The organism is Anaerosoma tenue (assembly GCF_023161965.1).
Taxonomy (GTDB): domain Bacteria; phylum Actinomycetota; class Coriobacteriia; order Anaerosomatales; family Anaerosomataceae; genus Anaerosoma; species Anaerosoma tenue.
This window is the reverse complement of the sequence record NZ_JALNTY010000004.1, coordinates 1-110904: the sequence shown is the minus strand read 5'-3', so window position 1 is coordinate 110904 and position 110904 is coordinate 1. Positions and strand designations below refer to the sequence as shown.

General features: G+C 67.3%; 122 protein-coding genes, 1 other RNA gene and 1 pseudogene (1 of these 124 only partly in view). 47 read left to right on the top strand and 77 right to left on the bottom strand.

From position 1 onward, the window contains the following. The 9 genes in view from MSB02_RS10155 to MSB02_RS10115 are tightly spaced (at most 56 nt apart) and all read left to right on the top strand, a layout consistent with a single transcriptional unit that may run on beyond the window. A protein-coding gene (locus MSB02_RS10155; protein WP_267195129.1) for a hypothetical protein crosses the window boundary here: on the top strand, positions 1 to 185 show its 3' portion. It extends 1771 nt beyond the left edge of the window; only the last 185 of its 1956 coding nucleotides appear in the window; its start codon lies off the left edge, out of view; it ends in the stop codon at positions 183 to 185. A 10-nt stretch (positions 186 to 195) separates the two neighbouring features. Next, positions 196 to 1329, top strand: a complete 1134-nt coding sequence (locus tag MSB02_RS10150) for a PIN domain-containing protein (RefSeq protein ID WP_267195128.1) — start codon at positions 196 to 198, stop codon at positions 1327 to 1329. Continuing rightward, positions 1329 to 2270, top strand: coding sequence for a thioredoxin-disulfide reductase (gene trxB, locus MSB02_RS10145; protein WP_267195127.1), 942 nt, complete (start codon positions 1329 to 1331; stop codon positions 2268 to 2270). Before MSB02_RS10150 ends, trxB begins: the two co-directional genes overlap by 1 nt. A 28-nt stretch (positions 2271 to 2298) precedes the next feature. After that, complete coding sequence (gene trxA, locus MSB02_RS10140) at positions 2299 to 2625, top strand: thioredoxin (protein ID WP_267195126.1); 327 nt, start codon at positions 2299 to 2301, stop codon at positions 2623 to 2625. A gap of 13 nt (positions 2626 to 2638) precedes the next feature. After that, positions 2639 to 3064 (top strand): DUF3842 family protein, encoded by a 426-nt coding sequence (locus MSB02_RS10135; RefSeq protein WP_267195125.1) that lies wholly within the window; start codon positions 2639 to 2641, stop codon positions 3062 to 3064. A gap of 3 nt (positions 3065 to 3067) precedes the next feature. Further along, complete coding sequence (locus MSB02_RS10130) at positions 3068 to 3259, top strand: CooT family nickel-binding protein (RefSeq protein WP_267195124.1); 192 nt, start codon at positions 3068 to 3070, stop codon at positions 3257 to 3259. A 56-nt stretch (positions 3260 to 3315) separates the two neighbouring features. Further along, positions 3316 to 3561, top strand: a complete 246-nt coding sequence (locus tag MSB02_RS10125; protein WP_267195123.1) for a hypothetical protein — start codon at positions 3316 to 3318, stop codon at positions 3559 to 3561. Between the two features lie 9 nt (positions 3562 to 3570). Beyond that, positions 3571 to 4221, top strand: a complete 651-nt coding sequence (locus MSB02_RS10120) for a hypothetical protein (protein WP_267195122.1) — start codon at positions 3571 to 3573, stop codon at positions 4219 to 4221. Between the two features lie 4 nt (positions 4222 to 4225). Continuing rightward, entirely contained in the window at positions 4226 to 6682 is a 2457-nt protein-coding gene (locus MSB02_RS10115) for a carbamoyltransferase HypF (RefSeq protein WP_267195121.1), read from the top strand. 3 nt (positions 6683 to 6685) lie between these two features. Here the strand turns inward: MSB02_RS10115 and MSB02_RS10110 are convergent, their stop codons facing one another. Together MSB02_RS10110 and MSB02_RS10105 are read right to left on the bottom strand one after the other, a co-directional pair. Next, positions 6686 to 7057 (bottom strand): HepT-like ribonuclease domain-containing protein, encoded by a 372-nt coding sequence (locus MSB02_RS10110; RefSeq protein WP_267195120.1) that lies wholly within the window; start codon positions 7055 to 7057, stop codon positions 6686 to 6688. Continuing rightward, entirely contained in the window at positions 7041 to 7604 is a 564-nt protein-coding gene (locus MSB02_RS10105; protein WP_267195119.1) for a helix-turn-helix domain-containing protein, read from the bottom strand. The genes MSB02_RS10110 and MSB02_RS10105 overlap by 17 nt, the downstream gene beginning before the upstream one ends. Positions 7605 to 7801: 197 nt before the next feature. Here MSB02_RS10105 and MSB02_RS10100 point away from each other — a divergent pair, with 197 nt between their 5' ends. The 5 genes from MSB02_RS10100 to MSB02_RS10080 are packed head-to-tail and all read left to right on the top strand — an operon-like array spanning position 7802 to position 12902. Further along, positions 7802 to 8110, top strand: a complete 309-nt coding sequence (locus MSB02_RS10100; protein WP_267195118.1) for a HypC/HybG/HupF family hydrogenase formation chaperone — start codon at positions 7802 to 7804, stop codon at positions 8108 to 8110. After that, the gene (hypD, locus tag MSB02_RS10095) at positions 8107 to 9210 is read left to right on the top strand and encodes a hydrogenase formation protein HypD (RefSeq protein ID WP_267195117.1); all 1104 of its coding nucleotides are present in this window, start codon (positions 8107 to 8109) and stop codon (positions 9208 to 9210) included. Before MSB02_RS10100 ends, hypD begins: the two co-directional genes overlap by 4 nt. Before the next feature lie 52 nt (positions 9211 to 9262). Then, positions 9263 to 10273: a hydrogenase expression/formation protein HypE gene (gene hypE / locus MSB02_RS10090; protein ID WP_267195116.1), complete on the top strand. Its 1011-nt coding sequence runs from the start codon at positions 9263 to 9265 to the stop codon at positions 10271 to 10273. A 43-nt stretch (positions 10274 to 10316) separates the two neighbouring features. Continuing rightward, a complete protein-coding gene (locus MSB02_RS10085; protein WP_267195115.1) occupies positions 10317 to 11240 on the top strand; it encodes a DMT family transporter in 924 nt (307 codons plus the stop codon). 12 nt (positions 11241 to 11252) lie between these two features. Next, positions 11253 to 12902, top strand: a complete 1650-nt coding sequence (locus MSB02_RS10080) for a hypothetical protein (RefSeq protein WP_267195114.1) — start codon at positions 11253 to 11255, stop codon at positions 12900 to 12902. Between the two features lie 126 nt (positions 12903 to 13028). Here the strand turns inward: MSB02_RS10080 and MSB02_RS10075 are convergent, their stop codons facing one another. From MSB02_RS10075 to MSB02_RS09945, 27 genes are all read right to left on the bottom strand, one after another. Further along, positions 13029 to 14858: a sodium/solute symporter gene (locus MSB02_RS10075; protein WP_267195113.1), complete on the bottom strand. Its 1830-nt coding sequence runs from the start codon at positions 14856 to 14858 to the stop codon at positions 13029 to 13031. Next, positions 14855 to 15235: a DUF485 domain-containing protein gene (locus tag MSB02_RS10070; protein WP_267195112.1), complete on the bottom strand. Its 381-nt coding sequence runs from the start codon at positions 15233 to 15235 to the stop codon at positions 14855 to 14857. Before MSB02_RS10070 ends, MSB02_RS10075 begins: the two co-directional genes overlap by 4 nt. A 44-nt stretch (positions 15236 to 15279) precedes the next feature. Beyond that, on the bottom strand, positions 15280 to 15774 hold the full coding sequence (locus MSB02_RS10065) for a universal stress protein (protein ID WP_267195111.1): 495 nt from the start codon (positions 15772 to 15774) through the stop codon (positions 15280 to 15282). Positions 15775 to 16004: 230 nt separating this feature from the next. Then, entirely contained in the window at positions 16005 to 16460 is a 456-nt protein-coding gene (locus MSB02_RS10060; protein ID WP_267195110.1) for a metallophosphoesterase family protein, read from the bottom strand. A gap of 2 nt (positions 16461 to 16462) precedes the next feature. After that, a complete protein-coding gene (locus MSB02_RS10055; protein ID WP_267195198.1) occupies positions 16463 to 17170 on the bottom strand; it encodes a LytR/AlgR family response regulator transcription factor in 708 nt (235 codons plus the stop codon). Positions 17171 to 17175: 5 nt separating this feature from the next. Continuing rightward, positions 17176 to 18531, bottom strand: coding sequence for a histidine kinase (locus MSB02_RS10050; protein WP_267195109.1), 1356 nt, complete (start codon positions 18529 to 18531; stop codon positions 17176 to 17178). Further along, on the bottom strand, positions 18437 to 19303 hold the full coding sequence (locus MSB02_RS10045; RefSeq protein WP_267195108.1) for a GNAT family N-acetyltransferase: 867 nt from the start codon (positions 19301 to 19303) through the stop codon (positions 18437 to 18439). The genes MSB02_RS10050 and MSB02_RS10045 overlap by 95 nt, the downstream gene beginning before the upstream one ends. Next, entirely contained in the window at positions 19300 to 20085 is a 786-nt protein-coding gene (locus MSB02_RS10040) for a sulfite exporter TauE/SafE family protein (RefSeq protein WP_267195107.1), read from the bottom strand. Before MSB02_RS10040 ends, MSB02_RS10045 begins: the two co-directional genes overlap by 4 nt. Before the next feature lie 4 nt (positions 20086 to 20089). Beyond that, positions 20090 to 21334 carry a hypothetical protein gene (locus MSB02_RS10035; RefSeq protein WP_267195106.1) on the bottom strand — a complete coding sequence of 415 codons (1245 nt, stop codon included), beginning with the start codon at positions 21332 to 21334 and terminating at the stop codon, positions 20090 to 20092. Between the two features lie 22 nt (positions 21335 to 21356). Continuing rightward, on the bottom strand, positions 21357 to 22412 hold the full coding sequence (amrS, locus tag MSB02_RS10030) for an AmmeMemoRadiSam system radical SAM enzyme (RefSeq protein ID WP_267195105.1): 1056 nt from the start codon (positions 22410 to 22412) through the stop codon (positions 21357 to 21359). 8 nt (positions 22413 to 22420) lie between these two features. Continuing rightward, positions 22421 to 24115 (bottom strand): [Fe-Fe] hydrogenase large subunit C-terminal domain-containing protein, encoded by a 1695-nt coding sequence (locus MSB02_RS10025; protein ID WP_267195104.1) that lies wholly within the window; start codon positions 24113 to 24115, stop codon positions 22421 to 22423. Between the two features lie 82 nt (positions 24116 to 24197). Then, positions 24198 to 24785 carry a QueT transporter family protein gene (locus tag MSB02_RS10020; protein WP_267195103.1) on the bottom strand — a complete coding sequence of 196 codons (588 nt, stop codon included), beginning with the start codon at positions 24783 to 24785 and terminating at the stop codon, positions 24198 to 24200. Between the two features lie 11 nt (positions 24786 to 24796). After that, complete coding sequence (locus tag MSB02_RS10015; protein ID WP_267195102.1) at positions 24797 to 26296, bottom strand: sensor histidine kinase; 1500 nt, start codon at positions 26294 to 26296, stop codon at positions 24797 to 24799. 6 nt (positions 26297 to 26302) lie between these two features. Continuing rightward, a complete protein-coding gene (locus tag MSB02_RS10010) occupies positions 26303 to 26983 on the bottom strand; it encodes a response regulator transcription factor (RefSeq protein WP_267195101.1) in 681 nt (226 codons plus the stop codon). A gap of 69 nt (positions 26984 to 27052) precedes the next feature. Continuing rightward, a complete protein-coding gene (locus MSB02_RS10005) occupies positions 27053 to 28078 on the bottom strand; it encodes an aspartate-semialdehyde dehydrogenase (RefSeq protein ID WP_267195100.1) in 1026 nt (341 codons plus the stop codon). Continuing rightward, the gene (locus MSB02_RS10000; protein WP_267195099.1) at positions 28078 to 29340 is read right to left on the bottom strand and encodes an aspartate kinase; all 1263 of its coding nucleotides are present in this window, start codon (positions 29338 to 29340) and stop codon (positions 28078 to 28080) included. The genes MSB02_RS10005 and MSB02_RS10000 overlap by 1 nt, the downstream gene beginning before the upstream one ends. A gap of 92 nt (positions 29341 to 29432) precedes the next feature. Beyond that, positions 29433 to 31976, bottom strand: coding sequence for an HD domain-containing phosphohydrolase (locus MSB02_RS09995; protein ID WP_267195098.1), 2544 nt, complete (start codon positions 31974 to 31976; stop codon positions 29433 to 29435). Positions 31977 to 32122: 146 nt separating this feature from the next. Continuing rightward, a complete protein-coding gene (locus tag MSB02_RS09990; protein WP_267195097.1) occupies positions 32123 to 33055 on the bottom strand; it encodes a thiamine pyrophosphate-dependent enzyme in 933 nt (310 codons plus the stop codon). Positions 33056 to 33058: 3 nt separating this feature from the next. Further along, entirely contained in the window at positions 33059 to 34255 is a 1197-nt protein-coding gene (gene porA, locus MSB02_RS09985; protein ID WP_267195096.1) for a pyruvate ferredoxin oxidoreductase, read from the bottom strand. Between the two features lie 2 nt (positions 34256 to 34257). Next, the gene (locus MSB02_RS09980) at positions 34258 to 34578 is read right to left on the bottom strand and encodes a 4Fe-4S binding protein (RefSeq protein WP_267195095.1); all 321 of its coding nucleotides are present in this window, start codon (positions 34576 to 34578) and stop codon (positions 34258 to 34260) included. Continuing rightward, positions 34575 to 35150 carry a 2-oxoacid:acceptor oxidoreductase family protein gene (locus MSB02_RS09975; RefSeq protein WP_267195094.1) on the bottom strand — a complete coding sequence of 192 codons (576 nt, stop codon included), beginning with the start codon at positions 35148 to 35150 and terminating at the stop codon, positions 34575 to 34577. The genes MSB02_RS09980 and MSB02_RS09975 overlap by 4 nt, the downstream gene beginning before the upstream one ends. Positions 35151 to 35316: 166 nt before the next feature. Beyond that, positions 35317 to 35919, bottom strand: coding sequence for a recombination mediator RecR (recR, locus tag MSB02_RS09970; RefSeq protein WP_267195093.1), 603 nt, complete (start codon positions 35917 to 35919; stop codon positions 35317 to 35319). A 2-nt stretch (positions 35920 to 35921) separates the two neighbouring features. Continuing rightward, on the bottom strand, positions 35922 to 36251 hold the full coding sequence (locus MSB02_RS09965; protein ID WP_267195092.1) for a YbaB/EbfC family nucleoid-associated protein: 330 nt from the start codon (positions 36249 to 36251) through the stop codon (positions 35922 to 35924). 3 nt (positions 36252 to 36254) lie between these two features. Then, positions 36255 to 38018 (bottom strand): DNA polymerase III subunit gamma/tau, encoded by a 1764-nt coding sequence (gene dnaX, locus MSB02_RS09960; RefSeq protein ID WP_267195091.1) that lies wholly within the window; start codon positions 38016 to 38018, stop codon positions 36255 to 36257. Positions 38019 to 38096: 78 nt separating this feature from the next. Next, positions 38097 to 38192: signal recognition particle sRNA small type (ffs, locus tag MSB02_RS09955), an RNA gene on the bottom strand. A 108-nt stretch (positions 38193 to 38300) separates the two neighbouring features. After that, positions 38301 to 38669: a response regulator gene (locus MSB02_RS09950; RefSeq protein ID WP_267195090.1), complete on the bottom strand. Its 369-nt coding sequence runs from the start codon at positions 38667 to 38669 to the stop codon at positions 38301 to 38303. A 62-nt stretch (positions 38670 to 38731) separates the two neighbouring features. Continuing rightward, positions 38732 to 39520: an amidohydrolase family protein gene (locus tag MSB02_RS09945; RefSeq protein WP_267195089.1), complete on the bottom strand. Its 789-nt coding sequence runs from the start codon at positions 39518 to 39520 to the stop codon at positions 38732 to 38734. 166 nt (positions 39521 to 39686) lie between these two features. On the opposite strand from MSB02_RS09945, the gene MSB02_RS09940 reads away from it, so the two are divergent. Together MSB02_RS09940 and MSB02_RS09935 are read left to right on the top strand one after the other, a co-directional pair. Continuing rightward, positions 39687 to 40055 carry a PadR family transcriptional regulator gene (locus MSB02_RS09940; protein ID WP_267195088.1) on the top strand — a complete coding sequence of 123 codons (369 nt, stop codon included), beginning with the start codon at positions 39687 to 39689 and terminating at the stop codon, positions 40053 to 40055. After that, on the top strand, positions 40052 to 40825 hold the full coding sequence (locus tag MSB02_RS09935) for an HAAS signaling domain-containing protein (protein WP_267195087.1): 774 nt from the start codon (positions 40052 to 40054) through the stop codon (positions 40823 to 40825). Before MSB02_RS09940 ends, MSB02_RS09935 begins: the two co-directional genes overlap by 4 nt. A gap of 53 nt (positions 40826 to 40878) precedes the next feature. On the opposite strand, the gene MSB02_RS09930 is transcribed toward MSB02_RS09935, so the two are convergent. The 5 genes from MSB02_RS09930 to MSB02_RS09910 are packed head-to-tail and all read right to left on the bottom strand — an operon-like array spanning position 40879 to position 44671. Continuing rightward, positions 40879 to 41016, bottom strand: a complete 138-nt coding sequence (locus tag MSB02_RS09930) for a hypothetical protein (RefSeq protein ID WP_267195086.1) — start codon at positions 41014 to 41016, stop codon at positions 40879 to 40881. Between the two features lie 25 nt (positions 41017 to 41041). After that, complete coding sequence (locus MSB02_RS09925; RefSeq protein WP_267195085.1) at positions 41042 to 42106, bottom strand: ABC transporter permease; 1065 nt, start codon at positions 42104 to 42106, stop codon at positions 41042 to 41044. Further along, complete coding sequence (locus MSB02_RS09920) at positions 42103 to 43350, bottom strand: ABC transporter permease (RefSeq protein WP_267195084.1); 1248 nt, start codon at positions 43348 to 43350, stop codon at positions 42103 to 42105. The genes MSB02_RS09925 and MSB02_RS09920 overlap by 4 nt, the downstream gene beginning before the upstream one ends. Beyond that, the gene (locus MSB02_RS09915; RefSeq protein ID WP_267195083.1) at positions 43347 to 44210 is read right to left on the bottom strand and encodes an ABC transporter ATP-binding protein; all 864 of its coding nucleotides are present in this window, start codon (positions 44208 to 44210) and stop codon (positions 43347 to 43349) included. Before MSB02_RS09915 ends, MSB02_RS09920 begins: the two co-directional genes overlap by 4 nt. Beyond that, on the bottom strand, positions 44207 to 44671 hold the full coding sequence (locus MSB02_RS09910; protein WP_267195082.1) for a GbsR/MarR family transcriptional regulator: 465 nt from the start codon (positions 44669 to 44671) through the stop codon (positions 44207 to 44209). Before MSB02_RS09910 ends, MSB02_RS09915 begins: the two co-directional genes overlap by 4 nt. Positions 44672 to 44808: 137 nt before the next feature. Here MSB02_RS09910 and MSB02_RS09905 point away from each other — a divergent pair, with 137 nt between their 5' ends. Next, the gene (locus tag MSB02_RS09905) at positions 44809 to 45420 is read left to right on the top strand and encodes a zinc ribbon domain-containing protein (protein WP_267195081.1); all 612 of its coding nucleotides are present in this window, start codon (positions 44809 to 44811) and stop codon (positions 45418 to 45420) included. 1 nt (position 45421) lies between these two features. After that, positions 45422 to 45976: pseudogene (locus MSB02_RS10625) on the top strand (ABC transporter ATP-binding protein); the annotation flags it as partial. Here MSB02_RS10625 and MSB02_RS09895 read toward each other — a convergent pair. From MSB02_RS09895 to MSB02_RS09885, 3 genes are all read right to left on the bottom strand, one after another. Then, the gene (locus MSB02_RS09895) at positions 45970 to 46125 is read right to left on the bottom strand and encodes a hypothetical protein (protein ID WP_267195080.1); all 156 of its coding nucleotides are present in this window, start codon (positions 46123 to 46125) and stop codon (positions 45970 to 45972) included. The pseudogene MSB02_RS10625 and the gene MSB02_RS09895 overlap by 7 nt on opposite strands. An 82-nt stretch (positions 46126 to 46207) precedes the next feature. Further along, on the bottom strand, positions 46208 to 46990 hold the full coding sequence (locus tag MSB02_RS09890) for a DUF1295 domain-containing protein (protein ID WP_267195079.1): 783 nt from the start codon (positions 46988 to 46990) through the stop codon (positions 46208 to 46210). Positions 46991 to 47050: 60 nt separating this feature from the next. Then, positions 47051 to 48181 (bottom strand): DUF362 domain-containing protein, encoded by a 1131-nt coding sequence (locus tag MSB02_RS09885; protein ID WP_267195078.1) that lies wholly within the window; start codon positions 48179 to 48181, stop codon positions 47051 to 47053. A 108-nt stretch (positions 48182 to 48289) separates the two neighbouring features. On the opposite strand from MSB02_RS09885, the gene MSB02_RS09880 reads away from it, so the two are divergent. The 7 genes from MSB02_RS09880 to MSB02_RS09850 all read left to right on the top strand — a co-directional run bounded on the left by MSB02_RS09880 (position 48290) and on the right by MSB02_RS09850 (position 54271). Next, the gene (locus tag MSB02_RS09880; RefSeq protein ID WP_267195077.1) at positions 48290 to 49801 is read left to right on the top strand and encodes a DUF4118 domain-containing protein; all 1512 of its coding nucleotides are present in this window, start codon (positions 48290 to 48292) and stop codon (positions 49799 to 49801) included. Next, positions 49798 to 50499 (top strand): response regulator, encoded by a 702-nt coding sequence (locus MSB02_RS09875; protein WP_267195076.1) that lies wholly within the window; start codon positions 49798 to 49800, stop codon positions 50497 to 50499. The genes MSB02_RS09880 and MSB02_RS09875 overlap by 4 nt, the downstream gene beginning before the upstream one ends. Before the next feature lie 129 nt (positions 50500 to 50628). Beyond that, positions 50629 to 51051: a potassium channel family protein gene (locus MSB02_RS09870; protein ID WP_267195075.1), complete on the top strand. Its 423-nt coding sequence runs from the start codon at positions 50629 to 50631 to the stop codon at positions 51049 to 51051. Next, positions 51048 to 51212 carry a hypothetical protein gene (locus tag MSB02_RS09865; RefSeq protein ID WP_267195074.1) on the top strand — a complete coding sequence of 55 codons (165 nt, stop codon included), beginning with the start codon at positions 51048 to 51050 and terminating at the stop codon, positions 51210 to 51212. The genes MSB02_RS09870 and MSB02_RS09865 overlap by 4 nt, the downstream gene beginning before the upstream one ends. Next, positions 51212 to 52714, top strand: a complete 1503-nt coding sequence (locus MSB02_RS09860; protein WP_267195073.1) for a TrkH family potassium uptake protein — start codon at positions 51212 to 51214, stop codon at positions 52712 to 52714. The genes MSB02_RS09865 and MSB02_RS09860 overlap by 1 nt, the downstream gene beginning before the upstream one ends. After that, positions 52711 to 53247 carry a hypothetical protein gene (locus MSB02_RS09855; RefSeq protein ID WP_267195072.1) on the top strand — a complete coding sequence of 179 codons (537 nt, stop codon included), beginning with the start codon at positions 52711 to 52713 and terminating at the stop codon, positions 53245 to 53247. The genes MSB02_RS09860 and MSB02_RS09855 overlap by 4 nt, the downstream gene beginning before the upstream one ends. 88 nt (positions 53248 to 53335) lie before the next feature. After that, a complete protein-coding gene (locus MSB02_RS09850) occupies positions 53336 to 54271 on the top strand; it encodes an NAD(P)/FAD-dependent oxidoreductase (protein WP_267195071.1) in 936 nt (311 codons plus the stop codon). A 66-nt stretch (positions 54272 to 54337) separates the two neighbouring features. On the opposite strand, the gene MSB02_RS09845 is transcribed toward MSB02_RS09850, so the two are convergent. The 8 genes from MSB02_RS09845 to MSB02_RS09810 all read right to left on the bottom strand — a co-directional run bounded on the left by MSB02_RS09845 (position 54338) and on the right by MSB02_RS09810 (position 62040). Then, on the bottom strand, positions 54338 to 55060 hold the full coding sequence (locus tag MSB02_RS09845) for an LOG family protein (protein WP_267195070.1): 723 nt from the start codon (positions 55058 to 55060) through the stop codon (positions 54338 to 54340). Beyond that, positions 55057 to 56001: a pseudouridine-5'-phosphate glycosidase gene (locus tag MSB02_RS09840; protein ID WP_267195069.1), complete on the bottom strand. Its 945-nt coding sequence runs from the start codon at positions 55999 to 56001 to the stop codon at positions 55057 to 55059. Before MSB02_RS09840 ends, MSB02_RS09845 begins: the two co-directional genes overlap by 4 nt. After that, positions 55998 to 56912 (bottom strand): PfkB family carbohydrate kinase, encoded by a 915-nt coding sequence (locus MSB02_RS09835; RefSeq protein WP_267195068.1) that lies wholly within the window; start codon positions 56910 to 56912, stop codon positions 55998 to 56000. The genes MSB02_RS09840 and MSB02_RS09835 overlap by 4 nt, the downstream gene beginning before the upstream one ends. 5 nt (positions 56913 to 56917) lie before the next feature. Continuing rightward, a complete protein-coding gene (locus tag MSB02_RS09830) occupies positions 56918 to 57388 on the bottom strand; it encodes an HAD family hydrolase (protein WP_267195067.1) in 471 nt (156 codons plus the stop codon). 121 nt (positions 57389 to 57509) lie between these two features. Continuing rightward, positions 57510 to 58367, bottom strand: coding sequence for a DMT family transporter (locus MSB02_RS09825; RefSeq protein WP_267195066.1), 858 nt, complete (start codon positions 58365 to 58367; stop codon positions 57510 to 57512). Positions 58368 to 58406: 39 nt separating this feature from the next. Beyond that, complete coding sequence (locus MSB02_RS09820) at positions 58407 to 60341, bottom strand: aldehyde ferredoxin oxidoreductase family protein (protein ID WP_267195065.1); 1935 nt, start codon at positions 60339 to 60341, stop codon at positions 58407 to 58409. Beyond that, a complete protein-coding gene (locus MSB02_RS09815; RefSeq protein ID WP_267195064.1) occupies positions 60338 to 61522 on the bottom strand; it encodes an iron-containing alcohol dehydrogenase in 1185 nt (394 codons plus the stop codon). The genes MSB02_RS09820 and MSB02_RS09815 overlap by 4 nt, the downstream gene beginning before the upstream one ends. Then, positions 61519 to 62040: a hypothetical protein gene (locus tag MSB02_RS09810; protein ID WP_267195063.1), complete on the bottom strand. Its 522-nt coding sequence runs from the start codon at positions 62038 to 62040 to the stop codon at positions 61519 to 61521. Before MSB02_RS09810 ends, MSB02_RS09815 begins: the two co-directional genes overlap by 4 nt. A 128-nt stretch (positions 62041 to 62168) precedes the next feature. On the opposite strand from MSB02_RS09810, the gene MSB02_RS09805 reads away from it, so the two are divergent. Continuing rightward, entirely contained in the window at positions 62169 to 62954 is a 786-nt protein-coding gene (locus tag MSB02_RS09805; protein WP_267195062.1) for a MerR family transcriptional regulator, read from the top strand. A gap of 40 nt (positions 62955 to 62994) precedes the next feature. Here the strand turns inward: MSB02_RS09805 and crcB are convergent, their stop codons facing one another. Then, positions 62995 to 63366 carry a fluoride efflux transporter CrcB gene (gene crcB / locus MSB02_RS09800; protein WP_267195061.1) on the bottom strand — a complete coding sequence of 124 codons (372 nt, stop codon included), beginning with the start codon at positions 63364 to 63366 and terminating at the stop codon, positions 62995 to 62997. Positions 63367 to 63474: 108 nt separating this feature from the next. Next, entirely contained in the window at positions 63475 to 63678 is a 204-nt protein-coding gene (locus tag MSB02_RS09795) for a cold-shock protein (protein ID WP_267195060.1), read from the bottom strand. Between the two features lie 296 nt (positions 63679 to 63974). On the opposite strand from MSB02_RS09795, the gene MSB02_RS09790 reads away from it, so the two are divergent. Continuing rightward, positions 63975 to 64982 (top strand): 4Fe-4S binding protein, encoded by a 1008-nt coding sequence (locus MSB02_RS09790; protein ID WP_267195059.1) that lies wholly within the window; start codon positions 63975 to 63977, stop codon positions 64980 to 64982. Here the strand turns inward: MSB02_RS09790 and MSB02_RS09785 are convergent. The 7 genes from MSB02_RS09785 to MSB02_RS09755 form a co-directional block, all read right to left on the bottom strand. Then, on the bottom strand, positions 64979 to 65383 hold the full coding sequence (locus MSB02_RS09785) for a putative toxin-antitoxin system toxin component, PIN family (RefSeq protein ID WP_267195058.1): 405 nt from the start codon (positions 65381 to 65383) through the stop codon (positions 64979 to 64981). The genes MSB02_RS09790 and MSB02_RS09785 overlap by 4 nt on opposite strands. Next, positions 65376 to 65627 (bottom strand): ribbon-helix-helix protein, CopG family, encoded by a 252-nt coding sequence (locus MSB02_RS09780; protein WP_267195057.1) that lies wholly within the window; start codon positions 65625 to 65627, stop codon positions 65376 to 65378. Before MSB02_RS09780 ends, MSB02_RS09785 begins: the two co-directional genes overlap by 8 nt. A 124-nt stretch (positions 65628 to 65751) precedes the next feature. Further along, entirely contained in the window at positions 65752 to 67950 is a 2199-nt protein-coding gene (gene rlmKL / locus MSB02_RS09775) for a bifunctional 23S rRNA (guanine(2069)-N(7))-methyltransferase RlmK/23S rRNA (guanine(2445)-N(2))-methyltransferase RlmL (RefSeq protein WP_267195056.1), read from the bottom strand. A gap of 61 nt (positions 67951 to 68011) precedes the next feature. Continuing rightward, entirely contained in the window at positions 68012 to 68680 is a 669-nt protein-coding gene (thiF, locus tag MSB02_RS09770) for a sulfur carrier protein ThiS adenylyltransferase ThiF (protein ID WP_267195055.1), read from the bottom strand. A gap of 1 nt (position 68681) precedes the next feature. Further along, entirely contained in the window at positions 68682 to 68921 is a 240-nt protein-coding gene (locus tag MSB02_RS09765) for a MoaD/ThiS family protein (RefSeq protein WP_267195054.1), read from the bottom strand. A 78-nt stretch (positions 68922 to 68999) separates the two neighbouring features. Then, on the bottom strand, positions 69000 to 70787 hold the full coding sequence (locus MSB02_RS09760; protein WP_267195053.1) for an aldehyde ferredoxin oxidoreductase family protein: 1788 nt from the start codon (positions 70785 to 70787) through the stop codon (positions 69000 to 69002). Positions 70788 to 70883: 96 nt separating this feature from the next. Continuing rightward, a complete protein-coding gene (locus MSB02_RS09755) occupies positions 70884 to 71204 on the bottom strand; it encodes a MoaD/ThiS family protein (protein WP_267195052.1) in 321 nt (106 codons plus the stop codon). A gap of 259 nt (positions 71205 to 71463) precedes the next feature. Here MSB02_RS09755 and MSB02_RS09750 point away from each other — a divergent pair, with 259 nt between their 5' ends. Continuing rightward, positions 71464 to 72684, top strand: a complete 1221-nt coding sequence (locus tag MSB02_RS09750; RefSeq protein ID WP_267195051.1) for a DEAD/DEAH box helicase — start codon at positions 71464 to 71466, stop codon at positions 72682 to 72684. A gap of 57 nt (positions 72685 to 72741) precedes the next feature. On the opposite strand, the gene MSB02_RS09745 is transcribed toward MSB02_RS09750, so the two are convergent. Then, entirely contained in the window at positions 72742 to 73293 is a 552-nt protein-coding gene (locus MSB02_RS09745) for a response regulator (protein WP_267195050.1), read from the bottom strand. Positions 73294 to 73397: 104 nt separating this feature from the next. Continuing rightward, positions 73398 to 74240, bottom strand: a complete 843-nt coding sequence (locus MSB02_RS09740) for a putative RNA methyltransferase (RefSeq protein WP_267195049.1) — start codon at positions 74238 to 74240, stop codon at positions 73398 to 73400. Positions 74241 to 74321: 81 nt separating this feature from the next. Here MSB02_RS09740 and MSB02_RS09735 point away from each other — a divergent pair, with 81 nt between their 5' ends. After that, positions 74322 to 74816: a PaaI family thioesterase gene (locus tag MSB02_RS09735; RefSeq protein ID WP_267195048.1), complete on the top strand. Its 495-nt coding sequence runs from the start codon at positions 74322 to 74324 to the stop codon at positions 74814 to 74816. A gap of 62 nt (positions 74817 to 74878) precedes the next feature. On the opposite strand, the gene prxU is transcribed toward MSB02_RS09735, so the two are convergent. Both prxU and MSB02_RS09725 read right to left on the bottom strand, forming a co-directional pair. After that, the gene (gene prxU, locus MSB02_RS09730; protein WP_407653157.1) at positions 74879 to 75472 is read right to left on the bottom strand and encodes a thioredoxin-dependent peroxiredoxin; all 594 of its coding nucleotides are present in this window, start codon (positions 75470 to 75472) and stop codon (positions 74879 to 74881) included. Positions 75473 to 75566: 94 nt separating this feature from the next. After that, entirely contained in the window at positions 75567 to 76040 is a 474-nt protein-coding gene (locus MSB02_RS09725; protein WP_267195046.1) for a Fur family transcriptional regulator, read from the bottom strand. 156 nt (positions 76041 to 76196) lie between these two features. Between MSB02_RS09725 and MSB02_RS09720 the strand changes: the two genes are divergently transcribed. Further along, a complete protein-coding gene (locus MSB02_RS09720; RefSeq protein WP_267195045.1) occupies positions 76197 to 76859 on the top strand; it encodes a cupredoxin domain-containing protein in 663 nt (220 codons plus the stop codon). 10 nt (positions 76860 to 76869) lie between these two features. Here MSB02_RS09720 and MSB02_RS09715 read toward each other — a convergent pair whose 3' ends face one another. Together MSB02_RS09715 and MSB02_RS09710 are read right to left on the bottom strand one after the other, a co-directional pair. Next, positions 76870 to 77667: a nitroreductase family protein gene (locus MSB02_RS09715; protein ID WP_267195044.1), complete on the bottom strand. Its 798-nt coding sequence runs from the start codon at positions 77665 to 77667 to the stop codon at positions 76870 to 76872. Positions 77668 to 77672: 5 nt separating this feature from the next. Next, on the bottom strand, positions 77673 to 79010 hold the full coding sequence (locus MSB02_RS09710; protein WP_323748529.1) for an arginine deiminase: 1338 nt from the start codon (positions 79008 to 79010) through the stop codon (positions 77673 to 77675). A gap of 47 nt (positions 79011 to 79057) precedes the next feature. On the opposite strand from MSB02_RS09710, the gene MSB02_RS09705 reads away from it, so the two are divergent. After that, positions 79058 to 79543 (top strand): hypothetical protein, encoded by a 486-nt coding sequence (locus MSB02_RS09705; protein ID WP_267195043.1) that lies wholly within the window; start codon positions 79058 to 79060, stop codon positions 79541 to 79543. A gap of 39 nt (positions 79544 to 79582) precedes the next feature. Here the strand turns inward: MSB02_RS09705 and MSB02_RS09700 are convergent, their stop codons facing one another. Together MSB02_RS09700 and MSB02_RS09695 are read right to left on the bottom strand one after the other, a co-directional pair. Continuing rightward, complete coding sequence (locus tag MSB02_RS09700) at positions 79583 to 79960, bottom strand: VOC family protein (RefSeq protein WP_267195042.1); 378 nt, start codon at positions 79958 to 79960, stop codon at positions 79583 to 79585. 4 nt (positions 79961 to 79964) lie between these two features. Beyond that, on the bottom strand, positions 79965 to 80408 hold the full coding sequence (locus MSB02_RS09695; RefSeq protein WP_267195041.1) for a GatB/YqeY domain-containing protein: 444 nt from the start codon (positions 80406 to 80408) through the stop codon (positions 79965 to 79967). 159 nt (positions 80409 to 80567) lie between these two features. Here MSB02_RS09695 and MSB02_RS09690 point away from each other — a divergent pair, with 159 nt between their 5' ends. The 4 genes from MSB02_RS09690 to MSB02_RS09675 are packed head-to-tail and all read left to right on the top strand — an operon-like array spanning position 80568 to position 85824. Then, positions 80568 to 81086, top strand: coding sequence for a MarR family winged helix-turn-helix transcriptional regulator (locus MSB02_RS09690; protein ID WP_052515578.1), 519 nt, complete (start codon positions 80568 to 80570; stop codon positions 81084 to 81086). Continuing rightward, positions 81083 to 82807, top strand: a complete 1725-nt coding sequence (locus MSB02_RS09685) for an ABC transporter ATP-binding protein (RefSeq protein WP_267195040.1) — start codon at positions 81083 to 81085, stop codon at positions 82805 to 82807. The genes MSB02_RS09690 and MSB02_RS09685 overlap by 4 nt, the downstream gene beginning before the upstream one ends. Then, positions 82804 to 84849, top strand: a complete 2046-nt coding sequence (locus MSB02_RS09680; protein ID WP_267195039.1) for an ABC transporter ATP-binding protein — start codon at positions 82804 to 82806, stop codon at positions 84847 to 84849. The genes MSB02_RS09685 and MSB02_RS09680 overlap by 4 nt, the downstream gene beginning before the upstream one ends. 30 nt (positions 84850 to 84879) lie before the next feature. After that, on the top strand, positions 84880 to 85824 hold the full coding sequence (locus tag MSB02_RS09675; protein ID WP_267195196.1) for a calcium/sodium antiporter: 945 nt from the start codon (positions 84880 to 84882) through the stop codon (positions 85822 to 85824). A 40-nt stretch (positions 85825 to 85864) separates the two neighbouring features. On the opposite strand, the gene MSB02_RS09670 is transcribed toward MSB02_RS09675, so the two are convergent. Beyond that, complete coding sequence (locus MSB02_RS09670; protein WP_267195038.1) at positions 85865 to 86035, bottom strand: hypothetical protein; 171 nt, start codon at positions 86033 to 86035, stop codon at positions 85865 to 85867. A 227-nt stretch (positions 86036 to 86262) separates the two neighbouring features. Between MSB02_RS09670 and MSB02_RS09665 the strand changes: the two genes are divergently transcribed. Next, on the top strand, positions 86263 to 86913 hold the full coding sequence (locus MSB02_RS09665; protein ID WP_267195037.1) for a potassium channel family protein: 651 nt from the start codon (positions 86263 to 86265) through the stop codon (positions 86911 to 86913). Positions 86914 to 86923: 10 nt separating this feature from the next. Then, the gene (locus tag MSB02_RS09660; RefSeq protein WP_267195036.1) at positions 86924 to 87628 is read left to right on the top strand and encodes a potassium channel family protein; all 705 of its coding nucleotides are present in this window, start codon (positions 86924 to 86926) and stop codon (positions 87626 to 87628) included. A 34-nt stretch (positions 87629 to 87662) separates the two neighbouring features. On the opposite strand, the gene MSB02_RS09655 is transcribed toward MSB02_RS09660, so the two are convergent. From MSB02_RS09655 to MSB02_RS09640, 4 genes are all read right to left on the bottom strand, one after another. Beyond that, positions 87663 to 89546, bottom strand: a complete 1884-nt coding sequence (locus tag MSB02_RS09655) for an APC family permease (protein ID WP_267195035.1) — start codon at positions 89544 to 89546, stop codon at positions 87663 to 87665. Between the two features lie 79 nt (positions 89547 to 89625). Next, positions 89626 to 90225, bottom strand: coding sequence for a M48 family metallopeptidase (locus MSB02_RS09650; RefSeq protein WP_267195034.1), 600 nt, complete (start codon positions 90223 to 90225; stop codon positions 89626 to 89628). Further along, positions 90222 to 90890 (bottom strand): ABC transporter ATP-binding protein, encoded by a 669-nt coding sequence (locus MSB02_RS09645; RefSeq protein ID WP_267195033.1) that lies wholly within the window; start codon positions 90888 to 90890, stop codon positions 90222 to 90224. The genes MSB02_RS09650 and MSB02_RS09645 overlap by 4 nt, the downstream gene beginning before the upstream one ends. 8 nt (positions 90891 to 90898) lie before the next feature. Beyond that, complete coding sequence (locus MSB02_RS09640; protein ID WP_267195032.1) at positions 90899 to 92050, bottom strand: ABC transporter permease; 1152 nt, start codon at positions 92048 to 92050, stop codon at positions 90899 to 90901. 33 nt (positions 92051 to 92083) lie between these two features. Between MSB02_RS09640 and MSB02_RS09635 the strand changes: the two genes are divergently transcribed. Genes MSB02_RS09635 through MSB02_RS09625 form a run of 3 tightly spaced genes read left to right on the top strand, consistent with a single transcriptional unit; the run spans position 92084 to position 94020 of the window. Further along, positions 92084 to 93073 (top strand): prenyltransferase, encoded by a 990-nt coding sequence (locus MSB02_RS09635; RefSeq protein ID WP_267195031.1) that lies wholly within the window; start codon positions 92084 to 92086, stop codon positions 93071 to 93073. A gap of 36 nt (positions 93074 to 93109) precedes the next feature. Then, positions 93110 to 93406: an acylphosphatase gene (locus tag MSB02_RS09630; RefSeq protein ID WP_267195030.1), complete on the top strand. Its 297-nt coding sequence runs from the start codon at positions 93110 to 93112 to the stop codon at positions 93404 to 93406. Then, positions 93406 to 94020: a phosphatase PAP2-related protein gene (locus MSB02_RS09625; RefSeq protein WP_267195029.1), complete on the top strand. Its 615-nt coding sequence runs from the start codon at positions 93406 to 93408 to the stop codon at positions 94018 to 94020. Before MSB02_RS09630 ends, MSB02_RS09625 begins: the two co-directional genes overlap by 1 nt. Positions 94021 to 94023: 3 nt before the next feature. Here MSB02_RS09625 and MSB02_RS09620 read toward each other — a convergent pair whose 3' ends face one another. Next, positions 94024 to 94476, bottom strand: a complete 453-nt coding sequence (locus tag MSB02_RS09620; protein WP_267195028.1) for a MarR family winged helix-turn-helix transcriptional regulator — start codon at positions 94474 to 94476, stop codon at positions 94024 to 94026. A 213-nt stretch (positions 94477 to 94689) separates the two neighbouring features. On the opposite strand from MSB02_RS09620, the gene MSB02_RS09615 reads away from it, so the two are divergent. Beyond that, positions 94690 to 94971 (top strand): hypothetical protein, encoded by a 282-nt coding sequence (locus MSB02_RS09615; RefSeq protein WP_267195027.1) that lies wholly within the window; start codon positions 94690 to 94692, stop codon positions 94969 to 94971. Between the two features lie 29 nt (positions 94972 to 95000). Here MSB02_RS09615 and MSB02_RS09610 read toward each other — a convergent pair whose 3' ends face one another. Beyond that, positions 95001 to 98039 (bottom strand): PAS domain S-box protein, encoded by a 3039-nt coding sequence (locus MSB02_RS09610; protein WP_267195026.1) that lies wholly within the window; start codon positions 98037 to 98039, stop codon positions 95001 to 95003. An 85-nt stretch (positions 98040 to 98124) separates the two neighbouring features. Here MSB02_RS09610 and MSB02_RS09605 point away from each other — a divergent pair, with 85 nt between their 5' ends. Both MSB02_RS09605 and MSB02_RS09600 read left to right on the top strand, forming a co-directional pair. Further along, positions 98125 to 100161, top strand: a complete 2037-nt coding sequence (locus MSB02_RS09605; RefSeq protein ID WP_267195025.1) for a GGDEF domain-containing response regulator — start codon at positions 98125 to 98127, stop codon at positions 100159 to 100161. Positions 100162 to 100167: 6 nt separating this feature from the next. Beyond that, positions 100168 to 100827 carry a LuxR C-terminal-related transcriptional regulator gene (locus MSB02_RS09600; protein WP_267195024.1) on the top strand — a complete coding sequence of 220 codons (660 nt, stop codon included), beginning with the start codon at positions 100168 to 100170 and terminating at the stop codon, positions 100825 to 100827. On the opposite strand, the gene MSB02_RS09595 is transcribed toward MSB02_RS09600, so the two are convergent. From MSB02_RS09595 to MSB02_RS09585, 3 genes are all read right to left on the bottom strand, one after another. Further along, positions 100824 to 101444: an HD-GYP domain-containing protein gene (locus MSB02_RS09595; protein WP_267195023.1), complete on the bottom strand. Its 621-nt coding sequence runs from the start codon at positions 101442 to 101444 to the stop codon at positions 100824 to 100826. The genes MSB02_RS09600 and MSB02_RS09595 overlap by 4 nt on opposite strands. Beyond that, complete coding sequence (locus MSB02_RS09590) at positions 101441 to 101764, bottom strand: hypothetical protein (protein ID WP_267195022.1); 324 nt, start codon at positions 101762 to 101764, stop codon at positions 101441 to 101443. The genes MSB02_RS09595 and MSB02_RS09590 overlap by 4 nt, the downstream gene beginning before the upstream one ends. 174 nt (positions 101765 to 101938) lie before the next feature. Further along, entirely contained in the window at positions 101939 to 102295 is a 357-nt protein-coding gene (locus MSB02_RS09585; protein WP_267195021.1) for a hypothetical protein, read from the bottom strand. A gap of 155 nt (positions 102296 to 102450) precedes the next feature. On the opposite strand from MSB02_RS09585, the gene MSB02_RS09580 reads away from it, so the two are divergent. The 4 genes from MSB02_RS09580 (at position 102451) to MSB02_RS09565 (ending at position 105888) form a co-directional block, all read left to right on the top strand. Further along, positions 102451 to 104070, top strand: coding sequence for an alpha-amylase family glycosyl hydrolase (locus tag MSB02_RS09580; protein WP_267195020.1), 1620 nt, complete (start codon positions 102451 to 102453; stop codon positions 104068 to 104070). Between the two features lie 101 nt (positions 104071 to 104171). Continuing rightward, positions 104172 to 104588 (top strand): DUF2177 family protein, encoded by a 417-nt coding sequence (locus MSB02_RS09575; protein ID WP_267195019.1) that lies wholly within the window; start codon positions 104172 to 104174, stop codon positions 104586 to 104588. Between the two features lie 24 nt (positions 104589 to 104612). Next, on the top strand, positions 104613 to 104888 hold the full coding sequence (locus MSB02_RS09570) for a hypothetical protein (protein ID WP_267195018.1): 276 nt from the start codon (positions 104613 to 104615) through the stop codon (positions 104886 to 104888). Positions 104889 to 104952: 64 nt separating this feature from the next. Continuing rightward, positions 104953 to 105888, top strand: coding sequence for a septal ring lytic transglycosylase RlpA family protein (locus MSB02_RS09565; protein WP_267195017.1), 936 nt, complete (start codon positions 104953 to 104955; stop codon positions 105886 to 105888). Positions 105889 to 105929: 41 nt separating this feature from the next. On the opposite strand, the gene MSB02_RS09560 is transcribed toward MSB02_RS09565, so the two are convergent. The 5 genes from MSB02_RS09560 to MSB02_RS09540 all read right to left on the bottom strand — a co-directional run. After that, positions 105930 to 106793 (bottom strand): DegV family protein, encoded by an 864-nt coding sequence (locus MSB02_RS09560; protein ID WP_267195016.1) that lies wholly within the window; start codon positions 106791 to 106793, stop codon positions 105930 to 105932. A 278-nt stretch (positions 106794 to 107071) separates the two neighbouring features. Then, on the bottom strand, positions 107072 to 107602 hold the full coding sequence (locus tag MSB02_RS09555; protein ID WP_267195015.1) for a hypothetical protein: 531 nt from the start codon (positions 107600 to 107602) through the stop codon (positions 107072 to 107074). A gap of 99 nt (positions 107603 to 107701) precedes the next feature. Next, entirely contained in the window at positions 107702 to 108127 is a 426-nt protein-coding gene (locus MSB02_RS09550; RefSeq protein ID WP_267195014.1) for a hypothetical protein, read from the bottom strand. Then, positions 108127 to 110223 (bottom strand): aldehyde ferredoxin oxidoreductase N-terminal domain-containing protein, encoded by a 2097-nt coding sequence (locus tag MSB02_RS09545; RefSeq protein WP_267195013.1) that lies wholly within the window; start codon positions 110221 to 110223, stop codon positions 108127 to 108129. Before MSB02_RS09545 ends, MSB02_RS09550 begins: the two co-directional genes overlap by 1 nt. A 65-nt stretch (positions 110224 to 110288) precedes the next feature. Continuing rightward, positions 110289 to 110904, bottom strand: a 616-nt coding sequence (locus MSB02_RS09540; RefSeq protein WP_267195012.1) for a 4Fe-4S dicluster domain-containing protein, incomplete at its 5' end; no start/stop codon positions are given.

The following is a 110904-nucleotide window of genomic DNA, read 5'->3' as shown; positions in this document are numbered from 1 at the left end:
TGACCGTTGCCGAGACGACCCTCGATGTGAGGACGTCCTACATCGACAGACTCGCGACCGTGGGGATGGTCGTGCTCGTGCTCATCGTGCTCCTCGTGGTCATACGTCGCCATATGGTACCGGCAGATGCTGGTACTATCGGCGATAGAGCGTCCGAGGGGCCCTCGTCAGACGAAAGACAGTGAGTGTGAACCGATGCGAACCGTAGTCCTCGACACGAACGTGCTGCTCTCCAACCCGGAGATACTCTTCGCGTACCCCGACGCCGAGCTCATCGTCCCGGAGACCGTCCTGGGCGAGATCGACAAGCTCAAGACTTCGCGGGTGGACCCCGACCTCCGCTTCCGTGGTCGCGAGGTGAGCAGGATACTCTTCGACTTCTCGGAGACCGGGAGTCTCGTGGACGGCGTGGAGCTGCCTGATGGCGGCCGCCTCCGCGTGCTGCCGCTCGACTCCGATGTGGACCTGCCCGACGGCTTGTCCCTCCGCAACGCCGACGACCGCATACTCGCCGCCGCGTACCAGGCGTGTTCGAGCGGCTGCGAGGATCTCACGCTTGTCACGAACGACCTCAACATGCTGCTCAAGGCGCAGACCTACGGCTTGAAGGTCGAGCGCCGCGAGGAGGGCAGACCGAGCTGGCCGAAGCGTGCGGCGAGGTGGTTCCAGCGATACAAGACACCGCTCACGATCCTCGCGATCGCGATAGCGGTGTTCGCCGGCGTCCTCGCCCTTTCGCTGTACACGTCCCAACTGGCGAACGGCGGCAACGAGGCGGCGGGGATCCCCACCGAGTTCCGCGACCAGCTCTCTCAGAACCAGCGGGACCTGCTCGACGGGCTGGTGGTCCTGCAGTCCAGACCGGATGACCTCGACGCGATCATGCAGGTGGGCAACGCCTACTACGGCCTGCACAGTGAGACCGGGAACGCCGCATACGCCCAGAAGGGCATCTCCTACTATCAGAAGTACCTGGAGTCGGACCCCGACAGCAACGAGGTCCGCACCGACATGTCGGTGCTGTACTTCTACATCGGCCAGACCGATGCCGCGATCCAGGGCCTCTCGACCGTGCTGAAGAGCGATCCGACGCACCTGCAGGCCAACTTCAACCTGGGGATCTTCTACTGGAAAGGCCGGGGCGACTACCAGGCCGCCGTCCAGCAGTTCGCGACGGTGATCGATGTGAGCAGGCAGTCCACGGATGCGCATGCCGCGGTGATCGCCGAGGACGCCATGTCGAACCTCCAGCAGATCCGCACGGAGGCGGCGGCGGCCGGCGTGGATGTATCGATCGACGAGAAGTACCTGTCTGGAGGCACCATCTGATGGAGACCATCGATATCGCTGTGATCGGCGGGGGCCCGGCGGGTCTTACCGCCGCACTGTACGCGTCGCGCGCACGCGCGAAGACCGTCGTCTTCGAGACCGCCCTCCCGGGCGGACAGATCGTCACCACCGACTGGGTGGAGAACTACCCCGCGTTCCCGGAAGGGGTCTCGGGAGCCGAGCTCAGCGACCTCATGTACCGACAGGCGGAGCATTTCGGCGCTGAGTTCCGCACCTTCGCCAGCATCGAGTCTATCGTCCCCCAGGACCTGGACTTCATCATCACGAACTCGGAGGGCGAACAGGTCCTGGCGCACGCCGTCATCCTGGCCACAGGAGCCGTCCCCAAGCGGCTGAACGTACCAGGAGAGGCCGAGTTCACCGGCCGAGGCGTGTCATGGTGCGCCACCTGCGACGGCGCCCTCTTCAGGGGCAAGACCGTCGCCGTGGTCGGCGGGGGTGACGCCGCCGTGGAGGAGGCGCTGTTCCTCACCAAGTTCGCCGAGAAGGTCTACGTCATCCACCGGCGCAACGAGCTTCGTGCCACCAAGTGCATACAGGAGCGGTGCTTCGAGAACGAGAAGGTCGAGATGAAGTGGAGCCGCGTGGTCGGCGGGATCAAGGGCGAAGACGGCAAGGTCGTCGGCCTCGACCTCATCGCCACCAACGACGAACCGGACGAGTTCCTGCCTCTCGACGGTGTCTTCATCTTCGTCGGCGTGGAGCCCAAGAGCGCGCTCGTGGACAGCCTGTGCGACCTCGATGACGGCGGGTACGTGAGGATAGACCCCGACGGCCGCACGTCGTACCCTGGGCTGTACGCGGCCGGCGATGTGACCGTGGGCGAGTTGAAGCAGGTAGTCACCGCCGCCGCCGGAGGCGCGGCGGCAGCGTTCGAAGCGGTCCGCTATATCGACGACCGTCTGTGTTCGATCGGCTAAGCGTCGGCAGACGCGAACGGAGGACCACATGAGCGAGACCCTCAAGCATGTGACCGATGACAGCTTCCAGACCGACGTGCTCGACAGCGACAAGCCCGTGGTACTCGACTTCTGGGCGCCGTGGTGCGGTCCCTGCCGGATGATGGAGCCGGTGCTCGAGGAGATCGCCACGGAGCAGCCGGGGATCACGGTCGCCAAACTCAATGTGGACGAGAACCCCGTGACCGCCACCAAGTACGACGTCCTCTCGATCCCCACGCTGTTGGTGTTCTCCGGCGGCGAAGTCGTCAAGAAGCTGGTTGGGGCGATGCCGAAGAAGCGCCTTGCCGACGAACTCTCGGCCTGGCTCGGCTAGATCGGAGCGTCGGATGAGCCGACGTGTGATGGTGGTCGACGGGATGGGCGGCCGGATCGGCCAGGAGGTCGTCCAGCGCCTGCGGGCCGCCTTTGGCGAACACATCGAGATCCTTGCGGTGGGGACCAACTCCACCGCCACCACCGCCATGCTCAAGGCGGGCGCCAACAGGGGCGCTACCGGCGAGAACGCGGTTCGCGTCACCGCCCGCGAAGCCGATATCCTCATAGGCCCGCTCTCGGCGCTCATCCCCGACTCCATGATGGGCGAGGTGACACCGGGCATGGCCGAGGCGCTCGCGCTCTCAGGCGCCCGTAAGGTCATGCTACCGTTGACGAATCCCAGGATCGACCTGGTCGGGACCACGAAGGACCCACTGCCCCACTTGCTCGAGGAGGTCATCAGCGTGGTGACCTCGGCACTGAAAGAGGAGGTGTAGGAGATGTGTGAGGCCCGCGTGGTCATCGAGGGACCCGACGGCTCCGAGGTTGAGGCGATCGACGATGTGACGACGATCGTCCCCGAGGATGGAACGCTCAAGCTGTACGACCTCTACGGCGGACATCGCTCGGTAGAGGCGACGCTCAAAGAGGTGCGGCTGCTCGACCATGTCGTGGTGCTGAGCGCCCGATAGACCCGATCGAGACATGCGGCCCGAGCGGCCGCTAACGATGAAAGGCAGGGACGCCCATGTGCGAAGGCGGCATCAACACCGGTCAGATGAAGCTGGCCGTGGCCATGATCAACGACTCGCTCGCCCTCTCCCAGCAGCATCTCGAGCAGCTGCACCACCTTGCCGACCAGGGACGGCGCACAGCAACGAGCGCCGATCTGGCGCAGGTCACCGTGATGCTCGGCGAGGCGCGCGAGAAGCTGGAGAGCGCCGTTGCCAACCTCGCGGTGACCGATGACGACGTCACCGTAGAGCGGCTCTGACGCACAGGGATGAGCAAGAAGCGCCGCTTCAAGCAGACCCGCCCATCGCATAGCACGGTCTTCGCTCCTGACACGGGCGAAGCGCCGCTGTACTGGGAGTGCCCCGTCTGCGGCTACATCAGCGGCGACCCGTCGTTCATGGACGGGCACCACCCCTGCTCCGTGTGCGGCGCCACCGACGGCGACCGCCGTGTCTACCCCACCGAACGCATCAGGCGCCTCGACGCCCGCATCCGGCAGTACAACCGCGACGGCGAACATGAGATCGTGGTGATCCTGGTGATGGCGCTCCTCGAGGCGGTGCTGGAGGACATCCTCGACCGCATCATGGACGCCCACGGCGCCGACCTGCCGCTCCGGCGGATGGTGATGGACACCCAGCGAGCGATCGGTGTCCGCATCGGCAAGCTCTTCCCCGCGCTCGCGGGCGAGGAGTTCGAAGAGGCGGCTGCCGAGCTCGGCTATCGCGACTTCCCCTATCGTTGGCGACAGCTGCGCGAAGCGCGTAACGCGTTCATCCACGACTCACCGTTCAACGGCGCCAAGGAGACGCTCCAGCCGAGCATGGGCCACGACGCCATGGATCTTCTGGACCAGTCGTACAAGCTGTTCGTGCTCCTGAACAACCGGTTCGTGGCCGACGGACTCAGCGGGGACTGATCGCATGCCCGCCGTCTCGCTGCACGTCACCGGCGTGGTGCAGGGCGTCGGCTTCAGGCCGTTCGTGTACAACCTTGCGATGCGCCACGGGATCTCCGGCTGGGTGAAGAACACCTCCGAGGGTGTGTTCGCCCACGCCGAGGGCGGACCGGACGCCATCGGCGCCTTCGTGGCGGCCATCCGCGAAGAGGCGCCGCCGATGGCGGTGATCGACGCGGTACATGTCACCGATATCGCGGCCGAAGGGCACCAGGGTTTCGCCATCGTGGAGTCCGAGAGCATCGAAGGCACGATGACCCTGGTCTCGCCCGACATCGCGACCTGTGCGGACTGCGCCGCCGAGCTCCGCGACCCGGCGGACAGGCGTTACGGCTACCCGTTCACGAACTGCACCAACTGCGGTCCTCGCTTCACGATCATCGAGGATGTGCCGTATGACCGTCCGATGACCACGATGCGCGACTTCCCGCTGTGCGACGAATGCGCAGCCGAGTACACCGACCCCGGCGACCGGCGCTTCCACGCGCAGCCCAACGCATGCTTCCGGTGCGGGCCGCGCCTCTACCTCAACGGCGGCGACGTCGACATCGCTGATGCCGAGTGGGACCCGGCGGTGGAGGCCGTCCCCCGACCACACCGCGAGGTGAGCGTGGAGCGCGAGCGCGCAGCCGCGATCATCGACGACGCCGTACGGTTGCTCCGTAAGGGCGCGATCGTGGCCGTCAAGGGCCTGGGCGGCTTCCAGCTAGCGTGCGACGCCGCCAACGAGGACGCGGTTCTGCGGCTGCGCGAGCGCAAGCGTCGCTGGGGCAAGGCGCTCGCCGTGATGGCGCCCTCGCTGGAGGCGGTGCGCGAGCACTGCGTGATCTCTGCCGAGGAGGAGGCGCTGCTCACCGCTCCGTCGGCGCCCATCGTGCTGCTGCGCTTGAGTGACGGCGCCAGGGTGGGGGTCGCGTGCTCAGACAGTCCTCGGCGGGGGCCCTCGGCGCCTGCGGACGCCTCAAGCGTCCTCGGCACCTCCCCCGCCTGCGGAACTGCGCCGCTGACCCCCACCCTGGCGCCCTCCCTCGCCCCCGGTCTGCGCGAACTCGGCGTGATGTTGCCGTACACGCCGCTGCACCACCTGCTCCTCGACGCGTTCGGCGGGCCGCTCGTGATGACCTCGGGCAACCTGAGCGACGAACCGATCGCCACCGGGAACGCCGAGGCGCTCGAGCGGCTCGGCTCCATCGCCGACGCCTTCCTGATGCATGATCGCGACATCTACTCGCGGTACGACGACTCCGTGGAGCGGCACACCCCCGACGTTGGCGTGGAGCACATCAGACGCGCCCGCGGTCGCGCCCCCTTCCCGCTGCGGGCGCCGTTCACCAGCGATGTGGACATCCTCGCCGCAGGGCCCGAGCAGAAGAACACGTTCTGTCTGCTCACCGGAGCGCACGCGTTCGTATCGCAGCACATCGGCGACATGGAGAACGCCGAGACGCTTGCGAGCTACGAGCGCACGATCGCTCTCTACGAGCGGTTGTTCCGGGTGCGCCCGGAGGTGGTGGCCTACGATCTCCACCCCGAGTACCTCTCCACGAAGCACGCGCTCTCCCTCGGACTGCCCGCGATCGGGGTGCAGCACCATCACGCGCACATCGCCAGCGTGACGGCCGAGCACGGCGTCTCCGAGAGGGTGCTCGGCGTAGCGCTCGACGGTACCGGCTATGGCGCGGATGGCACCATCTGGGGCGGTGAATGGCTGGCCGCCGACTGGGCCGGGTTCGACCGCGTGGCGCACCTGCGCACGCTGCCGCTCCCCGGCGGGGCCGCCGCGATCCGGCGCCCCGCCCGTATGGCGCTCGGCGCTCTCTCCGAATGCGGCCTGCTCGGCCACCCGGGTGCAGCGCCGCTTCGCGAACGTCTGGCCGAGGGCGAGGAGCAGACCATCCTCGCGATGATCTCGCACGGCCTCAACACGCCGATGACGAGCTCGATGGGTCGGCTCTTCGATGCCGTAGCTGCTCTTGCGGGCGTGCGCGACGACGCGCTCTACGAGGGGCAGGCGGCCATCGAGCTCGAGGCGCTCGCCGACCCTGCCGCGCGCGGCGCGTACGCGTTCGGTCTGCTCGAGGAGCTGGGCGGCTCGCTCCAGGTGGACAGCGCGCCCGTTCTGGCCGCCGTGCTCGATGACGTCGCCGCGGGCGTGGGAGCGCCGGCGATCTCGATGCGGTTCCACCGGGCGGTGGTGTCGGCGGTCCTGGGCGTGTGCACCCGCCTCGCGCCGGACCTCGGGGTGCGCCACGTCGCGCTTGCGGGCGGGGTCTTCATGAACCGCCTGGTGGTGCGCGGCTGTGTGCTCGGCCTACGCGAAGCCGGACTCGAACCCCTCGTGCACCGCGAACTGCCCGCCAACGACGGCGGCGTCTCCTTCGGCCAGGCCGTCGTGGCGTGGGCGAGGCGCGCGGAAGCGTGATCTCTACTCGCCCGCGCGCTCCTCGCGGTCCAGGATGACCAGCATCTCGCGCAGCTGCGGTAGCACACGGGGAACCGCCGCGCGGAGGGCATGGAGCACGAGCGCGTCATCGATACCGTGGTAGTAGTGCACCAGCTTGTCACGCATGCCGACTATGTCCTGCCAGGGAATGTCGATCCACTGCTGTCGGCGTTCGATTGTGATGTAGCGTGCAGCCTCACCGAGGACTATGAGTTGATGCAGGATCGCCCCACGGTAAGGCAGGCACTCGTCCAATATGTCCTGCGTAGGCCTCCCTGAGGCAAAGACCAACATCCGCTCGCAGGCGGCCACCATGTCGGCAACGTACGCCGCCTCGCTACGCCTGCCACACATGCACCAGGTCCTCGATCACATTCCTACGGACCCGGGGATTGATGGACGCCAGTGAGCCACACTGCGCCGTGCGACCCAGCAGGTCGATCAAGAACCGCTCCGACCCGAACACCGTCTCAAGAGTCGGCTCGGCCACCTCCACGATGAGGTCCACATCGCTCTCCGGCGTCTGCTCACCACGCGCGAACGAGCCGAAGACATCGATCCTCGTCACGCCGAAACGTTCATGGAGCTCGTGCGCATGCGCGCGGATTCGCGCGATCACCTCACCGAGATCGCGCACCGGAGTCGCCCCTGCGTGCCGATGAAGCACAGCGGTGCCGTAGGCTGCGGGTGCCTCGGCAGCCAGAAGCGGCGCCTCCCCTATGCCAAGAGCGTCGGCAACGAGCGAGAGCCGCTTGAGAGAGACGCACCCGTACCGCTCCTTCTCCCAGCGCGCGATCTGCTGCTGGTGTACACCCACCAGTTCGGCCAACTCACGCTGTGAGAGCCCCTGGGCGATGCGGGCGGTGATGAGCTGCGAGCCGATGTCCGATAGCGGTGCCATGCAGACAGATTACATCTATTTCGATGTTCTTACAACGAAATCATTGTCTGCTGCTCTTGCGCCTGAGCGCCCCGACTGGATCGGCTGATGAGTCCTTACCGCGATACGGCCGCCACACTCGGCAATGAGGCCGCCTCCCGCTATAGTGGACGGGTGCCGTCAATGGCCGACCGTACGCACGAAGCAGGAGGGTCTGTATGTGCCTCGCAATCCCAGCGCGGATCGTCTCCGAGCCCAACGAGATCGAGATGGCCGAGGTGGACATCCTCGGCGTGAAGCGTCACGTAAGCCTCATGATGACCCCGGACGCGGTCGTGGGTGACCACGTGCTCGTACACGCCGGGTTCGCCATCCAGAAGATCGACGAGGAGTTCGCCGCCGAGACCCTCGAGATGCTGCGGAGCATGGGCATCAAGCACGCCGACGAGCTCGCTGCGGAGATGGAGGCCGGCGAGGCATCGGCCGATGAGGCTCCTGGCGAGACCGCCGAGGTCCCGGCATCGTGAACGACATCCTCGACGGCTTCCGCGACCCGGAGGTCGCGCGCACCCTGGTCGAGGCCATCCACAGCACCGCGCAGGAGCCCTGCACGCTGATGGAGGTCTGCGGCACCCACACCATGGCCATCGCCAAGCACGGCCTGCGTGGCCTGATGCCGGAGACCATCAAGCTCCTGTCGGGCCCCGGCTGCCCGGTCTGCGTGACCGCGAACCCGGATATCGACCTCGCCATCGAGATGGCGCGGCAGCCGGGTGTGATCCTCACCACCTTCGGCGACATGATGAAAGTGCCGGGATCGTACTCGTCGCTCTCGGCGGAGAAGGCCGAGGGGCGCGATGTGCGCGTGGTGTACTCCCCGCTCGACTCCCTCGCCCTCGCCGAACGCGAGCCCGACAAGCACGTGGTCTTCCTCGGCGTGGGCTTCGAGACGACCGCCCCCACCGTGGCGCTCACGATCAAGGAGGCCGCACGCCGCGGGCTCTCCAACTGGTCGGCGCTCTCGCTCCACAAGACGGTCCCAGGTGCGTTGCAGGCGCTCGTGAACGATCCCGAGGTGCGCGTGACGGGCTTCATCCTTCCCGGCCACGTCTCCACCATCATCGGCACCGGCCCGTACGAGTTCCTGGCCGCCGAGTACGGCGTGCCGGGCGTGATCACCGGCTTCGAGCCGGTGGACGTGCTGCAGGGCGTGTGGATGCTCGCGCGCCAACTCGCCGAGGGCCGTGCCGAGATAGAGATCGCGTACGGACGCGGCGTTGACGCCTCGGGCAACCGCGCGGCGATCGCGGCGATGGAAGCCGCGTTCGAGCCGTGCGACTCCGAATGGCGCGGGATCGGCGTGATCCCCGGCACCGGCCTCGCGCTGCGGCCGGAGTTCTCCCGGTACGACGCCCGCGTGCGTGTCCCTGTCACACCGCCCGAGCCACGCGAGATCAAGGGCTGCCAGTGCGGCGACGTGCTGCGCGGCGTGGTGCTGCCGTTCGACTGCAAGCTGTTCGGCCGCGCCTGCACGCCGGAGCACCCGGTGGGCCCCTGCATGGTCTCGAGCGAAGGCTCGTGCGCCGCGTACTACCGGTATACCGACTACGGCAAGGGGCAGGACTGACCCTGCCGGCGCCACCGCCGGACGGGGACCCCCCTGCGATATGGAGGTCCACATGCGCTCTGATCGGATCCTGCTGGCTCATGGCAGCGGCGGCACCATGATGAAGGAGCTCATCGAGGAGATCTTCGTTGCCGAGTTCGGTGATGAGATCCTGCTCCGTATGGATGACGCGGCGGCCCTCGATATGCCCACGAGCAGGCTGGCATTCTCGACCGACACCTACACCGTGAGCCCGCTCTTCTTCCCGGGCGGCGACATCGGACGCCTCGCCGTCTGCGGCACCGTGAACGACGTGGCCACATCGGGCGCGCAACCGCTCTACCTCTCGGTGGGCTTCGTCCTCGAGGAGGGGCTCGCCGTCGCCGACCTCAAGCGGATCCTCGTCTCGATGCGGGATGCGGCAGCCGAGGCCGGCGTGCGCATCGTCACCGGCGACACGAAAGTGGTGGAGCGTGGGCACGGCGACGGCGTGTACGTGAACACCGCGGGAGTGGGCGCGCTCGGCGACGGGATCGACCTCTCCGGCTCCCACTGCCGCCCCGGCGACGTGGTGCTGCTCTCGGGCACGCTCGGCGACCACGGGGTGGCTGTGATCTCCACGCGCGAGGGGCTGTCCTTCTCCACCGACATCCGCACCGACGCCGCACCGCTCAACCACCTCGTGGCGGCCGTGCTCGAGGCTGCCCCTGACGTACGGTGCTTCCGGGACCCCACCAGGGGCGGGCTGGCGAGCACATTGAACGAACTGGCGGAGGCCTCGGGCGTCTCGATCACCGTGGAGGAACCCGATGTGCCGGTGAACGAGCAGGTCCGCGGCGCATGCGAGATGCTCGGCTACGACGTCTACCAGGTAGCCAACGAAGGCAAAATGGTGGCGGTAGTGCCTGCCGAACAGGCCGAGGCGGCGCTCGCGGCGATGAAGGCCGCCCCATACGGAGCCGAGGCCGCGGTCATCGGCGCGGTGGCCGAGGGTCCAGCGGGCAAGGTGTACGTGCGGACGTCGTTCGGCGCCACGCGCATCATGGACATGCTCGTGGGCGAGCAGCTTCCCCGCATCTGCTGAGCGGCGAGGCGGCCAACCACCGCATGCGTCTCGAGGGGCGATGATGGGACACGCTGTCTCGTATCGGAGCGGACTCGCCCGGATCGCCGTCGCCGGCGTCGTGTGGGGCTCGATCCCCCTGCTCTCCAGGCAGGTCGACACCAGCGCTTTGGTGATCGTCTTCTGGCGTGTGGCCTTCGCATTCGCCGCGGCCACGATCATCCTCCTGCTCCGCCGACGGCTGAGCGACGTGAGGCGCCTCACCCCGCGTCGGCTGCTCGGCCTGTCCGCCATGGGAGTGGTACTCGCCCTCAACTGGGTCCTGTTCTTCAGCGCGCTGCAGCTCACGAGCGTTGCTGTCGCCGTGCTGCTGACCTACACGGGTCCGGTCCTCGTGACCGCGCTCTCCCCTCTCGTCACCCGCGAGCCGTTCGATGCTCGTGCGCTCGCTCCTCTCGGGTTCGCGCTTGCGGGTACGGTGGTCATCGTGGGGCCGGCGGGCCTCGCGCTCTCTGGCGGCACGCATCTGCTCGGCGCGGCGCTCGCGTTCGCCTCGGCGTTCACGTACTCCATCGGCGTGGTGGTCGCGAAGCGGCTGCTCGAAGGCATCCCTGTGCCCGTGTACATGGCGGGCGAGACGCTGGCGGCCTCGGTCGTGCTCCTGCCCGCGATGCTCCTGCTCCCAGGGCCATCCACCGCCGTGGAGTGGGGGTCGCTGGCAACGCTCGGCGTGGTCCATACGGCCGGCACCGGCCTCCTCTTCCTCACGGGCCTCCGCGCCGTGCGCGCCGACCACGCGGCGATACTCACCTACGCCGAACCGGTGGCTGCGGTGCTCTTCGCCGCCGCATTCCTCGCCGAGCCGCTCACCCTCCCCACCGTGGCCGGCGGGGCGATGGTCGTGCTTGGCGGCATACTGGTGGCTAGAATGGAACCGACCCCCGGCATCGAGGCTCCGGTCCCGGTGATGGAAGCCCATGACGTCTGAGGAGGCCCCGCGATGTCTGCACGCGAGAGACTGATCGAGATGGACGCGATCGCCCGGCTGCGAGCCCGCGACGTGAGCCTGTTCAGCGACGACCTGGACGCGCGTATCCCCATCATGCAGCGACTGGGCTGGACCGACCTCGCCAAGAAGGCGACGGGCCGTCTGCCCCTGCTCGCCAACCTCGCCGACGCCATCGTGAACGAAGGTGCCACCGACCTGCTGCTCCTCGGCATGGGTGGCTCGTCGCTCGCGCCGCTCGTGATGTCCAGGATGATCGAGGGCGCCGCCGGGTTCCCACGCCTGCACGTGCTGGACACCACGTCACCGGTGCAGGTGGCTACGGCCCTCGATCGGCTGGAGCCCCATTCCACCTTCGTGATCGTGGCAAGCAAGTCGGGCACCACCATCGAGCCCCTCTCGCTCTACGCGATCGTGCGCGAATGGTTCACGGCCGCGGGAATGGTCAAGGCCGAAGCGGGCCGGCACATCGTGGTGATCACCGACCCCGGCTCGCCGTTGGAGAAGCGTCGCCAGCGCGACATGCTCCGCATCGCTCTGACCGCGCCGGCGACCGTGGGCGGCCGGTACTCGGCGCTCAGCATGTTCGGGCTTGCGCCGGCCGCGCTCACCGGCATCCACCTGCCTTCCGTGATCGCCCGCGCCGAGGCGATGGAAGACGCGTGCGCAGCGCCCATCGACGAGAACCCCGGCGCCCTGCTCGCGGCCTGGATCGCCGACTCATGCGAGGCCGGCAAGGACAAGCTCACGCTGGTCACGTCCGGCCCGTTCGCGCCGTTCGGCCTGTGGGTCGAGCAGCTTGTGGCCGAGTCGCTCGGCAAGAACGGCACCGGGGTCGTGCCGGTGATAGAGGCCGACCCCGCCGGAGCTGACGCCTACGGAAGCGACCGAGCGTTCGTGGTGCTGCGCTTCGGCGATGACACGACCCTCGCCGACTGGTCGCGACGGATCTCCGAGCGACACCCTGTGTTCGAGCTGACGGTCGCCGACGTCTTCGACATCGGCGCCGAGTTCGTCCGCTGGGAGCACGCCGTGGCGCTCGCGGGCGTGCTTCTCGGCGTGAACCCGTTCGATGAGCCGTCCGTCACGGAAGCCAAGCGCGCGACCTCGGCGATACTCGACGGCGGTGCGGCAGAGGTGCCCGCAGCCAGCGCGGATGTCGGCGGCACGTGGATCACGTACGCGGGTGCGCTGGAGGGTGAGGCGCCCGCGACGCGCACGGACGCGCTCGCACACGCGGTGGGCTCGCTCCGCGGCGGCGATTACCTGGCGCTGCTGGTCTACGCGCCTGAGGACGATGAGCGGCTCGCTCCGCTCCGGGACGCCTGTGCCGCGGTCAGCCACGCCAGCGGACACGCCGTCTGCTTCGAGCTGGGGCCGCGTTACCTGCACTCCACCGGCCAACTGCACAAGGGCGGACCGAACACCGGCGTGTTCGTGCTCGTGACGGCACGCGACAGGGCCGACATCGAGGTCCCCGGACAACCGTTCACGCTCGCCGCGCTCCACCGTGCGCAGGCCGAAGGCGACCTCGTGACGCTCGCCGCCCATGGCCGGCGCGTCCTGCGGCTCGACCTGCCGTCCACGGACGCCGAGGTGCTCGCCAACCTCGCCCGCGACCTCGAGGCTGCCGCTCGCACCTGACGGGACCGGTCTCCCGTAGTACGTCCGCACCGCGCATAGGATCGCGCACGCGAACGCCGGCCCCGCCGAATGGCGGGACCGGCGCCGCTCGCATGCCCCCTGGGGGTGGGGCGTGGAGCGTGAGAGCTACTTGCTCTTCGCGAACATCGAGCCGACCTTGTCGAGGCCGTGCTGCTTCTCATGCCGCTCGCTCGCGGTGCCGTGGATCCTCATCCAGATGTGGTCCACGTTCTTGGGAAGCTGCCCGTCGAGCTTGCTGACGATGATGATCGTGAACAGGCTGAGCGGGAAGGTGAACAGCACCGGATAGGTCAGCGAACCCACGAATCCGAGAAGACCCTCGTGCCCGATCGTCCCCAACTGCTGCATGATGTTCAGGAAGATGATCGAGATCGCGCCGATCAGGCCCACGAGCATGCCTGCGGTAGCGCCCTTCTCGGTCGTACCCTTCCACCAGATCCCGGTGAGGAGCATCGGCACGAACGCCGAGGCGCCTACGGAGAATGCCCAGGTCACCATCATCGCGATGAGCGCCGGGTACGCCTGATCGAGACCGAAGTGCGGTATGGCCAGGCCGATCAGCAGTGCCACACCGGCGAAGGCGAGGACGGCGGTCTTGCCGAAGGCCACGCGCTTGGCTTCGCTGGCGTCCTTGTTGATGTACTTCTCGTAGACGTCGTGGCCCAGGGCCGACGCCGCTGCGATCAGCAGGCCGCCGACGGTGGAGAACATGGCCGCGAACGCGCCGGCCGACACGATGCCCATCATCCACTGGCCGCCCAGGATCTCGCCGAGCGCCGGCATCAACTGGTCGGGCTTGGTGAGCAGACCGTGAACGGTAGCCGCGTTGACGGTCCCGCCGTCGGCGAGGAACTCACGGATGATACCCAGACCGGCGAGACCGACGATCGTCGAGCCGATGTAGAACACGCTGATGAAGACGAGCACCCAGAAGGTCGAGCGGCGTGCCGCCTTGCCCGAGGGGTTCGTGTAGTAGCGGTTGAGGATGTGCGGGAGGCCCGCGGTGCCCAACACGAGCGCGAGCACCATCGAGAACTGGTCGAAGCCGTTGTAGCGGTGACCGGGCTCGTTGAACGCCATCTCACGATCGGTGTGGAGCTTGTTGGAGGCGTAGAACGCGATGCGGATGGTGCCGTCGGCTCCCGACTCGATGAATTCGTCGACTTCGGTCATCTCCTCGGCGGTCATGACCTCGGCCGCCTTGTCGTACGGCGTGACACCCGCGTCATCGGGTGCTGTGAGCTGCTCGGCCGTGTACGCCTTCGTGTTCACGATCGGCTGCTGCGATTCGGCCTCAAGGGCCTCCGGATAGTTGAACCCGTTGCCGAACGCGAAGACGACCATCAGGATCATCGCGAACGCCAGCCACCAGAACTGGAAGATCTGGTTCATCGTCGTGCCCTTCATGCCACCCACGGACACGTAGAACGCGATGATGGCGGCCACGACGACGACACCGGACGTATACCCGTCCATGCCGAGGAACCCGCCGCCCACGAGCACCTGCCACGTGGTGCCCGCACCGTACATCTGCGGCGCCATGTAGAAGAGCGACGTGAGCAGCACGCCGAGCACCGTGATCAGCCGGATGCGGTTGCTGCCGAACCGGCCGAAGGCGAAGTCGGCCACCGTGTACTCGCCGAAGCGGCGGAGCGGTGACGCGATGAACAGCACGACGACCATGAAGCCGCCGGCGAAACCGGCCGCATACCAGATGCCGTCGAGGCCGGACGCGTAGATCGCACCGGCCACGCCCAGGAAGGAGGCGGCCGACAGGTAGTCGCCTGAGATCGCCGAGGCGTTGGCGAACGAACCGACTTTGCGGCCGGCGAGATAGAAGTCGGCCGTAGTGCGCGTGAAGCGGCGCGAGAAGATCGAGAGGCCGATCGTGAAGAGCGTCAGCCCGATGACGAGGATGATGGCGATCGTGTTCACGACTGCACCTCCTCGTGGGCGGTGCGGGCGGCGATCTCATCGGCCATCGCGAGCAGACGCTCGTCGAGCCTGTCGGCCTGCTTGGAGTAGGTCCAGGCCATGGCCCAGAGGAAGACGAAGTAGAAGAACCCTACGAAGAGGTAGTTGGCGGTGAACCCGCCCCAGACCTCTACCGAATACCACGTCTTCCACCACACCGATGACGCGGGGACCCCGAGGGTCACCGCGAAGAAGATCGCGCCGTACGTGAAGCTCAGCTTCCGCTGGCCCCGGAACACGGCGTCGACGCTTTCGATCGTGTCGATGTGATCGCCGTGCTGTATTTGACGACCGTCGGCAGAGAGGGCTGCCGAGCCATGTGCTGTCGTCTCTCCCATCTGTGCACCTCCTTCGTCCGAAGACGGCTGTGAGCGACCGGCGATCACTCGGCTTTCACGACAAGAACGGGGACCGGCGCGCCTTTGACGACCGTCTCGGCCACGCTGCCCAGGGCTATACGCTTGAGGCCTGTGCGCCCCGTGTCGCCGACCACGATCATGTCGGCCTTCCACTCCTCGGCGACGTGCACGATCCGCTTGGCTACGCCGCCTTGCACCACCTCGACCTCGCACGACACGCCGTTGCGCTCGCACATGGTCTTGGCGAGCACGAGCCCCTTGACCGATGCATGGACGCCTTCGTAGACGTCCTCGTCCATGACCTCCTCGGGATACTCAAGAGCCTCGAGGCCGGTATCCACGTAGATGGCCTTGACCGATGCGCCGAACGTCTTCGCGAGCATCACCGCATACTCGGTCGCCGCAACAGACGGTGCGGAACCGTCGGTCGGCAGAAGGATGCGCCCGATCTCGTGACAGATCTCATCGATGTCACCGAGCCTGACGTCCTCGGCAGAACCCTTGATGCAAACGTCCATACGTCCCACCTCCCCAGCTGTCCAACGGGCGGCGGTCGCACGCCCGCAAGACCACACTAGACGCGAGGGCCTGAGGGATGGAACGAAGCTGTCGCGTGCGGCGGCAGCGGGTCGGCGGAGGGTGCGGCAGAAGCGGTAAGCGGCTCACGCGCCGTTCACGGAGCGCGCCGTCCGCCGTTCACCGGTGTGAGAGGGCCGCTCGTCGGCGAATGGACGCGCGGTGGAAGCCGCTAGAGCTCGATGATGCTGGCCGTGGGCGGGTCAGCGGCACAGTCGAGCAGGGCAACGGTGGGACCCCGGCCATCCCGCGAACGGCCGCCGGCGCTTCCGGGGTTCACGTGAAGGAGTCCGCCGACATGCTCCACGCGGGCCCGGTGCGTGTGACCGCTCACCAGCACGGTGACCCCCTCGGGCACTCCCGCACGCAGCAGGGGCGCGGCCTGGTGGACGACCATGACCCGCTGTCCGTCGGCCTGGATGACGGCGCGGTCCTGCAACCGCCACTCAAGCTCGCCCGAGTCCATGTTCCCCCGTACCGCGATCACCGGGGCGATCGCCTCGAGGTGGTCGAGGATCCATGCGGGGCCGATGTCCCCGGCGTGTATGATCCGGTCGACATCCCGGAACGCCTCGTCGACCCCCGGCGGGAGCGTTCCATGGGTGTCTGAAAGCACGCCGATCAGCACGGCTAGATTCCCAGGACGCGCTTCAGCGCAGGTGCGCGTCGTCTTGAGACGGGTATGCGCGTATGCGCCCGGTCCTTCAGCGTCAGCTCCATCGTGCCGCCGTACATGGGAGCGACCTCGGCCACGTGGGAGAGGTTCACAAGGAAGCGGCGGTGGACCCGGAAGTACCCCTGCGACTCCAGGCGGCTCTCAAGATCGGCCAGCGAGAACGTAGAGAGGTATCGTTCGCCATCAGTGAACATGTAGCTGTAGTCGTCCTTGGCCATGACGTGAGTGATATCGGCCACCTGGAGCAGGAGCTTGCGACCGCCCTTCTCCACGGGGATCCGCTCCACGCGCACCGGTGTCTCGGCGGCCGGGGCGATGCGCTCGATCGCCATCTTGAGCCGCGCGGCCTCGACGGGCTTCACGAGATAGTCGGTGGCGGCCACCTCGAAGGCCTTCACCGCATGTTCGCTGTGCGCGGTGACGAACACGAGCGCGGGAGGATGGTCGAGCCCGGAAAGCGCCTCGGCCAACTCTATCCCGCTGAGTCCCGGCATGCTGACATCGAGGAAGACGACATCGTACGGAATGGCGCGGATGAGTTGAAGCGCCTCGCTCGCGCTGCCGGCCTCGCCCACGACCTCAACGCCGCCGGCCTCGCCCAGCAGGTAGCGGAGTTCGGAGCGCGCGGGGACCTCGTCGTCCACCAGCAACGCTTTGAGCATCGTGGTCATCGGTCCACTCTCTCCGGCGAGGACGCGATCGTCACCGTCACCACGGTCCCCTCTCCGCCCTCGCTTTCCACGCTCAGGCCGCTTCCGGGGCCGAAGTGCCCCTTCAGTCTATCGTGGACGTTGCCCAAAGCGATACCGAGGCCGGTCCCGAATCCCACCTCGAGCACGCGCGGCAGGTCCTCCTCGGATATTCCCACGCCATCGTCGGAGATCGCCACGCTGATGTCTCCATCGACCCTGCCGGCCGTGATCGACACGGTGAGAGGACCCTCCTCGCGGACACCGTGCTGCACGCAGTTCTCCACGATCGGCTGCAGGATGAACGCGGGCACGTGGGTCGCCAGCACCTCGGGGTCGAGGTCGGAGACCACGCGCAAGCGGTCGCCGAACCGTGCCTGCTCGAACCGCAGATAGGTGAGGGCGTACTCGACCTCGCGCTCGAGCGGGACGAGCCCCTCGTTGTCCTCAAGCATCCGCCGGTAGAAGGCCGCGAATTCGCGAAGGAGGTCGCGCGCGCCTCCCGGATCGGTGCGGATCATCATCGCGATGGTGTTGATCGTGTTGAACAGGAAATGCGGGTTGATCTGCGCCTGCAGCGCCTTGAGCTCCATCCTGCACGCCAGCTCGGTCTGGTGCTCGAGCTCCGAGAGCTCGAGTTGTGTCGACAGGAGGCGGGCGAGACCGCTCACCATGGCGATCTGGGTCTCGTTCAACAGCCTGGCCGTGGTGTAGTAGAACTTCAGCGTACCTACGGGCTTCTCGCGGACTTCCAGCGGAACCACGATCGCCGCGCGCAACAGGCAGTCGCGCCGTGGACAGCCGATCTCGTCCTTCGTGCCAAGGATGCGATGCTCGTTGGTCTCAAGCGCCTCGCGCGTGGCCTTCGTGAGGATCGGCCCGCCCACCTCGTGGTGGTCCTCCCCGATGCCCGCGAAACCGAGAACGGTCTCGGTGTCGGTGATCGCCACCGCAGCCGCCTCGCTCTCGGCGAGCGCCAGCCTGCAGACCTCCTGCGCGGTCTCGGCGTAGAGACCACGGCGCAGGTACGCCAGCGACCGGTCGGCGATCACCACGATCTGGTGTGACTGAAGCGCCTTGATGTGATCGGGGCGGCTGATGAGCCGCATCGCCACGGTCCCCACCGCCGTGGTGGCGAGGGCGATCGTGGCAGCGATGAACACCGGCTCGGGCACCATCCCGAACAGACCCGCTCCCACGACGATGGCGATGATCGCCGTTGCCAGGAGCAGGGTCGCGTCAACGACCCATGAGCGAACCGATGCGATGGCCCAGACCCCTTCCCGTCTCGTCGCCGGCCGTGAGGAACGCGTAGCGCCGACCCGTATCGGCAAAGCCTGCCGAGCGATACAGCGCCAGCGCGGCGGCGTTCCCCGTCCGCGCCGAGAGCGTCATGTGCCGCGCCCTGCCGTCCCGTGCTCGCGAAACGGCCGCCTCCAGCAGAAGCGATCCGATGCCGACACGGCGGTCGGACGCGCGCACGCAGAGCCGACCCAGCACCGCCGACCCACGGTCGACCGTGCTCAGAGTATAGCCGACGCAACGCCCGTCACGCTCGGCCAAGGTGACCCCGCCGGCATCGAGGAACCTCCGCATCAAGCGGAGATCGTAGCGCCAGAACGGCTCGAAACACTCGCCGTCGATGGCGATGATCTCCTCGGCGTCGGCCGTCAGGGCGGGTCGCATCGAGACATCGGGGCGCCCGGGAACGGCCGCGGGGCTCACCGGGGTGAGCTCGAGCACGGCGAGCGTCTCGCGGACGCGCATGCCTGCGGCCTCATACACGGGTACATCGCCGGACATGACCGGCGGGCTCACCAGACCGGAGAATCCGTGCTCGGCCGCACAGACCGAGAGGTGGGTGACCGCGTCGCCGATATGGCGTACCGGACACCACAGGGCGTCGATGCCAAGCAGGTCGAGGTGGTCGCGCCACCGGTCCAGCACGGCCACATCGCCCCGCCCGCTCACCTGGATCGTCCAGGGACGGTCGCGATGGTGCGCACGGAGCGTCTGCTCGTCGGGAAACACACGGGCAGCGACCAGCGCCCGCGCAAGCTTGTCTACCTGGGCCGCCGTGGCGTCCGTGAAGACGCGCCCCGTCATGAGGACAGCCAGCCCAGTTCGTTGGCCGCTAGTAGCAGTCCCACCACCAGCAGCATCGCCGCGAAGGCCACTCGGACCGTCTTCTCCTGCGACGCCGCCGTGACCCTGGCGCCCAACATGGCGCCGGGAACGACACCAAGAGACATGCCGAGCGCGATGGCGATGTCGATGTGACCCAGGAGGTAGTGGGTGATGGTGCCGGGGACCGCGAGTATCAGCACGGCGATGAGGCTCGTGCCGACCGCGCGCTTGGCATCGAAGCCGAGGAAGCGCACGAGCGCTGGAACGACGACGAACCCGCCGCCAAGCCCCAGGAATCCCGAGTACACGCCGGTGATCGCACCGATGGCGGCGAGCCAGAGCCAGGAGTCCCTGCGCCCGGCCATCGCGGCCTTCACATGCGCTGCCTGCTCCGGACGCAGTGCGAGCTGCGCCATGTCGAACGACATCCAGGCGATAAGGGCAGCGGTGAGATACAGCACCACGTCACCGCCCACGAGCGAGGTGAGCCACGCACCCAGGACTGAGAAGGCGGCGCCCACCGCGCCGAGCGTGAGACCCACGCGCGTGTCGAGCAACCCCCGTCGACGGTACTCGATCACCCCGGTGATCGCCGTAGGGATGATCACAGGGAGCGGCGTCCCCACCGCAACGAGTTCCGAACCGCCAAGGATCAGGCGTATCGCGGGGGTGGTGATCATCCCGCCACCGATCCCGAACTGACCGGAGAGGTATCCCGCGACGAACCCGACGCCCGCCGCTGCAAGCCACGTCTCCGACACGAGCTCAGTCGATCCTGATCCCGGGGAACCGGCCGGTGAGCGCCCCGCGGTCCACACGCCGCTCGCCGGTGAACAGCGACTGCAGGGGCAAATCCGTCCAGAGCCGGTCCATGAGCATCGGCCACCGACGCTGGAAGACGAAGTACCGCTCGCAGTTGTCGCGCGCGTATCGCTGCGCCTCGGGCACCTGTCGCCGGGCGATATCGATGTACACGGCGCGCTCCTTGCCGGCAACGGCCCGGAGCAGAGCGGTGACCCGGCTGCGCCAGCCGATGGACCCGTCCACAAGGCGTCCGGGATACGGCGCCAGGGACTCGGCGGTCACCTGCCGAAGATCGACCTGCGACTTGGAGAACTCAAGCTTCCTGTGCGCGTAGATGAACCTGAAGACGTCGTTGCCGAAAAGCATCGCCCTGCTCGCGGGCGCCGGAGGCCGATGCACCACCGACCATTCGTTGTCGAGGAACATGTCGGCGCCATGCATCCGGGCGTTGACGACATAGTCGATGTCTTCCCCTCGCACCGTCCAGGGGTCGAACGGCACGTTGCAGTACATGTCGCGATGGAGTGCGAGGCACCCGCCGAACGCTAGCGACGTAGGCTTGATCCGCGGCGGGCGGGCCACCGCCGTGACGGCACGATCGAAGAACTCCCCCTGCCGCCAGAACGTGTCCGACCAGGGATCCGCACCGGCACGTGCCAGCGCCCCAGAATCGTCACGATAGAGTCCCGTCTTCGCGTAGACCATGCCCCCGTCCGGATGCCGTCCGCCGAGCTCCTCAAGCGCTCTGTCGAGGAAGTCCGCCGAGTCCACCACTTCGTCGTCGTCCACGAAGACGACCGCCTCGCTGCCAAGCACCGCGGCCATCGCCAACCCTGCATTGCGGGCACCACCGTAGGATGAGAGCCCCACGCCGTCGATGACGTCCGCGAACTCCATCTGCTCGAGCCGCCGGTGAAGCGAGCCCAACTCGGCTTGGCCGAACACGAAAGTGTCGAGATCCGGCATGTCCGCAAGCACGTCGCGAACGCCGTCTTCGGCGGCATTTGCAGTGGCCTCGTCGGCGGCGGCGACCGCCACGATGATCCGCCCGAGACCGGTGACGCCCTCAAGCGACCGCAGACACTCCTGCAGCTGGCCGGTCTGCCCCACCACCGTCGGGTGGTCGAACGGCGTGCGGGTCTTCGACGATCCGCCGCGTGTGCGCCGCTTCGTCCAGAACGTCGGGATGATGACAGTAGGCTGCACTCCGGTCCTTTCGCGGTTCCACTCATCCACCGTGCGAGGTCGGCTTCCATGATAGCGGTTCATCTCCGCCGATGATGCCCAGCGGCGCGCCGCAGCGCGCACAGGCTCCATCGCTCACGTGTCGATCGACGATCGTGTAGCCTCGCCGGCGCACCGCGACCGAGCCGCACGCCGGACACACGGTGTCCTCTCCGCCGGGCACGTCCACATTGCCGAGGAAGACGTGGTGCAGCCGCTCCTCATGTCCGATCCGCCGTGCACGCTCGAGCGTCTCGAGCGGCGTGCGTTCGAGATGCGACAGGTCGAGGTACGGGAAGAAACGGGTGATGTGCCACGGCGTGTCCTCGCCGAGACCGCTGCGGATCCACCCCGCGATACCCCGCAGAGTACGGTCGTCATCGTTCACAGTGGGGATGACGTTGGTGACGACCTCCACGTGCATGCCCCACCTCGACTTAGCACGCTCCGCCATCTCCAGCACCGGCTTCACCGAACGCACCTTGCAGAGTCTCCTGTAGGTCGCGTCGTCGAATCCCTTGACATCGACCCGCCACACGTCGATAAGCGGCCCGAGCAGGTCAAGACCCGCCTCGGTGACATACCCGTTGGTCACCATCACCGTGTAGAGGCCGTTCTCGTGGGAGTACCGTGCGACGTCGAGCACGTACTCGGCCCAGATGACCGGCTCGTTGTAGGTGAACGCCACCCCTGCGCAACCGTGTCGACGGGCCAGATCCGGCACTGCCGACGGCTCCAGGAACTCGAGGTGCGGGTCTTCGCCCACCGCGGCACGGCTGATCTGCCAGTTCTGACAGTGCGCGCATCGCATGGAACAGCCGACGCTGCCGAGCGAGAGCGCCGTGGTGCCAGGCCGGTAGTGGAAGACCGGCTTCTTCTCGATCGGATCGACCGCGACCGACGAGACCAGCCCGTACGTCAGCGCGATGAGCCGCCCGGCGCGGTTCTCACGCACACCGCAAGTACCACGCGCTCCTACTGCTATGCGGCAGTCGTTGGGGCATAGAAGGCAGTGGATCCGCGAGCCATCCGGCTCCCACAGAAGCGCTTCGTGCTCCATGATGCCTCCTAGCCGGGGGCCAGGCGCACCTGATCTCCTCCGGCGCGTATCGCCTCGAGAAGGGCGGCGTCGGCCGACTCCAGCACATCACGCGCCTCCGCCCCCCGCGGGGCGGAGGCCACACCGATCGATATCGTGGCCTTCACGCCCTGTGTATACCCGGAGCCGTCGCCCGCCGGTGCGAACGCAGACACGCCCTCGCGCAGCTTCTCGGCCGCGGCGAACGCCTCGGTCTTGTTCACGCCCGACAGCGCAACGGCGAATCGGTCACCGGTCCACCGCGCCAGAACATCCGTGGCGCGAAGGCATGCGTTGAAGCGTCCCCCGATCGCACGCAGCGCCTCGTCAGCCTCGGATCCATCGTTCGCGCCACGGATGGCATCGAGCCCGTCGACGTCTATCAACGCCACGCATACCGGCGACCCGTAACGGTTCAGGCGAGCGATCTCGACGGCCAGACGATCGCCGAAGGAGCGCGTGTTCCACAGGCCCGTCGCCGGATCGAGTGTCTGGGTCTCGGCGAGAGAGGCCGCATGCTCGCGGAGGAGGCGCCGCTGGAGAGGCAGGCAGAGATCCCAGCTCGACTCGGCATTGTATATCGCGGCCGCGTGCGCACGGCACGTGGGCCACCCGCATGCACCGCAGTCGAGCGCTGTCTCCCGTGTGAAACCACCCTCGGCGAGCACCGCATCGATCGCGGCATCATCCGGCACCGGCACGGAGACCGGCTCGGCCACGAAGGAACGGATGAGATCCACCGCGGGAAGCATGGTCAGCATCGCCCGGGTGCTGACCTGCGTGGTGCCGGGGCTCCTTCGTGCTGCCGCCTCGACGTTACGCTTGGCGAACAGCGACAGACCGGGGTTCACAGCGGGGCCGTCGATGCACCCCTCGCAGTTGAGCATGTCGATGACCAGCGGACCCGCTTCGCCTGCGCCGATGGCCGTGAGCAAGCGGTCTATCTCTCGAACACCGCGTACGACGTGCACCGACGCATCGGTCAGATCCCGTGAGACCAGGGTCTGCCGAGGGAACCCGTCGGTAAGCGAGATCTCCTTCAGCGCGCCAGGCCTGCTCGGCGCCGGCGCGGTCACCGAGCCTCCCGGAACCAGCGGACGTTCCTCGAGGATCAACCGCTTGAGCTCCGTGAAGTCGATCGCGACATCTATGGCGCCATCGAACGACGGGTCGAGCGCCTCATCTTTGCGCGCATAGCACGGGGAGACGTAGACGATCGCGACCTCGTGAGGGTAGACCGCCCGGATGAGTCTCGCCTGCGCCACGTAGGGCGGCACGATCGGCGCGAGCGCCTGGACGAACGCCGGGTGGTACTTGCGCACGAAGTCGATCGCCACGGGACAGGTGGACCTCAGGCTTGGCACGCTGCCCTCCCGCGCATGAAGCTGCTCGTACGCTTGGGCGACGAGCTCCTCCCCGAGGAGCGTGGTCTCGACCGAATCGAAGCCCATGACCTCAAGCGAGCGCTCGGTCTGGACGACGGTCATCGGATACAGAGCCGCGATGAACTCGCTCGCAAGCAGAGCCACCACGTGCCGGTGAGTGCGCAGCAGTTCGCGGACCCGTGGCGTGTCGTCGCGCACGGTGATGCCGCCCCGTGCGCACTCGTTCACGCACTGTCCGCACGCTATGCACTTCTCCTGGACGATATCGGCGCACTCACCGCTCACCCGGATAGCGCTCACCGGACAGCACCTGACACAGGTCCAGCAGCCGGTGCATCCCTCGGCCCCGTGGGCGATCAGCGCCCCTCGGCGCCCGTCCGCCTCACTGTCCACGCATATCCCCCCGCCCGTTCGTGACGAGCCGCTCCGCAAGGCCGAGACGCCTGAGCGCCGCCAGCAGCGGGAGGCCGAGCCCGTACACTGCCACGGCCTGGCCAAGGCCGACCGCGGCGACACCGAACAGGTACATCGTAAGCCATGTCCCTGACGCGTCCAGGCCGAGCTGCTCGATGCGGTAGAAGTCGATGCCCGCGACACCCGCCAGCATCAACGGAAGGTAGGCGGGGACGATGAGCGCGTTGGTCACGACCGGTCCCGCAAGCGCCAGCGCGGTACGATGCCGGTACCTCCAGGTCCAGAGCGCACCGAGGAGCGTAGCCAGGGAGCCGAGCACCACATCGAGGAGACCCAGGACGCCGACATGCGTGAGCATGAACGCGTTCGCGATGAACGTCCCCGCCCACAGGCCCGGTATCGCAGCGGGCGTGAGACACGCGATCACGGTGAGCGCCTCTGACAGGCGCACCTGCACAGGGCCGTAGCCGAGCGGGCTCTGGATCATCACGAGGCTGGTGGCGGCATACACCGCGGCGATCACTCCAGCCTGCGCTATGAAGCGGGTCTGACGCATCTTGCCTCCGCTCATCTGACCCTCTGCCTCGGAAGGGAGATCTCGAACGTGGTACCCGAGCCCACCGTGCTTCTCACCGATATGGTGCCGCCGCTCACGTCGACGATGTGTTTGGCGATGGCCAGGCCGAGCCCGAAGCCTCCGGTCTCCTGCGAGCGTGAGATGTCGCTGCGATAGAAGCGCTCGAACACATTGGGCAGGTCCTCCTCCGGGATACCTACGCCGGTGTCCGTCACGTCGACGACGACGCGGTCTCGAGATCTGCGCGTGGTCACCGACACGCTCCCCCCGTCGGGCGTGTACTTGCACGCGTTGTCGACAAGGATGCCCAGCGCTTCCTCGATGCGGTCCGGATCACCATGCAGCCACAGCGGCCCCTCGCGCGGTCCCGTGAATCGCAGCTCCTTGGAGAGATAGCGAGTGGCCGCGTTGGCGAGCACCTCCCGGCAGACGGCGTTGATGTCGTACCGGATCTGCCGGTACTCGACCTGCTCTTCGCTCCTGATGAGCGACAGGAGGTCGCTGCACAGCCGCGCCATCCTGCGCGACTCTCGATCGATCGCGCTCACCGCCTCCTCCTGGAGCGCGGGATCCTCGGCCCCCCACGCACGGAGGATGTTCACGTAGCCGCGGATGCCCGCCACCGGTGTGGCGAGTTCGTGCGACGCGTCCGCGATGAAACGCGCCTGCACCTCGTTACGCCGTTGAAGACCGTCGATCAACCGGTTGAGCGATCGCGCAAGGTCCGCGACCTCGGTACCGCCCTCTTCCGGCAGTCGCACGTCCAGGACCCCGACGTCGACGGAATCGGCGGTGCGCCGCAGGTCGTCGATCAGGGAGATCGCCCAGCGCGTGGTCCCCATCGCCGCAAGGAGGGACCCGGCGAGGGCGACCAGGCCGAGGACCATCATCGGAAGGCGCGTCGCGTCGAGGATGGCTTCCTGGTCCCGTGGCATGTACGAGACGTCCAGCACAGCCGCGTGCACACCCGGGAGTTCGAGCGGAACGTAGTATGAGTACACGCCGAGGTCGGCACGCACGAACATCCCCCGGATGAGCGGCTGCGCGCCAGGGAAGTCCGTCACGGGCCCGTCGCTGGTGAACGCCTGAGCACGCAGCGTCTCGTCACCCGCCTCATGGCTCTCGCCGACGCCCCATACCATGACGGGCTCATCGCCCTGCTGTTGGATCACATGCAGCGAGAAAGAGCCTTCGTACGCGAGGCCCTCGGCAAAGGGGGCCGGCGGCTCCTCCACCATGGCGGCCAGCATCGCCTCCTGGACCGCGTCAGGGCCCATGCCCGCCGACTCCGCACGCTCGCGCGCGGTATCGAGGGTGGTCCTCGTGACACGAGCGGCGGCGTCGGCAAGACGCCCGGCCGTCTCGATAGCGGCAGCCTGCATCCCGCGCGCCACCAGCGCGTAGGTGCCGACGGCGATGGTGCCCACCAGCACGACGGCGAACAGGGTGACAACGATGGCAACGCGCGAGCGGATCGTCTTGAAGCGCACCGGGTGCTAACCCCTTGCGAAGAAGTAGCCGACTCCCCTGATGGTCTGGATGATGCGGTTGTCGTGGTCCCCGATCTTGTTGCGGATGTGACACACGAAGACCTCGATCACATTCGAGTCGGTGGCACGCTTGGCGCCCCAGACCGCCTCCATGATCTCATCACGCGAGATGACTCGCCCTGCGTTGGCCACGAGATACGCGAGCAGGTCGAACTCCTTCGCGGTGAGGTCGAGTTCGGCGCCGTCACGCGTAGCCACCCGGCGCTCGGTGTCGATCGAGACGCCGGACGCCTCGACCTGGGCCGGAGTCGCCGGCGACGAGGTGCGCTTGAGGAGCGCGCGGACGCGCGACATCAGCTCGGGGATCTCGAACGGCTTACGGAGGTAGTCGTCGGCGCCAGCCTCGAACCCGGCGACGACGTCGTGCGTTTCCGCCCGCGCGGTGAGCATGAGGATCGGTACCTCCGACCCGCGCTTCCGGATGTGGCGGGCCACATCGATGCCGTCGATGCCGGGAAGCATCAGGTCGAGGACCACGAGGTCGACATCGTTGTCGAAGAGAAGATCGATGGCTGTGGGGCCGTCACCGGCCTTGAGGACATGATATCCCGCATGCCGCAACTCGAGTTCGACGAAGCGAGCGATCGTCGCGTCGTCCTCGACGATAAGGATGGTCTGCTCGGACATGGCAACGCCCCCATGGGTCTGTGACTTCGAGCGCGTGCTCCCGTCTGCGCACACGCACCTGTGGCCATGTTAACCCGCGAGCAGCGCTTCGGCTATCTGCACCGTGTTCAGAGCTGCACCCTTGCGCAGCTGGTCGGCGACGATCCAGAGCTGCAGACCGTGCCGCACGCTGTCATCCCGCCGTATCCTGCCCACGTAGCAGTCGTCCGTGCCTTCGAGCATCCCGGGCATCGGGTAGATGCGTTGGGCGGGGTCGTCGAGCACGGTCACACCCGATGCACCATCGAGCGCCTCCCGTGCCGCCGCGGGCTCGACCGCGGCGTCGAACTCCACGGCGACGGCCTCTGCGTGACAACGGAGCACCGGCACGCGCACGCAGGTCGCCGCGACGCCGATATCCGGATCGCCAAGGATCTTCTTGGTCTCGGCCACCATCTTCCATTCCTCTTTGGTGGAGCCGTCCTCGAGGAAGACGTCGATCTGCGGGATGCAGTTGAAGGCGATGCGGTGCGCGAAGGCCGACGGCTGGATCTCACGCCCGGCCAGGAGATCGCCGGTCTGCTCGTAGAGCTCGTCCATAGCCGCCTGGCCGGCGCCGGATGCCGCCTGATACGTGGAGACGACGACGCGCCTGATGGGCGCGAGGGAGCGGAGAACATCGAGCACGACGACCATCTGTATGGTGGAGCAGTTGGGATTCGCGATCACGCCGCTGTGCCACGCCAGGTCGTGGGCGTTGACCTCGGGCACGACCAGCGGCACGCCGTCTTCCATCCGGAACGCCGACGAGTTGTCGATCATCACGCATCCGGCCGAGGTGACCGCCTCTCGCATCTCCCGCGACACCGAGGCACCGGCCGAGAACAGGGCGATGTCCACGCCCTCGAAACTCCGCCGGGTCATCTCTTCCACGACGAGCTCGCCGCCGGCGAACGGCACGCGTCGGCCGGCGGAGCGAGACGACGCCAGGGGGACCACCCTGGACGCGGGGAAGTCGCGCTGGCCCAGGACCTCGAGCATCTCGCGCCCCACGGCCCCGGTGGCGCCCGCCACGGCGACCACCGGATGCGCGGCGATCGGTCTGTCCCATCCCATCACAGATCACCTTCTCCGCAGCCCGGGATCGACTCCACGACGATGTCGCCATCGGCGAGTCCGAAGCTGTCGTGAAGCGCCCGGACCGCCACATCAGCCTCGTCGCCGGCCACCACGCACGTGACCCTGATGGTCGAGGTGGAGATGAGATCGATGTTCACGCCCGCCTCAGACAGTGCGCGGAACATCTGCGCGGCGATGCCGGGGTGGGTCTTCATCCCCGCGCCCACCAGCGATACCTTGGCGATGGACTCGTCAACGACCCATTCACGGGCCCCGAGCTCGGCCACGACGGCCTCTGCCGTTCGGCGCGCGCGCACGAGATCCGTGCCGGGGACGGTGAACGAGATGTCGGTGCTCCCCGCCTCGGAGACGTTCTGGATGATCATGTCCACATTGACGTTGCTCTCGGCCATCCGGGTGAAGACCGCTGCGGCCACGCCGGGCCGGTCCGGCACGTCGCGGATGGTTATCTTGGCCTCCGAAGCGTCACACGTGACACCAGAGATGATCGCCTGCTCCATGGTCTCGTCCGCCTCCCTCACGATGGTCCCCGGCTCACCGGTGAAGCTCGACCGGCAGTGGATGACGACGCCGTGGTTGCGCGCGAACTCCACCGCACGCAGGTTCAGGACGCCCGCACCGCTCGCCGCAAGCTCGAGCATAGGTTCGTATGCGATCTCTGTGATCTTGCGCGCCCCCGGCACGATCCGCGGATCCGCCGTGTACACACCATCGACGTCGGTGTAGATCTCGCACATGTCGGCGTCGATGCCCGCCGCGATGGCCACCGCCGTGGTATCCGAGCCCCCGCGGCCGAGGGTGGTGATCTGCCCGTCGGGCGTCACGCCCTGGAAGCCGGCCACTATCACGATCTGGCCGTCTTCGAGAGCCGTACGCACACGGTCCGCCCGCACCTCGAGGATCTTGGCCTTGGTGTGACCATGATCGGTCACGATGCCCACCTGCGGCCCGGTGAAGGAGATGGCACGGCGACCGGCGGCATGGATAGCCATCGCGAGGAGCGCGATCGACACCTGCTCGCCGGTGGCGAGCAGCATGTCCATCTCGCGCTCAGGCGGTTCGGGGTCGACCTGGACGGCGAGGTCCACGAGCTCGTCAGTGAGATCGCCCATCGCCGAGACGACGGCAACGACCCGGTTACCCGCATCGGCGGTGGACACGACACGCTGGGCCACCGCACGCATGCGCTCGGGCGTACCGACCGAGGTGCCTCCGTATTTCTGGACGATGACGGCCATACGAACCTTCCGTGCGCATCGACGCGACGTCGAGAGCGGTCACGACAGGGAGTCAGTGTACCAACAACCGCGCGGTCGCACCGAGTACGTCATCAGATCGTCGGCGAGAACCCCATGCGGTCGGCGTGTGCCCGCATGCGCTCCGGCAGGGCCTCGATCGCCTCGCTCAGGAAGTGGTCCGCCAAACCGGCGCCGGACGCCTCCTCCATGCGACTCCGGATCGTGGTCAACGCGGTCCTCAGATGGGCCACGTATTCGTCGTCGTCGAGATCCGAGTCGGCGCGCATGACGAGCCGCCCCGCCTCGAGCATGAGCGGCGCCCCTGCGTCCCGCAGATCGTCGTTCACCGCGCGCTCCAGGTTGTTGGCCAGGCGTGGGCCGCCGAGCCGTCGGAAGTTGGCGAACATGCCGTCACAGATGGCGATGAACACCGCTTGCGCCTCATCGGTGCCGATGAGCGCCTCCTTGTCGCCCGGCCCCTGGGCGCGTCCTTCGCGCGACTCGAGGACCTCGACGAACGCATCAACGACGCGTGGGTCGAACTGGCCCCCGGAACAGCGCTGCAGCTCCAGGACCGCCTCCTGCTGCGAGCGTCCGCGGCGGTATGGGCGATCCGCCACCATGGCCTCGAAGGCGTCGGCCACCGTCAGCACGCGCGCGAGCAATGGGATCTCGTCGGTCTTGAGCCCGGCGGGATAGCCATGACCGTCGTAGTGTTCGTGATGGTGACGCACCACCGGCGCGATCGGCCATGGGAACGCCACCGGCTTGAGGATGTTCGCGCCGATCAGGGGATGATGCCGCATCTGGCTCATCTCTGCGTCGGTCAGCTTGCCCGGCTTGAGCAGGATGTCCTCGCTGATGCCGATCTTCCCGATGTCGTGGAGGTAGGCGGCCATCTCCAGGGCGGTCATCTGCTCGGTCGAGAGCTCCATCTGCTCGCCGATCATGAGCGCGTATTCCGCCACGCCCTCGGAGTGACCGCGGGTGTACGGGTCCTTCGCATCGACAGCGGCGGCAAGAGCGCGGACCGTTGCCAGATAGGCCTCCTGGACGCTGGAGAACAGGCCGATGTTGCCGACCGCGATGGTGACATGGTTCGCGATCGTCGACAGCAGTCGAACATCGTCACTGGTGAACCGCCGCTCGGGGTCGCGGGTGCCCACCGTTATGGAGCCGATCGTCCCCTCCGCCGTCTGGAGCGGGACACACAGCACGGCGATCGCGCTCGACGGGTCTGCCCCCGAACCATCATCGGCATCCGGACCCGCGGGATTGAAGATGAGCGGACGACCTTCACGGATGACCCATTCGGACATCGAGTTGCTCACGATCGTCGCATCGCGCCCGACGGGATCCACGCCCCGTGAGGCCCCCAGTCGCAGCTCGCCTGTCTCCTTGTCGGCGATCACGATGTATCCCAGTTCGGAGTCGAAGATGCGGAGCGCGGACTCAAGGACCGAGTCGAGCAGGCTCTCGAGATCGAGCGTGAGACCGAGAGAGCGGCTCATCTCGTACAGCGTGGCGAGCTCGAGCACCTTCTTAGTGAGCGAGTCGCTCCGTTCGCGCAGCGAGTCGGTCATGCGGTTGAAGTTCTCGGCAAGCCCGGAGACCTCGTTCGAGCCGGTGATCTCCACCTTGGCGCTGAAGTCGCCCTCCGCGAGTCGTCTCGTGCTCGTGGTCAGTGCGTGCAATGGCGTCGTGACCGAGCGCACTACCCACCAGCTCAGGCCGGCGAGCAGCAGGACGATCACGGACGACCACAGGACCACGAAGCGTGTGGCGGCCATAGTGGCATCGCGCGCGGGCGAGGCATCGACGCCGCACACGATCACGAGATGCTCTCCCTGTGACGTCGCCACGGGGATGGTGTCAGCCGCCAGACGGTAGTGGTGTGTGGGGGAGTCGTACAGGACGCTGGTGTCGGCGCCCTGGACGAGCGACTCGACCGCCGCGCTGAACTCCTCATCGGAGTACGGATCGGGTTCAGGCGCCGTTTCTCCCTGCGGGCGCCGGATCGCAACGGTGCGCCCGTGCATGTCGGTGATCAGTATCCCCGATCGTCCCCCCAGCGCGAGGCTCCCCAGCAGCTCGTCGTCTATCTCGAGGACGCTCGCGAGCGCCCAGCTATCGTGCCCATCGCCGGGGATGTCCACCTGCGACCACAGCGCGTACCCGTCGCCGAACGGGATGACCATCGGGCTGCCATCATCGACCGCTTCGAGCTCAGCCCGCGCGGGTACTGCGATGTCCCCGGCAGCGACACCCCTCGACACCGCAGCTATCGGAAGCCCGTCCCCGTCGGTCACCACGATCATATCGAGGTCGATCGCCTCGTTGGAGAAGCGCAGATGCTCCTCGATCTCCGCCGGATCCCCCCGCCCGACGATGTTCACGAACCCGGGACGCGCCGCGAGGACCTGGAGCGCCCGGGTGGCGCTGCCCGTGTGGTGCGCGAGGTCAGCGATCACGTAGTCGGCCGTCGCCCTGGCGGTCTCCTCGCCGAGCGAGCGGGTGAAGTCGCCCAGAACACGGGCGGAGACGACGGTGGCCACGATGCCGATGAGTACCGACACGAGCACGAGCGGCCAGATGATCTGGCTGCTGAGGTGCCTGCCGAACGGGTTCCTACTCATGCAGCGCGACCCCCGGTGTCGGGAGGGACCATGCACACGCCGCCACGCAAGCGACTGCTCGCGCCTGCGTGGCGCTTCACGCGCATTCTAGCATCGAGGGCCCCGGTGACGCGTCACCGGGGCCCTCGATCGCGAACGGACAGCCGTCACTCGGCCGAACAGCGGACCATCAATGCATCCCACGCGCGATCGACGTCCGACTGGATCTCGGCGAGCAACTCCTCGTTGCCGGGGGCGAACAGATGCTTGAAGCGGCCCTGCGGCTTCAGGAACTCCTCGATAGGCTTGCGGTTGGCGACCTTGACGGTCTGCCGCCACACGCCGTCCTCCACCTCGTACACGGGCCAGAAGCCGGTCTGCACGGCGAGCTTGGCGATCTCGACCGTCTTGCTCGACGGCGTGCGCCAGCCGCGCGGGCACGGCGCGAACACGTTAAGGAACGCCGGGCCTGGAGTGTTGAACGCCTTCTCGGCCTTGGTGGTGAGGTCCTTCCAGTGCGAGATCGAGGCTTGCGCGACGTACGGGACGCCGTGCGCCGCGATGATCGCCGTCAGGTCCTTCCTGCGCTGCTGCTTGCCAGCCTGCGCCGAACCCACTTCCGAAGTGGTGGCCCAGGCGCCCTTCGGTGTTGCCGAGGAGCGCTGGATGCCGGTGTTCATATACGCGCCGTTGTCGTAGCAGACGTACACCATGTCATGACCGCGTTCCATGGCGCCCGAGAGCGACTGCAGGCCGATGTCGTAGGTGCCGCCGTCACCGCCGAATGCGACGAAGCGCACCTTCTTGTCAGGGTCGATCTTCCCTGCCCGACGAAGGCCGTTGAACGCGGCCTCGACGCCGGAGATCGTCGCAGCCGAGTTCTCGAACGCGTTGTGGATGAACGGCGTCTTCCACGACGAGTACGGGTAGATGGTCGTGGAGACCTCGAGGCACCCGGTGGCGCAGCCGACCACGACGGGATCCTCGCCGGCGCCGAGCAGCACCTGGCGCACGGCGATAGAGGCGCCGCAGCCGGCACACAACCGGTGCCCACCGGCGAGACGGTCCTCGCGATGGGTGAGTTCCTTGAGATTCGCCATGTCCTAGGCCTCCTCTCTCGCGCCGAGGTACACAAGCCCGGCGGGAGCCGCAGAACCGGCGGCTATATCGGACAGGTCGTCGTAGACGCGTTCGATGAGCTCGAGCCTCACGTCAGCGCCACCCAGGCCGTAGATGTAGCCCACGACGGGCACGCGGGTCTCGAGGTCGTAGAGCGCTCCCCGTACCTCGGTGAACAGCGGACCGCCTTCGGCGCCGAACGACTCGGCACGGTCAAGCACCGCAACGGCCTTGAGGCCCTTGAGTGCCGCCGCCAACTCGGCGTACGGGAACGGACGCCACACGCGGACCTTCACCACGCCGACCTTGCGGCCGTTCGCGCGCAGCTCACGCGCGACGTGGCGGACGTTGCCGGCCGTCGAGCCGATGACGACCACGGCCGTCTCGGCGTCTTCCATCCCCCAGGTCTCGATGACGTCGAACGGGCGGCCGGACAGCTCCGAGTACTCGGCGCCGACCTCCTTGATGACCGCACGAGCGTTCTCCATCGCCTCGCGCTGCTGGCGCTTGAACTCGAAGAACGGGCCGCCCAGGCCGGAGAAGCTTCCGTGCAGGACCGGGTCATCGGTATCGAGGAGGGCGCTCGCAGACTCATAGTCGCCGACGAAATCGGCCACCGTTGCATCGTCCATCACGCACACGCGGTCGATCGAATGCGTGGTGATGAACCCGTCGAGCGCGCTGATCGCGGGAAGGAGCACGTCGGGGTGCTCGGCCACGCGCAACGCCATGATCGTGTTGTCGTAGGCCTCCTGCGCCGTCTCGGCGAAGTAGGTGACCCAGCCCGTGTCACGGGCGCCCATGATGTCACCGTGGTCGCAGTGGATGTTGATCGGCGCCGACAGCGCGCGGTTGGCGTTGGCCATCACGATCGGGAGTCGCATGCCGGAGGCGATGTGCAGCTCCTCCCACATGAGCGCGAGGCCCTGCGACGAGGTCGCCGTCATCACGCGGGCGCCTGCGGCCGACGCACCGATGCAAGCGCTCATCGCCGAGTGCTCGCTCTCCACGGTCACGTACTCGCAGTCGGTCTTGCCTTTGGCCACGAAGCCGGCGAACTCCTCGACGATCGTGGTCTGCGGGGTGATGGGATATGCGGCCACGACATCGGGCTTGCACTGGCGCATGGCTTCCGCAACGACCAGGTTGCCGGTGGTGGCGAGTGTCTTCTGCTCGGGCATCTCTACTTCACCCCCGGGAGTTCGCAGCCTTCTGGGACCATCTCGATCGCGTCCACAGGGCAGACCTGCGCGCAGATGCCGCAGCCCTTGCAGTGGTCGAGATCGAAGCTCGTGACCTTCTCGTCGGCCACGTTGATCGAGCTGTCAGGGCAGACGATCCAGCACAGGAGGCACTGCGTGCACGTGGCGTCATCGCGCCACGGACGCTCGCTCCGCCACCCACCCGTGATGTAGTCGTTGCTGTTGCCGGCCTCGGGGATGATCGCGCCGGGGGGGAACTGTCCGTAGGTCCACGATCCCATCTCGGAGATATCCCACTTCATGCCACGGTCACCTCCTCGAACGCGCGGTCCACGGACGCCCAGTTGGCGTCGATCATCTCCTGGCCGAACTTCTTCGAGAGGTTCTTGGCCAGGAGGCCCTTGAACGCCTCCAGGTCCACGACGGAGGTCGCCTTGATCAGGGCGCCGACCATCGGGGTGTTGGGGATGTCCCGCTTGATGGTGTCGAGGGCGATACCCGACGCGTCGACGCATGCAACGCGGACGCTGTCGGACACCCCGAGCTTGGCGCGGACCTCAGCGGGAGGCGTGCAGGTGTTGATGAGGATGACGCCATCGTCGTGCACGCCCTCGGCCACATCGACGATGTCGATGAGCGAGTCGTCCAGCACGATCACGATGTCGGGGTTCTCGATGTTGCAGTGGATCTCGATCGGGTCTGACGAGATGCGGGTGAACGCCTTGATCGGCGCTCCCATGCGCTCCGGACCGTATTCGGGCATCGCCTGCAGGTACTGATCGGCCGCGAGCGCGGTCTCGGCGACCACCTTTGCGGCTGTGACGGCACCCTGGCCGGCACGGGCGTGCCAGCGAATCTCCGTCAGCTGTGGCATGGGCTCCCCCTTTCTGGGATGAGTCGGCCAGGTTCGGGCGGGACGAGAGGTGAGGCCGGGTGATGTTCGATAGCCGTATCAGGATACGCGGGTACCCCGTCAGCCCGACCGGCCCGCAAAGGTCAGCGGCGGACGCCAATCGGTGAACGGTAGCAAGAATCTTCCATCAATCCATCTCACGGCGTGCTTCGAGGGCGCGACCGAGCGTCACCTCGTCGGCGTATTCCAGGTCACCGCCGACCGGAAGACCGGACGCGATGCGCGTGACGCGGACCCCCAGCGGACGGATGAGACGTGACAGGTACAGCGCGGTCGTCTCGCCCTCGATGTCCGGATCGGTGGCGAGGATCACCTCGGTGACGTCGCCCGCACGGAGGCGGTCGACCAGCTCTCGCACCCGCAACTGCTCCGGGCCGATGCCGTCGATGGGCGAGATGGCCCCTTGCAGGACGTGATACGTGCCCCTGAACTCTCCCGTGCGCTCGACGGCTACGACGTCGCGTGGCTCCTCGACCACGCAGATGGTGGCCGTGTCACGCCCGGGATCACCGCATATGTCGCACAGGTCGCCCTCAGCGAAGTTGAAGCACCGCTCACAGAAGCGGATGGTCCGCTTCACGTCGACGATCGCGTCAGCGAGACGTCCGGCCGCATCGTCATCGCCCCGCAGGATGTGATAGGCGAGCCGCTGCGCCGACTTGGGTCCGATGCCGGGCAGCCGCTCGAGCTCCTCGAGCAACCGGGCGATCGGAGGGGCGTAGAAGGCCATTCCTAGAACATCCCGCCCGGCAGCCCGAGTCCGCCGGTGACTGCGGCCATCTTCCGCGACGCGAGGTCCTGCGCCTGGCGCATGGCCTCGTTGACCGCGGCCACGACCATGTCCTCGAGCATCGCTACGTCATCCGGATCCACGGCCGATGGATCGATCGAGACCGACTCCATACTGAGGTCGCCCGTCATCACCACCTTGACCGCGCCACCGCCGACCGACGCCTCGACACGCTCGTCCTTGAGCTCCTCCTGCACACGGGCCATATCGGCCTGCATCTTCTGAGCCTGCTTCATCACGTTCTGCATGTTGGGCTTCATGCGCCCTCCCATCCTCTATCCATCTTCCTGTCCGTCTGTGACATCTTCGATGATCTCGCCACCCAGCTCTGCGAGCACCGATGCTTCAAGGTCCACGGCCGGCTCCGTGGCCGTGTCGGCCGCCTCGTCCCGTCGGGGCGCCTGCGCGGCCACAGCCTCCGCCGACGAGGACGCCCCTGATCTGCCGAGCCGGTACTCGACAGGCGGTTCCTGTCCGAGCACCGAGCGGACCGCACGGCGAAGGACGCCGAGGGTCTCCGTCTCACGGGCGAGATCCATGGCGAAGCGCTGATCCGCGGGGAACTCGACCACCAGGGTCCCCGAGACCACTTCGGCCTCGGTGCCGTTGAATATGTGCGCGCGCGGTGCGCGGATCTTCTTGATCTCCGCCAAGACAGCAGGCCACGCCCGCTTCACCGTCGCGACATCGAGGCTCTGCGCTCCCGGAGACGCCGCGTCCGCCTTGGCGGGTGCGGACGACGGCTCGGCCGCCGAGTCCGTGCCGGAGCGCCCGGATGCCGGAGAAGCGGCGGCCCCGTCGGCCCGCGGCCGCTGTGACCGCGCGACGGGATCCGCCTTCGCGGGGCGGGACTCGGAGGCGACCGGCGAGGGCGCCGCGGAGAAGTCGGTGAGCGGGGCTCCGGCCTCAAGCGCGTCCACACGCTCGGCGAGCGAGGCCAGCGTGAGGTCGCCCTGCGGACGCGCCATCCGCGTCATCGCGACCTCCACCGCAAGACGCTGATCGGCCGCATACCGCAACTCGGTGGTCAGCCGCTCCAGGATCTCCAGCACCCGCCCGATGCGGTCGGCACCGAACCGGGTCGCCTGGCTCTGCAGGCGGCCGAGATCCTCGGAGGTCGTGTCGACCGCCACGTCGCCGCCCACCGCCGCGAGCACGAACAGGTCGCGGAAGTGGCGCACGAGGCCCTTCACGAACTCGGCCATGTCGATACCAGCCTCCGCCATTCGCGCCACGAACCTGAAGGCGCCCGCCACATCGCGCTCAAGCACCAGGGAGGCGGCCTCGAACAGCACGTCGGCGTCGACCTCGCCAAGCAGCCCTTCGACATCCTCGAGACGGATCGTCCCGCCGCCGAAGGAGGCGAGTTGCTCGAGCGTCGTGATGGCGTCCCGCATCCCGCCGAGCGCGTGCTTGGCGATCAGCGTGAGCGCCCCGTCCGGAACATCCACGCCCTCGGCCTCGCTGATGGTTCGCAGCCGGCCGACGATGTCCTCTACCGAGAGTCGCCGGAAGTCGAACCTCTGGCAGCGGGAGTGGATCGTCTCGGGGACCTTGTGGGGATGCGTGGTGCACAGGATGAACACGGTGCGCTCGGGAGGCTCCTCAAGCGACTTGAGGAGGGCATTGAACGCCGAGGTGGACAGCATGTGCACCTCGTCGATGATGTAGACCTTCCACCGGCCCCGGGCGGGCGCGTAGTTGAGCCGCCCGATGATCTGCTCCCGGACGTCCTCGACGCCCGTCCGCGAAGCCGCGTCGAGCTCCTGGACGTCGGGGTGCGTGCCGTCGGCGATCGCCCGGCACTGGTCGCAGGTGTCATCGGGATCGGCGGTGGGGCCCTGTTCGCAGTTGAGGGCCTTGGCGAGGATCCTCGCCGTGGTGGTCTTGCCCGTCCCGCGCGGCCCGGTGAACAGGTACGCGTGCGCCACCGCCCCGTCCGCCACCGCGTTGCGGAGCGTCTGCTGGATGTGCGGCTGCCCGACCACGTCGTCGAAGGTCTGGGGGCGGTACTTGCGGTACCAGGACAGGTGAGTCATGGAGTTCGGCTCCTCGGGGTGCTCCGGTCGGTGTTCGCCGCATGCAGGCTCGGCCGTGACATCGTACGCTCCGGCGTTCGGGACCAGGTCCCGGGCACCCGGCAGAGGCCGCTTATGGCTGCTTCCTTCCGGACCTGACCAGGTTCACGACATACCGCCACCCGAGACCCGGACCCGAATGCCGGAGCGCGGTCTTTCAGTATAGGGGGTCGCCCGACCGCGCGCGAGTGGCGCATCGCCGGGGCGAATGTGAGGGTCGTGGCGCCCACAGGACGCCGGACTTCAGCGCTTGAGCAGGCGGTCCACGAGGGCAAGGAGCTCCTCGCCGTTGATCGGCTTGGTCACGAAGACGTCGCATCCCGCGGCCATCGCCTTGTCCTGATCGCCCCGCATCGAGTGCGCGGTCACCGCCACGAGCGGGATACCCTTGAACCGCTCGTCAGCCTTGATGCGCCGCGTGGCCTCGTAACCGTCGACCTTGGGAAGCTGCATGTCCATGAGGATGAGATCCGGGATGCGCGTCTCCAGCGCATCGAGCGCCTCGGCCCCATCGAGGGCGACCTCGACCTCGTACCCCCGGCTCTCCAGCAGGTAGGTCATCAGGTAACGGTTCTGCGGATGGTCTTCGACGACCAGGATGTGCGAGCCCATCTCGTCCTTCCTGTTGCGGCGATACCCGACAAGTATACCCGCTGCGTACGGAGAGACTCCCGTCAGATGCCGAACAACGCCCGCGCGTTCGAGGACAGGATCATCCCGAGTTCGTCCTCGGTGAGGCCGATGTCCTTCAGCTGCGCTATCTCGACGCCGGCATCGGCCCACGGGCCGTCGGAGCCGAACAGCACGCGATGCGCGCCGTGCTCGCGGATGAGCGACAACAGCTCGTCATCGGGTAGGATGCCCGGCACGTACGCCGTGTCGAGATACACCTGCCGCCCGCACAGATGCTCGCGGACCTCGTCCCAGTAGCGGAATCCGCCCATGTGCGCGAGGATGCACACCATCCCGGGCCAGTCATCAAGCATCTGCGCGAACACGTCAGGGTGGGCGTCCGTCCCCTCATCGACCACGAAGCCCCCTGCATGGAACAGGATGAGCATGCCGTGCCGTATGACCGCCTCGTAGATCGGCGCCATACGCTCCTCCTCAGGAGAGAAGTCCTGGTTCTGTGAGTGCAGCTTGATGCCGCGCACCCCCGCGGCCGCGAGCCGCGAGATCTCCTCCTCCGGATCCGGCAGATCTGGATGCATCGCACCGAGCGGGACGATCCTCTCGTTGCCGATCCCCATGACCCAGTCGTTGATCGTGCGCACCTGTGACGGCTTGGTGGCCACCGGCGCGAGGACGGACCGGTCGACACCCCGCAGCGCCATGGAGCCGAGGAGCCCGCTCACCGTTCCGTCGTAGTAGGCGCGAACGCCTTCACGGCCCACGAGACGCCCGACCGCCATCTCGGCGAGCCCGTCGGGGAACGCGTGGGTATGTGAGTCGATGACCAGCACGGATACTCCTTCACGCCGCGGACACGTCGGCGCCGCCCGAACCAGCAGTCTACCGCACCATGGCCCCTCCACGGTCGCGGCGGTACCGGGGGTACGGCCTCCGCTTGCAGACACGCCGGTGTGAGGGTACTGTTCATTACACAGTATCCGTATCAGACGGGGTCCGATGGCCAGACGTACACGAACCGCACCGGATGACGGCTTCTCATCATGGTCGACGCAGCTCCGCAAGGGGATCGTCGAGCTGATGATCCTCAACCTCGTGCAGAACGAGGCTCTGTACGGATACGCCATCGTGAGGGAGCTCAAGGAGCGCGGAGGGCTCGTGGCAGGCGAGGGGACCGTCTACCCGGTCTTGCGGCGTCTAGAGGCCGACGGCCTCGTCTCCTCGGCATGGTCTGACGAAGGCCCGGCCGGACCGCGGAAGTACTATCGCATCACCGCCGAGGGGCGTGCGTTCCGCGAACGCGCGTGGGCCGAGTGGGAGACCGTTGCGGGAGCCATGGACGAGCTCGGGGGGAAGGGCGACCGATGACGCAAGCGGAACACGCCGACATCACGCGATACCTCGCAAAGGTGCGCCGGGGCCTCAGGGGACTGCCGCCCGGGGATGTGAATGACACGATCGAGGAGATCCGCACGCACCTGTACGAGGAGGTCGGCGAGCGCGGTGACGCCGCGGCCGTCCTGCGGGACTTCGGCGATCCCGTGGAGGTGGCCTCCGAGATCGTCGAGCGCCGCGTGCGGCCGGACGAGGGACGGTGCGTACCCCAGGCGTCGCTCGGACGCCGGTACAGCGCATGGGCCACCGACGTTGTCATCGGCCTCGGACCGATGCTGCTCGTTCCCACCGCCCTGACCTTCTCCACGCTCGCGGGAGGCCTTCATGGCGCCGACGCCACGATGCCGGTGTGGATACAGATGTCCGAGCACGTCGCCCACGGGTGGTTGACGGCGCTCGGCTACGAGGGCCTTCCCGCACCCGCCGCTGTGTCTGCGTGGCAGTGGGCGCTCGCCACGGTCCTTGTGGGGTGGGCGGTGTTCTACTGGATGGCGCTCCGCCGCTCCCACTCCGCGAGCGTCGGCATGTGGATGACGGGTCTTCGGGGCATCCGCGTCAACGACGATCGCGTGGTGGTGCGGGAGCGCGATATCGCTCAGTCGCCGGCACCGCTCGGCGCCGGCAGGGGCCGGTGGTGGATACTCGTTGCCGCGATACCCACGGGCTGCCTCTGCATCCTGCTGCTCATCTACTACGTGTGGATGTGCGTCGGGCCGTTCCTGCCGCCGCGCATCCTCGGCTGACCGGCCGAGCTCAGGAGCACACGCCTCCCGGCCCGGACCGGTCGCCGGGGCCGTCACTCGTTGTCGAGCTCGGCCTGCGCCGCCTTCTTCGCCTTCATGTTCTCCATGATCTTGCCCCACACCTTGAGCTTGAGATAGCCGATAGCCACCACACCCACGGCGATCAGGGCCCACCAGTACCACTCCATCACACGACCTCCTTAGGCGTCCGCGGGATCACTGCCCGGCCATCTGGGCCTGCATGCGCTTGGCGAGCCACCATGCGGCAGCGCCGAGCGCGGCGGTGATGCCGAGCGCAACGACGAGCTCCACCCATACCGCGCCGAGACCCTCACCCATCACCGAGACCTGCCAGATCGGTTCGATGATCCAGTACAGCGGGAAGATCTTGGCGATCCACTGGGGCCACTCCGGGAAGATGTAGAAGAGCGTGGGCGCGAAGAGGAAGATGCCGCTGCCCTTCACGATCGCGAACATGATCGACGAGTCCTTGGCGTAAACGCCGGCAAGGATGCCGAGCACCGAGGAGAGCGCCCCCGCCACCAGGATGACCACCAGGACCTGCGCCCAGTTGGCGCCGAACGCACCGTTGAGTGCGAGTGACGCCGAGGCCAGCACGACCGAGAGGACCACCCCGAGCAGCCACTTGGCGATCAGCACCTCGCTCGCCTTCACCGGTGTCACCAAGAGCGACATGAGCGTGCCCTGCTCCTTCTCCTCCACCAGGTTGGATCCCGGCACGAACAGGCCCGCCATCACGAGCGCGTAGAACACGATGACGGGGATGAGACGCCTCGACATCGGCAGCCCGGCCTCGCCGAAGCTCACCACGTCCACCGTGACGGGCGCCTCGCTGCCCTCGATCTCACGGATGAGGTCGACCGCTGTGACCGTGAGGATGATGCGGTTGGAGGCGTAGCTCTCGCCGCCGACGAAGAACTGCAGCGCGGGTCGGTCTCCGTTGCGCACGGCCTCGTCGAAGCCCTGCGGCAGGATCAGCCCGGCGTCCAGGTCGTTCGCCTCCACCTGTGCCTTCATCTCCCCGGCATCGTCGAGGAGCGTGAGCTCGATGCCGTCCATGTCACTGATGGCCGCCGTGATCGAGGAGTCGCCATCGTCCACGATGCCGAGTCTCGGCTTGGGGTCGAAGAGCGACCCGAACGCCACCTGCAGGATGAGCGTGAGCGCGAACGGCAGCACGATCGCCCACAGGAAGATCGAGGAACGCGGACCGAGCGCGAGGTCCTTGCGGAGGACCTTCCAGATACGCGAGAGGCTCATAGCGTCTCCACCTTCCGCTTCAGAGCGAACAGTCCGGCGAAGTACAGGACCACCAGCCAGAGCGCCGCATACGCCAGCGAACCCCATGCATCGCCCCAGGTGCCGCCGTAGGCGGTCGTGTCGACGAGGACCTTGATGATCGGATACGACGGCAGCGCCTTCACCCACGGCGCCGCGGAACCGGGGAACATCACCGAGATAGCCGGTATGAGCAGCGGGATCGTGAACAGCATCGCGTAGAAGAGTTGACCCATGAAGTCCTTGCCCGCCGCCCCCACGAACAGCGCTATGCCCGTGAACATGATCGCGCCCATGACCAGGACGGTGAGGATCAAGGACCAGTTCGCCGATGTCACGCCGCCGATGAAGACAAGGATGATCAGCGCCTGCGAGAGCGACATGAGCGTGCCGAAGATCGTCTTGGCGGCGAGGAAGTCGCCCACCTTGGCCGGCGTCACCAGGACGGCCGTCACCGTGCGCTGCAGCACCTCGGTGGAGACGAGAGAGGCCATGGAGAACGTCTCCATGAGGAGCACCATGAAGAGCAGCAGCGGACGCATGCGCTCCTGCATGGTCACCTGGTCGCCCATACGGTCGTCGCCGAGCACGATGGTGTCCTCATCAGGCATGCCCACAGGGAGTTCGCGGCCCGCGATCTGATACGCGGCCTCCCGCACGAAGCTCTTCATGGCGGTCTGGATCTCCTCGCCGATGCCTGCCTGCGAGTACACCGTGACCGTGAGGTCGTCCTTGCCGGCTGCGACCCCGGCTATGAAGTCGCTCGGGAACGCCACGCCGATATCGGGCTCGACACGCTCGGCGTCCTCCGGCTTCTTGTCACCCGCCTCCTTGTCCCGGTAGACCATCTCCCCGCTCTCCGTGCGCCAGAGTTCCAGCGAGCCTTCGATCACGCCGCGGAGCCGCTCTTCGCTCTCGAACTCGATGAGCGCGAGGCCCTCCTCCCCGGCAGCAAGGTCGATGTCGTCAAGCTCGGCAAGCTGCTCCTCGGTCGCCCCCATCTCCGCAAGCGCTTCCCTCGCGTCGCCGATCATCTCCGGGATCGCCGGATACACGCCGAGTGTGATCGACTCGTCCACGGAGTCGGGCAGCGCGTGGAACAGGAATGGGGCCGCGATCAGAACGACCAGCGTGAGCCCGAGGAACACCAGGTCCCGCGAGTATGCTGTGAGCTCCTTCTTGAGGAGCGCCCGGATGATCGCCGGGCGCGATGTCGGACGGCTCATCCCTCGAGCCCCCTACCGGTCAGCTGGATGAAGATCTGGTCCAGCGTCGCCTCCTCGGTGTGGATGGTCATCAGGTCGGGACTGGCGGCAAGCTCGGCGAGCTTTGCCGAAGAGCCGTCGCCGTCGAGCGGCAGGACCTCCTCGCGCACACCGTCGCCGTCGCGCAGTCGCACCTTCACCGAGCGTGTGCCGTACTTGAGCTTCAGGTTCTCCGCCGTATCAAGCGCCACGATCTGGCCCTCGTTGATGAACGCGACCCGGTCGGAGAGTTCGTCGGCCTCGAACATGTCGTGCGTGGTGAGCAGCACGGCCGCGCCACGCTCCGCCTCCTCGCGTATCGTCTTGCGGATCGACGCCGAGGTGACGGGATCGAGACCGTCGGTAGGCTCGTCGAGGAAGAGCACGTCGGGCTTGTTGATGAACGCGCGGGAGATCATCATGCGTTGCCGCATGCCCTTGGAGAACGTCTTCACACGGTCCTTCGCCCTGTCGGCGAGGCCCACGCGCCGCAGGACCTCCACCGAGTCCGGCTCTTTGATGCCGAACAGACTCGCGTAGAAGTCGAGGTTCTCTTTCGCCGACATGTTGAGGTACAGGTTCTTCTCCTCGAAGCAAACGCCGATGCGGGCCTGCAGCTCCGGGTCATCGGTGCTCACATCGATGCCGAGGACCCGCGCCACTCCGCTCCTGGGTGTGAGCTGGCCGGTGAGCATCTTGATGGTCGTGGACTTGCCCGCTCCGTTGGGGCCGAGGAAGCCGAGGATCTCCCCCGGCTGCACCTCGAACGAGATGTCCTTCACGGCCTCGAGGTCGCCGTAGCTGAAGCGTAGGTTCTCCACACTGATGGCCGGGCCTGTCATGATCCGTTCCTTTCGTTGAACCGCTCGATCACGCCCTTGAACTCCTGTTCGAAGAACGCGTACACGTCGTGCATCTCCTCAAGCCGCTCCCGTGCGTGTGGCGAGGTGGTCGTGGCGAGGACCTCCTCGGCGATCTTCCTGATGTACCCGGTCGCCGCGATCTTGCGGGCAAGCACGTCGCCCCACCGGCCCTTGAGCATCCGGTAGTGCGATTCGCGTGAGCCGCGCACGCGGTAGCGCTCCACGAGCTCGGTGCCTTCGAGGAACTGCACCGCGTTGCTGATCGAGGCGCGGGAGACGCCAAGCGCATCGACCAGCTCGGTGGTGGACAGCCCCTCCCCCTCGGCCAGCGTGAGGGCCGCGTACACGCGGGCGATCGTGTGCGGAAACCCCACACCCTCCAGCATTCGCGAGAGCCTCTCCAGCGAATCCGACGGGGCGGCACCCCGGTCTCCAGACACAGCGCCTCCTCTCGATGCGAACGACTATCAGAAGTTTCATTCATTTGTGAACGTTATGAATCTTACCCCATCCCGTCGGCGTCTAACAGTGCAAGGCGGTACACTTCTTCCTGACGGCTCCGACCGAAGGGACAGCCATGCCGAGCTCTTCCCGCTTCTGCAGCTCTTGCGGCGCCGAGGCAGGCGCCGGCGACGCATTCTGTACCGCATGCGGCGCACCCCTGCAGGCAGCGGCGCCCGAGCCCGCCGCGCCCACGCCCGCGCCCGCCGGTGCTCCCGCCGCAAGCGGCGAGGAGATCCTCGCCGTCATCGGCGGACTGACCCTCGTCGCGGGCTTCATGGGCCTCAAGCAGAAGTCGTACACGCTCGTCATCACCGACCGCCGCCTGATCTTCGCCGAACTCACCAAGGAGAAGGTAACGGCCACCGTGAACGCGGCCCGCGACAGCGCCAAGGCCGAGGGCAAGGGTTTCTTCGGCCAGTGGGGCGCACAGTTGAAGTCGTCGACCAGCTACTCCGAAGCGTACTGGCGGATGTCGCCGGACGCCGCTCTTGCCGAGACGCCCGGCAACTGGGCGGTCGAACGCTCCCAGTACCAGGGCGCCAAGTTCCGGATGGGCGCCACGGACGAGAACACCAGCACGCCCGACGTGCTCACGATCAAGGCATCCACGGGCAAGTGGAAGTTCAACGTGAGCGGCAGCCTCGGCTCCGTGAAGAAGGCGCTCAAAGAGACCGGCCTGGCGTAGCGTGACATCGGACGTCCTCATCGATCTGCGTGACGCGGAGGTCGTACGCGACGGACGCACGATCCTCCATGTCGACCGTCTCGCATTCCGCGAAGGCGAACACGTTGCGGTGCTCGGCCCCAACGGCGCGGGCAAGTCCACGCTCATCGGCCTGCTCACCCGCGACATCCGTCCCCTCGTGCGCGACGAGCCCCCGGTGCTCATGCGAGGCGCATCGCTCTGGGACCTGTTCGCGGCGCGACGCATCTTCGGAGTGGTCTCGGACGCCCTGCAGGAGGAGCACCGCAGGCGGTTGACCGTGCGCGACGTGGTGCTGTCGGGATTCTTCGGATCGATAGGGCTGTACCGGCCCGGCGAGGTCACGTCTGAGATGGAGGCGTGGGCCGGAGAGCTGCTCGACCACCTCGGCATCGCCGATCTCGCCGACCGCACGATGGACACGCTGTCGACCGGCGAGGCGCGGCGGGCGCTGATCGGCAGGGCGCTCGTGCACGACCCCGCGCTCCTGGTGCTGGACGAGCCCACGCACGGCCTCGACCCCGCGGGCGCCTACCACTTCCTGCGGCTTCTCAGGCGGATCGCCGAGACCACCGCGCTCGTGATCGTCACCCACCACGTGAGCGACATCGTGCCCGAGGTCGACCGCGTGGTGATGCTGAAGGACGGCCGCGTGTTCCGCGACGGCCCGAAGCGGGAGATGCTCACCGGTGCCGCGCTCTCCACGCTCTACGGCGTTCCCGCCGAGACGGAAGAGCGCGACGGCTGGTATCGGCTCTGGCAGACGGCGTCAGCGCTTGGCCGGCGGCAGCGGCACGAACACGCTCGTGCTCTGCGCGTACTCGGCCCATGCCGGGTTCTTCTGCATCTTCTTCTCGAGCATCGGCACGCCCGAGACGTACCTGAGCAGGTACGTGATCGTGGCAGGGCTGATCACCGCGACCCAGCCGAGCGGCACGGCAAGCGCGATCACCCAGAGCCCCCACCACTGGACCGCCTCACCGAAGTAGTTGGGGTGCCTCGTGTAGCGCCACAGACCCGAGGTCATGAGAACGCCCTTGTTCGCCGGATCGGCGATGTGCCGCTTGAGCTGCCAGTCGCCCACCGCCTCGAACACGAAGCCGAGAAGCCAGACAGCCACGCCGAGTGCATCGAGCCAGCCGAGCGGGCCTCCGCCATCGGCGCCCACCACCACGATCGATGCCGAGACGACGAGCATGAGGAAGCCCTGCAGCATGAAGATCTGGAAGAAGGTGCGCAGGTAGAACCACTTGCCCCAGTCGCGCCTCCACGCGGCGTACCGGAAGTCCTCGGTCTTGCCTCGGTTGCGGAAACCGATGTGGAGCGCCAGACGGAGCGCCCACAACCCCACGAGCGCGGCCACCAGCCACAGACGCGGGCTGATCGGCTGCTGCGCGATGAGCGCGGTGATAGTGATCAGCACGAATCCCAGACCCCACATCGTGTCCACGATGTCGTTGCGCCTGAGGATGAGGGCGACCACGAAGCCGGTTGTCATGTAGGCGAACACCGCGAGGGCCGCCCAACCGTACATGCCGAGGATCGCGTCCATGGATGACTCCGTTCTCAGGGGGTCCAGGCGCCGCGCACGACCGGTCTCAAGCGTACCACCTCACCGCCTGATCAACCTGCCGAGCAGGGGCGTCTTCACCTCGATCGCGCGCTCCGGACACATCTCCTGGCAGCAGTAGCATCGGATGCATCGATCATAGTCGTGCACGGGCGGAATGCGGTGGTCACCGGCACCCCAGTCGACGGCCTTGGGGTCGACAGGGCACACGTGCACGCACGTGCCGCACCGGGTGCATCGCTCGGCGATGATGTACGGGCGTGGCGCCAACAGCCGCTTGCCCAGCGACGACCCGAGCCCGCGTGTGGTGGAGGCAGGCTCCCGGTTCACCCGGTAGTCGGGGAGCACCGGCAACTCGTCGCCAAGGATCTCGATGTCGCTCGCGCTGCCGAGCCCCCACTTCTCGCCGTACACGACCGTGTCGACGAGCGCCGGATCGAGCGACATGATCCTGCAGCCGAGCGCATCGATGGCCACAGGGTCATCTGACGCCAGCAGCACCCCTACCTGCCGGGGATCGCCGCCCCGTGGGCCGTTACCCTCCATGGCGACGACCGCGTCCATCACGAAGAGTCGCGGCCGGAGCAGGCGGTTGAGGTCCACGAGCATCTGGCTGAAACGCTCCACATCGGGCATCCGGGTGTGGAACTCGCCCTTGAGCAGGCCGGGGATGCATCCGAACTGGTTCTTGACCGCACCGGTCATGCGTGTGAGCGCGTGCGTCTTGAGCTTAGGCAGCGACACCAGCCCGTCGGCCGCGGCAACGCTCTCGGCGATGGTGAACTGCTTGATGAGCCCGCCGTCAGTGAACGGAATCGTCCGGCCATGCTCGAAGTCGGCCATCTCTATCCCGAGGCGCTCCGCCTCCTGGGCGACACCCGCACGCTTGCCCACGCCGAGCGCGCCGCCGAAGCCAGGTGAGTCGCCCCACGTGAGCTCGGCTCCCGCCTCGGCCAGTGCCGTCGCCACCGCAGAGAAGACTGTCGGGTGCGTGGTGACCGCCTTGTCCGCGGCGCTCGCCACGAGGAGGTTCGGCTTGAGCACGATGCGTTCGCCCGGACCCACGAAGCGATCGGCCCCACCCAGGAGATCGAACGCGCGACGAATGGCGCCGGACACCTCCGAGGGTTCGTACGTCTCACAGCGGACGACGGCTACCCGGGCTGACATCATCGGTCTCCTCGCAGCGGTTGCGGCTGTGGCAAGCATAGCGCACGCGGCACTGCGAGCATGCTCCCGGTGCTATCGTGTTCGCTGTAGGGACAGGGAGGTCACCGCGCAGTGGATATCCCATCACGCATACGCGAGACGATGCGACGCCACGGCTATCCGGCCGCGGCGCTCGCGATAGTGGGCGCCACCGCACTGTTCATCCCGTTCCGTGAGTTGCTTGGCGGGGAGCGCTGGGGCTGGCCATACCTTCTGGTCCTGGGCTTCGTGGCCGGCACCGCAGGGGTAGGTCCCGGCGTGTTGTCGGCCGTGCTGGCGTTCTTCGCGTGGAACTTCTTCTTCATCCCCCCTTATCACACGCTGTTCGTTGCAAGCCGGGGTGACGTCATCCACCTTGCAGCCTTCCTGGTCGTAGGTACCGCCATCGGCCTGCAGACCGGTCGATTGCGCGACCGCGAGCTTGTGGCTCAACGGGAAGAGCGGCACACCGCCGCGCTCAACCGACTGAGCAGGTCGCTCGTCTCCGAGACCAACGCCGCGAGCCTGGCCGAGGCGGCGCGTCGCGAGCTCACCGACATCGCGCATGCCCGCGCCGCGGCATTCTGGATACCTGGCGCGGATGGCGCTCTGAGATCGATCGGGGAGGACGCGCCGCCTGCGTCCGAGGTGACGCGGTTGTGGCGGCACATGACCTCCGGGGCGGACACGACCCCGGGTCCCGTTGTGGTGACGCCACATGGGGAGGGCGAGGAGATCGACGGTCAAAGGATGCTGGTGCCGCTCGTCTCGGCACAGACCGCTGAGGGACTGCTCGAGTTGTCCGCCGAGAGGCCGCTCGACGAAGCGGAGAGCAGGTTCGTGCGATCGCTGGCCAACCTGCTGGCAGCGTTCCTGCACAGCCAGCGCCTCAACAGGGTGGCGATGCACGCGGCTGCGGCGCAGGAGGCAGAGCGGCTGCGCTCGGCCGTCGTCTCGTCGGTGTCACACGAGCTCAAGACCCCGCTCGCGTCCATCACCGCAGCGGTGACCGACCTCCTGGAGCCCGACGTGGAGCGTGACGCCGGGGCGATCAGGGAGAAGTTGCACGACATCACGGAGGATCTGGACCGCCTGGACGAGGCGATAGCCGATCTGCTGGACGTATCGCGGCTCGAGGCACAGGCCTGGCGCCCGCGACCGGACGACTTCGAGGTGGGTGAGCTGGTCGGGTCGGTGGTGAGCAGGTTGCCCCGCGCCGCGCGCGAGCGGATACGCTTCGCCGTGCCGGAGGACCTGCCGATGCTCCATCTCGATTTCGTGCAACTCTCCAGGGCCCTGCATCACGTCATCGTCAACGCGATCGACTACAGCGAGGGACCCGTGACCGTTGGGGCCGCAGCCGATGACCGGATGACGGTCTGGGTCAGCGACACCGGTCCGGGCATCCCCGCCGATGAGAAGCCCTTGGTGTTCGACAAGTTCTACCGTGGCCGCGAGGGGCGCGCGCACCGATCCAGCACCGGCCTTGGGCTGTCGATCACCCGGGAGATCCTCCGAGCGAACGAAGGCGACATCGCAATCGCCGACGAGCGCCCTCGCGGAACGCGCATACTTCTGATGTTGCCGCTTAAGGAGACCCCGTGACAGCGCACGCGCCAACCGACCACCGCATACTCGTCATCGATGACGAGGTGCAGATTCGCCGGGCGTTGCGGACCATCCTGGAGGCCAGGGGCTACGACGTGAGCTGTGCCGAATCGGGAGCGGCCGCGATGAGGGAGCTCACCACGCAGACACCCGACCTGGTCGTGCTCGACCTGTCGCTGCCCGACACGGACGGGATCGAGCTCTGCGAGCAGATGCGCACCTGGCTTGCGGCACCTATCCTCGTGCTCTCGGTCCGCTCGGACGAGACCGACAAGATCGCGGCACTGGAGACGGGCGCCGACGACTACCTGACCAAGCCCTTCTCGGCAGGCGAGCTGGTGGCCCGGGTCGGAGCCTTGCTGCGACGTGCCGCCGGCACCACGTCGGCTCCGCCGGTCCTGGCGCTGAACGACCTCACGATCGACATCGCCTCCCATCGGGTGCTGCGGGACGGTGTCGAGGTGACGCTCACTCCGATCGAGTTCGGCATCCTAGCGGTCCTCGCCCAGAACGCGGACCGTCTCGTGACGTGGTCCCAGATCAGTGATGCCGTCTGGGGGCCCGACTGGCTGGCCGATGTCAGGACGATCAGGGTGCACGTCAGCAATCTGCGCAAGAAGATCGAAGTGCATCCGGCTGTCCCTCGATACATCCTCACCGAACCCGGCGTCGGCCTGCGTTTGACGACCCGCTGAGGCATACCTTTACGCGCACTTTACGCATGGGCCGCCTTGGTTTACGCGCCCTGAACGCCGTGACTCCTAGACTCGAAGATGCAGGTATGTGCCCGCACGCATGCCACAGCGATTCCAGAGGAGGCACACATGGCGATCATCCTGGTGGGAAGCGGCACGGTCATCGAGCGGCTCGTTCCCGCTCTGGAGTCGCGCGGCCACGCCATCGTGATCGTGACATCCGATCACACGGAAGCCGAGTCTTTGGCCTTTGCCTACCCCGGCACCATGGTCATCGCGGGAGACGCCCGTGACCCTGCGATACTCAAGCAGGCTGGCGCATCCCATGCGTCATGCGTCATGGCGGCCACCGGCGACGACGCGTGCAACATCGCCGTGTGTCTCGTGGCCCGAGAGGTGCTCCACAGCGGGAAGGTCGCCGGCCTCGCGCATTACCCGCAGAACGTCCGGATATTCGAGGCACTGGGTATCGCCTGCGTCTCGTACAGCGACATCCTCGCCGAGGGCATCATGGCCGCGATAGGCCCCTGCCCGTCGGCGGTGGCCGTATGATGAACACACGGACCCGCAGGAGCCAACGGCCGACGCTTCGCGCTGCTGGCCGTGCAGTGGCAGTCCTCGCGACCGGGATACTGGCCGAGGCCGCTTTCGTCGTGACGCTGATGTCGTTCTGCGGCGTCGCGATCGTGATCGTGCTCGTGGCAGGCGGCTGATGCTGCGACCGACGCTTGAAGACCACCGGGTCGTCGGGTACTACACAGGGAAGATCGTCACCGGCGTTGGCGCGCTGATGATCATCCCTCTGGTGACGTCCGCCCTCTTCTCGGAGTGGGCGACCGTCATCGATTTCGCCATCGGGCTCACGATGTGTCTAGCGGTGGGCTTCGGCTTGCAGGCCCTCTGCCTCACGCGACATGAACTGAGACGCCGGCACGGCCTCGTTATCGTCTCAACCTCATGGATCCTCGCGACCGTGCTCGGAGCGGTCCCCTTTTACCTGTCCGGTCACTTCGGCAGCTTCCTCGATGCGCTGTTCGACGTCATGAGCGGCCTCACCACGACCGGGCTCTTCCTGCTGCAGGACCTCGATCACGTGCCGAACGGGCTGAACATGTGGCGCTTCGTGCTCACGTTCGCCGGGGGTCAGGGCATCATCGTCATCGCCCTGACGGCACTGTTCAGGGGGGTCGGCGGCGGCATCTACCACCTCTACAGCGGTGAAGGCAAGGAGGACCGGCTGCTGCCGAACGTCGTGCATACGGCGCGCACCATCTGGGTGGTCAGCCTGGGCTGGCTGGTCGCCGGGACCGCGGCTCTCACCGGCGCCACACTCGCCCTGGGGCAGCGACCCGTACGCGCGCTGCTCCACGGACTCTGGGTCTTCATGGGGGCCTTCAGCACCGGAGGGTTCGCGCCACAGTCGTTCAACACCATGTACTACCATTCGCTCGCGTTCGAGGTCCTATGCGTGATCATATTCGTGGCTGGCTCACTCAACTTCGCCGTGCACTGGGCGGTCTGGACCGGACATCGCGCCGAACTTCGACGCAACGTGGAGTTGCGCAGCTTCGCCGTCACGCTCGGCATCTTCTCCCTCGTCGCTGCGGTCGGACTCGCACGGACCGGGATCTACGCCGATGCCTTGCCCTTCGTACGCAAGACGCTCTACCTCGTGCTGTCCGGCCACACGACGACCGGCTTCGGCACCATCTATGCGCGCTCACTCATCACGCAGTGGGGAGCCCTGCCGATGCTCGGCGTAATCGGAGCCATGATCATCGGCGCATCATCATGCTCCACTGCTGGCGGCATCAAAGGCATCCGCGTAGCGATCATCAGCAAGTCGTTCCTCCAAGACGTGCGGCGGGCGCTCGCGCCCGAGTCCTCGGTCATCACATCCAGATACCACCACGTGAAGGACCGCATGCTAGCCGACGATACCGTGCGGGCCGTCCTCATGATCACCATGGCGTTCCTTACGATGCACGCTCTGACCACGCTCGCCGGCGTTGTGGCCGGTTACCCCCTCCTGGAGGCTGCGTTCGACGGCGTATCCGCCGCATCGAACACCGGACTGAGCTGCGGCCTCACAGCGCCTTCTATGCCAGCCGCCCTGAAGGCGGTCTACGTGTTCGCGATGTGGCTCGGCCGCATGGAGTTCGTCGCCGTGTTCGCGCTCTTCGGCTGGATCTGGTCGGTGGTGAGGGGACGATGAGACTCCGGGGCCTTCTACTACTGACCGCGGTCGTGCTCATGGGGTGCGTCGCCACGGCGGGTGCCTCCGCGCTTTCGAGTGTCGAGCTCATCGAGCATCCGGCGGAGTGGGACGGCCGGGTCATCGTGTTCACCGGTGAGGCCGTAGGTGAAGCGATGGTACGCGGCGAGGAGGCCTGGCTGCACCTGAACGATGACGCCTACGTCGATGGCTCGATCGCTGGAGGCGCCGAGCCGCAAGGATACAACTCCGGCATGGCCGTTGTGGCGGACGCAGAGGACGCTGCCGCCATCACCGTCTTCGGCGACTACCGTCATCAGGGCGATGTCGTGGAGGTAAGCGGCGTCTTCAACGCCGCATGCCCTGAGCATGGCGGCGACATGGACATTCACGCCACCGGTCTGCGTATCGTGCGCGAAGGAGCACCGGTGACCCGCCTGGTGGACTACACGCGGGTCGTCGCCCTTGGCATCACTTTGGCCGCGGCGATCCTGGCCGTGCTGTGGTATACCGCGCGCAGCTCCCGCGACTGACCTCCTGCGGACCCGGCAGCCTCCTTCATCGGTGGTAGGATGATGGAGCATGATCCTCTGTCACCGTACCGATGCGGGAGGATGTCAGATGACCGCGAACGACAGCACCAGCGACCGCTACGACGTCGTCATCATCGGAGCCGGACCTGCGGGACTCACGGCAGGCATGTACACGTCACGCCAGGGACTCAAGACCGCCATCGTGGGCGGCGAAGTGGGCGGACAGGCCCTGTGGGCGGGCGAGATCGAGAACTACCTCGGCTGGCGCCTGGTCACCGGCAAGGAGCTGGTGAAGGACTTCCGGGAGCACGTGTCGCAGTTCGACGTCGAGTGCCTCGAGGGCCAACTCGTGAACGCGATCGTCCCCGCCGATGACGGCTACGAGGTCTTCACGCGAGAGGGCTCCACGCTCGCGACCCGCGCCATCATCATCGCCACCGGCAAGGCACCCAACCGGCTGGCCGTACCCGGGGAGCAGGAGTTCGTGGGCAGGGGCGTGTCGTACTGCGCAACGTGCGACGCGGCGTTCTTCAAGGACGCGGACGTGGCGGTAGTGGGTCCCGGCGAGTCGGCGGCCGACGCCGCCCTTGAGCTCGCCAGCCTCGGCGCGCGGGTATCGCTCATCACGCTTCGTGACCTGAAGATCCCGGACACGATGCTCGAACACGTCGAGTCACAGGCCGATATCACGCTGAAGGTCGGCTTCAAGGTGACCGAGATCGTGGGTGACGAGCGGGTCACCGGCGTGAAGCTGAAGAACCCCAAGGAAGGCATCGAGGAGGATCTCGCGGTGTCGGGAGTCTTCATCGAGAGCGGGTCGATCGCCGTGTCGGAGTACACCGCGGGACTAGTGGATATGAACGACAAGGGCGAGATCGTGATCGACAACCGCGGCGCCACCAGCGCGCCGATGATCTACGCCGCCGGTGACGTGACAGACACGCCCGGCAAGCAGATCATCATCGCCGCCGGCGAAGGCGCCCGGGCGGCGATGGCGGTGTCGCGGGACCTCAAGCGGCGATAGCAGGCGCTCACAGCGACCGACGACGGGCCGCTCCGGGACGGGCTCGCCGGCGGAGCGTCTCAATCATCATGAATCGCAGAACGGGCTGCTCTTCACGTGCACCATCGCCTCATCGATCGAATCGGTGATGCGCAGCATGTCGATGTCCGACGCCGATATCGTCCCCTCGGTCACCATGCGACGCTCGAAGAACGAGATCATCGGCTCCCAGAAGTCGGCGCCAAGGGCCACCACGGGGAAGTCGTCGATCTTCTTGGTCTGCATCAAGACCAGCGTCTCGAAGATCTCGTCGAGCGTGCCGAACCCACCCGGGCACACGATGAAGGCGCAGGAGTACTTGACCATGATGACCTTGCGCACGAAGAAGTGCTCGAACTCCATGAACTTGTCGATGTACGGGTTCGGCTTCTGCTCGTGCGGGAGACTGATGTTGGCGCCGATCGAAAGCCCGCCAGCCTCCTTGCAGCCGCGGTTCGCGGCCTCCATGATCCCCGGACCACCTCCGGTCATGACACCGAACCCGGCCTCACCGAGCGTCCGGCCCATCTCGCGCGCCTGCTCGTAGTACGGGTGACCCTCGCGGAAACGTGCCGAACCGAACACCGTCACGCACGGCCGGTCCATCTGCATGAACTCGAATCCACGCAGGAACTCCAGGAAGATGCGCACCGCGCCCTCCACGTTGCCGTACCGTCCGTGCTTGCTCGCAAGGAAGTCCGCCTCCGTGCCCTGCACCATCTCCAGAAGCGACTCGTTGAACGCGCTGTGGCCGTTGGGCGTCTCGGTCACTGGTGCCTCCCCGATAGGTGTGTCGTTCCCATACGCTTGGACAGGGCCGTTGCGATCTTCGCCGCCACCCGGACGTTCGACCACACGAGCGCCTTGTTCGCCGTCTCGCTCGCGCCATCCGTGAGCTGGTGTATCCGCTCGAGCAGGAACGGCGTGATCGCCTTGCCGCACACCCCCGTCTCGCGGGCCTCGGCCAACGCCTGTTCGATGATGCGTTCGATCAGGTCCGCATCGAGCGCACTGTCCTCGGGGATCGGGTTGGCGATGAGCGCCCCGCCCGTCAATCCTGTCTCCCACTTCGCCTGCAGCACCGACGCCACCTCATCCGGCGTCTCGAGGCGCGCGTCCACGCCGTAGCCGCTGTCCCGCGTGTAGAACGCCGGGAAGGCATCGGTGCGATAGCCGAGCACCGGGACTCCCCGCGTCTCCAGGCACTCGAGGGTGAGGCCGATGTCGAGGACCGACTTGGCGCCTGCCGACACGACGCCCACGCTCGTACGTTCGAGCTCTTCCAGGTCGGCCGAGATGTCGAAGGAGCGCTCGGCGCCCCTGTGCACGCCGCCGATGCCTCCGGTAGCGAAGATGCTGATGCCGGCCATCGCCGCGATGGCCATCGTGCCCGCCACCGTGGTGGCCCCGTTCGAACCGCTCGCCAGCAGCATCGGCAGGTCGCGCCGGCTGGCTTTGGGTGTGTCCCGCTCCGAGCCCAGGTGCTCGATCTCGGCGTCGCTGAGACCCACGGCAAGCTGGCCCCTGATCACCGCGATGGTGGCGGGAACCGCGCCCTCCTCACGCGCGATCCGTTCGCACTCCCGAGCTGACTCCACGTTGGCCGGGTACGGGAAACCGTGCGAGATGATGGTCGATTCGAGAGCGACCACGGGGCGTCCCGCGTCCAGCGCGGCCGCTACCTCCTCGGCGATCCTCAGATGTGGTCTCAAAGTCCCAACCCCTCCATCCGTTCATCGACCGTCTGCTGCGTCAGCACAGGGCTGACAGTGGAAGCGCTCTCGAGTGCGATGGCCGAGAGGACCAGCGCGCGACGCGCCGTCTCAAGGATCGGCGCGCCTGTGGCCACACCCCACGCCACACCAGCGGCGAACGCGTCCCCGGCGCCGGTGGCGTCGCGTACCTGCACGGGGATGGCCGGCAAGTGGAAGGCGCCGTCTGCCGAAGCGCACCACACGCCGTCATGACCGCCCGTGACGAACACCCACGATACACCGGCCTCCACGAGACCCAGCGCCGAGCCCTCTGCTCCTGCGGCGCCTGAGAGCGCCTCGGCCTCCCGCAGGTTCGCCTTGATGGCGGTGAGCCGCCCCAGCACCGGGCGCGCAGCCGCCGCCTTCACCGTCGAGACGGGGTCGAGCACCAGCGGCGCCCCACCCGCGAGTTGGGCCGCGCGGACGATGGTAGATGGCTGCAGGTTCGTGTCGAGGACCACCGCGTCGGCCTCCTCGAACGCCGCCGCATCCACCCGGTCGGGCGTGAGAGCGGCAAGCGCGCGCATGTCGTTGACCGCGGCAGCCAGGTCTCCCCCGCTGTCCATCACTGCGAGATAGCGCGACCCCGGGACACCCTCGGCACGCACGCTGTATGTGCAGTCCATGCCCGCATCCTCACACCTGGCGATCAGCCGGTCCGACTCCTCGTCGTCGCCAAAGGCGGTGACGAATCGCACCTCCGCGCCGAGCAGAGCGAGCGTCTCCGCCACATTGCGGCCCACGCCGCCAGCGCTGGTGCGCACGGCGCCCGGGTTCGAGTCGCGGGACACGAAGGACCCGTCGGGGATGCCGACGATGTCGATGTTGGCACCGCCGACCACGGTGATGAGGGGGTGGTTCCGACGCATCCAGCTCACGTCCTCAGCGTTGCGAGCATACGTCGCGGATCCGCCAGGAGCGCCAGTGCGTCGCGTATGTCGGTGACCACGATGTCCGCCGCCTCGAGGGTGGCCCGAGAGGCGCCCTCGGGACCGATGACGCAGACGCCCACCGCCGCCGAGCGGAGCATGAGCGCGTCGTTGGAGCCGTTGCCGATCGCAACGACCGCATCCGCGCCCAGATCCTGCACGAGCTCGAGCTTGTCCCCAGCCTCCCACGACCCGGTGATCACGTGCACGTCGATACCGAGGCGCTCACCCAGAGCGTGAGCGGTTCCGTGCGTATCGGCAGTCACCGCAACCGTCCGCAGCGTCCCCTCCAGGGCCGCGATTCCCTCGGCGACGCCCTCGACGAGCTCGCCACCGGCCGCGATCGTCCCGTTCACATCCAGGACGAGGTGTTGCAGACGGAGTTCACCGTATCCGGGTATGTCGAGCTGGATCACGATGACCTCCTCCTGACGCCGGCGACCTTCTCATCGCCGCTCACCCACTAGCGTACCCGATGGCGGCGCCTCGTAGCCCGGTGACTCCGTCTAGCTGGAGGTGTAGCGGCGTGCCGGAACCTCAGGGCATGGCCGAGAGGACGACCGCGATCATCGCGAGACCCACGCCGAGCTTCTGCCACAGATGCAGCCGCTCCTTGAGGAAGATGCGGGCGAGCGTCACCACGACCACGGGGAAGAGCGCGCCGAGCACAGAAGCGACAGCGAGGGGACCGAGCCTGATCGCGGTGAGCATGGTCACGTTGGCGAGCACGTCGGCGACCCCGGCCCCGAAGGTAGGCGCCAACGCGGTCCTGTCCACCGGGAATCCTCTCCCCACGCGGAACGCCAGGAACACGGCGATGGCGATGGACACCACGCGCGCCGCGAGGATGGGAGTGAGCCCGCTCTCCATCGAAGTGAACGAAAGCGCTATGAATCCGCCGGCGAAGCCGACCCCGGAAAGGATCGCGAGCACGAGCGCCCTTCGAGGGCGGTACTCGTACCCGGGCTCGTGAAGGCGGTCTTCGGGGGCCACGCTCACGACCACGATCGCCACGAGGGCGAGAGAGATGCCGCTGATGGTGACGGGCGAGAGCGAGGTCCCGGTGGCGAGATCGTACACCGCCGGCAGCGACGCGGACAGCGCCGCCGAGACGGGCGCGACGATGCTCATCCGCCCCACCGCAAGCGCACCGTAGAGGCAGAGGACGCCGATCACGCCGGTGAGCCCTGACACCGCCCCCGCGATGATGTCGGTGCTGGTCGGGGTTGCCGCCGGCAGGAGAAGCACCGCGGCCGCCATGAACACGATCGAGATGACGTGCGACGTGCCGGTGACGGCGAACGCGGAGTCGCGCCGAGTGGCGACCCCTCCCAGGAAGTCGCCGACACCGAACAGCAGTGATGTGGAGAGCGCGAGCGCGATGGTTGCGGTCATGACGGACAGCATACTCCAGAGAGGCGCTCGCGGCCTGGATCATCGCATGGGCACACGGAGCCGCTCCAGCAGCCGCGCTGTGGGTTCGCCCGACTCCGTCCACCCGCGCTGTCCGTAGTAGTCGGCCTTCAAGCGTGCCAGCGGCACGACGCTGCCGGGGTCCTCCGCATCCTGCGGTTCCTCGAGCAGCCGCGTCGGCAGGGTGTCGCCGAGTGCTCCGCCGTTCCCGAACCGCAGGCCGAGGACCCGCTCCAGGTTGTAGCCGCGCTCGCCCACGCTCCAGAAGCCGCCAAAGCGATAGCGCTCACCGGTGACGAGCTCGAGCGCGCGGATGTGCGGAACGAGCGGCATCGGGATGCCGAGCAGCCCGCGCGGCAGCACGCGCAGCAGCCGCATCACACCTGCCGAGTACGAGAACACGCGCGCCACGAAGGCGCCAACGCCGCGCTCCGGGTGCTCCACGAGCGCGCCGGGCAGGACACCGAGCGTGGTGAACAGACAGCACCCGGTGGCCGACACGACTTCCATCAGGTCCTGGAAGAACGCCGTGAGCGCCGCCTTGCCGCGGGGCGATCGGCCGTCCATGCGCAGCGCCAACCCCTCGAGCGCCACGGCATAGCCGGCGTTCAGGTGGCATCCGCCGCGGTTGCTCACCGCGTAGCCGAGTCCCTGCCCCACCGCGCCGCGCGGCTCGTAGGCGGCGAGCTCGAGTCCCTTCACGTTCATCGCGAACCCTTTGCCCCCGTAACGGTGCGAGAGCTCGCGCGACCCCTCGGCAAGCTCGTCACCCAGCCCGCGCCGATACGCGATGTCCTCGAAAAGCCCGGCGAGCCCATCTGTCTCACCGAAGCGCAGGCCGTTGTCCCACAGCCCCTTCTCGGCCGCTTCCATCGCGTACGAGAGCGTCACGCCCGTGGACATCGTGTCGAGGCCGAGCTCATCCAGGAGCACGTTCCACTCGATGATGCGGTCCAGGTCGGGGTTCTCGATGTTGGCGCCGAGCAGCACGAGCGTCTCGAGTTCCGGACCCTTCACCTCCCGGCCGTCAACCTCCACCACGCGCGCGCAGCGGATAGGACACGCCAGGCATCCGGCGTTTGAGACCAGGCGCGTGTCTGCGAGCGCACGCCCGTCGATCGCATCGGCATGCTCATAGCGGCCCGCACTGAAGTTGCGGGTGGCGACGATCCCGAGCTCCTGCATCGGCGCGAGGAAGCCCGCGGTACCGAGCTCTGGGAGCGACCCTCCGGCGATGGGGTGGTCCTTGAGCGAGGCCGTCCACGTCTTGAGCAGCGTGCGGTACGCCTCCGGCTTTGCCACGGCAACCTTGCGATCGCCCCACGCGGCGATGCCCTTCACGTTCTTGCTGCCGAGCACCGCACCCATGCCGGCGCGCCCCGCGGCGCGCTCGCCCGAGATCACGCACGCGTACCGGACGAGGTTCTCGCCAGCCGGGCCGATGGCGAGCGTGCCGCACCGGCGGCCGACAGCCTCGGCCATCGCGGCCTGCGCCTCCGAGGTCCGCGCGCCCCAGACGTCGTCGGCCTCATGGAACGTCACACCCTCCTCGTTCACCTCGAGCCACACCGGCTCGACCGAGGCTCCCGCGAGCACGAGAGCGTCATAGCCCGCCCGCTTGAGGTATGTCCCGAACGGCCCCCCGGAGTTGGATGAGGCGATCAGCCCGGTCATCGGAGAGATGGCCGAGATATCGAAGCGTGCGCTCGAGGGCGCTCCGGTACCGGTGAGCGGACCGGTGGCGATCACGACCGCGTTATCGGCGCCAAGGGGATCCGTGCCGGTAGGCAACATGTCGCCGAGGATGCGCGCCGCCATCACCTTGCCACCCACCCACGTGCGCCGGTTGTCGGCGGTCCAGGGATAGTCGTTCACCTCGCGAGTGGCGAGGTCGACCCGCAGCACGCGCCCCATCCAGCCGTATGTCCCGGAAGCCGCCTCGGCGGCGGCGCTCACAGTGCGTCCTTCAGGATGGTGGTGAGCTCCTCATAGGTGGGCTGCTTCGGGTTCATCGACATCGCGCCGTCGTTGAGCGCGGCCGTTGCGATCTCCGAGACGTGCTCGGGCAGCACGCCCGCCTCACCGAGCGTGAGCGGAAGGCCCGCCTGCTCGTGAAGCGTGCGCATCATCGAACGTACGGCTTCGACCGCCGCCGCCGGGCGCTCATCGCGGGGGGTGGACGCGTAGGCTTCGGCGCCGGCGAGATTCATGAGCAGCTCACCGTACCGGTCGCCTGCCGCGTCCAGGTTGTACGTCATGCCGTGTGGAAGCAGGATCGCCATCGCATCCCCGTGCGGCACGTCGGCCACGCCCCCGGTCGCGTGGCCCATCGCGTGCACGATGCCCACCATCGCGTTGCTGAACGCCGCTCCCGCCAGGAGCGCGGCGTTGGCAAGCGCGAGCCGCGCGCCCCGGTCCTTGGGATCGGCCATCACCGTGGGCAGATACTCGCGTATGAGATCGATCGCGGCGCGCGCGTAGCAGTCGGAGAGCGGGTTGGCCTGCACGCAGCTGAACGATTCGACCGCGTGCGTGAGCGCATCCATGGCCGTTGAGGCGGTCAGGCGCGGCGGCAACCCCACCGTCATGCGCGGGTCGAGGATCGCCACATCCGGCAGCAGCGAGAGCGAAGTGAACCCCATCTTCACGTGGCGCTCCGTGTCCTTGATGACCGCCGCTGACGTGACCTCGGAGCCGGTCCCGGCCGTCGTGGGGATCGCGATGAACGCCACGGCGCGGCGCCCCATCAGACTCTCGGCGCCCCGGTACTCCATGAGGTCCTCGGCGCCATGCGTGAGCACGATGGTCGCGCCCTTGGCGGTGTCCAGAACCGATCCGCCCCCCACGGCCACGATCGCGTCCGCGCCCGTCTCCCGGTACACACGCGCGACGTCGTTGACCACGACCACAGAGCTGTCCACTGGGACGTCGTCGTAGACCGCGACCACCTCGGCCTCGGTGTCCTTGAGCGCATCGAGCACCACGGTGGCCACCTTGAGGTCGCGCAGCTGCTTGTTGGTGAGCACGAGCGGCCTGCTCGCGCCGAGAGAGGCGAGCTCGTACCCGATGTGCTCGATCGCCTTCGTGCCCGAGACGATCTTGGCCGAGTTGCAGAACTCGTAGTAGTCGGGGATCACGACGTGGCTCCTTCCAGTGCGGCGGTCCGATGCACGAGCGCGCCATACGCCCGCAGGTGACCGGCGCGACGCTCCGCCGGATGCGGGAGGATGCGCCTGGTCACGATGTCGGGGAAGAGATAGCCCTCCACGATGTGCAGGCAGCGTACGAGCGACATGGCCACGGCAAGGTCGCCGCGGACCGTCGCGCGATGCTCCGCGAAGGCGGCGAGAACGCCCTGCATGCCGAGAAGCAGCGGGATCGCGTCATCCACGCTCTTGAACGTGACCAACAGATCGGCGCGTGCGTCTCCGCCGCCGAGGTGCTCAAGCGTGCCCCCGGAGACCCGCCAGGAGGTCTGCGGGCCGAACGGTGCGATGCGCAGCGTCACCACCGTACCGTCAGGCCAGGTACGGACCTCGCGCCGTACCCGGTCGTCGAGCCTGGCCGACGCCACGAGCCCCCGGCCGAGCACCGTGTACACCACAGCCGCCAGGGCCTTGCGCATCCTCTTCGTGCGCCAGCCTCGATCAGACATGACCACCTCCGGTTGCCGGGTATCCCATCCATCGTACCCCCACCGGGTGACCTGCGGGCCGATCCGCGATCGCCCCTTGACCCTCACGTTACGTGAGGGTCTACTCTCCTCGGCGGAGGTGATATGCGATGGAGTCGAGAGCGAACGAGGACCGGCACGACCTGACGGTGAGCGAGGTGTCCCGCCTGACCGGCGCGAGTGTGCGCGCGCTACACCACTACGATGAGGTCGGCCTGCTCACGCCATCGGCCCGTACCGCGGCGGGCTACAGGCTGTACAGCGACGCCGACCTCGAGCGCCTGCAGGAGATCCTGCTCTTCCGCGAGCTGGAGATCCCGCTCGACGACATCGCGACCCTGCTCTCCGGTGGCGCGTTCGACCGCCGCGCGGCGCTCGAACTGCAGCGGGAGATGCTGCTCCAGAAGGCGGTCCGTACCGAGGCGCTCATCGCATCGGTGGAGCGGGCCATCAACGCAGAGAGGACAGGGGTCCGCATGACGAAGGAAGAGATGTTCGAGGTGTTCGGCGACTTCGACGTGGAGGCGCATGAGGCCGAGGCCGAGGAGCGCTGGGGCGGGTCCGACGCCTACAAGGAGTCGAGTCGCCGTGCGGCCAAGTACACCAAAGCTGACTGGGAACGGTTCAAGGCCGAGAGCGAGCAGATCGGCACCGACACCGCACGGCTGATGGACGAGGGCGTCCCGGCCGACGACCCGCGCGCCATGGACCTTGCCGAGCAGGCCCGGCTGCAGATCGACACCTGGTTCTACCCGTGCTCACACGAGATGCACGTGGACCTGGCCGGGATGTACATCGCCGATCCGCGCTTCACAGCCACCTACGAGAAGATCCACGAGGGCATGGCCCGGTACTGGCACGACGCGATCGTGGCCAACGCGGCTCGGCAGGGGTAGCGCGTACAGGTGGCGCACACCGAGACCGGGGCGGGTGCTCTTACGCGAGCGCCCGTCCCGCCGCGTATCCGGCGGCTGCGGCGGCGAGCCCCGAAACGACACTGCCGACGACATACCCCGCCGCCGGAAGCCACTGGTCACCCCTGGCGAGCGCGAGAGCCTCCACACTGAACGTGGAGAAGGTGGTGAAGCCGCCGAGCGCGCCCACGCCCACGAGCAGCCGCAACCGCTCACCCGCGGCGCCCTCGGGCAGGACCGCGGTGAGGAGACCGAGCAGGAACGATCCCGCGACGTTGATGCCGAGGGTGGACCACGGGAATGCGCCCGATGCGGCGTGCGTGCACAACGAGACCGCGTGACGCGCGCTTGCCCCTACCGCGCCGCCGACCGCCACGAACAAGAATCCTGTCATCGCACCTCTCCGTCTCCGGGCCGAACGCGGCCATACGACATCCTAGAACAAGAAGAGCGGCCCGTGACGGGCCGCTCTCCACGTATTCGGTTGTTGTTCCCGCGGTGGCTAGAGCTTGCGAACGTTGCTCGCCTGCATCTTGCCGTTCTGGCCGGCGGTGACGTCGAACTCGACGGCCGCGCCCTCGTCGAGGGTCTTGAAGCCCTCGCCCTGGATCTCGGAGAAGTGGACGAACAGATCGTCGCCATCCTCACGCGAGATGAAGCCGTAGCCCTTGTCCGGATTGAACCACTTGACAGTACCAGTCGCCATGCAAACCCATCCTCTCGCCCCCGCAGGGCAAAACGGTTGCGGCGCGGCTCGTCCCGCGCCGTGCGGGCCCGCGCCACAGATCTAGAGGGCCTCATCTGGCCCGTTTCGAAGTGTAAGCGAACCTGTCCGCGCCGCGCTAGTCCCTTACGCAGGGCCGGCAGGCCCCTGCCGGACACGCGGGGGCGCTCAGGCCCGGTCGACGGCGCGCGGCAGTCGCGACCGTCTGTTAGAATCGCCCGCTGTACGCCCGCCCGGCAGCGAGCGCCACGGCAGAGACACCCACACCGGAGGCACGGATGCAGAGCATGCTCGCGCGGATCGTACGGTTCCTGGACTCCCGCTGGTTCATCAAGGGCGTGTTCTTCACAGCGTTCGTGTGGCTCTCGTCCCGGCTGCTCGCCTTCGCGGCGTGGGCCCGGGGCGAGGGACCCTTCGTACCGCGCCCTGAGGCGGTGGCGGGGATCCTGCCGGTGGGGCACTTCACGAGCTTCTTCGCGTGGCTTAAGGGCGGCGGGTGGGACACCCTGCTGCCTGCGGGCCTGGTGATCATCATCGCGGCGCTCGCCACCTCGCTGCTGTTCAAGCGCGGCTTCTGCGGGTGGATCTGCCCTGTTGGAACGGCATGGGAGGCAGCGGCTGCCCTCGGCAGGCGCCTCAACGGTGGTCGGAACATCCGCATGCCAAGATGGCTCGACATCGCCGGGCGCGCGCTTCGCTACGTCATCGGCATCGCGTTCTTCGCGTTCGTCGGCCTTGTCTCCATCGAGGAGGCCGTGGGCTTTCGCGCGATCCCGTACATGTGGGTGGCCGACATCAAGATCATCGAAGGCTTCCTGGACCCCTTGTACCTGCTCGTGATCGCGCTCGTGTTCGTGATCTCGATGCTGCTCGGACCGCTGTGGTGCAGGTACCTGTGCCCGCTCGGCGCCCTGTACTCGGCGATAGGCGTGGCGTCGCCGTGCGCGGTGACACGTGACGACGAGACGTGCATCGACTGCGGCAAGTGCACGCGCGTCTGCCACGCGTCCGTGGACGTGCAGCATGCCGGAACGGTGCGCGCCGCCGAGTGTGACGGCTGCATGGACTGCGTGAGGGTGTGTCCTGTGGACGGCTGCCTGGAGGCCCGGGCGTTCGGTCGGGTGCGGATCGCACCCTGGGTTTGGCCGCTTCTGGTAGCAGGGCTGTGGTTCGCGATCTACCTCGTCGCCAAGCTCACCGGCAACTGGGACACGAGCATCCCCGCGGACACCCTCAGGCAGGTGATCGGATCCGGCCTGCTGGAGCAGCAGACGCCGATGTTCTAGCCTCCCGTCAGCTCCGTCAGGAACCGGGCGGGTCGGACGATCCGGATGCCGTGGTACGCGCCGAGATCGAGCAGATGGTGGTCACCCGTGACGATCAGGTCGACCTCGCCCTTGGTGGCACACTCGAGGATGCGGTTGTCCGGCTCGTCGGAGACCACGGTCAGACGCACTTCCGGCCGGACTACCTCGGCGATGCGCGCGACCTGCATGATGACGGCCCGCACATGTTCGTCGTCGAAGCCGAGGACCCCGTAGAGCTTGTCGGCTACCTCGGCGAGGATCGCGGGTGACGTGAGGAGAGTGAAGTCACCCGCTATCGCCGCGCGCAGCACCTTAGCCGGCTTCCCGCCGAACCCGTACGCAGAGATGTAGACGTTGGTGTCGAGGACGACCCTAGACACCGCGCGCCTCGTGGATCAGGCGCTCGACATCCTCCTCGGTCCGCACTCCGCGCAGCCGTGCCCGCTCGCGGCCGTACGCCGCGAGATCTTCGAACACCATGAGTTCGCGCTCCCGCTTGTACGCCTGCACCATATCGCGGAAGAGCTCGCTCTTGCTCTTCCCCTCGGCCGCCGCAAGGCGCTCCACCTCGCGGGCAAGCTCCGGGGGTGCGGAGAAGCCTATGGTGACTGCCGTGCGGGCCATGGCATGCTCCGTTTCAGACGGTTTACAACCATCTGCGATGGTACGGCTGGACGCAGCGCGGGGTCAAGCGCAAGCCCGGGACAGCGATGCCCGGACAGGAGCCGAATCCCGCGGCGCGGGTCGCCTACCCTCTGCGCACCACGAAGCAGTGGTGGATGCGCGGGGTGCGCTCGAAGTCGGGCGGGATGGTCTCGGCGGTGATGTCCTCTATCGCAAGCCCGTCGAGCGCGTCCTCGTCGAGCTTGAACGTGCGAAGGTTGGTGGAGAAGACGAGCACCCCGTCGGGCTCGAGCAGCGCCGCCGCATCGCGGATGAGCGCCACGTGGTCCCGCTGCACATCGAACGTGCGCTCCCCCATCGACTTGCTCGTGGAGAACGTGGGCGGGTCGCAGAACACCAGCCCGTATCGCCGCGCGCGGCCTTCTTCGATCCGGCGGCGCTCATCGGAAAGCCAGCGCAAGACGTCGGAGCGGAAGAAGCGGTTGGTGGGACCCTCGGGGTATCCATTGAGCGCCGTGTTGCGCTTCGCCCAGTCGAGATAGGTGGCCGAGAGGTCCACCGTTGCCACGTACGAGGCGCCGCCCGCAAGCGCGTAGACGCTGGCCACGCCCGAGTAGGCGAACAGGTTGCACACGCGCTGCTTCGACGCCAGGTCGCGCACCATCGCGCGCACCGGGCGGTGGTCCAGGAAGAGCCCCGTGTCGAGGTAGTCGTGCAGGTTGACGAGGAAGCGCAGGCCGCCCTCGGCCACCTCCACCCACTCCCCGCGCACCGCCTGCCGCTCGTACTGCGCGCTCCCCCGCTGGCGCTTGCGCACCTTGAGCGCCACGTCGGCCGGCTCGACCTCGAGGACCTCGGCCACCACCTCCACGGCCTCGATGAGACGCTCCTGTGCGAGATCGGGATCCACGCTCGGCGGCGGCGCGTACTCCGCCACATGCGCGAAACGACGCCCCTCATGGGCGCCGGCGCCCTGGTACAGGTCCACTGCCACGGCGTACTCGGGCAGGTCGGCATCGTATACGCGATAGCAGGTCACCCCTTCGCGCCGTGCCCATTTGCCGAGGTGGCGCGTCTTCTTGCGAAGGCGGTTGGCGAACATCTCGGCGCCCTGCGAACGTGCGGCGGGCGCCTTGCGAACGTCCGCACGCGCGGAACCCGCCGAGACCTCGAACCGGTAGAGCTTCGTCTCGATCGCGCCGTTGTAGAGCGTGTGCGCGGCATGGCTGCGCAGCCCGATGGCTCTGGCAAGCGCTTCGTCGTTGGTGAGCACCGCCGCCTGCCAGCCGTCGAATCCGGCGAGCAACCGCTCGCCGAGCTCCGCATACAGCGGCACCAGCGCCTCGCTCTCGCCGAGCCGCACACCGTAGGGCGGATTGGTGACAACGAGGCCGGGGTTGGAGCCAGCGGGAGCCGTGAGCCCGGCCAGATCGCGCGTCGCGAGCGAGATGGCGTTCCCGAATCCCGCACGTTTGGCGCAGGTCACGGCGATCGCGATCGCAGCGGGATCGCGATCGCTCCCCGAGATCACCGGCAGTCGCTCGCGGCCCGCCTCGGCTCGTTCGTCGGCCTCATCGAGGAGTGCGTGCCACACGTCCTCGTTGTGGCCGAGCCACCCCGCGAACCCCCAGTGGTCACGCAGCAGCCCCGGGGCCTGGTCGGCGGCGATCATCGCACCCTCGATCAGCAGCGTGCCGGAACCGCACATGGGGTCCACGAGCGCACCCCCGCCAGCGGCGATCTCCGCCCAACCGGCACGCACCAGGACCGCGGCTGCGAGGTTCTCCTTGAGCGGCGCCTCGGCCTGCTCGCCGGGCGTGCGGTACCCGCGCTGGTGAAGCGGTTCTCCCGAGAGGTCGAGCGAGACGGTCGCCCGCTCCTTGTGCAGCCGGATGTTGAGACGCACGTCCGGACGGTCGAAATCCACCGAGGGACGAGCGCCGAGCCGATCGCGGATACGGTCGACCACGGCGTCCTTGGCCTTCTGCGCCGTGAACTTCGTGTGAGTCAGACCGGAGGTGGTACCGTTCACATCGATGGCGAGTGTGCCTTCGGCGGGAATGTGCTCCTCCCACGGAAGCGCCGCCATCCCCGCGTACAACTCCTCCGCGGTGGCTGCGGCGAACTCCCCCATCGTGAGAAGCACCCGGCTTGCCAGGCGCGACCAGAGACATGCGCGATACGCGACCTCGAGCGGTCCGGTGAACGTGACCGCGGCGCGCGTCTCACGCACCTCCTTGGCGCCGAGAGCGCGCGACTCCTCGGCGAGCAGGTGCTCGACGCCCTTGGGGCATGTGGCGGCGTATCGATAGGTGGCGGTCATGCCCGCACGGTAGCACGAGCGGCGTCGCCTGCGTGAGCGGATCCGTGCGCGGTCCGGCCCGTCACGGCTCCCTGTATCCGAGCAGCACCCGCACCACCGCATGCGCTTGCGCCGCCGCGGCCGCCATCACGCGTGACGCGAAGAGCGGGTGTCCGTCACGCACATCGCTCGTGAGGTCGCCCACCACGTAGAGGCCGTCGGCCATCCGTTCGGTCACGATCGCGTTGGTGGAGCCGTAACCCGCCAGGCCCGATGCGGTCACGAGCGGTATGTCGGGCAGCTCGGCGAGGCAGGTGTTGACGATCATCGCCTTCACCCCGGCCTCGTCCACCGCCTCCACGATCGCACAGGCGCCGCGGACGAGCCCCACCAGGTTCTCCGGGGTCACCCGGTCCTGCACAAGGTCGAGCCGCACGTCCGAACGTATGCGCTGCAGGTTCTCCGCCAGCGCTATCACTTTGGGCATGCCGATCTGGTCGCGGAAGAAGAACTGCCTGTTGAGGTTGCCCTCATCCACCGTATCGAAGTCGACGAGCGTGAGCCTGCCTACGCCCGAGCGCACGAGCATCTCCGCCACGTTGCTGCCGAGTCCGCCACAGCCGATGATCGCAACGGTGCACCCGTGCAGCCGTGCCCGCAACTCGGGGTCGAGCGCGGTGTCGGGAACCTCAACGGCCACCCGTTCGGGCCGATGCGGGTGCAGGTCGAACGAATCGGAGGTCGGCGACATGTCAGCCTCCCGCCACGGGCGGGAAGATCGCGAGCCGGTCACCGTCACGGAGCTCCTGCTCCTCGGGCGCATGGGTGTTGTTCACGAAGATGACCCTGGGCTCATCCGGCAGGCCGAGCATGGCGATCACGTCGGCTATCGTGGTGCCTTCCTCGAACTCGAAGGTACGCGCGTGCCGCCCACCCTTGCCGTCGGGCTGGAACCCTGAGAAGTGTGCGAACAGCACCACGTCGACCCGCATGGCCACCTCCGATGAGTACCGGGACGCGCCCGCAGCGCCGCACGAAGGCAGCGCTGCGGGACACGCCGATACGTTCTCCTACTCGATGCCGAGCTGCTCGGCTACCTCGGGAACGAAACTGTACACGCTGTCGAGCTCCTCATCGGTGACCGTGAAGACCACGTCGTGCGGCGGCAGCTTCTCCTCGAGGAAGAAGGCCGGCAGACGGTCGTCCGCAGCCGTGAAACCGGCGTGCTGGTTGAAGACCCGTTCGTACGCGAGCGTCTCCTTGCCGAGCTGCATCAGCGCGTCGACATCCCAGTCGTCGCCCGTGTGCGCCGCGGCCATCTCGTGGATCGCCTCGAGCGCCTCCGGCATGTCGAGCACCGCGAACGCCACGAAGATGCACAGACCCATCGCGTCGAGCATGGCGGTAGCGATCTGCAGGCCCTGCGAGAGCGCGGCCTGGCCCTCCGGCTTGAGCGGGTCGACCGTGCCGCCCACCGCGAGCACGTTGCTCGTGATGGTGTAACCGGCGGTGTGGTCGGCGCCCATCGTGGAGGTGGCGTACGTGACGCCGATGCCCTGGATGGGCCGCGGGTCGTACGCGGGCAGACCCTGGTGCTTCACGACGGGGATGTTCTTCACGCCGAACTTCACACCCGTCGCCTCGGCGCCATCGCCAAGGACCTTGCCTAGCTCGGTGCCGCGCCCGATCTCGTCGAGCGCCTTGAGCGCCGCTTCACCGTCGCCGAACGCGATCTCACCGGAAGCCATGTATACGCCGAGCATCACGCCGGCCTCGATGGTGTCGATGCCGATCTCGCCGCACTTCCGGTCGAGCTTGGCCACCATGTCCATGTCGTCGATGCCGCAGTTGGCGCCGAGCGACCAGGCGCTCTCGTACTCGGGACCCTTGGTCATGTAGTGGCCGTCTTCGTCCACGTAGTAGCGCGAGCACTGGATCACGCATCCGGTGTGGCACCCGTGCTTGACGTTGCCGCCGCGCTCCACGGTGATCTCGCGCATCGTCTCACCGGAGATGCCGTCGACACCCTCGAACTGGCCGCTGGAGAAGTTGCGGGTGGGATAGCCGCCCGCCTCGTTGATGATGTTGGCGAGGACGTTGGTGCCAAAGGTCGGGAGCGCCTGGCTCGTGACGGCGTGTGTGGTGAGCGCACCGGAGAACTTGCGCACCGCGGCGATGAACGCATCCTTGTCGGCGTGCTGCTTGGGCTTGAGCCCCTCCTCGAAGATGGCGATGAGCTTGAGGCCCTTGCTCCCCATCACGGCGCCCAGTCCACCGCGCCCTGCATAGCGATTGGGGTGACCGAGCGGGTCGGTCACGGCGATGCCGGCCGACTTCATCTTCATCTCGCCCGAAGGCCCGATCACCAGGAACGACGACTTGTCGCTCATCCGGTGCTCGGACGCCTCGATGCCCTTTGCCACCGCTACCGTCTCGTAGGTGCCGAGACCGGCGAGGTCGTGCCTGCGCACCACATCCACCGTGCCGTCAGGGAACAGCCGCAGCGCATAGAGGGCGGTCTTGTCGGCCGGCGCCCCTTCGATGATGATCGCCGCGATGTTCATCTTGCCGAGCGCGTGCGCCGCGGTACCGCCGGAGTTCGCCTCCTTGATGCCGCCGGTGAGCGGGCTCTTGGCGCCGACGGACAGGCGGCCTCCGTTGGGGGCGCTCGTTCCGCCCAGGAGCCCGGGAGCGATCACGAGCTTGTTCTCCGGTCCGAGCGGATCGGCGTCCGCCGGGACCTCGCTGTACACGATGGCCGAGGTGAGCGCCCGGCCTCCGTACCGTGCCCACTTCTCAGGCAAGGGCTCCCTCGTCACCTGAAGCGTGGACATATCGACTCTCAGGATCTCACGCATACGCCTCTCCCTTCGGTCATCCGGCGCCTGCCCACTGGCCGGAGGGCTGCGGCGCCGGTCGTTCCCATATGCAGTTCATCCCCAGAACCTATGCAGTCACCGCGCTGCCGGGGCCTCCTCTTCGTCATCTTTCCCCGCCGCGTACAGGCCGAGGAAGAAACGGTGCGGACCCGGCGTCCCCTCGGGCACGAACGCCACCCTGTCGCCGGGCCTGATGAGATGGCTCATCGGTCGCACGACCCGGTTGCAGAAGACGCCTTCGATCATGGAGTGCGGCAGGTCGAGCATCGATGCGAGATCCGCTCCGGTCACACCCTCCGGGGGTACTGCGACCTCCACGAGCGTGGGCCCTCCGCGCTCCTTCTGCAGCGCGTGAAGCGCACCGAACAACCGTACGGTCACTGGTTCCGTAGTCACGTTCCACCTCCTGGGGACTACGTACCCAATGCGTGTCCGGAGGAGCGGGATCCTCGAGACCGGCGGCCCTTGAGACCCGGGAAAGGAACGCCTGTTCGCATTCCGCGCGCCGAGCGGCTATACTGCTCCATGCATCGCGCCCGCACGAGCGGGCGCCTCAACCAAGACTCGGTGGTCCTTCGCTTTCCTCGTGAACTGTCAGGACGACTGCGTCTGCCCGCAGTGCGACCTGATATGGCGCACGAGGAAGGAGATCTACTTGAGCTTCGAAAACCTGGGTCTTGCGCCCCGCCTCCTGGAGGCGGTGGCGTCGATGGGCTACACCAGCCCGACCCCCATCCAGCGTGACGCCATCCCGATGGTGCTCGAAGGCCGTGACGTCGTGGGCTGTGCCCAGACCGGTACCGGCAAGACAGCGGCGTTCGTGCTGCCGTTGATGCAGCGCATCCCCGCCAAGCCCGGCGGACCTCGCGCGCTCGTGGTCACCCCCACGCGTGAGCTCGCCGTGCAGATCGAAGAGGTCGCCACACAGGTGGCCAAGCACACCAAGCACCGCGTCGCTGTGGTGTACGGCGGTGTCGGGTACGAACCGCAGACCAAAGCGCTCAGGCGCGGCGTGGACGTGCTCGTGGCCACCCCGGGCCGTCTCCTCGACCTGATGGAGCGCAAGACGGCCGACCTCTCCAACGTGGAGATACTCGTGCTCGATGAGGCCGACCGCATGCTAGACATGGGCTTCTGGCCCCAGGTCCGCAGGATCATCCAGACCATCCCCGCCGGGCGGCAGAACCTCCTCTTCTCGGCCACGATGTCCACCGACGTGATGCGCGTGGTGAGCTCGACCCTGCACGAACCCGTGCGGGTGGAGGTCGCTCCCGCCAGCACGCCGATCGAGGCGATCGAGCAGCGCGTGTATCCGGTGGGAGGTCAGGAGAAGGCACAGCTCCTGGTGCACCTGATCAAGGCCGACGACCCCGAACGGGTGATCGTCTTCACGCGCACGAAACATCGTGCCGACCGCGTGGCCAAGGTGCTGCATAAGAGCGGGATCAACACCGCGGCCATCCACGGCGACCGCTCACAGTCACAGCGGCAGAGCGCGCTCGCGAGCCTGAAGTCGGGACGTTGCCGGGTGCTCGTCGCCACGGACGTGGTCGCGCGGGGCATCGACATCGATGACGTGAGCCACGTGGTCAACTACGACCTGCCCAACACACCCGAGGACTACGTCCACCGCATCGGCCGTACCGCGCGTGCGGGCAAGACCGGGACGGCCGTCACGCTCCTCGCGCCCGAAGAGCACGAGCTGTTCCGCGAGATCGAAGTGAAGATCGGCGCGGTGCTTAACACGCATGACGCTGAAGGATTCGAGTACTCGCAGCAGCGGCTCGTGCCGAGCGCAGAGCGAACGGCCGTTCGCCGGACGCGTACCGTGTACAGCTCGAGCCGGGGCCGCTCGCGCACCAGACGCAGGCGGTAGTCCGCGGGACATGGCGCCATAAGGCTCAGTGACGGCGGTCGAAAGACCGCCGTCCGCCTATGCCAGCGACTCCCTGATCGCCGCCACGAGCGCCTCGGGGCCCGCCCCTTTGGTCACCATCTTCGATCCACGAGGCAACTCGAGGACGCCGGGGCGACCGGTGAGCACCACGATCGGCACCTGTGTCGCGTCGCGGACATCGTGCACCGTACGGTCGCCACCCAGTCCATAGCCGCAAATGATTGCCGAGTACTGCGTGCTCCGAAGGTCACCGACGGCCTCGTCGAACGACTCCCGGCAGTCGACCACGGCGCCCGTGAAGTGCGTCCTGAGGGCGCTTGACGTGAGCGTTGCGAACACGGCGGAGTCTTCGATCACGAGGAACCGGCGCTCGGTGGGCCGCCCTTCGTCCACGCTGTGATCGGTCGAGCCGTCGGGCATCAGACCACGCGGCACCGGCTGTCCCGACGCGACGTACTGGTACAGCGCACATCCGCCGCCGTCGGTGTTCTCGCACTGCGGAAGGACGTGCGGATGCCGCACTCGCTTGATCACGCTGGCGCGTAGCGCCTGGTTCAGATCGCACGACTCCACAACAGGACATGGCATGGCGAGCACTCCTCTGCGCAGGTGGGGGCCATGTGCTTCAAGTGAGGAAGATACCCGATACGCCGGATCCGCACTGTGAGCGCAGTCACAGTATCGCTCGCCCCCTAGCGGGCGAGCCGCCAGGTGAACATCTCCACGGAGAGCGCGGTCTCAAGAGGGTCGTCGAGTGCTTCCGCGCGATGTCTGAGCTCATCGACCGGCACGTGGAACGCGGTGGGTCCCATCGCCGCGGCAGCCACCGCCTCGGCCCGGGTGAGCTTGATGGGGTATTCCAGGAGCTCGACCCGCTCGAGCAGGAACGCCCCGGAGAAACCGTGCCTGATCCGCTCCCCCTTGTCGGGATCGACGCCGATCATGCCGAGTGCATCCACGAGGCCCTCCAGATGGCGTCCGGTGGGGGCAGCCACCACCACCGCACCGCCCGGCGCCAGCATACGCGCGAACTCCGGCACGTTCCGGGGGGCGAACACGCTCAGCACCACAGCCGCCACCGAATCCTGGACCGGTATGCGCTCCCACGCGTCGCAGACTACCGCCCCCGCACGCGGATGTGACCCCGCCGCGCGACGTGCGGCGTGCTTGGAAAGGTCGAGCGCAAGACCCGGGCGCCCGGGCAGTCGCTCGAGTGCCGCCGCCAGGTAGCGCCCGGGGCCGGAGCCCACCTCGATGACACATCCCTCGACGCCTTCCGCGGCGCGATCGGCCTCTTCGGCGACACGGCCGAGGAGCGGCCGATAGTGGCCGGCCCCAAGGAACTCCTCGCGCGCCGAGAGCATCGCCGCCGTGTCGGCCGTGGCCTTGCGCACCACGCCGGGAAGGAGGTTCACGTAGCCCTGCCGGGCGATGTCGAACGTATGGCCCTGCGCGCACCGCAGCGCACCGCCGGCCCGGTGCAAGCCGCCGCCGCAATGCGGGCAGGCCAGGCATTCGACCCATCGGTCGGCCACGTGCGTCCCTCCGATCCGTATGGCGGAGCGTCCGTCGTTCGACCCACAGTACAATGGTGCCCCTCGACGGAAGGATAACCCATGACCGACACGGTACGCGCCGCTCAGAACGTCAGCCGGATGTGTATCGTATGCGGCACGCAGAACGAGAGCGGTCTGCACGCCCGCTTCTTCGAGCTGGACAATGGTGAGCTTGCGGGCGTGTTCACGCCACGCGAAGAGCATCAGGGCTACCCCGGCCGCCTGCACGGGGGCATCGCCTCCACGATCCTCGACGAGGCCATCGGCCGGGCGATCAACATCTCCGACGCCGATGCCTGGGGAGTCACCATCGAACTGACGGTCCGCTATCGCAAGCCCGTCCCCCTGGACCGCGAGATAACGGCACGTGCCCGCATCACGAAAGACTCCGGACGCATCTTCGAAGGAAGCGGCGAGATCAGGCTGGACGACGGCACCGTGGCCGTGGAGGCCACAGGGCGCTACCTTCGTCTCCCGATCGACCGGATCGCCGAAGGCGACTTCGAAGAGGAGTGGTTCCCGGACGACCGGCCACTTCCGCCAGGCGTGGAGTAGGAACGCCGACAGGGCCACCCGGAGGTGGCCCTGTCTTCACTCCTGGTCCGCGTGCGGAACGCCTACGGCTTCCAGACCTCCCACACGTGACCGGTGAGGTCGTCGGTGGGCTTGAGAGTGGGGTCACCCGGCTGCCAGCCGGACGGCATGACCTCGCCGGTGGCCTGCTGGTGCTGGTACGCCTTGATCTGGCGGATGAGCTCTTCGGGGTTGCGCCCCACGGGCGGCGTGAGGACCTCCATCGCCTGGATGACGCCCTCAGGATCGATGATGAACCGGCCGCGCACGTCCACCGCGCCGTTGTACACGCCGTACTGCTCGCCGATCTTCCCGCCGCCATCGGAGAGCATCGGGAACGGGACCCCGCCGTCGACCATCTTGGAGAGCTCGGTCTCCTGCCACACCTTGTGCGAGTGGACGCTGTCCACACTGAAGGACAGGACCTCTACGCCGAGCTCCTTCATCTCAGGGTACTTCTTGGCGACCGCCGAGAGTTCGGTCGGTCAAACGAAGGTGAAGTCGCCCGGGTAGAAGCACAGAACGACCCACTTGCCGCGATAGTCGGAGAGTGTGAACTTGCCGAACTTGCCGTCCAACAGCCCGCTGGCCTCGAAGTCAGGGGCTTCCTTGCCGACGAGGATACTCATACGCGTCATCTCCTTCTCATCCGTCGCCGCACATGCGGCGTAGTTGCCATGAGTCTCGTGTCACCGGCAGAACGCTTCCGCCGGGAGGTGCCTTCACAACGTCTCAACGCCCGGCGTCGCCTACACGCCCCTCTTCGCGGGCGGCACACTCCTCACACACTCCCTTGATCTCCAGCCGCACCGAGGTGATCTTGCGGACGCCCGAGAGGTGCGGCGGGACCTCCGGGTCGCCGAGATCATCCGTCCCCAGGTCGAGGATGGTGCCACAGCGTGTGCAGAGAAAGTGGTGATGCGTCGACGCATCGGGGTCGAACCGCGCCGCGCCCGGCGCGGCGATGCGCTCGATCAGCCCCCTCGCGGCCAACGTGGTGAGGGTGCGATATACCGTGTCGCGCGAGATCGTAGGGACACGCTCACGGACGGCGCGGAACAACTCGTCCGCGTCGGGATGATGTGTGGCCGATGCAAGCTCCCTGATGACCTCCAGACGCTGGTGTGTCATGCGGAGACCGTCGGCGCGAAGGGCGTCAGCGAAGGCTTGCTCGCGCTCGTGTATGGCTTCGGGTATCGCTTCCATAGGGTATCCTTATTGCTGACATATCCTACATAGGATTTTAACGCAACAAGTATACCCCATGCCGACCCTCCCCTAACCGGTCTCACGGCTCTGCTCTGGCACAGCGTGTGCTATCCATCGACAGAACGGTGCCCGCCTCACGACCCTGGAGCCGCAATGAGACCGACACCCCGTACCATCCTCGCCATATCCGCCGTGCTGATCGTCGGCGTCGCGTTCGTGATAGCCAACGCGCTGTCGGCCAACGCCCCCGGCACCACCAAGACCGAGGGTGCGAAGATTACCTACATCATCTCGGAGGCGGAAGCCGCGGCGACCACCGACATCCCCGTGAGACTGCTCGAGGGCTCGGATGCCGCTCACGAGTCGGCGCACATCTTCGATGCCCTCGCCGGCGTTCAGGGAGCGGCATCGGCCACGCTCGACACCGAGACGCTGGTTGTCAGCGTGGCGTACGACCCCGCGCGCCTCGATCCGGCTGAGATTCAGCGCACGCTGGCGGCGGCGGGGTACACCCGGCCTACGGCCGCGGACGCGACACCGGCAGAGGTCTCCGCCGACGGAGCCGCGCAGAGCATCACGATATCCGACAACGGCTCGGGGCTCGTCCCGAACATCATCAGCGCCCGGGCGGGTCTGCCGCTGACCATGACGTTCGGTCCGGGCACGGAGTGCCGGACCACGGTCGCCCTCCCGGCCCTGGGCGCCTCGGCGGAGATCATCGACGGCGGGACCATCGAGCTCGCGGCTCTCGAACCGGGCACGTACGAGATCATGTGCAGCGGCGGCGGCAACGAGGGCGTGCTCATCGTCCAGTGACGGCCGCGGCTCACCGCTCGCCGTGCATCCAGCGATCGATCCACCACGCCGCCGAGCGGTTCATCTCGGCCATGAACGATGATGCGAACTTGCGGCGGTAGACCGCCTGGGCGTAGTCGGTCACACCTGCCGGAAGTCCCGACGGCGCGTGCATCTCACCCAGTTCGCGGGTGGCCTCGGCGACCTCGGCGACCTCGGCGTCCGTCATGCGCCGGTAGCGGTGGATGAGATTCCGCCCATAGCGGCCGATGGGCTCCCGGCGCTTGCGCGGTCGCCCGAAGCACACCATCGCCGCGGGGAACGTATGGGCCGGAAGCTCCAGCAGGTCGGCGACTTCCTCGCCGTTCTCGATGATGTCGCCGATGTAGCACGATCCGATGCCGAGCGACTCGGCGGCGATCACGGCCGTCTGCGCCGCGATGATCGCGTCGGCGCACGCCAGCATGAGGTCGCCGGGTCCCACGGCCGACCTGTGCGCCTCGGCATCCACCTCGGCGACCGGGCTTGCCGCGAACAGATCGGTCCACTTCTGCCAGTCGGCCACGAACAGGAGCACCCACGGCGCCGTGGCGATGAAGGGCTGGTCGTCGCAGAGGGTCGCGAGACGCTCCTTGACCGCCGCGCCCTCCACATCGATGACCGAGTAGAGCACCATGTTGCCCGCCGTCGGCGCGCGGAGCGCGGCGTGCAGGATCGCCTGCCGCTCATCGGCCGTGAGCGGAGCGGGGTCGTAGGTCCGCGTGGAAGAGCGCCGCGCGATCACTTCCAGGGTCGGGTTCGTGAGGGGTCCCGGCTTCGTGACATCCATCCCGCTCACCTCACCGCGTCGCGGACGATAGGACACGTCATGCAGTGTCCTCCGCCCCTGCCCTTGCCCAGCTCGGACCCCTCGATCTCGAGGACCTCGATCCCCGCGGCGCGAAGCTTCGCGTTGGTGTGCACGTTCTTGGAGTACGCCACCACCACGCCGGGCTCGAGCGCGACCACGTTGTTCGCGTCGTCCCACTGCTCCCGCGCCGACTGGAACCGGTCGCCACCCGTCTCTATCGTTCGGACACGCGCCACGCCGAGCGCGTCGGCGCACGCCTCGAGCACGCCGGTCTCCTCGGCTACCTCGAACTCGTCGGGACGGGAGCCCGGTCGCACGCTGAAGACCTGCATATCGTCGATGACCGGCGGGAAGATCGTCACGGCGTCGTGGTCCACGAAGGTAAGCACCGTGTCCAGGTGCATGTACGCGCGCTGCTGGGTCATGCGGCAGACGATGACACGCTCGGCTTCGCCCGCCTCGAACAGCGCCGAGGCGACATGCTCCACCATGCGCCCTGTAGAGCGCTCGCCCAGGCCTATCAGGACCGTCCCGTTACCGATGGGCATCACGTCCCCGCCTTCGAGCGACGACCCCTGGCTGAAGTCCTCGAGCGGGAAACGGGCCGTGTCCCCGGACGGCGGATACCAGAACCGGAACCCCGCCGGGACGAACCGCGGGTGGAACCGGTAGATCAGTGAGACGAGGACGACCTCCATGCGCCGGGCCGCCCAGAAGAGCGGCGGAAGCACCACGCCGCCGTACAGCCAGGCGCTCGAGTCACGGGTGAAGATGGTGTTCGGCAGCGGGGGCAGCACGAAGCTGTCCGGGTCTGCGAGGACCGCGCCGAGCGACCGTCTCCGCAACGACGCCAGGTCCACACCCTCGATCTCCGAGCCGAGCAGCCCGCCCACGAGCACCTCGGCCAGCCGGGCGGGGTCCAGCTGCCGGAGGTACGAGCGAAGCTCGGAGACGAGCGAGAGGCCCACGGTATACGAGGAGACCGCGCTCGAGACAGCCTCGTCACGAGCCTCGGCGGAGGCCTCGAGCGCATCGGCGAGCATCTGCTGCAGATAGAGCACCTCGACGTCCCGCGACCGCAGCAGCTCCACGAACGCATCGTGCTCGGCGGCGGCGCGCTCCACCCACACTACGTCGTCGAAGAGGAAGTCGGCACGGTTCTCGGGTGTGAGCCGCTCGAGCGCGACCCCCGGCCGGTGGACGAGCACGGTGCGCAACCTGCCGACCTCGGAGTAGACGCCCGGTACGAGTGGCTCCATCACGACCTCCTCGGCGAAACGGTCTTCCTCGGTTACTATGCCACGAGGCGTGGCTGCTGGCATCGGGCTTGCACCTCGACGCCGGGTACGCCGCTTTGGAAAGGCACCGCATGACCGGGCACCGCGAGAACGAACCGCTGGCACGGCGACCGCTCTGGCCGCTGGCCGGCGTGCGCATGCAGCTCGTGGCGGGAGCGGTCATGTGGCTGATCGGGGCCAGCATCCTGCTCGTCCGCGGCGCCGGATACATCCAGGGCCGCTCCTGGCACGCCTGGGCGCTCGCCGCCGGCCTCGCCCTCGGCGTCATCAAGTCGCGATACATGCTCGAGGGGGTGGCCGAGCGTGCCGTGGAGCGCATCCGCGGGCGGGGCCGGGCATGGCTGCCGGGCTTCTTCTCGCTCCGCTCCTGGGGTTTCGTCGCACTCATGATGGGCGGCGGGATGGCGCTCCGTCGGCTCGTTGTGGCTCCCGATCAGATCGGGGCGGGGATCCTCGGCGCGATCTACCTGGGCGTGGGCGCGGCGTTGCTGCTTGCCGACCGCGTCTTCTGGCATGCCGTGTTCGGCCGCTCGCGGAACGGCGCCGTCACGGGCTGAGAGCCGCAGACGGCCACCCGATGGGACGGCCGTCGGCCGTCACGCCTGTTTGAGCTCGATCTCCATCCCATCAGGGTCCGGGAAGAACAACAGCCGCCACCCTCCGGGCATCTCGCGTATGGCTATGTCCTCGCCGATGACGCCCGCCCGGCGCAACTCCTCGTAGGCGGCGTCGATGTCCTGCGTCTCGAACGCGAGGTGCTTGAAGCCGAGCATGCGCTCGGGCAGTTCGTGTGCCGGCACAGTGTCGTCGTACGCGAAGAGCTCGATCGCCAGATCGCCGAGGTGCATGAACGAAAGCGTCTTGTCGGCCATCACCCGCTCGTCGCCGTCGGTGAAGCCGAGAGCGCGGTAGAACGACTTGGATCGCTCCAGATCGCTCACCACGATGCCTACGTGATCCGCCACGAGGTCCATGCGATCACCCGAGCCTTCCGCCGACGATGCGCGCCACCTCGGCCTTGTCACAGTTCCCGCCGCACTCGGCGCTCACAAGCCCGATCGCGCGGCCCATCTCCCGCTTCTCGGTGATACCCTCGGCCTCGAGCACGCGCGCGACCACCGCTTCCAGCGCCTCGCCCGTGACCTGCTCCGGAAGGTATCCCTCAAGGATCGCCACCTGACCGGCGAGCAGGGCTGAACGCTCTTCATCCGTGCCGACCTTGATCGACCCCTCAAGCGTCTCGCCCGTCTGCTTGAGAACCTTCTTGAGTGCCGACACGACCTCCTCGGGCGTGAGTTCGCGACGCTCTTCCTTCTCCTTGATGTCGATCTCGTTCTTCACCTGGCGGAGGATCGAGAGACGCGGCTTGTCGTGCGCGCGCAGAGCGGCGGTGATCTCGGATGCGATGAACTCCCTGTCCATGATGGTCCCTTCACAGAGCGGATCAGACAGCTCCTGCGAGTGTAACGCAGCCGTCACCCTCCGCGCCTTGCGCCGGATCCCGTGAGAGGTTAGATTAGCGCCCTAACTATTAGTCACCTAACCATATGCACGCCGCACGACAGCCACACGGGAGCCCCCATGACGCATCACATGCATCCCCACCATCCGCCCCACGATCCGTTCAGCGTGGGACTCGAAGGCGTCGACCCCCTTTCCATGGACGTCTTCAAGGCGTTCAAGCGTTCGATGGTGCTCAACCGCCATCTCATGGCCATGAGCCTGTCAGGCGAGGAGTCGCATCCCGGCCAGGCCGGCTGCCTCCTGGCCCTCTCGCATCACGACGGCATGAGCCCGAGCGAGCTTGCCGACGTGCTCCATGTGTCACGTCCCACAGTCACCACGATGCTGCAGCGTATGGAGACGGCCGGAGCCATCGAGCGTCGCACCGACGAGCACGACCAGCGAGTGACGCGGGTGCATCTCACGCCACGCGGCCTGGAGCTGGCCGGGCGCATGCGGATGGTGCACGCGGACGTGATCATGACGACCATCGGCCGGCTGCAGGAGGACGACCGACACGAACTGCTGCGTCTGCTCTCGCTCCTCAACGAGCACGCCGTCCAACAGCTCCGAGAGATAGAAGGGGGCCGTTCATGAGGCTTGTCAGATTCCTCAGGCCGTACCGCGCGCAGATCGTGCTGGTGATGGCGTTGGTGCTGCTTCAGGCGCTCGCCAACCTCTACCTCCCCGACCTCAACGCGAACATCATCAACGACGGCGTCGCCAAGGGAGACACGGCGTTCATCATGCGCGAAGGCGCGGTGATGCTCGGCGTGGCGCTCGTCCTGGGCGTGATCTCCATCATCAGCGTCTACTGGGGCGCGCGCACCGCGATGGCGTTCGGCCGCGATCTGCGGCATGACATCTTCCGCACCGTGCAGAGCTTCTCCCTGGCCGAGATGAACCGCTTCGGCGCGCCATCGCTCATCACGCGCACCACGAACGACGTCCAGCAGATCCAGATGCTCGTGGTCATGGGGCTCAACGTCATGGTGATGGCGCCGTTCATGGCGGTGGGAGGCGTGATCATGGCCATTCGGCAGGACGCCCCCCTCTCCCTCATCATCGTGGTGGTGATCCCGCTTCTCGCGGTCGTTCTGGGATTCCTCGCGCGCAACGCGATGCCGTTGTTCAAGACCATGCAGAAGCGCGTCGACCGCGTGAACCAGGTGATGCGTGAGAAGCTCGCGGGTATCCGCGTGATCCGCGCCTTCGTCCGCACGCGCTACGAAGAACAGCGCTTCGACGTGGCCAACCGCGAGCTCTCCGAGACCATGCTCGCGGTAGGCCGACTCTTCGCGCTGATGATGCCAGCGGTCATGGCGATCATGAACCTGACGCTCGTGGCCACGATGTGGTTCGGCGGGCTGCGCATCGACAGCGGCGCGATGCCGATCGGCAACCTCACAGCCTTCCTGACATACATCATGCAGATCCTGATGTCGGTGATGATGGCCGCGTTCATGTTCGTGATGGTCCCGCGGGCGGCGGCTTCGGCCGAGCGCATCAACGAGGTCCTCGACACTCAGAGCGGGCTCGCCGACCCCGCTGAGCCGCTCGTGCCGACGACCGACCGGGGCGTCGTGGAGTTCCGCGACGTCGAGTTCCGGTATCCGGGGGCCGAGGCGCCCGTGCTCGCGGGCGTGTCGTTCACCGCCGAGCCAGGCAAGACGACCGCCATCGTGGGAAGCACCGGCAGCGGCAAGTCCACGCTCGTCAACCTGATCCCGCGCTTCTACGACGTCACCGGCGGTCAGCTCCTGGTGGATGGCGTCGACGTGCGCGACATGGCGCAGGCCGAGTTGTGGCGGCGCATCGGGTTCATCCCGCAGAAGGCGTTCCTGTTCAGCGGGACGGTGGCGAGCAACCTCAGGTACGGACGCGATGAGGCCACCGACGAGGAACTCTGGCACGCACTGGGGATCGCGCAGGGCAAGGGGTTCGTCGCCGCGCTCGAGGACGGTCTCGACGCCCCGATCACGCAGGGGGGCACCAACGTCTCCGGCGGCCAGCGCCAGCGCCTGGCCATCGCGCGGGCGCTCGTCAAGCGCCCGTCGGTCTACGTCTTCGACGACAGCTTCTCCGCGCTCGACTTCAAGACGGACGCGGCGCTGCGCGCTGCGCTCTCCCGCGACACAGCCGACGCGACGGTCATCATCGTGGCGCAGCGCGTCAGCACGATCATGCACGCGGACCTCATCGTCGTTCTCGAGGAGGGCCGCGTGGTAGGCATGGGCACCCATGACCAGCTCCTTGGCTGCTGCCCCACCTACGGTGAGATCGTCAGTAGCCAGATGACCGAGGAGGAGGTCGCATGAGCGCCGGCACCGAGCGACAGAGCGGCGGCGCTCCCGCCCCCGGTCCCGGACGGGGCCCGCGTGGACCGATGATGGGACCGGGAGGCCACGGGCTGATGGCCGGCAGCGCCTCCACCAAGGACTTCAAGGGATCGCTCAAGCGGCTCGCCGGCTACCTGAGGCCAGAGGCGACGAAGCTCGTGCTCGTGTTCCTGCTCACCGCGCTGAGCGTGGCCGGCATGGTAGCGGGGCCGCGTATCCTCGGCTCGGCCACGAACGTGCTGTTCGAGGGCGTCATCGGCACCGCGATGGCCGAACGGCTCCCCGAAGGCGCCACCAGCGAAGAAGCGGTAGCCATGCTGCGCGCGGGCGTCGAACAGCTACGGGCGAGCGGCCAGGATTCGGAGGCCGACCAGGCCGAGCAGCTCGCGGACATGTTGTCCGGCATGGACGTCACGGTGGGCGAAGGCGTCGACTTCGGCATGGTGGCGCGACTGCTGTCGATCCTCGCAGGCGTCTACCTGCTCGCCTCCGCCTTCAGCTGGGGCCAGGCGTACATCATGGCGGGCGTTACCCAGCGGACCATCTACAACATGCGCAAGCAGGTCGACGAGAAGCTCGCCAGGCTCCCGCTCACGTACTTCGACCAGAACTCCCGCGGTGACACGCTCTCCCGCGTCACCAACGACATCGACAACATCGCGCAGACCCTGCAGCAGCAGGCCGCGCAGATCCTCAACTCGGTCCTCACGATCGTGGGCGTCCTCGGCATGATGCTCTGGGTGAGCCCGCTCCTCTCGGCCATATCGCTGCTCGTCATCCCCGCCTCGCTCGTGGTGACGGTGCTGATAGCACGCCGGTCCCGCACGCAGTTCGCGGCGCAGTGGGAGCGTACGGGGAGCCTCAACGGACACGTGGAGGAGATGTTCACGGGTCACGGCATCGTGAAGGTCTTCGGCAGACAAGCCGAGGCCATCGAGGTGTTCGACCGCGAGAACGAGGGGCTGTACGACGCGTCCTTCCGTGCCCAGTTCATCTCAAGCACGATCCATCCCTCGCTCCACTTCCTCAACAACCTGAACTACGTGGGAGTGGCGATCATCGGCGGACTCAGGGTCGCGAACGGCCAGCTCAGCCTGGGCGATGTCCAGGCGTTCATCCAGTACTCGCGGCAGTTCAACCAGCCGATCGTCCAGACCGCATCGGCGGCCAACGTGTTGCAGTCGGCGGTCGCTTCGGCCGAGCGCGTGTTCGAGCTGCTTGACGCCCCCGAGGAGGTGGCCGAGACCACCGCTCCGACACGCCTCACGGATGTCCGTGGCCACGTCGAGTTCCGGGACGTCACGTTCAGCTACACCGAGGACACCGGACTCATAGAAGGCCTCAGCCTCGAGGCCCTGCCGGGGCAGACGGTCGCCATCGTGGGCCCCACGGGCGCCGGCAAGACCACGCTCGTCAACCTGCTGATGCGCTTCTACGAGCTGCAGGACGGTGCCATCCTGATCGACGGTGTGGATACACGCGACATGACGCGCGACGACCTGCGCACGGCCTTCGGCATGGTGCTGCAGGACACGTGGCTGTTCAAAGGCACGATCCGTGAGAACCTCGCCTACGGTCGTGACGAGGTAGATGAGGTCGAACTGATGCGCGCCGCCGACGCCGCCCACGTGGACCACTTCGTCCGCACCCTCCCCGACGGTTACGAGACGGAGCTCAACGACGACAGCTCCAACATCTCGCAAGGACAGCGACAGCTCCTGACGATCGCGCGCGCCTTCGTGGCCGACCCGCCGATCCTCATCCTCGATGAGGCGACCAGCTCGGTGGACACGCGCACCGAAGCGCTCATCCAGGAGGCGATGGAGCGGTTGATGAAGGGGCGCACGAGCTTCGTGATAGCCCACAGGCTCTCCACCATCCGCGATGCCGACCTCATACTCGTGATGAACGAAGGGGCGATCGTGGAGCAGGGCACGCACGACGGCCTGATGGCTGCTGGCGGATTCTACGCGGACCTGTACAATAGCCAATTCGCAGAAGAGCTCGACGAAGCCGTCTAGGCCACGCCAGGGAGACCGACGCCCGTGAACATGTACCTCGCCGCCATACTCGGATTCGTGCTGCTCTTCGGCGGCGGCGAGGGCCTCGTCCGCGGCGCCGTGTCCGTGGCCCGCAGGTTCGGCCTGTCGTCGCTGCTCATCGGGCTCACCGTCGTGGCGGCTGGCACCTCCGCGCCGGAGCTCCTCGTGAGCGTGAGCGCGGCGCTTCAGGGCAACGCCGACATCGCCATCGGCAACGTCGTAGGCAGCAACATCTTCAACGTGCTTGCGGTCCTCGGGATCTCCGCGCTCATCGCCCCGATCGTGGTGAAGCCCGCCGAGGTGAAGCGTGACACGCTGGTGATGGTCGGAGCCATGCTGGTGCTGGCGGCCGTGTCTCTGACCGGACTCATCACCCGCCCGATCGGCCTGTTCCTGGTCCTCGGGCTCGTGGGCTACACCTACTACTCGTATCGAACGGAGCTCAGGGAGAAGCCTGCCCCGTCTGCGGAGCTGCACGAGCACGAGGGCGAGGAGTTCGAGGGGCCGGGAAGTCTGTGGCTCGGCATCCTCTACATCGCGCTCGGCCTCGGTGCGCTCGTTGTCGGATCGGACCTCCTGATCACAGGAGCGACCGGCATCGCCCGAACGTTCGGCGTTCCGGAGACGGTGATCGGCCTCACCCTCGTTGCCGTAGGCACTTCGCTGCCCGAGCTCGCCACAAGCATCGCGGCCGCGTTCCGCGGGCACTCCGACGTCGCCGTAGGCAACGTCCTCGGCAGCAACATCTTCAATGCTTTGCTCATCATCGGCACGACCGCCATGGTGCGTCCCATCGGCGTGGCCGAGAGCATCGCTTGTGTCGATGTGTGGGTGATGACGGGAGCGGCTCTCGTGCTCGTGCCGCTACTGGTAAGGAACGGCCGCATCGGCCGCCGCGCGGGCGCGGTGCTCACCGCCGCCTATGCGACGTACGCGGTGCTGCTCCTTCTCTAACAGCACCGCGTAGCCGCGCATCATCGGAACCCCGGTCCTCCTACGGATGGACGCCCGACCACGGAGCGCCCTGCTCGATGCCGGGCGCATCGAGCCATCCCCACCCTGGGTCGCCTCCGCTACCGCCGTGCGCCCAGGCCATCGTGCTCGTTGAGAGCACGAACGCCAGAGCGATCGCAGCGAAGACGAGGGGGCGGGTACGCCTCTTCATGCCGGTTCACCTCCCCGACGGGGCCGCACGATGGTGCCTGCGTGCACCGGCGCTCGTGCGGCGTATCCCCCCGCCCACGACACGAGAGGCAGTGGGCGATGAGACTTCGTACCCGCACGTGAAAGGCGGTAATCCCGTCGGCATGGTTTGGCTGGTCCGGGCGTGAGGGGTAGCATTGTCGTACGCGGAGCCGGGCGCTCAGGCCCGATCGGACCCCGGGAGCACACATGCATGTCGTCATCGGCGGATACGGGCGCGTGGGCCGCTTCCTCGCGTTCATGCTGGAGGAGCACGGGCATTCGGTGGCGGTGATCGACCGCAATGCGGAAGCTTTCGCCGAGGCTGGTCATGACATCAAGGGCCGGCGGATCACCGGTGAGGTCTTCGACCGCTCGACACTCGAGAAAGCCGGGATCCGGCACGCCGGGGCGTACGCAGCGGTCACGAGCGGTGATAACAGCAACATCGTGAGCGCCCGTGTGGCGCGTGAGCGGTTCGGCGTCCCCTGCGTGGTGGCACGCATCTTCGACCCCCACCGGGCGGTGATCTACGAGCGCTTCGGCATCCCCACCGTCTCCGGCGTCAACTGGTCGAGCGCCATGCTGCTGGCCAGCATTCTGGAGCCCGAGGTCAAGATACGTGCGGCATACGGTGGAGGCGAGGTGGTGACCATCACCGCCGATGCGTCCACGCAGCTCACGGGCAAGATGGTGAGCAACGTCGACTATCCCGGGAAGTTCTCGATATCGGCGGTCGTCCGTGATGGCGTGGCGCACCTCGCGGAGCCGCGCATGGAACTCATCAAGGGCGACAGGCTGAGCATCACCGTGACGCGCGACGCCCTCCCGGAGCTCAAGAAGCTCCTCGACCTGGACTGAGGAGGACGCGATGCGGATCGTGATAGTGGGCGGCGGCAAGACAGGGGCGTACCTCGCCGAGCGGCTGCATCGCGAGCACACCGTGGTGCTCATCGAGCAGCGCCGGGAGCGTGTGGACGTGCTCAGGTCGGCACTGCCCGAGGTGGACACGATACACGGCGACGCCTGCGAGCCCGAGGTCCTCGAATCGGCGGACGTGAGCGACTCCGACATGGTGATCGCCGTGACCGGTGACGACGAAGACAACCTCGTGGTCGCCATGCTCACGAAGGTGCTCGAAGGCGGCACGGTCTACGCGCGCGTCAACCACCCCCTCAACGAATGGCTCTTCGACAAGGAGTGGGGTGTGGACGTGGCGGTGTCCTCACCCGCGATGCTCTACGGACTCATCGGCCGCGACCTTGTGTTCGGCGATGTCGTACCGCTGCTCGATCTCCAGGCGGACGACGTCCAGGTCGATGAGGTGCGGCTCCCGGAGGATGCGGAAGCCGTGGGCAAGACGCTCGCCGACATCGCGCTCCCCGCCAACGTCACCGTGATGGCGGTGATCGCCGCCGGCGGCGGCGTCCGCGCGGCCAGAGGCGAGACCCGCCTTGAAGCCGGCGACCAGCTCCTGATCCTCGTCCAGGGAGCCATGGACAGCGCAGCGGTCCTCGAAGCGCTCGGCACCGGCAAGACGGTGCCCGAGGCGCGAGGCGGGAGCGACGCCGGCTGAGGATGGCCGGATGTCCCACCGGGCGACGGCCCGATCAGTCGGCGGCTTCAGACCTGTCCGGCGGAATCGCGCACGAGAGCGGCGTGCATGGTTCGTCGATGCGGTACGGCACATCGGTGAGTATCACGCCGGGCTCGCCGAAGAGCTGCTGCTTCAGGAACAGCGATGTCTGGTCGTGGAGCACCGCGTCCCCCACGTTCTCCGCTGCGTACTCGGGCAGTATCACCGTGACCACGTGGTCGCTCGTCGGCCGAGGAACGGACCTGATGTGGCCCATGATCGGCGCGAGGATCTCCCGGTACGGCGAGTCGATGATGGTGAGCTTGATGCCGAAGCCCGCTGCATCCCATCGCCCGCGGAACTCATCGGCCGTGCCGTCGATGTCCACGTAGACCGCTTCGATCCGATCGGCCTTGAGGCTGCGCGCATAGCGGAGTGCGCGGATGAGCCGCCGGTCGATCGCCTTCACGAGGACGACCACGTGGTTGTGCATCCGGTTGTACGACTGCCAGTCGAGATCGGCGTACTCGTCGGGTCTGATGGCAAGATCGCGTCGCACGCGGTCGTACTGCGCGCGGACCCACAGGAAGCCCCCTACGATCGCCGGGATCAGGATGATCACGACCCACGCGCCTTGCGCGAACTTGGCCACAGCCACTACCAGTGTCACCACGCCCGTGGCAACGGCCCCCAGGGCCGGCAGAGCCAAGGAGCGCTGCCACCCGGGCTCTCGTACCCGCAGATGGTGGCGGATCATGCCGGCCTGCGAGAGGGTGAACGACAGGAACACCCCTATCGCGTACAGCGGGATCAGACGCGTGGTCACACCACCGAACGCCATCAGCAGCACGGCGGCCGCGATGGTTAGCAGGATGATCCCGTTGCTGAACACCAGCCGGTGTCCCCGGTCACGGAGCTGATGCGGCAGGAAGTCGTCGTCCGCCACGAGCGACGAGAGCCGCGGGAAGTCCGCGTAGGCGGTGTTCGCCGCGAGCACCAGGATCGTGGCGACGCTCGCCGAGATCACGTAGTACAGCCATCCCGTGCCGAACATCGACCGGGACAGCTGGCTGATCACCGTCTCGGTCTCGGAAGGCTGGACCCCGGCAAGCCGGGAGAGCGCCACCGTGCCGAGGAACAGGAACAGAAGGATAGCCGCCATCCACGTGAGCGTTGTCGCGGCATTACGCTCTTCGGGCTGCCGGAACGCCTGCGCGCCGTTAGCTATCGCCTCGATGCCCGTCATCGCGGTGCATCCGGACGCGAAGGCCTTCAGCACGAGGAACAGCGTCAGCGACTGCACCGCCTCCACGGGGTCGCCCGGTGCGGGAACGGTGAACGGCTGACCGAGAGCGAAACGTACCAACCCCACGGCGATCATCACCCCCATCAGAGCGATGAAGACGAACGTGGGGCCAGCGAACAGGGCACCCGATTCCCGGGTCCCCCGAAGGTTCGCGACGGCCAGCGCAACCACGAGGGCCACCGCGATCGGCACCGTGTAGCGCAGCAGACCGGGGAACGCCGAGGTGATAGCCGCCACTGCGGCCGAGATCGAGACGGCCACGGTCAGCGTGTAGTCCACCAGGAGCGCGGCGCCGGCCACCAGCCCCGGAACGGTGCCAAGGTTCTCCTTGGCCACGATGTACGAGCCTCCGCCACCCGGGTACGCCCGGATGGTCTGGCGGTACGAGAGCACCACCACCACGAGCAGGATCCCGATCCCCGCGGCGACCGGCAGCGTGAAGCTCAGCGCACCCGCGCCCGCGAGAGCGAGCATCAGCATGATCTCGCCCGGCGCGTATGCCACCGACGAGAGCGCGTCGCTCGAGAACACCGCGAGCGCAACCGGGTTGCTCAGTCGCTGCCGCATCGCGTCACGGTTGTGCAGAGGGTCGCCCAGCAACAGGCGCTTCACGGGGCCGGGCATCATCCTGCCTATCGTGTCGACACTGATCCACCAGCGCCAAGCGTACCGCACGATGGTGCGCAGCGGGTCACGATAGTCCCCGCAGTTGCCGCCTGCGCTCGCGCCATTCCGGTACGTACCGCTCGAGCTGCGCGTAGAACCGGGGTCCGTGACCGCGCTCGCGCAGGTGGCACAACTCGTGGAAGATCACGTAGTCGAGGCACTCCACAGGAACGCGCACGAGGCACGTATTGAGCGTGATCCTGCCCGAGGGGGCGAAGCTCCCCCACCGTGACCGCATCTCACGAAGACGGAGCGGCGGCTTGTCCTCCCCGGGCGCCGCGAAGTGCGCCCAGCACGCGTCGTATCGCTCTCTGAAGAGACCCCGGGCGCGCTCGATCTCGGCGGGGCTCAGCGGCTCACGCACGTGTCCTCCACGCGCGGCGATCTCCGCACGCTTCCTGGTCAGCCACCCCGCCCTCGACCGCGCGAACCGCTCGATATCCCGGAGAGGCATGCGCCTCGGGGCGCGCGCCCGTACAGTGCCGTCGGGCGAGATGGTGAGAGCGAGCGTGCGCCGATCGGTGCGTAGCACCTCACAGGGGATGCACTCCGCACCGTGCACGATCTCGATGAGGGCGGAAGGCTCGCTGGATCCGCCGCGCCCGCACGCGCCCGCCTTCGTCACGAAGCGACGACCCTGCCGTCCCGGATGGTCAGTTGCTCGTCCGCATGCGCGGCCATCCGGGGATCATGGGTCACCATCACGCAGGTCATCGCCCGGTCGTGGACCTGGCGCTTCAGCATCTCCACCACCTGGAAGCCACGCTCCGTGTCGAGGCTCGCGGTCGGCTCGTCCACGAGCATGATCTCCGGGACGTTCATCAGGGCGCGCGCTATCGCGACGCGCTGACGCTCACCGCCGGAGAGGAGCGCGGGCCGGTGCGACGCCCGGTCGGTGAGGTCGAACGACGCGAGCAGTTCGTCCGCGCGGTCCCGGTGCTCCTGCCGTACCCGCCCCGAAAGATGCGGTACCAGCAGCAGGTTGTCACGCGCGGTCAGGTAGGGCACCAGGTGGTGCTCCTGGAACACGATCCCGATGTTCTCGCGCCGGAACCTGGCCGCCTCCCTGACGGTGCGGAGATGCACCGGATGCCCGCCGATGACGATCTCGCCCGAGGTGGGGGTGAGCAGGCCCGCGATGATCGAGATGAGGGTGGTCTTGCCCGAGCCGGAAGGACCGAGCAGCGCGAGCAGCCTGCCTCTGCCGAGCGAGAAGGAGACGTCGTCGAGCGCCGTCACCTGCGTCCGGCCGGTGCCGTATCTCTTGGTGATGTTCCGTATCTGCAGCATGTCGCCCCCTATGCCGAGGTGCGGCCGAGGGCCGTTGCCGGGTCCACTTTGAGGATGCTCCTGAGCGAGAACAGACTGCCAAGGTAGGCCGTACCGAAGACCGCGGCCACCGCCACCGCCCATCTGCCCGGGTCGGGGTCGAACGCCATCATCGGCGGCATCCCGGCCCCTACGCCCAGGGCCAGAAGCGTGCCAGCCGCTGTGGCAACGGCCACCAGCACGGTGATCTGCAGGAGCAGGTCGCGATAGAGGAACGCGTTGGACGCCCCGATCGCCTTTATCGCGGCGATCTGCGAGGTCTTGTGAAGCGTGGTGATGTAGAAGAAGACACCCACGAGAAGAGCGCCGATGACCACGGAGACGCCCTGGATGCCGGCCATGGCCATGATCATCTCCGGCATGCCGTTGCCCGCACGCGCAGCCTCGACCGGCCCCGCAACGGTGTATTCACTGCCGAGGCGGGCCTGGACGTCCTCGATCGTCACACCGTCCTCCAGGGTGATCGCTGCCACCGACGCGCTCCCCTCGAACTCCTCGGCCATCCTCGCGGCCGCCACAGGATCCGATCCGCCTTCATCGGCCACGCGGCCGAGCACGGAGGCCACATGCAGCTCCTGCCAGGTGGGAAGGTCGACCCATACCGTGGGGACCATCACGTACCGCCGTCCCTCGGTGAATCCCACCACCACGAGTTCGGCATCCACCGGTGTCAGGACGATCGTGTCCCCGATCTCGACCCCCTCGAGCCGGGCGGTCTCGTCGAGCACCGCCTCCCCCGGGCCTACGTCCCCCGTGCCCTCGATGATCGGCAGTTGGCCGAATCGGCTGCCGAGACCGAACACGCGCACATCGAACGGATCGGAGACCGATCCCACGGAGGCGTAGGTGTGACCCACCCCGTACGCGTCGGCCACGCCCTGCGTGCCGGCGACGACGTCCATGTCGGCAGCGGAGAGTATGCTGCGCTCGAAGGTGGGATAGGTGTCCTTCTGGAACACGAGCGCGTCGGCGTCGAGCGAGGACTTCGCACCGGACATCCCGGTGAGCAGCCCCTCCGACATCGCCGTGGTGACCATGATTAGCGAGACGACCAGCGTGATCGCAGTCGCGATCAGCGCGAACTTCAACTTGCCTCCGAGCAACTCCTTAAGTCCGAGCATCGCTCTCCAATGGTCCGCTCACACGATGTCCAGATGGTAGCGGAAACCGTCGCGGGATGTTGCGGCACGCTGCGCGTTCGTGTCTACTGTCCTGATACGGTGCACATCGTGGAGGGGGGCTCCCGGGTGTTCAAGAAGTACGTTCTGGAGACGCGACCTCAGTTCCTCACGCTCGCGCTCGTTCTGGTCGTGCATGGTTCGGCACTGGCGGCGTGGCACGGCTCGATCCACATCGGACGCTCGATCCTCGCGGCGATCGGACTCATCCTGTTGCAGGCGAGCGTCAACGTCTTGAACGACTGGCACGACTGGACGAGGAGCGGCATCGATCACGACACCGTGCAGACACCGTTCTCGGGCGGGAGCGGCATGCTTCCCGCCAGGGACCTGGAGCCGCGCGAGGCGCTCATACTCGGCATCGGCACACTCCTGGCAGGCTCCGCCATCGGGCTGTATCTCGCCTGGGCGGCCGGGTGGGAGCTGCTGATCATCGGGCTGGTGGGCGCGGTGCTCGTGGTCCTCTACACGCCGGTGTTCACCCGGACGGGCCTGGGCGAGATCATGGCCGGTGCGGGCCTGGGCATCCTGCCTGTCGTCGGCACGTACTTCCTGATCACGGGAGGCTTCGACACGGCAGCCTGGGTCTCCGGGATCCCTGCCACGCTGCTCACCTACAACCTCCTGCTCCTGAACGAGTTCCCTGACACGACTGCCGACACCGCAGGAGGCCGTCACCACATGGTGGTGCTCCTGGGCAAGCGCCGCGCGCGCTGGCTCTACGCGGTGGCCGAGGCCGCGGCGTTCGTCGTCATCGTCATCGGCGTGGTGACCGGCATCCTCACGCCGTGGGTGCTGCTGGCGCTGGTTGCCGCCGTGCCGGCAGCCAAGGCGGTCACGATCGCGATCAGGGAGTACGATGGGTTCGAGGAGCTCATCCCGGCGCTGGGCGCGAACGTGCAGGCTCTCCTGGGGGTCAACGTGCTCATGGCCGCCGGATATGCGATCGCCGCACTGCTGGGCTGAGCCGCAGAGCGGGCGCATCGTCATGGAGGGCTCGAGATGGGTGGACCGCCACAGGATCCCGGGCGCCGCGTGAGGGCGCATCTGAGCATCACCGGCGTCGTGCAGGGTGTCTATTACAGGGCGAGCGCCGCGGAGGAAGCCCGGCTGCTCGGCATCGACGGCTGGGTCCGCAACACCGCTCAGGGGGTGGAAGCCGTGCTTGAAGGTGACCGGGTACCGGTGGAGCGTATGATCGCCTGGTGCCACGAGGGGCCGGCCCACGCGGTGGTGGGTGACGTCGCGGTCACGTGGGAGGAACCCGTGGGGCTGAGCGGGTTCGGCATACGGGCCTGATGCCAGTGGCCTCCCGTGATCTCATACGGCGCACCGCGGTCGTGTCGGTCATGGCCGCTGCTGCCGTCATCGCCACGGAAGCTGCCAGCCGGGTCATCGCATCACGCTTTCCCGACCGCCCCGCCGCTCCCGACCTCGCCTACGAGGTCCTGCCGCACGTGCCTGCCGCAAGCTACCTCACGCTGGCGGCGATGGTCGCGCTTCTCCTCATGCTCGGGGCCCGGCTGATCAGGCGTCACCCCGCGCACATTCCCGAGTACGTCGCGTCGGTCGCGCTCATGTACCTGCTGCGCGCCGCGCTTACCATGCTCACCCCGCTGGCGCACGACCGGGCAGGCTCGGTGCTTCCGTTCCCGCTGTTCGAGAACGGCCTGTTCCCGTCGGGGCATACCGCCGTGGTCGTGCTGCTCCTGCTGCTCGTGGGCCGCCGCGAAGCGCCGCGTCTGCACACAACGGGTGTGGCCCTGCTCGGGGTGATGGCGATCACCATGCTCGTCTCACGCGGACACTACTCGATCGATATCGCCGGAGGAGCGCTGCTCGCCTACTTCGTCTGGCGTGAGTGGTCGGACGAAGGGCTGTTCGGGCCGCTCAGAGCCATGGTGCGTCCGTAGGCCTCAGAGAGCGCCGCCGTTGCGGGCGGCTTGCGCGAGAGCGCCCAGGCCCCGGGCCAGCGCGTGAACGTCATCATCGTCCAGCGAGCCAAGCCATTGATGCACATGTTCCCGTCTGCCCTGGCGCAACCCGGACACGAGCTCGCTCCCCTGCTCCGTGGTGGTGACCACCACGCGGCGCCTGTCGCCCGGGTCGGCGTCTCTGCTGACGTACCCCCGCCTGACCAGCTGCTCGACCACCTGGCTGGCTGCCGGTTCGCCGATGCCGAGCTCACCGGCGAGTCCGGTGATCGAGCGGCCATCGCCGCTTGCGATCGCGACGAGCGCCTTGAGCTGCGCCGCTGGCAGACCGAGCTCCAGCCATGCCGAGAGATTCACCTTGTGGAGCTCCTCGTTGACAGCGTGGAGCCCGCGCACGATCTCACGCTCATCGCGCTCCCGGATCGTCTCGCTCATGCGCACCCTTTCGCTCGTGGCCGCGTATGGAGCACGCAACCGTTCGGCGAACGATTACATCACAGATTGCGATTGTTTCACAAGACATGATATATTTGAGTTTCTCCGAACGATCAGTGCCGACATCCCCGGGCACACCTGGCTGCAGATCACGCGGCGCGGCCTGTGCGGGAGTCCGGCACTCTGCGGGTCTACCGAACGGAAGTGTGGAGAATGTACAACTCGCCCCAGCGCCTACAGAACGCCAAGACGGCCGAGCTCGAGGCCCCCGTCGAATACGACGATGGAGGCAGCGGCATCCTTGAGGCGTGCAGGAGCCGGTTCGGCTCGGCGGGATGCAGCATCTCGTGCGACGCGAGCCACACCGTCTGGGTGAAGCGTCCCGACGGGACCAAGTCGGTAGGACTCCCACAGTGGATGGCAAGCCGATACAGCATGGAGAAGCTGCTGGCCGACGTGGAGGTCAAGCTCGACCTGCATACAGTCGCGCACTAGAGACCGGAACCCGCCCCGGTATCACCCCGTCAGCGCGGGAGCGTGAGCGTGAACGTGGAGCCCGCGCCTTCCTCGCTCGCCACATCCACATCTCCGCCAAGGACCCGCGCGAGCTCCCGTGAGATCGACAGGCCGAGTCCCGTGCCCTCGGGTACAGCGCCCGACGCCACGTCGCCCTGCGTGAACGGCTCGAAGATGTTGGCGACCAGGTCGGCCCGTATGCCCGGACCCGTATCGGACACGCAGAGCCGGATAGCCTTCCCGTCATCCGCGGACACCCGCAGTTCCACGTGGCCCTCCTCGGTGAACTTCACGGCGTTGCCGCCGAGGTTGAGGAGGATCCGCTTGACCTTCATCCGGTCGGACTCGATCTCCATCTCCTCATCCAGCGGAGCCACCCGTAACTCGAGTCCTGCGGCCTCCACCAGAGGACGCAGGATGTCCGCCACCTCCATGACGAGCTCGTTGACCCCGAATCGCTCGCTCTCCACGCTCATCCGGCCGGCCTCGACCCGCGTGAGGTCGAGCAGGTCCGTGATGATCGACAGCAGATGGCGTCCGGCCGAGTGGATCATCCCCACCTCGGCAGCCTGCTCCTCAGTGAGGGGACCGGCCACGCCGTCCTTTAGCACCGCCGAGAAGCCGATGATGGAGTTGAGCGGCGTGCGCAGCTCGTGGCTCATCCGTGCGAAGAACGCGGTCTTCGATTCGGTCGTACGCTTGAGTTCCGCGTTCGTCTCCTCGAGTTCTCTGGTGCGTTCGGCCACAAGGTCCTCGAGGTGCTGGCGATACCGCGCGAGCTCGGCGGCCGCGCGCTTGGCCTCGGTCACGTCTCTCACGAAGACCACCGCGCCGGGCAGGCCCCCGTACACGATCGGCGCGCCGCTGGTCTCGACATCGATCTCGGTGCCGTCGAGCCGCACATGCACCATCTCCATAGCCGGCTGAGATTCCCGGTCCTCGTTCAGCGCCCTGATGCGCTCGTCTATCGCGTCATGGAAGCCCGTGCCGAAGCGATCCATGACCGGTTGGCCCACGAGGTCTGCAGCCGACCTGGCGCCGTAAAGGCGAAGCGCCGCCTGGTTCGCATACGCGAAGCGGCGGTCGGTCTGCACGAATATCGCCACGGGCGCCGTTTCCACGAGGGTACGGAACCGCTCCTCGCTCTCACGCAGTTCCTGTTCGCGCTCCCTGCGCTGTGTGATATCCGTGAAGATCGACATGTTGTAGGTCTCGCCGCTCACCACCACGGGTGTGGTGGCGACCGCCACCCATCTCGTGTCGCCGTCCTTGCGCGTGATCTCGACCTCGACGTACGGCAGCCCGCCCTCTATCGCCTCCACAGCCAGACGCATCGCCCGGTCCTTCGCCTCGGCCGAGGGGTACACGAGGTCGAACCAACCACGCCGCTCGACCTCCTCCCTGCTGAAGCCGCTGATCTCCTCCATCGCGCGGTTGTACACCAGCATCCTGCCATCGGGATGACCTACCGAGATGCCCTGCTCGGTCTGCTCGATGAGGGCGCGGAATCGCTGCTCGCTGTCCAGCAGCAATCGCTGTACGAACAGGCGCGCGAACGTGACGAAACAGAGGTTGGCGAACGACTCGACCACACCGCGTGGCATCTCCAGGTCCTGCGTGCGCCGGAGCACATGGACACTCGCGTAGGCCACGTACGAGTCGGCTATCCCAACGCTCCAGAACTCTGTGATCCCGAAGGTGCGCTCGAGCGTGGCGGCCACAGCGCGGGGGATCTCCCGGCTCGCCACTTCCGTGAGGCCGCCCTCGATGCGCTGCATCCTGCCGGCGACGAGGACCTTCCGATATGCGGGAATGAGCGGGTACGTGCGCCCTTTGACCGTCCATCCGGTGATGCGCTCCCCCGCACGCAGGAGGTCGGCATCCACGCCGATGACGTCGCGGGTGATCAGAGCGTCACCGCTGGCATCCACCTCGTTCACCAGAACGATATCCCCGGGGAACACCGCTGCGAAGAAGTCGTGGACGATCCTGAACACCTCGTCGCGATCTCTCGCGCGCAGCAGGCGCCCGCTCGCCGAGGCGAGCAGTTCGGCCTCCACCGCCCGGCGCTCCACCGCATCGTTCGCCAGCCTCATCTCGGTGATGTCGGTGATGACGCCGGATATCTTCAGCGGCGTCCCCGTGGCATCACGATCGCTCACAGCGCCGAGCACCTGATACCAACGGTAGTGGCCACTGGCGTATTCCCACCTGAAGACACGGGGCGCTTCACCCTCCTGGCTCTGGATGAGCGCGCCCAGGCTCGCCGCATGCACCGGACGGTCGTCCGGATGCATCCCCCGCAACCATTCCTCGGGAGCAAGGCACACAGGTCCGTCGCCACGGCCCAGGAGCTGAGCGGCTTCGGTCGACAACGTGAACACGCCCGACTCAAGGTCGGTCTGCCACGCGCCCTCGTCGGCCGCCGCCATCGCAAGGCGCAACCGCCGGCTTTCTTCGGCAAGCTCCACTCGCGCCCGCTCGCGGTCCATCTGGTCGATCATCATCCGTGCGGCGATCGCGTTGGCCAGCGGGAACAGCGTGAGAAGCAAGGGTCCCACTTCACGCACCACACGCAGCGCCACTTCTGCCGGCAGGAGCAGGTACTGGACGCCGAGCATCAGCAGGTGTACCGCCAAGCCGAACGACACCAGGTCGATCATCCGTAGCGAGGTGAGGCGTCCGCCGCTGAACCGCCGGAGCGCAACGCCCACTGCCGCCGAGGTCACCACCGTCACAACGCCGGGGACCACCCCGGCGCCGCCGAGGAACACGCGGTATGCGCCGGCCAGCGTGCCGGCGATCAACGCGACCGGAGCGCCCCCGAAGAGCCCTGCCAGACTCATCACGATCGAGCGGCCATCGTAGATGATGCCTTCCGCGAACCGGAACGGCATCAGCATCCCTACGATGGCGACCGACCCGTAGAGGACGCCCGACGCGAGCGCGCTGAGACGGGGGTGGGCGTCGAGCACGCGCGAGAGATATCGCTGCGCGGTACCCAGCATCACCACGAGCGCGACGTTCTGTATGAGCGTGAGAACCATCCGCCCCGTCTCTCCATACACCGCCACCGGCCGTGACGCGCTCCAATCATGATAGCCTGTATGCCTAGGAAGAGAGGAGTAGGAGATGTCGCGTATCCTGGTCGTCGACGATACCGTCGAGGCCCGCCATCTTCTCCGCACCATCCTCGTGCACGCCGGTCACGACATAGTCGAGGCCGCCAACGGCGCCGAGGCGCTGCAGACGCTCCGCGAGAACCCGTTCGACCTGGTCATCTCCGACGGGCTGATGCCTGTCATGGACGGGTTCCGTCTGTGCATCGAACTCCGTCGTGACCCCGCAACGAGCACCGTGCCGTTCATCCTGTACACGGCGAGCTTCACCGACCCCGACGACGCGCAGCTCGCCTCGACGATGGGTGCGGACGCCTACCTGCTCAAGCCGGCCGATCCCTCGGAGATCCTCGCGGTCGTGAACGAGATGCTCAATCGTTCCGGGCCGCGGAAGAAACGGCCGTTGCCCAACGACCGTCTCGTGGAAGCGTTCGAGTCGTACAGCGACCGCATGGAGCAGAAGCTCGACGAGAAGGTCGCCGACCTGTCGGCCATGCGGATCCTCCGTGACTCGTACCACTCGCTGCTCGACAACCTCCCCGTGTACATCCTCACGCTGGACCTCGACGGGCGTCCCGACTTCACCAACGCCACCGCAAGGACCTTCGCGGGCGTGGACGAGCCTGCCGCCCTGCTCGACCACATCCATCCGGAAGACCGTGACAAGGTGACGGCCTTCATCGAATCCTTGCTCGCCGACCCGCACCCCATGCAGATGTCGCTCATGGCGAGCGGTCGTGACGGCGCCTACCGCGTCTTCGAGGTCACAGGGCGTCCCTACGACAGCCCCTCGGGGGATCGCCTCGGCTACATCCTCGCGGCCGAAGACATCACGCGCCGCGAGCAGCAGAAGGAACTGCTGCTGCATGCGGCGGAGTACGATCCGCTGACCGACCTTCCCACCCGGCACGTCTTCGACCGGCGGTTCGACGAGATCCTCCGGAACGTGGGCAAGGGAGCCCGGTGTGCGCTTCTGTTCATCGACAGCGACGACCTCAGGGGCATCAACGACCGCTACGGCTTCGACGTGGGCGACGCGACGATCGCCAACATCGCGCATGCGATCGTCGACGCGGTCCGACCGGGCGATCTGGTAGCGCGGCTCTGCGCAACTGAGTTCGTGGTGCTCGCCGAGGACCTGGGATGGAAGCAGGCAAACGAACTGTCCGACGCCGTGAAGGAGGCGGTGGCACATGCACCGCTCGTGCCCGCGGCCCCGGAGATGCGCATCGGCGTCAACATCAGCATCAACGTCATACCCGAGGTGGATATCTCCGCTCCCGTACCGGCCGGCGACGAACGTGCGGGCTCCGCGCCCGACAGCGACAGCCGCGTGCGCGATGCTCTGCAGGGCGTGCCGGACATGCTCTTCCGGCCGGTCTACTCGCTCGATGACGGCGCTCTGACGCGCTGCTCCGTACGGTACGCGTACTCGGTCGATGACCGCATGATCAGCGGCGAGGAGCTTGCGCTCGGAGCGGCGAGGCACGGCATCGCCCGACGCATGGGCACGCGGATCATCGAGCTCGCCCTCGTGCAGGTCCACGCCACGGGGATCGCCTGCTCAGTGCCGCTGTCGCTGGCGAACATGCTCGACGCGATGATCTTCGAGCGGGCGGAGCTGGCCGCCGATTCGGCCGCCATCGACGCCACCAAGCTGCTCTTCGAAGTGCCCGACTGCGACGCGGAGGGCATCCGCCCCCCGGTGAGCTGGCTGTCCGCGGCCCGGAGATCACCGATCGGCCTGGTGCACGTCTGCGGCGACCTCTCCACGCTCAGGGATGATCGAACCCAGACAGGCGCGTCCGATGAGATCGCGCTCCCGGTCACGGAGGTGGTGGATGCGCACGGGGAGATACGGCCGACCGCAGCGGCGGCGATCGCGCGGTGGCGCGAGACCGGGATCACGATCACCGTGACCGACATCGACGATCGGGCCGCCCTGGACGTGCTCCGCACGGCCGGCATCACCCGGGTCTCCGGCGATGCCCTCTCGCCGGCCGCCTCGAGCCCCGACCAGCTTCCGCGAACGCTGCCAGGAGAGGAGTAGGTCCTCATGGATCCCACACGCGTGATGCTCATAGGACGCAAGACGATGTGTCTCGAGGGGCTCGCGGCCATCCTTGGAGCCGATCCCGAGATCGAGCTCGTGGGCAGGTCGGCCGACTGGCAGGAAGGTGTCGCCCGGGCCCGCGTGCTCGAACCTGACGTCGTGGTGGTGGACATGGTCCACTGCGACGAATGCGGGCCGTCGAGCCCGGTCTCGTGCGTATCGGAGTTCACAGACTCCAGGGTGGTGATCGTGGGGCTTCCCGACTCCGACCCCGGCATCATCGACGCCTTCGAGGCAGGCGCCCTCGGCTACCTGTCGCTCCACGGGCAGAGCGCGGAGGACATCCGCCGTGTGATCGCCACCGTGGCCGCGGGAGAGGCGGCGCTCGACCCCAAGCTGTCCGCGAACGTGCTGGCACGCATGCGCAGGCTCGCGCGCACCTCCGATCGCAGCATGGCGCGAGAGGTCGCGCCCACCGACCGCGAACACGACGTGCTGCGGTTGCTCGTGGAGGGCCACTCCAACCGTCAGATAGCGCAAGAGCTCCAGGTCTCCGAGAGCACCGTGAAGAACCACCTGCATGCGTTGTACTCCAAGATGGGAGTGGAGTCGCGCGGGCAGGCGATCAGCGAGGCGATCCGCCGCGGTCTGGCAACGCCTTAGGCGTACATGCCGGTGAGCACGCCGATCTCGCGGTCGTCCACGAGCGCGTCGCGCAGCGCGCCAACGACCGTCTGGTCGAACCGCGACACCTCGTCGCACAGCAGGTGCTCGAGCGCTTCGTCCTCGCTCAGCCGTACCTCCCGCGCGTCCATGAAACCGCTGCGCGCGCTGTCGTAGACATCGCACACGCCGAGTATGCGTGCCGACAGAGGCGTGGCGGCCTCTGAGAGCGCGTCGGGGTAGCCGGAGCCGTCCCACCGCTCGTGATGCCCGAGGATCGTGGCCGCGACATCAGGCGGCAGCCCGAGCATCCCGGCCATCCTCGCGCCTTGCCGGGGGTGCGTCTCCCACACGCGCCGCTCCTCGGCTGGCAGGTCCCAACGGGAGCCTACATGAGGGAACGGGAGGCGAAGCGAACCCGCGTCGTGGAGCAGGGACGCAAGTCGCAGGTGCTCGAGCTCCAACTCGTCAAGTCCGACCCGCATCCCCACCATGCGCGAGAGGCGCGCCACTGCGGTAGCGTGACGCGTGTAGCCGGGCTGACGGTCGTCTACCAGCGTGACGAGCAGCCGCACACACGAGGAGAGCCTGGAAGCGCACTCGCGGGGCTGGCTCACCGGGCGCACACCTCGGCGCCTGTGGCGCCTTCAGGGAGCACGACCTCGTATCCGGCGGTGGGACCGCCCGATACGACGAACCGCTCGCCACCGGGAAGATCGGCCGAGACGATCCAGGGAACGTTCGCCTTCACGGTCACGCCGGTGTCGCCGAAGCTGGCGTCGAGCTTGGAGCCCACAACGGCGGTGACCTGCACGGACCCTGTGGCGCTCCACCCGGCGGCGGGCGCCAGCACGGCCTCGGCAAGGAGAACGGCAAGGAGGCAGAGAAGCGTGGCGAGCGCCAGGCTGCCGATCTTCTTGTCTGTCAGTACTCGCATGTCCGCTCCTTGCCGCAACGACGTTCTGCTTCAAGTAACGGACTTTGGGACGCACCGGAGCATAGGGCAGCACGACACACCTGCGGGGAACAAGGGTTAGCCACCTCGGGCGGTACCTCTGGAGGTGGTCGGCTAGCGATACGTACTAGTACCTCTAGATAAGCGTGGTGCGATTCATGCTATGTGGGGAGGCGTTCCACCCGGGGGACGGCTCCGACCGGCATGCTGCCAGGCGTTCTCCATCAGCACGAGCACGGCGCCGTCAGGCAGCCGGTGGAACGAGACGACGAGCGCCATGCTGCCACGCCGTGTCGGGATCAGATCCGCGCTCCTGGAGGTGGCGATACCTGTGACGGCGACGGCCTGCACGGCCTCGGCGACCCCCATCTCCTCCGCCATCGGGACCGCGGACGACACGTGCGAACCGGGCTCCACGTCCGTCCAGCTCGCCCATACGACCTTCAGAGACGCAGGGTCGACCAGCAGCGCCTTCGCCCTGTTAGCACTCTCACGGTCGTATACCGCGGCCACCCGCGTCGCCCCCTGGGGATCGCTGACCATCCTGTGCAGTGTGTACCCCCCTTCGGCCCGGACACCGCCGCCGACGCGGCCGGTCCCGCATCGAGCCGCCCGCCGGACCGGGCATACTACGTGTGAGGGCATGTGGCCTGTCGAACGGAGGCACGGTGGCGGGAACCCCTTGGTGGAAGGCGGGTGTGATCTACCAGATCGCGGTCCCGAGCTTCGCGGACTCCAACGGAGACGGCTGGGGCGACCTGCGGGGGATCATCGAACACCTCGACCACCTCAACGACGGAACGCCCCGATCCCTTGGCGTGGATGCCATCTGGCTCACGCCCGTCAACACATCGCCGATGCGGGACTTCGGCTACGACGTTGCCGACCACCGGTCGATCGACCCGTCCTTCGGCTCGATGGCGGACTTCGACGAGCTGATAGCCGAGTGCCACAGGCGCGGGATGCGCGTGATCATGGACCTCGTTCTCAACCACACCTCCAACGAGCACCCCTGGTTCGTTGAGTCGCGATCCTCGCGCGACCATCCGCGGCGTCAGTGGTACGTGTGGCGTGACGGAAGGGCCGCAGGCAAGCCGCCCAACAACTGGAGGTCGGTCGTGGAGGGAAGCGCCTGGGAGTACGACGGGCGCACCGACCAGTACTACTACCACGCCTTCCTCCCCTTCCAGCCCGACCTCGACTGGCGCAACCCCGACGTGCGGCGCGAGATGCTCGATACCGCACGCTTCTGGCTGGAGCGTGGCGTCGACGGGTTCCGCCTCGACCTGGTGAACTTCCTCTATGAGGACGCCGCTCTGCGCGATAACCCCATCAAGCCGGGGATACGGCCCTGGCGCGCCCAGAGTCACCTGCACGACTTCTCCCAACCGGAGAGCCTCGAGGTCGCGCATGAACTCCGAATGATGTCCGATGCCCACGGCGAACGCATGCTGATGGGAGAGGTGTTCTCGGATCGGCGCGAGGACTGCGTCGCATTCCTCGGCGACGGGACCGACCGGCTCCATCTGTCCTTCTACCTGGACTTCGTGCGCCAGCGATGGCACGCGGGGGGGTTCCGCCGCTCTGTGGGCTGGCTGGAAGAGCACCTTCCGGCCCACGCGTGGCCGTGCTACTACCTGGACAACCACGACCTGGCGCGGTCGCACTCCCGTCTGGGCGGCATCCTGGATGCGGACGCGCGCGACAAGATCGTCGCAGCCATGCTGCTCACGCTCCGCGGCACCCCCATCTTGTACTACGGCCAGGAGCTGGGCATGGTGCAGAGCCGCATCCCCCGGCGTCTCCAGCGCGACCCCGTCGGCCGCAAGTTCTGGCCGCTTGGCGTGGGCCGCGATGGATGCCGTACCCCGATGCAGTGGACCGGCGAGGACGGCGCCGGCTTCTCGGTAGGCTCCCCGTGGCTTCCCGTGCACGCATCGAACGCCACTCGGAGCGTGGAGGTCGAGACCGGCGAGCCGGACTCGCTCTTGTCCTGGTATCGCGACCTTGTACACCTCCGTGCGCGGACGCCCGCTCTCGCGGTGGGCGACTACCACGAGATCGACGGGGTACCGCGCGGCGTGTACGCGTACCTGCGCACGACGCCGGACGAACGTGTGACCATCCTGCTGAACTTCACGCGCAGGACACGCTCCGTGACGTTACCCCACGCCACGGCGGGGCGCTCGTGGAGCGTACTGCTCGGCACACATCGACGACGGGACCGGACGGCGTCTGGCACGATCGTGCTCGCCCCTCAAGAAGCGCTGCTCGTACGCGAGACGTGACCGCCATGACACGGCGGCGCGACATCCGGATGCGCTGTGGGTACCATGGAACCAGGCCGTTGTGATGGCCGGGCTGTCCGCGTGCTGCGTTAGGAGGCGTCATGACTCTGCCAAAGCTTGCCGCACTGTATGGATTGACGCTCGTGGCGTTCCTGGCCATCGACGTCGTGTGGCTCTCCACCGCAACGCCCCGGCTCTACCGCCCGGCTCTGTCAGGGCTCTTGGCCGAGAAACCGGTGCTGTCGGCCGCAGCGGTCTTCTACATGCTGTACGTGATCGGCGTCGTCGCCCTCGCAGTGATCCCCGGAGTGCAGGCGGGCTCTCTCACCGAAGCGCTGTGGCGCGGCGCGCTGTTCGGGTTCCTCGCGTACGCCACGTACGACCTCACCAACCTGGCCACGCTGCGTGACTGGCCGCTCAGCATCACCCTCATCGATCTCGTGTGGGGCACCGTGCTGACCTCGCTCACCACGCTGGCCGGCTACTACGCAGCCATCTGGCTGAAGATCGTCGGCTAAGCCACCCGTCGTCTGGAGGTCTTCATGAGACATAGGAGCCGCACATCTGTCGTACTCGCCTTCCTCGTCATCGTCACGGTCTCCCTGGGGGCGTGCTCGGGCGGCACCGACGGCGCATCGCTCGTCCAGTCGCGGTGTGACAGCTGCCACTCGGTGGACTGGGTCACCGGCGCATCGGATGCCGCCAGGGCGGATTGGGAGGGCACCGTGGCACGGATGGAGGCCAAGGGCCTCCAGGTGACCGACGAGGAGCGCGCCACGATCATCGATCACCTGAACGCCACGTATCCGCCGGAGTGACCGTCAGGTCACGGCCCTACGCGTGGAGGACCCGGTGTCTCCCTGCGGTGGTACACTCTCCGGCATGTCGTTACGTACACGTCTCATCCGTCCGGTAGTGACGCTCGGCGTCCTGTGCGCGATCGGAGTACAGGTGGCGCCCGCCGCTGCAGCGCCTACGCAGGGGCAGGTGGCCGCTGATCGGGCCGCGCTCGAGAGCGCCGTTGCCCGGTACGAAGAGGCCCAGGCCGAGTCGACCGCGCTCGATACCCGTCTTGCCGAGGCGTCCGCCGCCCTCGATGCCGCAGTGGCCGAAGAGCAGTTGCGTCAGTCGCTGCTGAGCGCGCGGGTGGTGAGCATGTACCGCTCCGGCGAAGAGGCGATGCTTCTCCTGTTGTTCGGGGCGTCGAGCATCCAGGACCTCGAGGTGCGTCTCGACATCCTTGCGCGGCTTGCCCGCCAGGACGCTTCCAATCTCGAGGCGCTGAAGGCCGCGCGCGCCGAAGCCGAGGAGACCGCCCGGCGCCTGATGGAGATGCAGGCCGAGCAGGCGCGGGCGATGGACACGCTCGCGGCAGAGGTCGCCGCTGCCCGGGCACAGCTTCAGAAGAGCCAGACAGCGCTCGAGGAGTACGAGGCGCGGGTACGTGCCGCCGAGGAGGCTGCACGGGCCGCCGCGGCGGAGGCGCGGGCCAAAGCCGCCGCGCAGAGCACGCCGAGTCAGGACGTCTCCGGCTCAGGCGAATGGCGTACCGCGGTGGCCTCACACTACAGCGCCACCTTCACCGGCCGCGGGGCGAGCGGGGAGGAGATCGGTCCGTACACGATGATGGTCGCCCACAAGACCCTGCCCTTCGGCACGCTCGTGGAGTTCGAGTACAGGGGCAAGCGGGCCGTGGCGAGCGTCGAGGATCGCGGACCGTACGTCCCCGGACGCGAATGGGATCTGGGGCCCGGCGTGGTGCGGGCGCTCGACTTCAACGGCGTCCATGAGGTGCGATACCGCATCGTCTCGCAGTAACGCTTTCGCCGCTCCCGCCTCACGCGACCGAGGCGCGAACCTCAGTCGCGCATCGGCTCGATGGTCTCGTAGACCACGCCGACGGCCGGACCCACGTGCAGGCCCACCACCGCCGGTATCGGCACGATCGGCACCGCGGCGCCCACGATCGGCTCGATCGCCTCCTTGGCGAAACGCAGCGCCTCCTCAGCGTCAGCGATGTACTGCACAGCCGCCCGCCGCAGGCCGAAGCGATCGACGTCCTTGCGCATCAGGGAGACGACCTTCTGCCGCGCCGAACGGGCGCCACGTGCCACGCCGGCGATCCCGGTCTCGCCGTTCTCGGCGGTGAGTATCGGCGCGATCTTCAGCATCACGCTCAACAGCGCCGACGCGCCTGTGATGCGCCCGCCACGGCGCAGGTAGTCGAGCGTGTGCGGGGTGAAGAGGAACCGTGTCCGGCGAATGGTCTCAAGCGCTGCCTGGCGGCACGCCTCGATCGAGGCGCCGCCATACGCCGCCTCAGCAGCGGATAGCACCGCATACCCTTCCTGCAGGCTGTTCGATCGGCTGTCGACCACCTCGATGCGTGCATCAGGCGTCTCGTGCCTGATGGTCTGAATGGCCGAGAGGGCGGAGTCGACCGTGCCACTCAATCCACCGGAGATCAGAACCGCGAGGACGTCGTGACCCTCGGACAGGATGCGGCGGAAGGTGGTGAGGAACTCGCCGGGCGTGGGCTGGGAGGTCGTGGGAAGCGACTCCATGTCCGCGAGCTGATCGAAGAACGAGGGGGCCTCTTGCTCGGCAAGCGGGATCTCACCATCGGCTCCGTGCACATGCAGCGGGACGCTTACTATCGACAGCCGCTGCCGCTCATCGGAGATCACGCTGCACGCCGAGTCCGTCACGATCCGAACAGCCATGGCGCCGCCTCTCTTTGCGGGTCACGTCATGATAAGCATAGCAGGCGGGGCGCCTTGTGTGGCACCGCGGACGCGCCGGCGGAGGGCCTTGCGTGGATAAGGGCCGGGTCGTATGACCCGGCCCCTCCACGTACTCCTGCCGCTCCGTTCGCCTGGTAAGGGGGTTGGGCGTGCTCTACGCGTGTTGGCATTGACCTGGTCCCCGGCATAGGACCGTCCTGCGGAGCGCCCGGCTGGCGGTCACGGCGGGAAGCATCGTGGCACGAATATCGCCTCTACTAGAGACCCTCGAGGAACTCGACGGCCGCGGCCTTCTCCTCGTCGGTCAACTGGGCGCCATGGACATCCGTCATCTCCTGTACGACAGCCGCCCAATCAGCAGCGCCCACCTGCTCGTTTATGCGTGTGGCGTCATGACACTCGCTGCACTTCTCGGCTACCACCTGCTCGCCGGCGGATAGCTCGCGGCTGCCGAGGAACGCCACGACGGCGGCCTGCTCCTCCTCGGTGAGCTCCGCTCCATGGGCGGTGTTCATCTCTTCGACGATGGCGCTCCAGTCGGCTGCGTATGACTGGGTGAAGATGCGTGAGGAGTCATGGCACTGCGCGCATGCGCCTTCCACGATCTCCTCTCCGGAGATCGTCTCTCCGGCAGGCTCTTCAGCGGGTTCGACCGCTGGCTCCTCCTGCGAAGGCTCGTCTGATACGACCGGCTCCTCCTCGGCGGCGCAACCTGCCGCAAGACCAAGCGCTGCGAACATCGCGACCACCGCTACCAGCACAACGAACGTGCGAAGCATATCTCTCATCGGTTCACGACTCCCTTCCACGTTGTCAGGACGACGGACGGGGTCCGTCTGTGCATGGGGCCACGCATCACACATGATCCGTGGCCCCATGTCCACGCGCTACACATCGGCTGTAGTCTCCACAGACACACCGCCGTCACCTGATGGCTCCAGCACCTCTACGCACTGGTCGAGCCGCTCCTGGAGGAGCTCCTTGACACGCGGGACGAGCATGCCGAACGCTTCGCCGGTCGCATGCAGCTCGCTGATCGCTCCAGCAAGCTCGGCATCACCAACGACTTCCTCGAACCACTGGGCCAAGAAGCCGAAGTCGGCGTAGTGGATGTTCAGGCGAAGGCCCGCCGCCTGAAAGTCCTCCATCGTGCGGTCCTCGAGGAACTGCTGGACCATTCCGAGTGAGAGAAGCCTGGCGGCTGACGACCCCGCGCTAGGGGACATGACGGTTGCCACGAACGCCTGATCGCTGTCCACGGCCCTCATGAAGTGACGGGCTTCTTCCTCGGTGGGCATGGTGAGAGTCGCCATCATGCTCCCAGCTTCCCGGCCTTCTCGAGCTCGTCCGCCACGAACTTCATGTCCATCGACTCGAGCGTGTCACGCCTCGGCCAACCGGTGGCGGGATCCCACCCTTCGAACTCGAAGTACAGCGACTTCCACTCCTCGAGCCGTGCGGCGTCGACCACGCGACCGGCGACCATCTTGTAGCTCCACTCGCCGTTCTCGTACACCGGAAGGACGTTCGGCGACGACATCAGCATGTAGCCGGGAACCGGGAGTGACGGAACCTCGTACATGTACTGACCATAGACCTCCTGGTCGCGGTGGCGGCCCTGAAGGATGAAGATCGCACGATGCAGGTTCCATATCCGTGTACCGCGCTTGATGCCATCCTCCATCGGCTCCTCGCGACCCGTGACGCCCTTGACATACCGGGGCTCTGCGATGCCAGTGAGACCGGCTTTGTCCTCGGTGTTCGGGTTCACGAAGTCTGCGTACGCCCAGTCGCACAGACCCATCGAGTTCTTGTAGTAGTGGTAGTAGGCCACATACCACGACACGAGCTTGGCCATCGACTCGCTGTAGACGCCGTCGTCGCTATAGTCGATCATCATCGGATCGTTGTACGGCGCGAGCTTGCCCCCGATGATCTCGGCCATCTTAGCTGCTTCGACCGGCATCGGCGCACCATAAAGGGTGTGCAGGGTGACCGTCCACATGCAGATCCAGTTGAAGTCGTGGGCGTTGGAATCCCGGCTCCCCAACAACGACGCAAGTCCCCACTCGGCCTCGGTACGACCGTCGTAGTGGTGAGGCCATCCCCATTCCTGGAGTGGAAGGTCGCCGGACTTCACGTCCTCCTCAAGACGGCCGAGCTTCTCGGCTGCACGCGCGGGCCCTTGGGACATAAGCTCGCCGATCTCGCGCTTCTCGGCCATCCGGGCGAGCATCTCGGCAGCCCACTCATAGGTACCGAACGTGTACTTCTCGAAGATGTCGGTGTCCACGACGTTGCCGGGGCCCACCAGACCCTTCTTGTGGAGCTGACCCAGCCAGTAGCCCACTGTGTCGAGCATCAGCGCGTTGATGGAGTAGCCCTGCAAGAGGTCGGCGAGGCGTCCCTGGGTGTCGACGGTGATCTTCCCTGTGGCGGTCATCTCCGGCGTCTGGTAGATCTGCGTGTCGTAACAGTGGCTCCCGTTGCCCAGACCGCGAGCGTTGCGTACGCCGTGGCATGACCGGTGGCAGTTCATGCACCCCTCTGGACGCGAGGCCGTCCCGAATGCCGTGCCCGATGAGGGAATGCCCGAGAAGGGCATACCGGTGATGCTGATGGGGAACGCCTTCACGTCGTTCGGCTGGTAACCGTAGTTGTCCGCCGCCCACAGACGCGCGGAGAGCAGCTCCGCCGCGTCGGCGACCTCGACCGACCCGGTGCCGATGACGCTGATGGCCTTAAGGTTCTTCGAGCCGAACACGCCGCCGAAGCCGCCCTGGCCCGCGCCAGCGCCACCGTCGTGGGTGAGGCTCGCGATATGGGTCATGTTCTCGCCGGCAAGGCCGATGGTGACGATAGCGGGGTTCTGGGTGGTACGGCCGCTGTCGCGCGATTCACCGTAGCTCCTCCACGTGCCATCAGCCTCGTGGATCTTATTGATGACCCGCTGGGTCTCGTGAGCGTCGAGGCCCCAGAGGCCGTCGCCGGACTCGCTCGCGTCGCGGATACTCACCTCGTCGTTGCGGATATCGATCCACACCGGCTTCTCCGCTTTGCCCTTGACAGCGACCATCTGCCAGCCGGCGTACTTCAGCATGGCCGAGAAACGGCCGCCGAAGTTCGATGAGGTGAACCACTCCGTCGGATGCCCCTGCGGCCCGATGCCGGTCACCGCTGTGCGCGCGGCCGACGGCACCGGCGTTCCGGAGAAGGCGCCGCCACCAAGCGTGATCACGTTGCCCGGATCGAAGCCTCCAACCGTCTTGTCCTCACAGAGGTCCCAGAACAGCTTCGCGCCCATGCCGACGCCGCCGCCCCACTCCTTGTAGTCTTCGGTATCCAGGGTCTCGATCGTTTCCGTGCTGAGATCGACCACCAGGATCCGAGGTGCGTATCCATCTCCCATGTCTATCCTCTCCCGCTGTCGCGAAACGTGTCGCGATGGATGTGGTGTCTAGTGGATGAGTTGGCCTAGTGACCTGACGCTGCCGGGGCCGCCTGCGGTGAAAGCTCCAGACCATCGTCGGAGACCGGGAAACCGAGACTCCCCCACGCATCGTCACGGCGAAGGTTCACCAGGTATCCGGCGTCAGTCTGCACCGGGATGTCTTTGGTGAAGGAGATGGCATTGTGCGGGCAGACCTGTACACAGATCTGCTTGCCGCCCACGCCGCCTTCTTCGTCCCAGTAAGGCGTGTCCTTGCAGAGATCGCACTTCTGCGCGTGCTTGTCCTCGAAGTTCCACTGCACGCGCGAGGGCGTGAACGGGCACGCCTGTACGCAGCGCTCGCAGCCGATGCACTTGGCCGGGTCGATCATGCGAACGCCAGTCTCGGGATCGGCGTGGTTCGCGCCGGTGGGGCAGGCCTCCACGCAGGGCGGGTAGGGACACTGGCGGCACTGGTTCTGCGCGACATCGTTCGGGAACAGGCCGAGCGGATCATTGGCGACCTGGATCCGTGAGAGCGACGGGTTCGCGCGTCCGTAGTGAGCGACGGAACACGCAAGCATGCAGCTCGCACAGGTTGCGCACTTGACCGTATCCACGAGCAGGTAGCCCTCGGAGGCCGGCATGGCCACAACGTGA

Bases quoted from the DNA above. Each gene is read 5' to 3' on its own strand.
- rlmKL (WP_267195056.1), bottom strand. From the start codon at position 67,950: ATGACCGCCACCTATCGATACGCCGCCACATGCCCCAAGGGCGTCGAG.
- MSB02_RS09980 (WP_267195095.1), bottom strand. From the start codon at position 34,578: ATGAAGTGGGATATCTCCGAGATGGGATCGTGGACCTACGGACAGTTC.
- MSB02_RS09735 (WP_267195048.1), top strand. From the start codon at position 74,322: ATGACCGACACGGTACGCGCCGCTCAGAACGTCAGCCGGATGTGTATC.
- trxB (WP_267195127.1), top strand. From the start codon at position 1,329: ATGGAGACCATCGATATCGCTGTGATCGGCGGGGGCCCGGCGGGTCTT.
- MSB02_RS09720 (WP_267195045.1), top strand. From the start codon at position 76,197: ATGAGACCGACACCCCGTACCATCCTCGCCATATCCGCCGTGCTGATC.
- MSB02_RS09610 (WP_267195026.1), bottom strand. From the start codon at position 98,039: ATGGTTCTCACGCTCATACAGAACGTCGCGCTCGTGGTGATGCTGGGT.
- MSB02_RS09570 (WP_267195018.1), top strand. From the start codon at position 104,613: ATGAGACATAGGAGCCGCACATCTGTCGTACTCGCCTTCCTCGTCATC.
- MSB02_RS09700 (WP_267195042.1), bottom strand. From the start codon at position 79,960: ATGGACCTCGTGGCGGATCACGTAGGCATCGTGGTGAGCGATCTGGAG.
- MSB02_RS09710 (WP_323748529.1), bottom strand. From the start codon at position 79,010: ATGCCAGCAGCCACGCCTCGTGGCATAGTAACCGAGGAAGACCGTTTC.
- MSB02_RS09705 (WP_267195043.1), top strand. From the start codon at position 79,058: ATGACCGGGCACCGCGAGAACGAACCGCTGGCACGGCGACCGCTCTGG.
- MSB02_RS09765 (WP_267195054.1), bottom strand. From the start codon at position 68,921: ATGCGGGTCGACGTGGTGCTGTTCGCACACTTCTCAGGGTTCCAGCCC.
- MSB02_RS09725 (WP_267195046.1), bottom strand. From the start codon at position 76,040: ATGGAAGCGATACCCGAAGCCATACACGAGCGCGAGCAAGCCTTCGCT.
- trxA (WP_267195126.1), top strand. From the start codon at position 2,299: ATGAGCGAGACCCTCAAGCATGTGACCGATGACAGCTTCCAGACCGAC.
- MSB02_RS09665 (WP_267195037.1), top strand. From the start codon at position 86,263: ATGCATGTCGTCATCGGCGGATACGGGCGCGTGGGCCGCTTCCTCGCG.
- MSB02_RS10065 (WP_267195111.1), bottom strand. From the start codon at position 15,774: ATGGACGTTTGCATCAAGGGTTCTGCCGAGGACGTCAGGCTCGGTGAC.
- MSB02_RS10120 (WP_267195122.1), top strand. From the start codon at position 3,571: ATGAGCAAGAAGCGCCGCTTCAAGCAGACCCGCCCATCGCATAGCACG.
- amrS (WP_267195105.1), bottom strand. From the start codon at position 22,412: ATGGAGCACGAAGCGCTTCTGTGGGAGCCGGATGGCTCGCGGATCCAC.
- MSB02_RS09630 (WP_267195030.1), top strand. From the start codon at position 93,110: ATGGGTGGACCGCCACAGGATCCCGGGCGCCGCGTGAGGGCGCATCTG.
- MSB02_RS09600 (WP_267195024.1), top strand. From the start codon at position 100,168: ATGGATCCCACACGCGTGATGCTCATAGGACGCAAGACGATGTGTCTC.
- MSB02_RS09915 (WP_267195083.1), bottom strand. From the start codon at position 44,210: ATGACAGGCCCGGCCATCAGTGTGGAGAACCTACGCTTCAGCTACGGC.
- MSB02_RS09885 (WP_267195078.1), bottom strand. From the start codon at position 48,181: ATGATGTCAGCCCGGGTAGCCGTCGTCCGCTGTGAGACGTACGAACCC.
- MSB02_RS09745 (WP_267195050.1), bottom strand. From the start codon at position 73,293: ATGCCATGTCCTGTTGTGGAGTCGTGCGATCTGAACCAGGCGCTACGC.
- MSB02_RS09760 (WP_267195053.1), bottom strand. From the start codon at position 70,787: ATGCGTGAGATCCTGAGAGTCGATATGTCCACGCTTCAGGTGACGAGG.
- MSB02_RS10005 (WP_267195100.1), bottom strand. From the start codon at position 28,078: ATGGGATGGGACAGACCGATCGCCGCGCATCCGGTGGTCGCCGTGGCG.
- MSB02_RS09890 (WP_267195079.1), bottom strand. From the start codon at position 46,990: ATGGACGCGATCCTCGGCATGTACGGTTGGGCGGCCCTCGCGGTGTTC.
- MSB02_RS09560 (WP_267195016.1), bottom strand. From the start codon at position 106,793: ATGGCTGTTCGGATCGTGACGGACTCGGCGTGCAGCGTGATCTCCGAT.
- MSB02_RS10020 (WP_267195103.1), bottom strand. From the start codon at position 24,785: ATGCGTCAGACCCGCTTCATAGCGCAGGCTGGAGTGATCGCCGCGGTG.
- MSB02_RS09905 (WP_267195081.1), top strand. From the start codon at position 44,809: ATGCCGAGCTCTTCCCGCTTCTGCAGCTCTTGCGGCGCCGAGGCAGGC.
- MSB02_RS09640 (WP_267195032.1), bottom strand. From the start codon at position 92,050: ATGCTCGGACTTAAGGAGTTGCTCGGAGGCAAGTTGAAGTTCGCGCTG.
- MSB02_RS09835 (WP_267195068.1), bottom strand. From the start codon at position 56,912: ATGCGTCGGAACCACCCCCTCATCACCGTGGTCGGCGGTGCCAACATC.
- dnaX (WP_267195091.1), bottom strand. From the start codon at position 38,018: ATGACTCACCTGTCCTGGTACCGCAAGTACCGCCCCCAGACCTTCGAC.
- MSB02_RS09925 (WP_267195085.1), bottom strand. From the start codon at position 42,106: ATGAGCCTCTCGCGTATCTGGAAGGTCCTCCGCAAGGACCTCGCGCTC.
- MSB02_RS10125 (WP_267195123.1), top strand. From the start codon at position 3,316: ATGTGCGAAGGCGGCATCAACACCGGTCAGATGAAGCTGGCCGTGGCC.
- MSB02_RS09975 (WP_267195094.1), bottom strand. From the start codon at position 35,150: ATGCCACAGCTGACGGAGATTCGCTGGCACGCCCGTGCCGGCCAGGGT.
- MSB02_RS09685 (WP_267195040.1), top strand. From the start codon at position 81,083: ATGAGGCTTGTCAGATTCCTCAGGCCGTACCGCGCGCAGATCGTGCTG.
- MSB02_RS10100 (WP_267195118.1), top strand. From the start codon at position 7,802: ATGTGCCTCGCAATCCCAGCGCGGATCGTCTCCGAGCCCAACGAGATC.
- MSB02_RS10070 (WP_267195112.1), bottom strand. From the start codon at position 15,235: ATGGGAGAGACGACAGCACATGGCTCGGCAGCCCTCTCTGCCGACGGT.
- MSB02_RS09950 (WP_267195090.1), bottom strand. From the start codon at position 38,669: ATGGGCTCGCACATCCTGGTCGTCGAAGACCATCCGCAGAACCGTTAC.
- MSB02_RS09615 (WP_267195027.1), top strand. From the start codon at position 94,690: ATGTACAACTCGCCCCAGCGCCTACAGAACGCCAAGACGGCCGAGCTC.
- MSB02_RS10010 (WP_267195101.1), bottom strand. From the start codon at position 26,983: ATGTCCGAGCAGACCATCCTTATCGTCGAGGACGACGCGACGATCGCT.
- MSB02_RS09855 (WP_267195072.1), top strand. From the start codon at position 52,711: ATGAGACTCCGGGGCCTTCTACTACTGACCGCGGTCGTGCTCATGGGG.
- MSB02_RS09620 (WP_267195028.1), bottom strand. From the start codon at position 94,476: ATGAGCGAGACGATCCGGGAGCGCGATGAGCGTGAGATCGTGCGCGGG.
- MSB02_RS10135 (WP_267195125.1), top strand. From the start codon at position 2,639: ATGAGCCGACGTGTGATGGTGGTCGACGGGATGGGCGGCCGGATCGGC.
- MSB02_RS09810 (WP_267195063.1), bottom strand. From the start codon at position 62,040: ATGTCTGATCGAGGCTGGCGCACGAAGAGGATGCGCAAGGCCCTGGCG.
- MSB02_RS09605 (WP_267195025.1), top strand. From the start codon at position 98,125: ATGTCGCGTATCCTGGTCGTCGACGATACCGTCGAGGCCCGCCATCTT.
- MSB02_RS09935 (WP_267195087.1), top strand. From the start codon at position 40,052: ATGACGCAAGCGGAACACGCCGACATCACGCGATACCTCGCAAAGGTG.
- MSB02_RS10085 (WP_267195115.1), top strand. From the start codon at position 10,317: ATGGGACACGCTGTCTCGTATCGGAGCGGACTCGCCCGGATCGCCGTC.
- MSB02_RS09850 (WP_267195071.1), top strand. From the start codon at position 53,336: ATGACCGCGAACGACAGCACCAGCGACCGCTACGACGTCGTCATCATC.
- MSB02_RS09715 (WP_267195044.1), bottom strand. From the start codon at position 77,667: ATGGATGTCACGAAGCCGGGACCCCTCACGAACCCGACCCTGGAAGTG.
- MSB02_RS10110 (WP_267195120.1), bottom strand. From the start codon at position 7,057: ATGTGTGGCAGGCGTAGCGAGGCGGCGTACGTTGCCGACATGGTGGCC.
- MSB02_RS09545 (WP_267195013.1), bottom strand. From the start codon at position 110,223: ATGGGAGATGGATACGCACCTCGGATCCTGGTGGTCGATCTCAGCACG.
- MSB02_RS09590 (WP_267195022.1), bottom strand. From the start codon at position 101,764: ATGCGAGTACTGACAGACAAGAAGATCGGCAGCCTGGCGCTCGCCACG.
- MSB02_RS10000 (WP_267195099.1), bottom strand. From the start codon at position 29,340: ATGGCCGTCATCGTCCAGAAATACGGAGGCACCTCGGTCGGTACGCCC.
- crcB (WP_267195061.1), bottom strand. From the start codon at position 63,366: ATGACAGGATTCTTGTTCGTGGCGGTCGGCGGCGCGGTAGGGGCAAGC.
- MSB02_RS09780 (WP_267195057.1), bottom strand. From the start codon at position 65,627: ATGGCCCGCACGGCAGTCACCATAGGCTTCTCCGCACCCCCGGAGCTT.
- MSB02_RS09805 (WP_267195062.1), top strand. From the start codon at position 62,169: ATGGAGTCGAGAGCGAACGAGGACCGGCACGACCTGACGGTGAGCGAG.
- MSB02_RS09625 (WP_267195029.1), top strand. From the start codon at position 93,406: ATGCCAGTGGCCTCCCGTGATCTCATACGGCGCACCGCGGTCGTGTCG.
- MSB02_RS09990 (WP_267195097.1), bottom strand. From the start codon at position 33,055: ATGGCGAATCTCAAGGAACTCACCCATCGCGAGGACCGTCTCGCCGGT.
- MSB02_RS09675 (WP_267195196.1), top strand. From the start codon at position 84,880: ATGTACCTCGCCGCCATACTCGGATTCGTGCTGCTCTTCGGCGGCGGC.
- MSB02_RS09690 (WP_052515578.1), top strand. From the start codon at position 80,568: ATGACGCATCACATGCATCCCCACCATCCGCCCCACGATCCGTTCAGC.
- MSB02_RS10115 (WP_267195121.1), top strand. From the start codon at position 4,226: ATGCCCGCCGTCTCGCTGCACGTCACCGGCGTGGTGCAGGGCGTCGGC.
- MSB02_RS09660 (WP_267195036.1), top strand. From the start codon at position 86,924: ATGCGGATCGTGATAGTGGGCGGCGGCAAGACAGGGGCGTACCTCGCC.
- MSB02_RS10105 (WP_267195119.1), bottom strand. From the start codon at position 7,604: ATGGCACCGCTATCGGACATCGGCTCGCAGCTCATCACCGCCCGCATC.
- MSB02_RS09795 (WP_267195060.1), bottom strand. From the start codon at position 63,678: ATGGCGACTGGTACTGTCAAGTGGTTCAATCCGGACAAGGGCTACGGC.
- MSB02_RS09965 (WP_267195092.1), bottom strand. From the start codon at position 36,251: ATGGGAGGGCGCATGAAGCCCAACATGCAGAACGTGATGAAGCAGGCT.
- MSB02_RS09645 (WP_267195033.1), bottom strand. From the start codon at position 90,890: ATGCTGCAGATACGGAACATCACCAAGAGATACGGCACCGGCCGGACG.
- MSB02_RS09575 (WP_267195019.1), top strand. From the start codon at position 104,172: ATGACTCTGCCAAAGCTTGCCGCACTGTATGGATTGACGCTCGTGGCG.
- MSB02_RS09920 (WP_267195084.1), bottom strand. From the start codon at position 43,350: ATGAGCCGTCCGACATCGCGCCCGGCGATCATCCGGGCGCTCCTCAAG.
- MSB02_RS09550 (WP_267195014.1), bottom strand. From the start codon at position 108,127: ATGGCGACTCTCACCATGCCCACCGAGGAAGAAGCCCGTCACTTCATG.
- MSB02_RS09635 (WP_267195031.1), top strand. From the start codon at position 92,084: ATGGTAGCGGAAACCGTCGCGGGATGTTGCGGCACGCTGCGCGTTCGT.
- MSB02_RS09995 (WP_267195098.1), bottom strand. From the start codon at position 31,976: ATGAGTAGGAACCCGTTCGGCAGGCACCTCAGCAGCCAGATCATCTGG.
- MSB02_RS09565 (WP_267195017.1), top strand. From the start codon at position 104,953: ATGTCGTTACGTACACGTCTCATCCGTCCGGTAGTGACGCTCGGCGTC.
- MSB02_RS10130 (WP_267195124.1), top strand. From the start codon at position 3,068: ATGTGTGAGGCCCGCGTGGTCATCGAGGGACCCGACGGCTCCGAGGTT.
- MSB02_RS09865 (WP_267195074.1), top strand. From the start codon at position 51,048: ATGATGAACACACGGACCCGCAGGAGCCAACGGCCGACGCTTCGCGCT.
- thiF (WP_267195055.1), bottom strand. From the start codon at position 68,680: ATGTCGCCGACCTCCGATTCGTTCGACCTGCACCCGCATCGGCCCGAA.
- MSB02_RS09695 (WP_267195041.1), bottom strand. From the start codon at position 80,408: ATGGACAGGGAGTTCATCGCATCCGAGATCACCGCCGCTCTGCGCGCG.
- MSB02_RS09670 (WP_267195038.1), bottom strand. From the start codon at position 86,035: ATGAAGAGGCGTACCCGCCCCCTCGTCTTCGCTGCGATCGCTCTGGCG.
- MSB02_RS10080 (WP_267195114.1), top strand. From the start codon at position 11,253: ATGTCTGCACGCGAGAGACTGATCGAGATGGACGCGATCGCCCGGCTG.
- MSB02_RS09825 (WP_267195066.1), bottom strand. From the start codon at position 58,367: ATGACCGCAACCATCGCGCTCGCGCTCTCCACATCACTGCTGTTCGGT.
- MSB02_RS10150 (WP_267195128.1), top strand. From the start codon at position 196: ATGCGAACCGTAGTCCTCGACACGAACGTGCTGCTCTCCAACCCGGAG.
- MSB02_RS09555 (WP_267195015.1), bottom strand. From the start codon at position 107,602: ATGAGAGATATGCTTCGCACGTTCGTTGTGCTGGTAGCGGTGGTCGCG.
- MSB02_RS09860 (WP_267195073.1), top strand. From the start codon at position 51,212: ATGCTGCGACCGACGCTTGAAGACCACCGGGTCGTCGGGTACTACACA.
- MSB02_RS09870 (WP_267195075.1), top strand. From the start codon at position 50,629: ATGGCGATCATCCTGGTGGGAAGCGGCACGGTCATCGAGCGGCTCGTT.
- MSB02_RS10055 (WP_267195198.1), bottom strand. From the start codon at position 17,170: ATGCTCAAAGCGTTGCTGGTGGACGACGAGGTCCCCGCGCGCTCCGAA.
- recR (WP_267195093.1), bottom strand. From the start codon at position 35,919: ATGGCCTTCTACGCCCCTCCGATCGCCCGGTTGCTCGAGGAGCTCGAG.
- porA (WP_267195096.1), bottom strand. From the start codon at position 34,255: ATGCCCGAGCAGAAGACACTCGCCACCACCGGCAACCTGGTCGTTGCG.
- MSB02_RS09940 (WP_267195088.1), top strand. From the start codon at position 39,687: ATGGCCAGACGTACACGAACCGCACCGGATGACGGCTTCTCATCATGG.
- MSB02_RS10045 (WP_267195108.1), bottom strand. From the start codon at position 19,303: ATGACGGGGCGCGTCTTCACGGACGCCACGGCGGCCCAGGTAGACAAG.
- MSB02_RS09680 (WP_267195039.1), top strand. From the start codon at position 82,804: ATGAGCGCCGGCACCGAGCGACAGAGCGGCGGCGCTCCCGCCCCCGGT.
- hypE (WP_267195116.1), top strand. From the start codon at position 9,263: ATGCGCTCTGATCGGATCCTGCTGGCTCATGGCAGCGGCGGCACCATG.
- MSB02_RS09790 (WP_267195059.1), top strand. From the start codon at position 63,975: ATGCAGAGCATGCTCGCGCGGATCGTACGGTTCCTGGACTCCCGCTGG.